This is a genomic window from Pseudomonas sp. 8O (assembly GCF_902506495.1).
Taxonomy (GTDB): Bacteria; Pseudomonadota; Gammaproteobacteria; order Pseudomonadales; family Pseudomonadaceae; genus Aquipseudomonas; species Aquipseudomonas chaetocerotis.
The window spans coordinates 576,334-691,676 of record NZ_LR733265.1 but is presented as its reverse complement, the minus strand read 5'-3'; the positions used below and the strand labels follow the sequence as shown (position 1 = coordinate 691,676).

101 protein-coding genes, 3 tRNA genes and 1 pseudogene (2 of these 105 only partly in view) are annotated in these 115,343 nt (G+C 62.4%); 47 read left to right on the top strand and 58 right to left on the bottom strand.

Annotated features, from left to right (window positions below):
• Together GV002_RS16645 and GV002_RS16640 are read left to right on the top strand one after the other, a co-directional pair.
• Positions 1-148 carry the 3' end of an ABC transporter substrate-binding protein gene (locus tag GV002_RS16645; RefSeq protein WP_160019449.1) on the top strand. It extends 1,451 nt beyond the left edge of the window, so 148 of the gene's 1,599 nt are visible here — the last part of the coding sequence; its start codon lies off the left edge, out of view; it ends in the stop codon at positions 146-148.
• Positions 149-408: 260 nt separating this feature from the next.
• On the top strand, positions 409-2,004 hold the full coding sequence (locus tag GV002_RS16640) for an ABC transporter substrate-binding protein (protein ID WP_160019448.1): 1,596 nt from the start codon (positions 409-411) through the stop codon (positions 2,002-2,004).
• 54 nt (positions 2,005-2,058) lie between these two features.
• Here the strand turns inward: GV002_RS16640 and GV002_RS16635 are convergent, their stop codons facing one another.
• Complete coding sequence (locus GV002_RS16635; RefSeq protein WP_160019447.1) at positions 2,059-3,288, bottom strand: M24 family metallopeptidase; 1,230 nt, start codon at positions 3,286-3,288, stop codon at positions 2,059-2,061.
• Positions 3,289-3,475: 187 nt separating this feature from the next.
• Between GV002_RS16635 and GV002_RS16630 the strand changes: the two genes are divergently transcribed.
• From GV002_RS16630 to GV002_RS16605, 6 genes are all read left to right on the top strand, one after another.
• Positions 3,476-4,042: a cupin domain-containing protein gene (locus GV002_RS16630; protein ID WP_160019446.1), complete on the top strand. Its 567-nt coding sequence runs from the start codon at positions 3,476-3,478 to the stop codon at positions 4,040-4,042.
• Positions 4,043-4,214: 172 nt separating this feature from the next.
• Positions 4,215-5,810, top strand: coding sequence for an ABC transporter substrate-binding protein (locus tag GV002_RS16625; protein WP_160019445.1), 1,596 nt, complete (start codon positions 4,215-4,217; stop codon positions 5,808-5,810).
• A 148-nt stretch (positions 5,811-5,958) separates the two neighbouring features.
• Complete coding sequence (locus GV002_RS16620; RefSeq protein WP_160019444.1) at positions 5,959-6,969, top strand: ABC transporter permease subunit; 1,011 nt, start codon at positions 5,959-5,961, stop codon at positions 6,967-6,969.
• Between the two features lie 150 nt (positions 6,970-7,119).
• A complete protein-coding gene (locus GV002_RS16615) occupies positions 7,120-8,019 on the top strand; it encodes an ABC transporter permease subunit (protein WP_160019443.1) in 900 nt (299 codons plus the stop codon).
• Positions 8,020-8,121: 102 nt separating this feature from the next.
• Positions 8,122-9,096 (top strand): ABC transporter ATP-binding protein, encoded by a 975-nt coding sequence (locus GV002_RS16610; protein ID WP_160019442.1) that lies wholly within the window; start codon positions 8,122-8,124, stop codon positions 9,094-9,096.
• The gene (locus GV002_RS16605; protein ID WP_160019441.1) at positions 9,096-10,067 is read left to right on the top strand and encodes a peptide ABC transporter ATP-binding protein; all 972 of its coding nucleotides are present in this window, start codon (positions 9,096-9,098) and stop codon (positions 10,065-10,067) included. The genes GV002_RS16610 and GV002_RS16605 overlap by 1 nt, the downstream gene beginning before the upstream one ends.
• 105 nt (positions 10,068-10,172) lie before the next feature.
• Here GV002_RS16605 and GV002_RS16600 read toward each other — a convergent pair whose 3' ends face one another.
• Positions 10,173-11,345, bottom strand: a complete 1,173-nt coding sequence (locus GV002_RS16600; protein ID WP_160020188.1) for an HD domain-containing phosphohydrolase — start codon at positions 11,343-11,345, stop codon at positions 10,173-10,175.
• A 171-nt stretch (positions 11,346-11,516) separates the two neighbouring features.
• On the opposite strand from GV002_RS16600, the gene ada reads away from it, so the two are divergent.
• Positions 11,517-12,545, top strand: coding sequence for a bifunctional DNA-binding transcriptional regulator/O6-methylguanine-DNA methyltransferase Ada (gene ada / locus GV002_RS16595; protein WP_160019440.1), 1,029 nt, complete (start codon positions 11,517-11,519; stop codon positions 12,543-12,545).
• A gap of 156 nt (positions 12,546-12,701) precedes the next feature.
• Here ada and GV002_RS16590 read toward each other — a convergent pair whose 3' ends face one another.
• Positions 12,702-13,253 carry a DJ-1 family glyoxalase III gene (locus GV002_RS16590; protein ID WP_160019439.1) on the bottom strand — a complete coding sequence of 184 codons (552 nt, stop codon included), beginning with the start codon at positions 13,251-13,253 and terminating at the stop codon, positions 12,702-12,704.
• A gap of 199 nt (positions 13,254-13,452) precedes the next feature.
• On the opposite strand from GV002_RS16590, the gene GV002_RS16585 reads away from it, so the two are divergent.
• Both GV002_RS16585 and trmA read left to right on the top strand, forming a co-directional pair.
• Positions 13,453-14,745 (top strand): NCS2 family permease, encoded by a 1,293-nt coding sequence (locus GV002_RS16585; protein ID WP_160019438.1) that lies wholly within the window; start codon positions 13,453-13,455, stop codon positions 14,743-14,745.
• Between the two features lie 160 nt (positions 14,746-14,905).
• Positions 14,906-15,994 carry a tRNA (uridine(54)-C5)-methyltransferase TrmA gene (gene trmA, locus GV002_RS16580; RefSeq protein ID WP_160019437.1) on the top strand — a complete coding sequence of 363 codons (1,089 nt, stop codon included), beginning with the start codon at positions 14,906-14,908 and terminating at the stop codon, positions 15,992-15,994.
• 3 nt (positions 15,995-15,997) lie between these two features.
• Here the strand turns inward: trmA and GV002_RS16575 are convergent, their stop codons facing one another.
• Positions 15,998-16,462 (bottom strand): hypothetical protein, encoded by a 465-nt coding sequence (locus tag GV002_RS16575; RefSeq protein WP_160019436.1) that lies wholly within the window; start codon positions 16,460-16,462, stop codon positions 15,998-16,000.
• Between the two features lie 101 nt (positions 16,463-16,563).
• The gene (locus GV002_RS16570) at positions 16,564-16,941 is read right to left on the bottom strand and encodes a DUF4345 family protein (RefSeq protein WP_160019435.1); all 378 of its coding nucleotides are present in this window, start codon (positions 16,939-16,941) and stop codon (positions 16,564-16,566) included.
• 129 nt (positions 16,942-17,070) lie between these two features.
• On the opposite strand from GV002_RS16570, the gene GV002_RS16565 reads away from it, so the two are divergent.
• Positions 17,071-17,505 carry a DUF411 domain-containing protein gene (locus GV002_RS16565; protein ID WP_160019434.1) on the top strand — a complete coding sequence of 145 codons (435 nt, stop codon included), beginning with the start codon at positions 17,071-17,073 and terminating at the stop codon, positions 17,503-17,505.
• Positions 17,506-17,555: 50 nt separating this feature from the next.
• Positions 17,556-18,416: a neutral zinc metallopeptidase gene (locus GV002_RS16560; protein WP_160019433.1), complete on the top strand. Its 861-nt coding sequence runs from the start codon at positions 17,556-17,558 to the stop codon at positions 18,414-18,416.
• 9 nt (positions 18,417-18,425) lie between these two features.
• On the opposite strand, the gene GV002_RS16555 is transcribed toward GV002_RS16560, so the two are convergent.
• The 3 genes from GV002_RS16555 to GV002_RS16545 all read right to left on the bottom strand — a co-directional run bounded on the left by GV002_RS16555 (position 18,426) and on the right by GV002_RS16545 (position 23,980).
• Positions 18,426-19,595 (bottom strand): Bcr/CflA family multidrug efflux MFS transporter, encoded by a 1,170-nt coding sequence (locus GV002_RS16555; protein ID WP_160019432.1) that lies wholly within the window; start codon positions 19,593-19,595, stop codon positions 18,426-18,428.
• Positions 19,596-19,685: 90 nt separating this feature from the next.
• The gene (locus GV002_RS16550) at positions 19,686-22,823 is read right to left on the bottom strand and encodes an efflux RND transporter permease subunit (protein ID WP_160019431.1); all 3,138 of its coding nucleotides are present in this window, start codon (positions 22,821-22,823) and stop codon (positions 19,686-19,688) included.
• 5 nt (positions 22,824-22,828) lie between these two features.
• Positions 22,829-23,980 carry an efflux RND transporter periplasmic adaptor subunit gene (locus GV002_RS16545; RefSeq protein ID WP_160019430.1) on the bottom strand — a complete coding sequence of 384 codons (1,152 nt, stop codon included), beginning with the start codon at positions 23,978-23,980 and terminating at the stop codon, positions 22,829-22,831.
• Positions 23,981-24,104: 124 nt separating this feature from the next.
• On the opposite strand from GV002_RS16545, the gene GV002_RS16540 reads away from it, so the two are divergent.
• Positions 24,105-24,725 (top strand): TetR family transcriptional regulator, encoded by a 621-nt coding sequence (locus GV002_RS16540; protein ID WP_072423103.1) that lies wholly within the window; start codon positions 24,105-24,107, stop codon positions 24,723-24,725.
• A gap of 12 nt (positions 24,726-24,737) precedes the next feature.
• Here GV002_RS16540 and GV002_RS16535 read toward each other — a convergent pair whose 3' ends face one another.
• Complete coding sequence (locus GV002_RS16535; RefSeq protein ID WP_160019429.1) at positions 24,738-24,935, bottom strand: heavy-metal-associated domain-containing protein; 198 nt, start codon at positions 24,933-24,935, stop codon at positions 24,738-24,740.
• 113 nt (positions 24,936-25,048) lie between these two features.
• On the opposite strand from GV002_RS16535, the gene GV002_RS16530 reads away from it, so the two are divergent.
• The 3 genes from GV002_RS16530 to cueR all read left to right on the top strand — a co-directional run bounded on the left by GV002_RS16530 (position 25,049) and on the right by cueR (position 28,333).
• Positions 25,049-25,441, top strand: coding sequence for a hypothetical protein (locus GV002_RS16530; protein ID WP_160019428.1), 393 nt, complete (start codon positions 25,049-25,051; stop codon positions 25,439-25,441).
• A gap of 64 nt (positions 25,442-25,505) precedes the next feature.
• Positions 25,506-27,905: a heavy metal translocating P-type ATPase gene (locus GV002_RS16525; RefSeq protein ID WP_160019427.1), complete on the top strand. Its 2,400-nt coding sequence runs from the start codon at positions 25,506-25,508 to the stop codon at positions 27,903-27,905.
• Positions 27,902-28,333: a Cu(I)-responsive transcriptional regulator gene (cueR, locus tag GV002_RS16520; protein ID WP_160019426.1), complete on the top strand. Its 432-nt coding sequence runs from the start codon at positions 27,902-27,904 to the stop codon at positions 28,331-28,333. The genes GV002_RS16525 and cueR overlap by 4 nt, the downstream gene beginning before the upstream one ends.
• Before the next feature lie 155 nt (positions 28,334-28,488).
• Here cueR and GV002_RS16515 read toward each other — a convergent pair whose 3' ends face one another.
• Entirely contained in the window at positions 28,489-29,376 is an 888-nt protein-coding gene (locus GV002_RS16515) for a PA4780 family RIO1-like protein kinase (protein WP_160019425.1), read from the bottom strand.
• Between the two features lie 89 nt (positions 29,377-29,465).
• On the bottom strand, positions 29,466-30,353 hold the full coding sequence (locus tag GV002_RS16510; protein WP_160019424.1) for a LysR family transcriptional regulator: 888 nt from the start codon (positions 30,351-30,353) through the stop codon (positions 29,466-29,468).
• A 100-nt stretch (positions 30,354-30,453) separates the two neighbouring features.
• Here GV002_RS16510 and GV002_RS16505 point away from each other — a divergent pair, with 100 nt between their 5' ends.
• Positions 30,454-31,095: an NAD(P)-dependent oxidoreductase gene (locus GV002_RS16505; RefSeq protein WP_160019423.1), complete on the top strand. Its 642-nt coding sequence runs from the start codon at positions 30,454-30,456 to the stop codon at positions 31,093-31,095.
• Between the two features lie 61 nt (positions 31,096-31,156).
• A complete protein-coding gene (locus tag GV002_RS16500) occupies positions 31,157-31,447 on the top strand; it encodes a DUF2218 domain-containing protein (RefSeq protein WP_160019422.1) in 291 nt (96 codons plus the stop codon).
• 4 nt (positions 31,448-31,451) lie between these two features.
• On the opposite strand, the gene GV002_RS16495 is transcribed toward GV002_RS16500, so the two are convergent.
• Positions 31,452-32,195, bottom strand: coding sequence for a 5-oxoprolinase subunit PxpA (locus GV002_RS16495; RefSeq protein ID WP_160019421.1), 744 nt, complete (start codon positions 32,193-32,195; stop codon positions 31,452-31,454).
• A gap of 228 nt (positions 32,196-32,423) precedes the next feature.
• On the opposite strand from GV002_RS16495, the gene GV002_RS16490 reads away from it, so the two are divergent.
• Positions 32,424-34,631 carry a TonB-dependent receptor domain-containing protein gene (locus tag GV002_RS16490; RefSeq protein WP_160019420.1) on the top strand — a complete coding sequence of 736 codons (2,208 nt, stop codon included), beginning with the start codon at positions 32,424-32,426 and terminating at the stop codon, positions 34,629-34,631.
• Between the two features lie 353 nt (positions 34,632-34,984).
• On the opposite strand, the gene GV002_RS16485 is transcribed toward GV002_RS16490, so the two are convergent.
• The 12 genes from GV002_RS16485 to GV002_RS16430 form a co-directional block, all read right to left on the bottom strand.
• Positions 34,985-36,097 carry an alpha-hydroxy acid oxidase gene (locus GV002_RS16485; RefSeq protein ID WP_160020187.1) on the bottom strand — a complete coding sequence of 371 codons (1,113 nt, stop codon included), beginning with the start codon at positions 36,095-36,097 and terminating at the stop codon, positions 34,985-34,987.
• Between the two features lie 50 nt (positions 36,098-36,147).
• A complete protein-coding gene (locus GV002_RS16480; protein WP_160019419.1) occupies positions 36,148-36,816 on the bottom strand; it encodes a Fe2+-dependent dioxygenase in 669 nt (222 codons plus the stop codon).
• Between the two features lie 143 nt (positions 36,817-36,959).
• Positions 36,960-39,263: a TonB-dependent receptor gene (locus GV002_RS16475; RefSeq protein ID WP_160019418.1), complete on the bottom strand. Its 2,304-nt coding sequence runs from the start codon at positions 39,261-39,263 to the stop codon at positions 36,960-36,962.
• Between the two features lie 335 nt (positions 39,264-39,598).
• Positions 39,599-40,762, bottom strand: coding sequence for a type III PLP-dependent enzyme (locus tag GV002_RS16470; RefSeq protein ID WP_017678861.1), 1,164 nt, complete (start codon positions 40,760-40,762; stop codon positions 39,599-39,601).
• 382 nt (positions 40,763-41,144) lie between these two features.
• A complete protein-coding gene (locus GV002_RS16465; protein WP_160019417.1) occupies positions 41,145-41,423 on the bottom strand; it encodes a DUF2218 domain-containing protein in 279 nt (92 codons plus the stop codon).
• Entirely contained in the window at positions 41,413-42,210 is a 798-nt protein-coding gene (locus GV002_RS16460) for an ABC transporter ATP-binding protein (protein WP_160019416.1), read from the bottom strand. Before GV002_RS16460 ends, GV002_RS16465 begins: the two co-directional genes overlap by 11 nt.
• A complete protein-coding gene (locus tag GV002_RS16455) occupies positions 42,207-43,253 on the bottom strand; it encodes a FecCD family ABC transporter permease (RefSeq protein WP_256667112.1) in 1,047 nt (348 codons plus the stop codon). Before GV002_RS16455 ends, GV002_RS16460 begins: the two co-directional genes overlap by 4 nt.
• A complete protein-coding gene (locus tag GV002_RS16450) occupies positions 43,250-44,365 on the bottom strand; it encodes an ABC transporter substrate-binding protein (RefSeq protein WP_256667111.1) in 1,116 nt (371 codons plus the stop codon). The genes GV002_RS16455 and GV002_RS16450 overlap by 4 nt, the downstream gene beginning before the upstream one ends.
• Entirely contained in the window at positions 44,353-46,302 is a 1,950-nt protein-coding gene (locus GV002_RS16445; RefSeq protein ID WP_160019415.1) for a TonB-dependent receptor domain-containing protein, read from the bottom strand. The genes GV002_RS16450 and GV002_RS16445 overlap by 13 nt, the downstream gene beginning before the upstream one ends.
• An 88-nt stretch (positions 46,303-46,390) precedes the next feature.
• Positions 46,391-47,725: a sensor histidine kinase gene (locus GV002_RS16440; RefSeq protein ID WP_160019414.1), complete on the bottom strand. Its 1,335-nt coding sequence runs from the start codon at positions 47,723-47,725 to the stop codon at positions 46,391-46,393.
• Complete coding sequence (locus GV002_RS16435; RefSeq protein WP_160019413.1) at positions 47,722-48,420, bottom strand: response regulator transcription factor; 699 nt, start codon at positions 48,418-48,420, stop codon at positions 47,722-47,724. Before GV002_RS16435 ends, GV002_RS16440 begins: the two co-directional genes overlap by 4 nt.
• Positions 48,421-48,509: 89 nt before the next feature.
• Positions 48,510-51,038, bottom strand: coding sequence for a sulfite reductase flavoprotein subunit alpha (locus tag GV002_RS16430; protein WP_178094713.1), 2,529 nt, complete (start codon positions 51,036-51,038; stop codon positions 48,510-48,512).
• A 236-nt stretch (positions 51,039-51,274) separates the two neighbouring features.
• Between GV002_RS16430 and GV002_RS16425 the strand changes: the two genes are divergently transcribed.
• The gene (locus GV002_RS16425) at positions 51,275-52,858 is read left to right on the top strand and encodes a peptide chain release factor 3 (protein WP_160019412.1); all 1,584 of its coding nucleotides are present in this window, start codon (positions 51,275-51,277) and stop codon (positions 52,856-52,858) included.
• Between the two features lie 98 nt (positions 52,859-52,956).
• Entirely contained in the window at positions 52,957-53,424 is a 468-nt protein-coding gene (locus GV002_RS16420; protein ID WP_160019411.1) for an REP-associated tyrosine transposase, read from the top strand.
• A gap of 70 nt (positions 53,425-53,494) precedes the next feature.
• On the opposite strand, the gene GV002_RS16415 is transcribed toward GV002_RS16420, so the two are convergent.
• The 9 genes from GV002_RS16415 to urtA all read right to left on the bottom strand — a co-directional run bounded on the left by GV002_RS16415 (position 53,495) and on the right by urtA (position 62,853).
• Positions 53,495-54,529, bottom strand: coding sequence for an AAA family ATPase (locus GV002_RS16415; RefSeq protein ID WP_160019410.1), 1,035 nt, complete (start codon positions 54,527-54,529; stop codon positions 53,495-53,497).
• 86 nt (positions 54,530-54,615) lie between these two features.
• Positions 54,616-55,659 carry an aliphatic amidase gene (locus GV002_RS16410; protein WP_160019409.1) on the bottom strand — a complete coding sequence of 348 codons (1,044 nt, stop codon included), beginning with the start codon at positions 55,657-55,659 and terminating at the stop codon, positions 54,616-54,618.
• Between the two features lie 203 nt (positions 55,660-55,862).
• Complete coding sequence (locus GV002_RS16405; RefSeq protein WP_160019408.1) at positions 55,863-56,210, bottom strand: FmdB family zinc ribbon protein; 348 nt, start codon at positions 56,208-56,210, stop codon at positions 55,863-55,865.
• A gap of 61 nt (positions 56,211-56,271) precedes the next feature.
• Entirely contained in the window at positions 56,272-57,501 is a 1,230-nt protein-coding gene (gene fmdA, locus GV002_RS16400; protein WP_160019407.1) for a formamidase, read from the bottom strand.
• Between the two features lie 276 nt (positions 57,502-57,777).
• Entirely contained in the window at positions 57,778-58,467 is a 690-nt protein-coding gene (gene urtE, locus GV002_RS16395) for an urea ABC transporter ATP-binding subunit UrtE (RefSeq protein WP_160019406.1), read from the bottom strand.
• A gap of 107 nt (positions 58,468-58,574) precedes the next feature.
• Positions 58,575-59,336, bottom strand: coding sequence for an urea ABC transporter ATP-binding protein UrtD (gene urtD, locus GV002_RS16390; protein ID WP_160019405.1), 762 nt, complete (start codon positions 59,334-59,336; stop codon positions 58,575-58,577).
• Positions 59,333-60,502, bottom strand: coding sequence for an urea ABC transporter permease subunit UrtC (gene urtC, locus GV002_RS16385; RefSeq protein ID WP_160019404.1), 1,170 nt, complete (start codon positions 60,500-60,502; stop codon positions 59,333-59,335). Before urtC ends, urtD begins: the two co-directional genes overlap by 4 nt.
• An 88-nt stretch (positions 60,503-60,590) precedes the next feature.
• A complete protein-coding gene (gene urtB, locus GV002_RS16380) occupies positions 60,591-61,508 on the bottom strand; it encodes an urea ABC transporter permease subunit UrtB (RefSeq protein ID WP_072423750.1) in 918 nt (305 codons plus the stop codon).
• A 112-nt stretch (positions 61,509-61,620) separates the two neighbouring features.
• Positions 61,621-62,853: an urea ABC transporter substrate-binding protein gene (gene urtA / locus GV002_RS16375; RefSeq protein ID WP_160019403.1), complete on the bottom strand. Its 1,233-nt coding sequence runs from the start codon at positions 62,851-62,853 to the stop codon at positions 61,621-61,623.
• A gap of 356 nt (positions 62,854-63,209) precedes the next feature.
• Between urtA and GV002_RS16370 the strand changes: the two genes are divergently transcribed.
• From GV002_RS16370 to cobB, 4 genes are all read left to right on the top strand, one after another.
• The gene (locus GV002_RS16370; RefSeq protein WP_160019402.1) at positions 63,210-66,605 is read left to right on the top strand and encodes an ATP-binding protein; all 3,396 of its coding nucleotides are present in this window, start codon (positions 63,210-63,212) and stop codon (positions 66,603-66,605) included.
• A complete protein-coding gene (locus GV002_RS16365; protein ID WP_160019401.1) occupies positions 66,580-67,287 on the top strand; it encodes a response regulator in 708 nt (235 codons plus the stop codon). Before GV002_RS16370 ends, GV002_RS16365 begins: the two co-directional genes overlap by 26 nt.
• A gap of 144 nt (positions 67,288-67,431) precedes the next feature.
• Positions 67,432-67,737 (top strand): hypothetical protein, encoded by a 306-nt coding sequence (locus GV002_RS16360; protein ID WP_160019400.1) that lies wholly within the window; start codon positions 67,432-67,434, stop codon positions 67,735-67,737.
• A gap of 36 nt (positions 67,738-67,773) precedes the next feature.
• Entirely contained in the window at positions 67,774-68,481 is a 708-nt protein-coding gene (gene cobB / locus GV002_RS16355) for a Sir2 family NAD+-dependent deacetylase (RefSeq protein WP_160019399.1), read from the top strand.
• 118 nt (positions 68,482-68,599) lie between these two features.
• Here cobB and GV002_RS16350 read toward each other — a convergent pair whose 3' ends face one another.
• The 4 genes from GV002_RS16350 to ptsP form a co-directional block, all read right to left on the bottom strand.
• Positions 68,600-70,774 (bottom strand): hypothetical protein, encoded by a 2,175-nt coding sequence (locus GV002_RS16350; RefSeq protein ID WP_160019398.1) that lies wholly within the window; start codon positions 70,772-70,774, stop codon positions 68,600-68,602.
• Positions 70,775-70,902: 128 nt separating this feature from the next.
• Complete coding sequence (locus GV002_RS16345) at positions 70,903-72,630, bottom strand: fructose-specific PTS transporter subunit EIIC (protein WP_160019397.1); 1,728 nt, start codon at positions 72,628-72,630, stop codon at positions 70,903-70,905.
• Positions 72,631-72,642: 12 nt separating this feature from the next.
• Entirely contained in the window at positions 72,643-73,563 is a 921-nt protein-coding gene (pfkB, locus tag GV002_RS16340; RefSeq protein ID WP_160019396.1) for a 1-phosphofructokinase, read from the bottom strand.
• Positions 73,563-76,424, bottom strand: a complete 2,862-nt coding sequence (ptsP, locus tag GV002_RS16335; RefSeq protein WP_160019395.1) for a phosphoenolpyruvate--protein phosphotransferase — start codon at positions 76,422-76,424, stop codon at positions 73,563-73,565. Before ptsP ends, pfkB begins: the two co-directional genes overlap by 1 nt.
• A gap of 182 nt (positions 76,425-76,606) precedes the next feature.
• On the opposite strand from ptsP, the gene cra reads away from it, so the two are divergent.
• Both cra and GV002_RS16325 read left to right on the top strand, forming a co-directional pair.
• Entirely contained in the window at positions 76,607-77,599 is a 993-nt protein-coding gene (cra, locus tag GV002_RS16330; RefSeq protein WP_160019394.1) for a catabolite repressor/activator, read from the top strand.
• A gap of 223 nt (positions 77,600-77,822) precedes the next feature.
• Positions 77,823-78,602 (top strand): TatD family hydrolase, encoded by a 780-nt coding sequence (locus GV002_RS16325; RefSeq protein ID WP_160019393.1) that lies wholly within the window; start codon positions 77,823-77,825, stop codon positions 78,600-78,602.
• A gap of 195 nt (positions 78,603-78,797) precedes the next feature.
• Here the strand turns inward: GV002_RS16325 and GV002_RS24655 are convergent, their stop codons facing one another.
• From GV002_RS24655 to GV002_RS16305, 5 genes and pseudogenes are all read right to left on the bottom strand, one after another.
• Complete coding sequence (locus GV002_RS24655) at positions 78,798-79,502, bottom strand: methyl-accepting chemotaxis protein (RefSeq protein ID WP_372241844.1); 705 nt, start codon at positions 79,500-79,502, stop codon at positions 78,798-78,800.
• A gap of 150 nt (positions 79,503-79,652) precedes the next feature.
• Positions 79,653-79,859: pseudogene (locus GV002_RS24650) on the bottom strand (HAMP domain-containing protein); the annotation flags it as partial.
• A 1,352-nt stretch (positions 79,860-81,211) separates the two neighbouring features.
• Positions 81,212-82,045 (bottom strand): regulatory signaling modulator protein AmpE, encoded by an 834-nt coding sequence (gene ampE / locus GV002_RS16315; RefSeq protein WP_160019391.1) that lies wholly within the window; start codon positions 82,043-82,045, stop codon positions 81,212-81,214.
• Positions 82,046-82,047: 2 nt separating this feature from the next.
• Positions 82,048-82,599, bottom strand: coding sequence for a 1,6-anhydro-N-acetylmuramyl-L-alanine amidase AmpD (gene ampD, locus GV002_RS16310; RefSeq protein ID WP_160019390.1), 552 nt, complete (start codon positions 82,597-82,599; stop codon positions 82,048-82,050).
• Between the two features lie 255 nt (positions 82,600-82,854).
• The gene (locus GV002_RS16305; protein ID WP_160019389.1) at positions 82,855-85,155 is read right to left on the bottom strand and encodes a DUF1631 domain-containing protein; all 2,301 of its coding nucleotides are present in this window, start codon (positions 85,153-85,155) and stop codon (positions 82,855-82,857) included.
• 403 nt (positions 85,156-85,558) lie between these two features.
• Here GV002_RS16305 and nadC point away from each other — a divergent pair, with 403 nt between their 5' ends.
• Positions 85,559-86,407, top strand: a complete 849-nt coding sequence (gene nadC, locus GV002_RS16300; protein WP_160019388.1) for a carboxylating nicotinate-nucleotide diphosphorylase — start codon at positions 85,559-85,561, stop codon at positions 86,405-86,407.
• A gap of 81 nt (positions 86,408-86,488) precedes the next feature.
• On the opposite strand, the gene GV002_RS16295 is transcribed toward nadC, so the two are convergent.
• The 6 genes from GV002_RS16295 to GV002_RS24460 all read right to left on the bottom strand — a co-directional run bounded on the left by GV002_RS16295 (position 86,489) and on the right by GV002_RS24460 (position 90,015).
• Positions 86,489-87,400, bottom strand: coding sequence for an ABC transporter ATP-binding protein (locus GV002_RS16295; RefSeq protein ID WP_160019387.1), 912 nt, complete (start codon positions 87,398-87,400; stop codon positions 86,489-86,491).
• Positions 87,397-88,236 carry a hypothetical protein gene (locus tag GV002_RS16290; protein WP_160019386.1) on the bottom strand — a complete coding sequence of 280 codons (840 nt, stop codon included), beginning with the start codon at positions 88,234-88,236 and terminating at the stop codon, positions 87,397-87,399. The genes GV002_RS16295 and GV002_RS16290 overlap by 4 nt, the downstream gene beginning before the upstream one ends.
• A 2-nt stretch (positions 88,237-88,238) precedes the next feature.
• A complete protein-coding gene (locus GV002_RS16285) occupies positions 88,239-88,880 on the bottom strand; it encodes a hypothetical protein (RefSeq protein ID WP_256667110.1) in 642 nt (213 codons plus the stop codon).
• Between the two features lie 206 nt (positions 88,881-89,086).
• A complete protein-coding gene (locus GV002_RS24465; RefSeq protein WP_160019384.1) occupies positions 89,087-89,269 on the bottom strand; it encodes a prepilin-type N-terminal cleavage/methylation domain-containing protein in 183 nt (60 codons plus the stop codon).
• A gap of 77 nt (positions 89,270-89,346) precedes the next feature.
• A complete protein-coding gene (locus GV002_RS16275) occupies positions 89,347-89,811 on the bottom strand; it encodes a hypothetical protein (RefSeq protein WP_160019383.1) in 465 nt (154 codons plus the stop codon).
• An 18-nt stretch (positions 89,812-89,829) separates the two neighbouring features.
• Positions 89,830-90,015 carry a type IV pilin protein gene (locus GV002_RS24460; RefSeq protein ID WP_160019382.1) on the bottom strand — a complete coding sequence of 62 codons (186 nt, stop codon included), beginning with the start codon at positions 90,013-90,015 and terminating at the stop codon, positions 89,830-89,832.
• 228 nt (positions 90,016-90,243) lie between these two features.
• On the opposite strand from GV002_RS24460, the gene pilB reads away from it, so the two are divergent.
• The 5 genes from pilB to yacG all read left to right on the top strand — a co-directional run bounded on the left by pilB (position 90,244) and on the right by yacG (position 95,016).
• A complete protein-coding gene (gene pilB, locus GV002_RS16265) occupies positions 90,244-91,944 on the top strand; it encodes a type IV-A pilus assembly ATPase PilB (RefSeq protein ID WP_160019381.1) in 1,701 nt (566 codons plus the stop codon).
• A 3-nt stretch (positions 91,945-91,947) separates the two neighbouring features.
• Complete coding sequence (locus GV002_RS16260; RefSeq protein ID WP_160019380.1) at positions 91,948-93,168, top strand: type II secretion system F family protein; 1,221 nt, start codon at positions 91,948-91,950, stop codon at positions 93,166-93,168.
• Positions 93,169-93,171: 3 nt separating this feature from the next.
• Entirely contained in the window at positions 93,172-94,038 is an 867-nt protein-coding gene (locus tag GV002_RS16255; RefSeq protein ID WP_178094711.1) for a prepilin peptidase, read from the top strand.
• Between the two features lie 178 nt (positions 94,039-94,216).
• Positions 94,217-94,825, top strand: a complete 609-nt coding sequence (gene coaE / locus GV002_RS16250) for a dephospho-CoA kinase (RefSeq protein WP_160019379.1) — start codon at positions 94,217-94,219, stop codon at positions 94,823-94,825.
• Positions 94,822-95,016 (top strand): DNA gyrase inhibitor YacG, encoded by a 195-nt coding sequence (gene yacG / locus GV002_RS16245; protein WP_021487989.1) that lies wholly within the window; start codon positions 94,822-94,824, stop codon positions 95,014-95,016. Before coaE ends, yacG begins: the two co-directional genes overlap by 4 nt.
• 93 nt (positions 95,017-95,109) lie before the next feature.
• Here yacG and GV002_RS16240 read toward each other — a convergent pair whose 3' ends face one another.
• Together GV002_RS16240 and GV002_RS16235 are read right to left on the bottom strand one after the other, a co-directional pair.
• Complete coding sequence (locus tag GV002_RS16240) at positions 95,110-95,325, bottom strand: hypothetical protein (protein WP_160019378.1); 216 nt, start codon at positions 95,323-95,325, stop codon at positions 95,110-95,112.
• Positions 95,326-95,432: 107 nt separating this feature from the next.
• Positions 95,433-96,122 (bottom strand): energy-coupling factor ABC transporter permease, encoded by a 690-nt coding sequence (locus GV002_RS16235; RefSeq protein ID WP_160020182.1) that lies wholly within the window; start codon positions 96,120-96,122, stop codon positions 95,433-95,435.
• 208 nt (positions 96,123-96,330) lie between these two features.
• Between GV002_RS16235 and GV002_RS16230 the strand changes: the two genes are divergently transcribed.
• From GV002_RS16230 to GV002_RS16215, 4 genes are all read left to right on the top strand, one after another.
• The gene (locus tag GV002_RS16230) at positions 96,331-96,960 is read left to right on the top strand and encodes a DUF1780 domain-containing protein (RefSeq protein ID WP_004425012.1); all 630 of its coding nucleotides are present in this window, start codon (positions 96,331-96,333) and stop codon (positions 96,958-96,960) included.
• Entirely contained in the window at positions 96,957-97,505 is a 549-nt protein-coding gene (locus tag GV002_RS16225) for an MOSC domain-containing protein (protein WP_160019377.1), read from the top strand. Before GV002_RS16230 ends, GV002_RS16225 begins: the two co-directional genes overlap by 4 nt.
• 24 nt (positions 97,506-97,529) lie before the next feature.
• On the top strand, positions 97,530-97,703 hold the full coding sequence (locus tag GV002_RS16220) for a DUF3094 family protein (protein ID WP_075745439.1): 174 nt from the start codon (positions 97,530-97,532) through the stop codon (positions 97,701-97,703).
• 63 nt (positions 97,704-97,766) lie between these two features.
• Complete coding sequence (locus tag GV002_RS16215) at positions 97,767-99,068, top strand: NAD(P)/FAD-dependent oxidoreductase (RefSeq protein ID WP_160019376.1); 1,302 nt, start codon at positions 97,767-97,769, stop codon at positions 99,066-99,068.
• Positions 99,069-99,334: 266 nt separating this feature from the next.
• Here GV002_RS16215 and GV002_RS16210 read toward each other — a convergent pair.
• The 3 genes from GV002_RS16210 to GV002_RS16200 form a co-directional block, all read right to left on the bottom strand.
• Positions 99,335-99,410: transfer RNA gene (locus GV002_RS16210), tRNA-Lys, on the bottom strand.
• A 5-nt stretch (positions 99,411-99,415) separates the two neighbouring features.
• Positions 99,416-99,492: transfer RNA gene (locus GV002_RS16205), tRNA-Pro, on the bottom strand.
• Between the two features lie 9 nt (positions 99,493-99,501).
• Positions 99,502-99,577: transfer RNA gene (locus tag GV002_RS16200), tRNA-Asn, on the bottom strand.
• 206 nt (positions 99,578-99,783) lie between these two features.
• On the opposite strand from GV002_RS16200, the gene GV002_RS16195 reads away from it, so the two are divergent.
• On the top strand, positions 99,784-102,108 hold the full coding sequence (locus GV002_RS16195) for a DUF1631 domain-containing protein (protein ID WP_160019375.1): 2,325 nt from the start codon (positions 99,784-99,786) through the stop codon (positions 102,106-102,108).
• Positions 102,109-102,117: 9 nt separating this feature from the next.
• Positions 102,118-102,450, top strand: a complete 333-nt coding sequence (locus GV002_RS16190) for a PilZ domain-containing protein (protein WP_160019374.1) — start codon at positions 102,118-102,120, stop codon at positions 102,448-102,450.
• Between the two features lie 243 nt (positions 102,451-102,693).
• On the opposite strand, the gene ettA is transcribed toward GV002_RS16190, so the two are convergent.
• Positions 102,694-104,385 carry an energy-dependent translational throttle protein EttA gene (ettA, locus tag GV002_RS16185; RefSeq protein ID WP_160019373.1) on the bottom strand — a complete coding sequence of 564 codons (1,692 nt, stop codon included), beginning with the start codon at positions 104,383-104,385 and terminating at the stop codon, positions 102,694-102,696.
• A 148-nt stretch (positions 104,386-104,533) separates the two neighbouring features.
• On the opposite strand from ettA, the gene GV002_RS16180 reads away from it, so the two are divergent.
• From GV002_RS16180 to GV002_RS16160, 5 genes are all read left to right on the top strand, one after another.
• Positions 104,534-105,799: a site-specific integrase gene (locus GV002_RS16180; RefSeq protein WP_160019372.1), complete on the top strand. Its 1,266-nt coding sequence runs from the start codon at positions 104,534-104,536 to the stop codon at positions 105,797-105,799.
• A complete protein-coding gene (locus GV002_RS16175) occupies positions 105,796-107,400 on the top strand; it encodes a tyrosine-type recombinase/integrase (protein ID WP_160019371.1) in 1,605 nt (534 codons plus the stop codon). Before GV002_RS16180 ends, GV002_RS16175 begins: the two co-directional genes overlap by 4 nt.
• On the top strand, positions 107,378-109,612 hold the full coding sequence (locus GV002_RS16170) for a hypothetical protein (RefSeq protein WP_160019370.1): 2,235 nt from the start codon (positions 107,378-107,380) through the stop codon (positions 109,610-109,612). Before GV002_RS16175 ends, GV002_RS16170 begins: the two co-directional genes overlap by 23 nt.
• Before the next feature lie 2 nt (positions 109,613-109,614).
• Entirely contained in the window at positions 109,615-110,010 is a 396-nt protein-coding gene (locus tag GV002_RS16165) for a hypothetical protein (RefSeq protein WP_160019369.1), read from the top strand.
• Positions 110,011-110,265: 255 nt separating this feature from the next.
• Positions 110,266-111,213, top strand: a complete 948-nt coding sequence (locus GV002_RS16160) for a phospholipase D-like domain-containing protein (RefSeq protein ID WP_160019368.1) — start codon at positions 110,266-110,268, stop codon at positions 111,211-111,213.
• Positions 111,214-111,380: 167 nt separating this feature from the next.
• Here the strand turns inward: GV002_RS16160 and GV002_RS16155 are convergent, their stop codons facing one another.
• The 4 genes from GV002_RS16155 to GV002_RS16140 form a co-directional block, all read right to left on the bottom strand.
• Positions 111,381-112,160: an SDR family NAD(P)-dependent oxidoreductase gene (locus GV002_RS16155; protein WP_160019367.1), complete on the bottom strand. Its 780-nt coding sequence runs from the start codon at positions 112,158-112,160 to the stop codon at positions 111,381-111,383.
• Between the two features lie 109 nt (positions 112,161-112,269).
• A complete protein-coding gene (locus GV002_RS16150; protein WP_160019366.1) occupies positions 112,270-112,566 on the bottom strand; it encodes a YciI family protein in 297 nt (98 codons plus the stop codon).
• Between the two features lie 164 nt (positions 112,567-112,730).
• A complete protein-coding gene (locus GV002_RS16145) occupies positions 112,731-113,183 on the bottom strand; it encodes a nuclear transport factor 2 family protein (RefSeq protein ID WP_160019365.1) in 453 nt (150 codons plus the stop codon).
• 84 nt (positions 113,184-113,267) lie between these two features.
• Positions 113,268-114,212, bottom strand: a complete 945-nt coding sequence (locus tag GV002_RS16140) for an SDR family NAD(P)-dependent oxidoreductase (RefSeq protein ID WP_256667108.1) — start codon at positions 114,210-114,212, stop codon at positions 113,268-113,270.
• A gap of 83 nt (positions 114,213-114,295) precedes the next feature.
• Between GV002_RS16140 and GV002_RS16135 the strand changes: the two genes are divergently transcribed.
• Both GV002_RS16135 and GV002_RS16130 read left to right on the top strand, forming a co-directional pair.
• Positions 114,296-114,733 carry a winged helix-turn-helix transcriptional regulator gene (locus GV002_RS16135; protein WP_160019364.1) on the top strand — a complete coding sequence of 146 codons (438 nt, stop codon included), beginning with the start codon at positions 114,296-114,298 and terminating at the stop codon, positions 114,731-114,733.
• Positions 114,730-115,343: the 5' portion of a multidrug effflux MFS transporter gene (locus tag GV002_RS16130; RefSeq protein ID WP_160019363.1), read on the top strand. It continues 631 nt past the right edge of the window; the window shows 614 of its 1,245 coding nt (coding positions 1-614); the start codon lies at positions 114,730-114,732; its stop codon lies off the right edge, out of view. Before GV002_RS16135 ends, GV002_RS16130 begins: the two co-directional genes overlap by 4 nt.

Here is a 115,343-nt window from a genome sequence, read left to right as displayed (position 1 = left end):
GCAGGCGCAGGTGATCCTCAAGCGTGAGGTGCCGATCACCCCGCTGGCCCACTCCACCGTGTACCAGCCGATGCGCAAGGAAGTGCAGGACTTCCGCATCAGCCCGTTCGGCATCAACTCGTTCTATGGTGTAGGTATCGCCAAGTGAGGGCGCGCGGCGCCCGCTAGTGGGCTGCGCCAGCCGGTCGGCTTCCGTAGGGTGTGCTATGCGCACCGCGTACTCAGAGAACCTGAAAGCTGGTGCGCACGGCGCACCCTACGGATCAGTGCGCTGCCTCGGTCGGTTGACTTCCGTAGGGTGTGCTATGCGCACCGCGTACTCGGAGAACCTGAAAGCTGGTGCGCACGGCGCACCCTACGCATGACCGCCGCGCACCTGGCCCAACACCCCTCGACCAAGGAGTCGCCATGTCAGCCCTGCTTTTCCCACGCGGCGGCCTGCTGCTGGCCGCGCTGCTTGCGACTCAAGTCCAGGCGGCTAGCCTGGTGGTGTGCAGCGAAGCCAGCCCGGAAGGATTCGACATCGTTCAATACACCGCCGCCACAACCGCCGATGCCACGGCTGAAACCCTGTTCGAACGCCTGGTGGCCTTCACCCCTGGCAGCACCGAGATCGTGCCGGCACTGGCCCAAAGCTGGGAAATGGCCGATGACGGCCTGAGCTACACCTTCACGCTGCGCAAGGGCGTTAAATTCCACGCCAACCAGCATTTCAGCCCCAACCGCGAATTCAATGCCGACGACGTGCTATGGAGCTTCCAGCGCCAGCTTGACCCGACGCATCCCTGGCACAGGCTGTCTCTGCGCGGTTTCCCCTACGCAGAGGCCATGGGCCTGGCGCAACTGATCGAGCGCATCGACAAGCTCGACGACCACCGCGTGCGCTTCGTCCTCAAACACCCGGAGGCGCCTTTCCTGGCCAACCTGGCCATGGGTTTCGCCTCGATCTACTCGGCCGAATATGCCGACCATCTGCTCGCAACGAACCAACCCGAACGCCTGAACAATGCGCCCATCGGCACCGGGCCTTTCGTTTTCGAGCGCTACGCCAAGGACGCTCAGATACGCTTTCGCGGCAACCCCGATTACTGGAATGGCGCACCCAAGGTGGAGCGTCTGGTGCTGGCCATCACCCCCGAGCCCAACGTGCGCCAGCAACGGCTGAAGGCCGGCGACTGCCAGATCGCCCTCTACCCGCGCCCAGTGGACATCCCAGCTCTGAAAGCCGACCCGAAACTGCAGGTACTGGAGCTGGATTCGCTGCTGACTGCCTATATCGGCATCAACACCCGCCACCCGCCGCTGGAAGATGTGCGTGTGCGCCAGGCGTTGAATCTGGCGTTCGACAAGGCTGCCTACATTCGCGCGCAGTATGGCGAAGGTAATGCCACACCGGCCGTGGCACCTTACCCGGCGACGCTCTGGGGCCATGACCCTACACTCACCGACTGGCCGCACGATCCCGAGCGCGCGCGCCAACTGCTGATAGAGGCTGGCCACGCCGAAGGCTTCGCCCTGTCGATCTGGACCAGGCCCGGCGGCGGACCGACCAATCCCAACCCCGGGATCGGCGCGCAGATGCTGCAGGCCGATCTCGCCGCCATCGGCATTCGCAGCGACATTCGCGTGTTCGAGTGGGGAGAGCTGATCAAGCGCGCCAAGAATGGCGAGCACGACCTGGTGTTCATGGGCTGGGCCGGCGACAACGGCGACCCAGACAACTTCCTCACCCCCAATCTGTCCTGCGCGGCGGCCGAGAGTGGCGAGAACCAGGCGGGCTGGTGCGACAAGGCCTTCGATGCCCTGATCAGCCAGGCACGCCGCGAGCCCGATACGAGCAAACGCACCGCGCTGTATCGCCAGGCGCTGGCGATCTTCCATGAGCAAGCGCCGTGGATCGCCCTGGCTCACCCGAAACAGTTCGCAGCGCTGCGCAAGGGCGTCGAAGGTTTCGTACTCAGCCCGATGGGCTCGAACAACTTTTCCAGGGTGAGCGTGCCCTAAGCGGCCATGGCTCGGTCCTGATGGAAAGAGCTTCCGAGTCAGGCGTGGGCGTGGTCAAACGCCCAGACCGAAGGGGTCATCCACCGAATGGCTGGGCTGGGTAAACCAGCGCGGGCCGTCGGCGGTCATGTAGAAGTGATCTTCGAGGCGGATACCAAACTCGCCCGGCACGCAGATCATCGGCTCGTTGCTGAAGCACATGCCCTCTGCCAGCGGGGTGTCATCGCCGCCGACCAGATAGGGCCCTTCGTGAATGTCCAGGCCGATACCGTGCCCCGTACGGTGCGGCAGGCCTGGCAAGCTGTAGCCAGGCCCAAGCCCTGCCGCTTCCAGGCTACGCCGGGCCGCCGCGTCCACCGACGAACAGGGCGCCCCTAAGGTGGCCGCCTCGAACGCCGCCTGCTGAGCGGCTTTCTCCTTGTTCCAGAAGTCGCGCTGACGCGCGCTGGGCGTGCCAAAAACGTAGCTGCGAGTGATGTCCGACAGGTAACTGTGCACCTTGCAGCCGGTGTCGATCAGCACCATGTCGCCGTCCTTGAGCCGCTGCGCATGCTTGACCCCATGCGGAAAGGCACTGGCAGCACCGAACAGCACGATGCAGAAGATCGAGCCAGGTGCACCGACACGGCGGTGCGCCTGGTGGATGAACTCGGCGACTTCAGTGGTGCTGATACCTTCATGAAGAATGCTCGCAGCTGCCTTGTGCACTTCCAAGGTCATGTCCTTGGCGCGCTGCATCAGGGCGATTTCGGCTGGCGATTTGGATTGGCGACAGGCCGTGGTGATGCTGCCGGCATCGACGAAGCGATAACCGCTGGTCAGTTGGCGAATGCCCTCGAACATGAAAAAAGGCAAAGAAGAACAAAGACCTACCTTCGGCTGCGCACCATCATTGGGCAATATCCCCAGGCGCTTCAGGCAGTTCAGAAGTAACACGTAGGGGCTTTCGTGCTCCTGCCAGGTATTGATCGCGCCGGGCACCACCTGAAAGTCGCGCACCGTGCCTTCCTCGAATGCAGGTGCCAGGTACTCCAGTGCGCCGCTGGCCGGCAGAATCGCACCGACCATACGTTCGCTGGCATGCCACTGCACGCCGGTGAAGTACTGCAGGTTGCTGCCGGCAGCCAGAAACAGCGCGGCGATATCCTGCTCGCGCATCAGCGCCTGAGCGCGGGCGATGCGTACCTGGTACTCCGCCTCGCTGATCGGCTTAGCGCCGGCCATCATGTTCTGCAGGCGCGCCAAGGCCTGCTCCGGCGTGCTGCCGCCCACTCCCAGTGTCATCTGCGCATCCTCGTCTGGCGCCCACGACGAACATCGTCACCGGGCAATTGGTTGCGGGAAAATTTAAGTGGAACTTAAATTTTGGTCAAAGTTTTTTTCAGCCAGACTTAAAAAGCGCCCCGGCATCAGGCTGAAGTCCCAGTAGCTCATGGGTATACTGCGATGATCCGAACAGCGAGCCTCCTCCATGACCGCAGATCGCATTGGCGAACGCTTGCGCCGCTACCGGCGGGCCGCCGGCAAGACTCTCAATCAGGTAGCGGCAGACGCCGGTCTGACCGCCAGCTTCCTGTCCCAGGCAGAACGCAACCTGACCGGCGTATCGCTATCCTCGCTGGCGAGCATCGCCAAGTCACTCGATGTACCGCTCAACGTGCTGTTCGACCAGCCCACCCAGGCGCAGCCGGATTCTCACGTCAACGAGCGAGTGCGCTACACCGTCGGCGGCCAGCTGCTGGCCTACGAGCGCCTGTCCAGCTCATTTCCCGGTAACTCGATCAACGCGGTGAAGATGAACATTCCGGTGGGCTATCAGTCTGAACTGATCGCGCATGAGGGCGTGGAATTCTCCTACGTGCTCAGCGGGCAGATCGTCTACACCATCGAGGGTCGCGACTACCCCCTGGGCCCCGGCGACTCGGTGCACTTCGATGCCGGCAAGCTGCATCGCCTGGCCAATACTGCCGATGCTCCGGCCGAAGTGCTGACCATGACCACCATGGCGCTTTTCGGCGATCATCCCGCCAACGAGTGACCTTTTGCCCCAATTCAGGGCAAATATGCGCAATGTTAGTGCTGCTTAATTTTTGTTGACCACAATTTCAGCATGACTTAATTTCGAGCTCGACCCGGTGGGCTACCCGCCTTCACCGCATTACGAGCTCGCGCTGCACCCAGGCGCGAACAAAAAGAAAAAAGAGGTTCGCATGCGTATGTCTCCCCTGTGCAGGGCCCTGCTCACCGCAGGACTGCTCACCAGTGCTTCGTTCGCCCACGCCAACAACCTGGTGTATTGCTCCGAAGGCAGTCCGGGTGGTTTCGACCCCGGCCAGTACACCACCGGCACCGACTTCGATGCAGCCTCGGAAACCATCTTCAACCGCCTCGCCGAATTCGAGCGCGGCGGCACCAAGGCACAACCGGCCCTCGCCACCTCCTGGGACATCAGCGAAGACGGCCTGACTTACACCTTCCATTTGCGCGAAGGGGTCAAGTTCCACAGCACCGACTACTTCAAGCCGACACGCGACTTCAACGCCGACGATGTGCTGTTCACTTATCAGCGCATGCTCGATAGTAACCACCCGTTCCGCCAGGCATACCCCAGCGAGTTCCCCTACTTCACCGATATGGGCCTGGACAAGAACATCGCCAGCATCGAGAAGACCGACGACATGACCGTGGTCTTCACCCTCAACGCCGTGGATGCGGCCTTCGTGCAAAACCTGGCGATGAACTTCGCCGCCGTGCATTCGGCCGAGTACGCGGACCTATTGCTCAAGGCCGGCAAGGCCGCCGAGATCAACCAGAAACCCATCGGTACTGGCCCATTCGTGTTCAGCCGTTATCAGAAGGACGCGGTTATCCGTTTCAAGGGCAACACGCAGTACTGGGCACCCGAACAGGTGAAGATCGATAACCTGATCTTCTCCATCAATACCGACGCCTCGGTACGCGCACAGAAGCTACGCGCCGGTGAATGCCACATCACCCTCAACCCGCGCCCTGCCGACCTCCAGGGCCTGCAGGCCGACAAGGACCTCGCGGTACCGACCGAGCCTGGCTACAACGTCGGCTACATCGCCTACAACGTCACCCGTGCGCCGTTCGACCAGCGCGAAGTGCGTCAGGCGCTGGACATGGCGGTGAACAAGGCAGCGATCATCGACGCCGTGTACCAGGGCGCCGGCCAGCTGGCCGTGAACGGCATGCCGCCAACCCAGTGGTCCTACGACGAGTCGATCAAGGATGCCGCGTACGACCCGGAGAAAGCCAAGGAGCTGCTCAAGGCCGCTGGCGTGAAAGAAGGTACCGAGATCACCCTGTGGGCCATGCCTGTGCAGCGCCCCTACAACCCCAACGCGCGGCTGATGGCCGAGATGCTGCAAAACGACTGGGCCAAGATCGGCATCAAGGCCCGTATCGTCAGCTACGAGTGGGGCGAGTACATCAAGCGTGCCCATGCTGGTGAACACGACGCCATGCTGATCGGCTGGACCGGCGACAACGGTGACCCGGACAACTGGCTCGGTACCCTGTACGGCTGCGCCTCGGTAGACGGCAACAACTTCTCCAAGTGGTGCGACAGCGAATACGACAAGCTGGTGGTCGCCGCCAAGCGCGTGACCGATCAGGAACAACGCAGTGAGCTGTATCGTCAGGCCCAGGTGGTTCTCAAGCGCGAAGTGCCGATCACGCCGATCGCTCACTCCACGGTCTACCAACCGATGCGCACCAGCGTCAAAGGCTTCCAGATCAGTCCCTTCGGTCGCAACAGCTTCATCGGTGTCAGCAACAACTGATAGCCGGCTGTGCGAGCGCCCCCAAACGACGCCCCGGGCAAACGCCCGGGTCATGTCGTGATCGAACAGCTAACCTGCAACGTGCTCGAAGGAATCGCCAGAATTCCAGGCGGCTCGATACCGTTCTGATTAGGAGTTACCCACCGCCATGCTGAGCTTCATTGCACGCCGCCTGGGCTTGCTGATCCCAACCTTCTTCGGCGTCACCCTGCTGACCTTCGCGTTGATTCGCCTGATCCCCGGTGACCCGGTGGAAGTGATGATGGGCGAACGCCGCGTCGATCCGGAAATGCACGCTCAGGCCATGGAGCGCCTGGGGCTGAACAAGCCACTATATGCGCAATATTTCGACTACATCGGCCAGCTCGCCAGCGGCAATCTCGGCGAATCGCTGCGCTCGCGCGAAAGCGTATGGAAAGAGTTCCTCACCCTGTTTCCCGCCACCGTCGAACTGGCATTGGCCGCCCTGCTGTTCGCCGGCACTCTGGGGGTGATCGCCGGGGTCATCGCGGCACTCAAGCGCGGTTCGCTGTTCGACCATGGCGTGATGGGCATCTCGCTGACCGGCTATTCGATGCCGATCTTCTGGTGGGGCTTGCTGCTGATCATGTTCTTCTCGGTGGGTCTGGGCTGGACGCCGGTGTCCGGGCGTATCGACCTGCTCTACGACATCCCGCCGGTCACCGGCTTCATGCTGATCGACACGCTGCTTTCCGAAGAGCAAGGTGCCTTCGTCGATGCCCTGCACCATCTGATCCTGCCCGCCATCGTGCTCGGCACCATTCCGCTGGCAGTGATCGCACGGATGACCCGCTCTGCCATGCTCGAAGTGCTGCGCGAGGACTACATTCGCACCGCGCGGGCCAAGGGCCTGTCGCCGACGCGCGTGGTGTTCGTCCATGGTCTGCGCAATGCCTTGATCCCGGTGCTGACCGTGTTCGGCCTGCAGGTCGGCGCCCTGCTCGCCGGCGCCGTACTGACCGAAACCATCTTCTCCTGGCCGGGTATCGGCAAATGGCTGATCGAAGCCATCGGCGCCCGCGACTACCCGGTGGTGCAGAACGGCATCTTGCTGATCGCCTGCCTGGTGATCCTGGTCAACTTCACCGTGGACATCCTCTATGGCCTGGCCAATCCACGTATTCGCCATCAGAAATAGGGACGGCGCGATGAAGAACACACTGACCGAACTCGTAGGGTGCGCCGTGCGCACCAATGCAGAGAGTCGACACGTGGTGCGCACAGCGCACCCTACAACCTCTTCACGCTGGATGAAAAAAACGTCATCCACCCTACGCGAGGTGCGCCCATGACAGTCACCAGCCTAGACCAGAGCCTGCTCTACCCCTCGCCACTGAAAGAGTTCTGGCAAGCCTTCAGTCACAACAAGGGCGCTGTCTGTGGCCTCGGCTTCATGCTGCTGATGGTGTTCTGCGCACTGTTCGCGCCCTGGGTCGCGCCGCATCATCCGAGCGAGCAGTACCGAGATTTCCTGCTCACCCCGCCGGTCTGGCTGGAAGGCGGTCAGTGGCGCTTCCTGCTCGGCACCGACGAGCTGGGTCGCGACCTGCTCTCGCGCCTGATCCACGGAGCACGCCTGTCGCTGCTGATCGGCCTGGCTTCGGTGGTGCTGTCGCTGATTCCCGGCATCCTGCTGGGTCTGGTCGCCGGCTTCTTCCCGCGCCTGCTCGGCCCCGGCATCATGCGCCTGATGGACATCATGCTGGCGCTGCCGTCGCTGCTGCTGGCAGTGGCCATCGTCGCGATCCTCGGCCCAGGGCTGATCAACACCATTTTCGCCATCGCCATCGTCTCGCTGCCCTCCTACGTACGCCTGACCCGTGCGGCCGTGATGGGTGAACTGAACCGCGACTACGTCACCGCCGCACAACTGGCCGGCGCCAGCCTGCCACGGCTGATGTTCTTCACCGTGCTGCCCAACTGCATGGCGCCGCTGATCGTGCAGGCCACTCTGAGTTTTTCCTCGGCGATTCTCGACGCCGCCGCGCTGGGTTTTCTGGGCCTCGGCGTACAACCGCCGACACCCGAGTGGGGCACCATGCTCGCGTCGGCGCGCGACTACATCGAACGCGCCTGGTGGGTCGTAAGTCTGCCTGGCCTGGCGATTCTGCTCAGCGTGCTGGCGATCAACCTGATGGGCGACGGCCTGCGCGACGCCCTTGACCCGAAACTGAAGAACGCCATCTGAGGAGGCCCATATGCACAAGATGATCTCGGTGCGCATGGCGCACCCTACTGCACGGCCCCGTAGGGTGCGCCGCGCGCACCACAGCGGACTGGAGACCACACCATGAGCCTGCTGGATATCCGCAACCTGTCGGTGCGCTTTGGCGCGGCCGACGCCGTGCCGGTGGTCGACGGGCTCGACCTCAGTGTGGAAAAGGGCGAAGTGCTGGCCATCGTCGGCGAGTCCGGCTCCGGCAAGTCGGTGACCATGATGGCGCTGATGGGCCTGATCGACGCGCCCGGCATCGTCCAGGCCGACTGCATGCAGTTCGACAACACCGACATGCTGCGTCTGAAGGGCCGGCAGCGTCGGCGTATCGTCGGCAAGGACCTGTCCATGGTCTTCCAGGACCCGATGACAGCGCTCAACCCCAGCTATACCGTGGGTTTCCAGATCGAGGAAGTGCTGCACCAGCACCTCGGCCTGAAAGGTAAAGCGGCGCGTGCTCGCGCCCTTGAGCTGCTCGAAAGGGTCGAGATACCCGGCGCCGCCAGTCGCCTCGATGCCTACCCGCATCAGCTCTCCGGAGGTATGAGTCAGCGCGTGGCAATCGCCATGGCGATTGCCGCCGAACCCAAGCTGCTGATCGCCGACGAACCCACCACTGCGCTGGACGTGACCATCCAGGCGCAGATCATGGAACTGCTGCTGGATCTGCAGCGCGACCAGGGCATGGCCCTGGTGCTGATCACCCACGACCTCGCCGTGGTGGCCGAAACCGCCCAGCGCGTCTGCGTGATGTACGCCGGGCAAGCGGTGGAGCTGGGCCAGGTGCCGACCCTGTTCGATGCCCCCAGCCATCCGTACACCGAAGCGTTGCTCAAGGCGATCCCCGAACATAGCGCCGGCGCTCGTCGCCTGGCGACCCTGCCCGGTATCGTCCCCGGCCGCTATGACCGCCCACAGGGCTGCCTGCTGTCACCGCGCTGCCCCTATGTGCAGCCACGTTGCCGCGACGAGCGCCCGACGCTGGACGCACACGAGCGAGGCGCCGCGCGCTGCTTCTTTCCTCTTGTCCCCACGACGGAGGTGGCCTGATGAGCACCGTACTTCAAGCCCGTGAGCTGACCCGTCACTACAGCGTCTCCCGTGGTCTGTTCAAACCGGCAGCGTTGGTGCAGGCACTCAACGGCGTGTCATTCAGCCTGCAGGCCGGCAAGACCCTGGCAGTGGTTGGCGAGTCCGGCTGCGGCAAGTCCACCCTGGCCCGCGCCCTGACCCTGATCGAAGAGCCCAGCTCCGGTAGCCTGCAGATCGCCGGGCGCGAAGTGACCGGCGCCAGCCATACCGAGCGCAAACAGCTGCGCCGCGACGTGCAGATGGTGTTCCAGAACCCCTATGCCTCGCTCAATCCGCGACAGAAGATCGGTGACCAACTGGCCGAACCGCTGCTGATCAACACCCACCTGTCGCGCGCCGAGCGCCGTGAAAAGGTGCAGGCGATGATGCAGCAGGTGGGGCTGCGCCCGGAGCACTATCAACGCTACCCGCACATGTTCTCCGGCGGCCAGCGCCAGCGCATCGCCCTGGCCCGCGCCATGATGCTGCAACCGCAAGTGCTGGTGGCGGACGAACCGACCTCGGCGCTGGATGTGTCGATCCAGGCCCAGGTACTCAACCTGTTCATGGATCTGCAGGAGCAGTACCAGACCGGCTACGTGTTCATCTCGCACAACCTGGCTGTGGTGCGTCATGTCGCCGACGACGTGCTGGTGATGTACCTTGGCCGCCCGGTGGAGATGGGCCCGGCCGAAGCGCTCTACGCGCGTCCGCTGCATCCCTACACCCGCGCCCTGCTGTCGGCGACGCCGGCGATTCATCCGGACCCGGACAAGCCACGGATGAAGATCAGCGGTGAGTTGCCCAATCCGTTGAACCCGCCGTCCGGCTGCGCCTTCCACAAGCGCTGCCCACATGCCGACGAGCGCTGCCGTAGCGAGCGCCCGGAGCTGCGTCTGATCGATACGCGGCAGGTGGCCTGCCATCATGTGGAGCGGATCGTCGACTAGCTCTCAGGTATGGCGCCGCGCGGTAGACTCTCGCGGTGCGCACGGCGCACCCTACAGGCAAATGTCGGCTGCCGGTCTCAAGCGATGGATTGAGCCGGCGCCGCGTCATGGCGTCGGCGGCAGCGTCAACTCGATGTTTTCTGCCAGCGAGTCCTCCAGCCGCTGCAACTCCACGCCGACCGCAGCGGCGTCGTCAGCCAGAGCTTCGGCGATATGCAGGAACTCCGCCGTGGCTTCGACGAAGGCCAACACCACCATTGGGTCGAAGCGCGTGCCGCTGGCCGCGCTGATCTGCGCCACCGCCTGCGCAGGGCTGATTGGCGGTCGGTAAGGATGTCGGCAGCTCAGCTCTTCGAAGTGGCCCACCAACGCCATCAGACGCGCCGAAAGCGGAATCTGCTCGCCTGACAACCCCTGCGGATAGCCTTTGCCGTCCCAACGCTCATGTTGGCCGTAGACGATGTCTTTGGCATCGGAAAGAAAATCGGTGACGCTGCCCAGCTTGCGCTCGGCTCGCTGCAACGCATCCCGTCCGGCGATCACCCCCTCGCTCAGCAGGCGCAGGTCATTTTCATCCGGTTCGCCATGATTGAGCAGCACGCGATCCGGAAGGGTCAGCCGGTCGATCACATGCAACATGGCCGACTTGCCCAACTGGGCGATGCGCTCCTCGCTCAGAGACGCCGACAAGGCCGGCTGCTGCCGCGCGAATGCAGCGGTCAGACAGGTCATGTAGCGCTCGATACGCTCCAGGCGACGACTGCTCGGGTTGTCACGCATGACCGCAACGCTGGCCATGGCCTCGATGGTGACATCCTGCAGGTTCTGGATATCGCGCGTGCGACGCTTGACCTCGAGTTCCAGATACTCGCTCTTGTCACGCAGGTAATCGGTGGCTGCCTTGACCTGCAACTGCGCTCGAACGCGCGCGAGCACGATGGGCGCGCTGACCGGTTTGGTTATGTAGTCGGCGGCGCCAAGGTCGAAGCCCAACTGCTCGTCGGCGGCATCGCTGCGACCGGTGACCAGGATCAGCGGGATATGACAGGTCTGCGGATCGGTTCTGAGCCCGCGACAGAGCGCGTAATCGTCCTGCCAGCCCAGCAGAATCAGGTCTGGCTGCGGCCGCGACCTGGCGGCGTGTAGCGCCTCCTTGCTGCCAACCAGCCGCACCTGATAACGGTCGACCAAAAGCGCGCCGAGGCGCTGGCGCGCATCGACTGCATCGTCCACAACCAGAATCAGCTCCTGCTCCAGCCTATCGAGCATCCCGCGCATGGCGATCTCCGTTGGCACCTGCTTATCCATCATTAAAGGCGCTGGGCTGAAGTTGCGCTCACGCCGTCGTACAAATGACCTCGGCAGAGCTTTGAAAGTGCAATGCGGATTGGCAGGACAGCGAACGCAGTCGACAATTATCAGCAAGATCGCTAGCAGAAGGGCTGCTCCATGCTCGACCAGGAACGCTGTTGGCAGGCCGTTTGCGAACGTGATGAGACGTTCGACGGACGCTTCGTTTTCACCGTACGCAGCACCGGCATCTATTGCCGGCCGAACTGCCCTGCGCGGCGGCCACGGCGCGACAACGTCAGCTTCCATGCCGATGCCGCCAGTGCCGAGGCAGCTGGCTTTCGCCCGTGCAGGCGCTGCTCACCGCAGGGGCAAAGTCCGGCTCAGCAACTCGATACGCTGGTTGCGGCCGCCTGTGAGCTTCTGAATGGCGAGCAACACCTGACGCTGCCACAGCTGGCGGCACGCATCGGCCTGTCGCCATCGCATCTGGCCCGGGCGTTCAAGGCGCGCACCGGGATGACGCCCAATGCCTGGGCGGCGGCGCAGCGGCGCCAGCGTCTGGAGGCGCAACTGGGTGCAGCGGATAGCGTGCTCGATGCCGCCTTGGCTGCCGGCTATTCCGGGACCCGCGCGCTGTATGAACAACCCCAGGCCATGAGCCCCGCTCAGCGCCGCCAACGTGGTGCCGGCGAGCGCCTGCGCTACAGCATCGCCCCCTGCCCGCTCGGGCAGGTGCTACTGGCCACCAGCGACAGAGGCGTTTGTGCACTGTTGTTCGGCGACGAGCCGACAGCACTACGCAGCGAGCTGCAACAGCGCTTCGCCGCCGCCCAACTCGAAGAAGATGAACTGGGTCTGCGCAACTGGCTGCAGCAAGTGCTGGCGCAATTGCAGGAGCCCGAGCGTGCCGCTCATCTGCCTCTGGACATTCGTGGTACGGCCTTTCAACAGCGCGTCTGGCAGGCGCTGCAGAACATCCCCAGAGGCGAGACCCGCAGCTACGCCGAGTTGGCCGGGCAGTTGCGCAGTCACCCGCGGGCGGTTGCCCGGGCCTGCGCCAGCAACGCCATCGGCCTGCTGCTGCCCTGCCACCGCGTGGTGGCCAGCGATGGTAGCCTCAGCGGCTACCGCTGGGGACTGCAGCGCAAACGGCGGTTGCTGGAGCAGGAAAGCCGGGAGACGTAGCCCGTGCGGGCGCTTCAGCTCGTAGGGTGGGTCGGACGGCGATCCGCTTTAGCCCACGAGTCTTGAACGGCGCTTTGCGTAGCCCGGATGCAATCCGGGGAACATGATCGCCAGCGCCCCGGATTTCATCCGGGCTACAGATTCAGGGCCGCGCCCCTACACCAGCATCGCCTTGGCCACCTCGGCGCGTGTGCCGCGCCCGACCAGTTGCTCCACCAGGGTCAGGGCAAACACCAACGCCGTTCCCGGACCTTGGCTGGTGATGCAGTTGCCATCGACCACTACCGCCTCATCCACGAACGTGCAGCCGCTCAGTCGATCGCTGAACGCCGGGTAGCAGGTCATGCGCCGCTGCCTGAGCACCCCGTAGCGCTGCAACGCCAAGGCGGGCGCGGCGCAGATGGCAGCGAACAGCTCGCCCGCCTTGGCCTGCTTGCGTACGCGCTCGGCCAGTGGTTCGAAGTCAGCCAAATGCTGCGCACCCGGCATGCCACCGGGCAGGACGATCAGGTCGAAATCCTGCGCCAGCACGTCCACCAGCATGGCATCGGCAGTCAGGCGGGTGCCACGGGCGCAGGTGATCATCCTGCGCTCTTCGATACTCGCTACCAGTACCTCGATATCGGCGCGGCGCAGCACGTCGATCAAGGTCACGCACTCGAGATCTTCGACACCATCGGCGACTGCAATCAGTGCTCGCTTGCTCATCTCACCACTCCTTGAGGCAGAAAATGAAACTGTCCACCTGGTCATAAAAAGACACGGCAGACCATAAATTCACCCGGCAAAACCTTGCTGGTATGATGCGCGGCTTTTGCCAGATCGAGCAATTTTCCGGCCTGCACGGACGAATGTGCTTTGCTTTGTGCAGATCAATTTCGGCGCGCTCGCGCCTCGGGGAGCCACCATGCTGGAAAGACTGTTCCAACTCAAAGCCCACAACACCACGGTGCGCACCGAGGTACTGGCCGGGATCACCACCTTCCTGACCATGGCCTACATTCTCTTCGTCAACCCGGAAATGCTGGCCAAGACCGGCATGGACCACGGCGCGGTGTTCGTCGCCACCTGCTTGGCTGGAGCCATCGGCTCGCTGATCATGGGCCTGCTGGCCAACTACCCGATCGCCCTGGCGCCCGGCATGGGCCTCAACGCCTTCTTCACCTACACCGTGGTGATGACCATGGGCTACAGCTGGCAGACCGCCCTGGGCGCGGTGTTCCTCTCCGGCGCAATCTTCTTCCTGCTGTCGATCTTCAAGATCCGCGAGTGGATCATCAACAGCATCCCGTTGGCGCTACGCGCCGGCATCGCCGCCGGTATCGGCCTGTTCCTGGCGATCATCGCATTGAAGAATGCCGGCATCGTGGTCGATCACCCGGCCACCCTGGTCGGCCTCGGCGACATGAGCAAGGGCGGCGCGCTGCTGGCCTGCCTGGGGTTCTTCGTCATCGCCGCACTGGCCTATCGCAAGGTCACCGGCGCGGTGATGATCGGCATCCTGCTGGTCACCGGCCTGTCCATTGCCCTCGGTCTGTCCGAACTGCAAGGCGTAGTGTCGATGCCACCGTCGCTGATGCCGACCCTGCTGCAACTGGACATTGCCGGTGCGCTGGATATCGGCTTGATCAGCGTGATCTTCGCCTTCCTCTTCGTCGACCTGTTCGACACCTCCGGTACCCTGGTCGGCGTCGCGCAGAAGGCCAACCTGCTGGACAAGGACGGCAAGATGCCACGTCTGGGCCGTGCCCTGCTGGCCGACAGCACCGCGACCATGGCCGGCGCCGCGCTGGGCACCAGCACCACCACCAGCTACATCGAATCCGCCGCTGGCATCAGCGCCGGCGGGCGTACCGGCCTGACCGCCTGCGTGGTGGCTGCGCTGTTCCTCCTGGCCCTGTTCTTCGCCCCGCTGGCTGGTGCCGTTCCGGCCTACGCCACCGCGCCAGCGCTGCTGTTCGTCGCCGTGCTGATGATGAGCAGCCTGGCCCAGATCGACTGGGACGACCTGACCGTCGCCGCGCCGGTGGTGGTCGCCGCCCTGGCCATGCCGCTGACCTTCTCCATCGCCAACGGCATCGCTTTTGGCTTCATCGCCTGGACCGCGGTAAAGGTACTGGCCGGCCGCTGGCGCGAGCTGAACCCGGCGATGTGGGTGCTCTCGGCCCTGTTCGTGGTCAAGCTGGCCTACTTCGCCTGATCAGCGCACAAGCTGGATGATCATGATCGTTCCCACGCTCCGCGTGGGAACGCCTCCCCCGGACGCTCTGCGTCCCGCGCCACCAATGATCGACGACAACGGCACGCCGACAACGGAATCGCTACAATGGCGCCCCGTTTTCCTGCCCCATGAGTGACCGATGAGCCGCCCCGCATTCGACCCCGCCACCTACGACGCCCAACTCGCCGAGAAGAAGGCCCGCCTGGTCGAACTGCTGGCGCCCTTCGGCGCGCCGGAGCCTGCGGTGTTCGACTCACCGCGCGAGCACTACCGCATGCGCGCCGAGTTCCGCCTGTGGCGTGAAGACGGCCAGCGCCACTACGCGATGTTCGCGCCGGGCGACAAGCACACGCCGATCCTGCTCGACGATTTCCCCATCGCCAGCCTGCGTATCAACGCGCTGATGCCGCGCCTGCGCGCCGCCTGGCAGGCCAGCGAAGCGCTGTCGTTCAAACTGTTCCAGGTGGAGTTCCTCACCACCCTGGCCGGTGATGCGCTGATCACCCTGGCCTACCACCGCCCGCTGGACGACACCTGGCAAGCCGAGGCAGAACGCCTGGCCGCCGAGCTGAACGTCAGCCTGGTTGGACGCTCACGCGGCCAGCGCCTGGTGATCGGTCGCGACTATGTAGAAGAAGAACTGAGCGTGGCCGGACGCAGTTTCCGCTATCGCCAGCCCGAAGGCGCCTTCACCCAGCCCAATGGCCGGGTGTGCGAGAAGATGCTGGGCTGGGCCTATGACGTGCTCGGCGAGCGTAACGACGACCTGCTGGAGCTGTACTGCGGCAACGGCAACTTCACCCTGCCGCTGGCCACCCGCGTACGTCGCGTGCTGGCCACCGAGATCAGCAAGGCCTCGGTGAATGCCGCCCTGGCCAACCTGGCTGACAACGGCGTGAACAACGTCGAGCTGGTGCGCCTGTCCGCCGAAGAGCTGACCCAGGCATTGAACGAAGTGCGCCCGTTCCGCCGCCTGGCCGGCATCGACCTCAAGAGCTATGAGTTTGGCAGCGTCTTCGTCGACCCGCCGCGCGCCGGCATGGACCCGGACACCTGCGAGCTGACCCGGCGCTTCGAGCGTATCCTGTACATCTCCTGCAATCCGGAAACCCTGGCCGCTAACATCGCCCAACTGAGCGACACCCACAAGGTGACGCGCAGCGCCCTGTTCGACCAGTTCCCCTACACCCACCATATGGAAGCGGGTGTGTTGCTGGAAAGGCGCTGAGATTCAGGTTGCTGGTTGCGTGCTATCCAACAGGGCAATGGCGTAGCCATTGAGCGATAGCACCAGCGCGTGACCTTTGGCGAGCACCACCTCTGCCTCGTTATCCTGAGCCAGCAGAACCTCGCGCAGCGTGTAGGGAATCTCGACGGGGACCCCATCGATCGTGGTGGTTTCAGAATTGGCGCCGCTCATGCTGTAGCGAACGACTTTGCCCTCGCCTTTCAAGCGATAAACTTCGTCAGTCAACGGTTCGTATGAAGGCGCCATAGTGCCCAGATAGCCAAGCCCTTTGGCGAACTCGGCCAGGCTGTCACGCTCGTTCTGCTGCAAGGTACGATGAGATTTGCCATGCAGGCGCAGATCCTGAAGATTCATACGCCCCGAGAGATGCTCGCCAAAGAAGCGGGTGGCATTGAATGCAAAGAAGGCAATCAAGCCAAGGCCGATCAGGCCCATAACGACGTCCATATCAAAGGTCCTTGTTCACGGAATATTGCACCGCGCATTTTCTTGCCAAGTGCCCCCTACAGCAAGCGTGCCGTGCCGTATCGTGACGCACGTCTCTCGCGCTAGAGACCGCGCAACGCCCACCAGGCCAGCCCGGCCGACACCACCTCGAGCAGCAGCGCGTAGAGGTTGAAGGTCTGCTGCGCACCACCGTCCAGCCACAGACCGGCAGTACGCGCCAGCGCCAGCACACTGTACAGCAGCACCAGCAGAAGCAGTGCCGGGCGCAGCAGGTCCAGGCGCAGCAGCGCCATCGCCAGGTAAGCCGCCAGCCCCAGTTGCAAGCCGCCGTAATAGGCGCGCACTTCGGTCACCGCAGCGTTGCCCATCAGCAGTGCGCCGCTGAAGCTGGCCATTTCCTCGGGACGAATGAAGTAGGCCAGCCCCAGCACGAGCAAGGCAGCGACCTGGATCAACAGGACGATTCGGGCGAACAGCATCGGCAGGTTCCGGGCAATGGATGGCTGCCGCCAGCATAGGCCGCCACGGGTCGCGACGCATAGTCGCAATGACTTGGGCAGCCGCGATGCCGACGCTATGCTGAACACTCGATTATCTGGAGCCTTGCCATGCGTCGTTCCCTGTTCGTCCTCTGCCTCTTCACCAGCCTCGCTCACGCCAGCGAGCCACTGACCATCGATGTACACCGCGATGCCAATTGTGGCTGCTGCAAGGCCTGGATCAGCCATCTGCAGGACAATGGCTTCACCGTCAACGACCATGTCGAGGCCGACATGGTCGCCGTCAAACAGCGACTCGGCGTTCCGCCTCGCCTGGCTTCCTGCCACACCGGCGTGATCGACGGCAAATTCGTCGAAGGCCACGTGCCGGCGGCCGACATTCTCAAACTGCGTGAGCGCGCGGACCTGATCGGTGCTGCCGTACCTGGCATGCCCATGGGCTCACCGGGCATGGAATATGGTGATCGCGCCGACGCCTATCAGGTGATCGGCCTGGATCGCGCGCGCCAGGATCAGCTGCTGAACGACTATCCCGCCAACTGAGTCGGCGCGCGCAGCTACACTGCTGCGATAACCAACCTGGGAGTGCGGCCATGCGCTGGCAACGCGGTAGACGTAGTGACAACGTGGTGGATGCGCGCGGCCGTTCCGGCAGGCGACTCGGCGGCGGCCTGAGCCTCGGCGGTGTGGCGGTGATCGTCATCGTTGGCCTGCTGATGGGCCAGGACCCTCTGCAGATTCTCGGTCAGATCGCCGGCCAGGCCACCCAGCCGCAGGTTACCCAGACGCAGAGCGCGCCAGCGGCGAACGACGAGCAGAGCGAGTTTGTCCGCGCCATTCTCGGCGATACCGAAGACACCTGGCGCGAGCTGTTCCAGCAAGCCGGCCAGCAATATCGCGATCCGCAACTGGTGCTGTTCTCCGACGGCGTCAATTCCGCCTGTGGTTTCGCCAGCTCGGCAGTCGGCCCCTTCTACTGCCCAGGTGATCAGCGTGTGTATCTGGACATGGCGTTTTTCCGCGAGATGGAGCAACGCTTCTCCGCAGCGGGTGATTTCGCCCAGGCCTACGTGATCGCCCATGAAGTCGGCCATCACGTACAAACCCTGCTCGGCGTATCGGCCAAGGTCAATGCGGCGCGCCAGCGGGGTGAACGCGTCGAGGGCGACGGCGGTCTGCTGGTGCGTCAGGAACTGCAGGCCGACTGCCTGGCCGGGGTCTGGGCGCATCACGCGCAACGCCGGCATGCCTGGCTGGAGGCCGGCGACCTGGAAGAAGCACTGAACGCAGCCAGCGCCATCGGTGATGACCGCCTGCAGAAGCAGTCGCGCGGTCAGGTGGTGCCGGATGCTTTCACCCATGGCACCTCGCAGCAGCGCGTGCGCTGGTTCAGCGCCGGTTTCGAGAGCGGTCAGCCGGGACGTTGCGACACCTTCAAGGCGGCGCGCCTTTAACGCACCGGATCAGACCACGAAACGCTTGCTCCACCAGGCGAAGCCGCAGGCGCCAGCGCCGCACAGGGCGATCACCAGCGCCATGGGCATGGCCGAACCATCATGCAGGAAGGCCACCAACGCCGAAGCGCTGGCCGCCACGCTGAACTGCATGCTGCCCAGCAACCCGGATGCGCTGCCGGCATGACGGCCCTGCCCGGCCATGGCGCAAGCCGTGGCATTGGGCAGCACACAGCCGAGGCTGGCCACGCAGATGAACAGCGGAATCAGCAGCGGCCACAACTCGGCCGGTTGCCACAGCGCCAACGCCAGCAGGCACAAGCCACTGGCCAGGTACACCAGCACCATGCGTCGCAGCCACAGCGCCGGACCGCCGCGCAGCACCAGACGCGCATTGACCTGCGCCATGATCACGAAGCCTGCCGCGTTGCTGCCAAACAGCCAGCCGTAGTGTTCGGCCGGCACACCGTACAGTTCGATGAACACGAAGGGCGAGCCGGCGATGTAGGCGAACATACCGGCCATCGCCACACCGCCGGCCAGGCTGTAGCCCATGAACGGCGCATTGCCCAGCAACGCTCGGTACTGGCCGAAGGCACCACTCAGCGGCGCCGGTTGCAGATGCTGCGGGCGCGTCTCCGGCAACCACAGCAGCACGGCCAGCAGGCACAGCCCGGCAAAGATCGCCAGGCTGTGGAAGATCCACGGCCAGCCCAGCGTATTGAGCAGCAGCCCGCCCCCCAGGGGCGCGAGAATCGGCGCCAGGCCCATCACCAGCACCAGTTGCGAGAACACCTTGGCCGAAGCCAGCGGATCGCACAGGTCGCGCACTACCGCGCGGGTGATCACCATCCCGGCACAGCCGCCGAGGGCCTGGACGAAGCGCGCCGTCACCAACCATTCCAGGTTCGTCGCCAGGGCACAGGCCAGCGATGCCACGGTGAACAACGCCACCCCGACCAGCAGCGGCACACGGCGACCGAAGCGATCCGCCAATGGTCCGTAGAACAGCTGGCCGATGGCGATCCCGACGAAATAGGCTGCCAGCGACAGCTGAATATGTTCGACATCGGTGCCGAACTGCTGCGCCAGGGTGGGGAAGCTCGGCAGGTAGAAATCGATGGCCAAGGGGCCGAAGGCGCTCAGCGCGCCCAGAATCAGCAGGGTTCGCAGGTTCATGAATTATCCGGACTATTGTTAGCCGGCTAATCATCTCACCGACCAGGCCGCAGATGAAAGCGCGGATCGCCGAACGACGGTTCGTGCTTATCAATGCGGCGGCTGTTCTTCCCTGGCCTTGCCGCGCTGGCTCACCCGTTGCGCCGCCGACTCCACCAGCAGGTAGAACATCGGGATGAGAAAGGTGGCCAACAGCGTGGCCGCGAGCATGCCGCCGATCACCCCGGTGCCGATGGAGTGACGGCTGGCCGAGCCAGCGCCAGAGCTGATGGCCAGCGGCACGCAACCGAGAATGAACGCCAGCGAAGTCATCACGATAGGGCGGAAACGCAGCTTGGCCGCCTCCAGTGCCGAGTCGAAGATGCTCTTGCCTTCGGCGCGCAGCAGCACGGCGAACTCGACGATGAGAATGGCGTTCTTCGCCGCCAGACCGATCAGGGTGACCAGCCCGACCTGGAAGTACACGTCATTCTGAATACCGCGCAGCCACACCGCGAGAATCGCCCCGAAGACCGCGAACGGCACAGCGGTAACTACCGCCAACGGCAGCGTCCAGCGCTCGTACTGCGCAGCGAGAATGAGGAATACCAGAATCAGGCCGAAGACGAAGGCCTGGGTTCCCGAGCCCTGAGTCGCCAGCTCCTGATAGGCCGAGCCGATCCAGCCCAGGCTGTAGTCCTCGCCCAGCACCTCATCGGCTACCTCCTGCATCGCCGCCAGTGCCTGCCCGGAGCTGTACCCCGGCGCCGGGCCACCCAGGACCTTGGCCGAGGGATAGACGTTGAAACGGTCATAAGAATCCGGCCCGAGGATGCGCCGTACCCGCAGCAGGGTCGACAGCGGCACCAGATCGCCACTGCTGGAGCGTACGTAGACCTGGCCGAGATCTTCCGGCTTGCGGCGGAACTCCGACTCCGACTGCAGGCTGACCTGCCAGGTACGCCCGAAGAGGGTGAAGTCGTTGACGTAGTAACTGCCGAAGGTGGCCTGCATCGCGGTGAACACATCGCTGACGCTGACGCCAAGGGCGCGCGTCTTGGTGCGATCCAGGTCGATGTAGTACTGCGGCACGTTGGCGCTGAAGGTGCTCTGAATGCCGGCCAGCTCAGGTCGCTTGCTGGCGGCCTCGACGAAGGCCTGGACCTTCTCGCCGAGCTGCTCGACGCTGCCGCCGGAGCGATCCTGAATGAAGGACTCGAAGCCGCCGGTGGTACTCATGCCGGTGATCGGCGGTGGGTTGAACGACAACACCAGGCCATCCTTCTGCGCAGCGCCCATGCCCATGAACTCGCGCGTCAGATTGCGCGCATCGAGCTCGGGCGTGGTGCGCTCGCTCCAGTCCTTGAGCGGTACGAAAGACACCCCGGCGTTGCTGCGCACACCGAAGGTGAGCACGTCGAAACCGGCGAACGTCACCACATCCTGCACCGCCGGATGCTCCATCAACTGCTGGCTCACCGCACCACTCAACGCCTCGGTGCGATTGAGCGAAGCGGCTGGCGGCAGGTAGTAGGCGTTGATCACATAGCCCTGATCCTCATCGGGCACCAGCGAGCCGGGCACCCGTGAGAACAGCAGCATGACCAGCGCGATCATGCCGCCGAACAGCAGCAGGCCGACCAGCGAACGTTTGAGGAAGAAGCGCACCCCGGCGCCGTAGCCCTCGGTGGCCTTGTCGAAGAAGCGGTTGAAGGCGCGGAACGGTGCCGCCGGCTCGTGGTGGCCGGGTTTGAGCAGCAGCGCGCAGAGCGCGGGGGAAAGCGTCAGGGCGACGATGCCGGAAATCACCACCGACACCGCGATGGTGATCGCGAACTGCTTGTACATCTGTCCCGCCAGGCCGCCGAGGAAGCCCACCGGCACGAACACCGCGCAGAGCACCAGGACGATGGCGATGATCGGCCCGGTCACCTCCTCCATCGCCTTGATGGAGGCCTCGCGCGCGTTCAGGTTTTCGGTTCGCATTACCCGTTCGACGTTCTCGATCACCACGATGGCGTCATCCACCACGATGCCGATGGCCAGCACCATGCCGAACAGCGTCAGCAGGTTGATGGAGAAGCCCAGCATGTACATGCCGGCGAAGGTGCCAACCAGCGACACCGGAATGGCCAGTACCGGAATCAGCGTGGCACGCCAATTCTGCAGGAACACGAACACCACCAGCACCACCAGCACCAGCGCTTCGAAGAAGGTGTGGATCACCTCTGTGATCGAGACCTGGACGAACTTGGTAGTGTCGTAGGGAATCTTGTAGGCGATGCCTTCGGGGAAGCGCTTGGCCAGACGCTGCATGGTGCGCTCGACCGCCTCGGCGGTATCCAGAGCATTGGCGCCGGGCTGCAGATAGATACCGAAGGCGGCGTTCTGCTGGCCATTGAGGGTGGTGACCAGCGAGTAATCCTGCGCACCCAGCTCGACCCGCGCCACGTCCTTGAGCAACAGGCTGGCACCGGTGTCGTCGGTGCGCAGGATGACGCTCTCGAACTCCTTCGGGTCGGTGAAACGCCCTTGCGTGGTGACCGTATAAGTGAAGTCCTGCGGCTCCTTCAGCGGCTGCTGGCCGAAGCTGCCGGCAGCGAACTGCGAGTTCTGCTCGCGGATGGCGTTCACCACATCAGTGGGCGTGAGGTTGTACTGCGCCAGCTTGTCCGGGCGCAGCCAGATGCGCATGGAATAGTCCTTGGAGCCGAACTGGCTGGCATCGCCAACGCCCTTGAGGCGCTTGAGCTCGTCGATGACGTTGATCAGCGCGTAGTTGCTGATGAAGATCGGGTCACGCGAATCATCCGGCGAGTAGAGGGTGATCACCTGGAGAATGTCGGAAGACTTCTTCTCCACCTTCACGCCCTGGCGGCGCACCTCTTCCGGCAGCTTGGCCAGTGCCGCCTGTACCTTGTTGTTGACGTTGATGGTGGCCTGGTCCGGGTCGGTGCCAACCTCGAAGTACACCGTCAGGCTCATCGCCCCGCTGCTGGAGGAGTTGGACAGCTGGTAGATCATGTTCTCGACGCCATTTATCTGCTGTTCCAGCGGCGCCGCCACGGTTTCGGCGATGACCTGCGAACTGGCACCAGGGTAAGAGGCGCTGACCGACACCTGCGGCGGCAGGATTTCCGGGTACTGGGCAATGGGCAACGCGCGCATCGCAGCCAGGCCGGCGAGCACGATGACGATGGAAATGACGGTGGCGAATACCGGGCGGTCGATGAAAAAGCGCGAGATCATGGCCGTTACTCCTGCGCCGGGCTGGCTGGCGTGGCTGCCTTCGCCTCCTCGACCTGCACCGGGCTGTCCGGTCGCACCTTGGCCAGGCCGTCGACTATCACCCGCTCACCATCGCTGACGCCGGCCAGAATCACCCAGCGTCCGCCGGCCGTATCGCCCATGGTGACCTGACGCATGCGCGCGACGCTCTGCTCGTCCACCACGTAGACGAAGGTGCCTCGAGGCCCTTGAGCGATGGCGCGCTCCGGTACGGTGATGGCGTTGGGGCGGGTCAGTCCCATGACCTGCACGCGCACGAACTGCCCGGGCAACAGCTTCTGCTCGGGGTTCGGCACCACGCCACGAGCGCTGACGGTGCCGGTGCCGCGGTCGATCAGGCTGTCGGTAAAATCCACCTCGCCCGCCGTCGGATAGACCGAGCCGTCACCGAAATGCACTTCCACGCTGAGTTTGCCGCTGGCCGGCGGTACCAGACTGCCTTCGGACAGTTCGCGGCGCAGGCGTTCTGCCTCGGCGTCCGGGTAGGCGAAGTTGACGAAGATCGGGTCGAGCTGGGTGATCTGCGTCAGCAGGCTGGCATTGGGATCGCCGGCGACGATCAGGCTGCCTTCGGAGACGCTTTCCTTGCTGGTGATGCCGGTGATCGGCGCCTTTACCGTGGTGTAGTCGAGATCGATCTGACGCGACTGCACCTCGGCCTGGGCCGCCTCGATATTGGCTTTGCTCTGCTCGAAATTGGAGACAGCATTGTCCAGCTCGCTCTCACTGGCGAAGCCTTTTTTCTGCAGCTCACGGATGCGCTTGAGGTCACGATCGGTCTGCCGAAAACGCGCCTGCTCCTGCGCCAGGGCACCCTTGGCACGGGCCAGAGCAGCCTCGTAGGGGCGAGGATCGATACGAAACAGCACCTGATCCTTCTGCACCCGACTACCCTCCTGATAGGTGCGTTCCTGCAGGATGCCGCCGACCTGGGCCCGGACCTGCACCTCACGGTAACCGGCGGTTCGCGCCGGATACTCGAGCACGATGGGCAGTTCGCCGGCCTTGACCTGCTCGGCCGTCACCGCTGTCGGTGGCGCATCGGCGGCCTGGACGCTCGCGGCCAGCAGGACCAGGCTGAAGGGCAGGCAGATACCGACCAGACGAACGAAGGGCATGAGGCATTCCTCTCCTTGGCTAGACACGGGGCAGAAGCAAGACAACCAAGCCCGCCACCAGCAGGCGGGGCAAAATCGGTAAACTCGGCACAATCTGAGCCTAGTTCCAATTAACCGGATCGCCATGCGTAGAACCAAAGAAGATGCGGAGAAAACCCGCTGCGCCATCCTCGCTGCTGCGGAACAGTTGTTCCTCGAGCGAGGGGTCGCCCATACCAGCCTCGAACATATCGCCAGACATGCCGGGGTTACGCGCGGTGCGGTTTATTGGCACTTCCAGAACAAGGCGCACCTGTTCCACGAAATGCTCAACCAGGTTCGCCTGCCGCTGGAGCCACTGGCCCAACAACTGGCGGCGGTCGATGGCCTGTCATCGCTGCAGTTGCTGCGCGATCTGTGCATAGAAGCCATGGCCAATCTGGTGCTCGACGAACAGCGCCGGCGCATCCTTACCGTGCTGCTGCGCCGCTGCGAGTTCACCGAGGAGCTGCGCGAGGCCGAGGAGCGTCACGAGACCTTCGTCAATCAGTTCATCGACCTGTGCGAACAACAGTTCGCCCTGTCGACCGTACAACCGTACCTGCAACCGGGCATCACCCCGCGCCTGGCCTCGCGCACGCTGCACGCGCTGCTCGTTGGCCTGTTCAGTGACTGGCTGCGCGATCCCAACCTGTTCGATGCCCAGACCGATACCCCGGCGATGATCGACAGCTGCTTTCGCGGCCTACTGCGGCAGTGGCCCTAGCAGACCTGAGTTCTACGCAGGCGCAACCTCGTAGCCTTCGTCGCGAATCGCTGTCTGTATCTGTGCGGCATCCAGGCCTGCCTCGACCCGCACCAGACCCGCAGCCAGATCGACCTCGACCCTGGCCGTCTGCTCCAGCGCCTGGATCGCCTGGGTGACGGCCCGCACGCAGTGACCGCACGACATTCCGCTGACCTTGAATTGCTGCATGACTGACTCCTTGAATCGGTGGTTGATGGGTGTAGTCTCGACCTTGCCACGATGGCAAGGTCAAGCCCTTGCTTCACGTCACCCGCCCCGGTTTCTGCATGAGGATCCTCGCCATGCGCCTGCTCTGCACCGCCCTTGCCCTGCTGATGGCGCCTCTGGCTCAGGCAGAACCACTGGCACCGCTGCCCTCGACAAGTCAGGGCGAAGGCTACGCGGTGTTGATCGTCTCGCGCGAACGCCTTGAGGTGGCCACCACCTGCGAGGTCGCCCTGTATGTCCATGACCAGATGGCCGCACGCCTGCATCAGGGCCAGTCGGTGTCTTTCAACCTGCCGCCTGGCCGCGTCTCACTGCGCCTTGGCCTGACCGGTACCGGCCCCTGTCAGGACGGTATCAACCAGCTCGCAGGCCAATCGCTGGAACTGCAGGCCGGCGAAGTGCGCCGCTACCGCATCGCCATGGGCAGCGATGGCCTGCGACTGCATGCCGCGCCGATGCTGAACTGAAGACTTGACCTTGCCATGGGGGCAAGGTTGATCCTGTAGCCACGACGTTACAGGGAGCCAAACCATGTCCACCTTCGACCTGCCCATCCAGGGTATGACCTGCGCCAGTTGCGCCGGCCGTGTCGAGCGCGCGTTGCGCAAGCTGCCGCAGGTAAGCAGCGTCAGCGTCAACCTGGCCAGCGAGCAGGCGCGCATCGAGGCACCTGCCGATAGCCTGCCGCAGCTGATCACCACCATCGAGGGCGCTGGCTATGCAGTGCCCAGCCAGCCTCTGGAGCTGAGCATCGAAGGCATGACCTGCGCCAGTTGCGTCGGCCGCATCGAGCGCGCCCTGGGCAAGCTCGAGGGTGTCAGCCTGGTCGCCGTCAACCTCGCCGACGAGAAGGCGCGCCTGCAGGTGCTCGCCGGCTTCGATCCGCAGCAGGCGTTGAAAGCCGTAGCCGCCGCTGGATACAAGGCCAGCCTGTTGGACGAGCGTCCGGCTGCGGATCAGGCACAACGCCGCTTGCAGCGGGAACGCCTGACCTTGCTGGCGGCCATCGTCCTGACCCTGCCACTGGTATTGCCGATGCTGGTCGAACCCTTCGGTCTGCACTGGATGCTGCCGGCCTGGACGCAGTTCCTGCTCGCCACGCCCGTGCAGTTCATCTTCGGTGCGCGTTTTTACCGCGCCGCCTGGCAGGCGCTGAAAGCCCGTGCCGGCAACATGGATCAACTGGTGGCCATCGGCACCAGCGCCGGTTACGGTCTGAGCCTGTACCAGTGGGCCGTGACGCCAGCCGGGCAGATGCCGCACCTGTACTTCGAGGCCTCGGCGGTGATCATCAGCCTGATCCTGCTCGGCAAGTACCTGGAAAGCCGTGCCAAGCGCCAGACCGCCGGTGCCATTCGCGCCTTGCAGGCATTGCGCCCGGATCACGCGGTGCGCCTGATCGATGGACGTGAAGAGCGCGTCGGCATCGACGCACTGGTGCTGGGCGACCGGATTCTGGTCAAGCCCGGCGAACGCTTCCCGGTCGACGGCCAGGTACTGGAAGGCAACAGCCATGCGGACGAAGCGCTGATCAACGGTGAAAGCCTGCCGGTGGCCAAGCAGCCGGGCGACAAGGTGACGGCCGGTGCCATCAACGGTGAAGGTCGCCTGCTGCTGGAAACCACTGCCCTCGGTGCCGAAACGGTGCTGTCACGGATCATCCGTCTGGTGGAAGACGCCCAGGCTGCCAAGGCGCCGATTCAGAAGCTGGTGGACAAGGTCAGCCAGGTATTCGTCCCTTCGGTACTGCTGATCGCCCTGGCCACGCTGCTGGGCTGGCTGGCGTTTGGCGCATCGCTGGAAAACGCCCTGCTCAACGCCGTCGCCGTGCTGGTGATTGCCTGCCCCTGCGCGCTGGGTCTGGCCACGCCGACCGCGATCATGGCCGGCACCGGCGTCGCCGCGCGCCACGGAATCCTGATCAAGGACGCCGAAGCACTGGAGGTGGCGCACGCCGTGCAGCATATCGCCTTCGACAAGACCGGCACCCTCACCGAAGGCAAGCCGCGCATCGTCCATATCGGTCTGGGCGAAGCCAGCGAAGCCAGCGAAGCCAGCGAAGAAGAACTGCTGCGCCTGGCCGGCGCTCTGCAACAGGGCAGCGAACACCCGCTGGCCAAGGCCGTGCTGCAGCGCTGCGCAGAGCAGCACATCGCCCTGCCGGCACTGAGCGACAGCCGGGCGCTGGCAGGGCGCGGCATCGCCGGTGATGTCGAGGGGCGCAGCCTGCAACTGGGCAGCAGCCGCCTGCTGGAGGAAAACCAGTTACAAGCCGGCGCGCTGGGCACATCGGCGCAAAGCTGGGAAGCCGAAGGCCGTACGCTGTCCTGGCTGATCGAAACCGGCAGCACGCCACGCCTGCTCGGCCTGCTGGCCTTCGGTGATCAACTCAAGGAAGGTGCCACCGACGCCATCACCGAACTGCGCGAACAGGGCATCACCAGCCACCTGATCAGCGGCGATAACCAGGGCAGCGTGGCGGCGGTGGCCAGCGTTCTGGGCATCGACGAACCCCACGCCCAGGTATTGCCGGCGGACAAGGCGCGACTGATTGGTGAACTTCGCCAGCACGGCACCGTGGCCATGGTCGGCGACGGTATCAACGACGCGCCAGCGCTGGCTGCAGCGGACGTTGGCATCGCCATGGGCGGTGGCACCGATGCCGCCATGCATGCCGCCGGCATTACCCTGATGCGCGGCGACCCGCGCCTGGTGCCGGCCGCTCTGGAGATCAGCCGGCGCACCTACGACAAGATCCGTCAGAACCTGTTCTGGGCCTTCATCTACAACCTGATCGGCATTCCCCTGGCTGCGGCCGGCCTGCTCAACCCGATGTTCGCCGGCGCCGCCATGGCGCTATCCAGCGTCAGCGTGGTGAGCAACGCGCTGCTGCTCAATCGATGGAAGCCGAAGGGAGATCAAGTGCGATGAACATCGGCCAAGCCGCCAAGCACACCGGCCTCAGCGCCAAGATGATTCGTTACTACGAGTCCATCGACCTGCTGCCCCATGCCGGGCGCTCGGAGAGTGGCTATCGGCAGTACGGCACGGCCGACCTGCACCGCCTGGCGTTCATCAAGCGTGCGCGGGATCTGGGCTTTTCTCTGGAGGAGGTGGGAAAGCTGCTAGCCCTGTGGCAGGACAAGCAGCGCGCCAGTGCCGATGTGAAGGCGCTGGCCGAGGAACATATCGCGGAGTTGGAACGCAAGATCGCCGAGATGAGTGCCTTGCGCGATACGCTGTTGGAGCTGGCGAACAGTTGCCAGGGTAACGACCGACCGGACTGCCCGATCCTCAAGGGCATCGAACAAGGCGTGAGCTGCGGCGCATCCAACTGCGCGCACGGAGGCGCCGTGTAGCCTGGATGCAATCCGGGGGAGGCTGCGAAAACGCCCCGGATTTCATCCGGGCTACGGTTCTGTAGGAGCCCGCTTGCGGGCGATTGCTAAGCGTAAACACCATCGCCAGCAAGCCGGCTCCTACACCCGCAGCAGATTGCGCCTCGAACATTGCCTCAGCGCATCCAGGGCGGTATCGGTTCGGCGTCCTTGGGCTCGTCGTCGGCGTTGAGCAGGGCCTGCTTCTTCGCTTCCTCGGCCAACGCAGCCTTGATCTCGCGCATCACTGCATCGATATCGGCGGCGTCCTCGGGCTCGGCGAACTCCCCCGTCAACTCCGTATCCGGTTGCAGCTTGCCAGCCTCGTAAAGCGCCCACATTTCCTTGGCATATTTGGTGTACTTGAGCTCGGGGGCAAACTGGCCGAAGTAATCGGCCATGTTGCGCACGTCGCGCTCGAGCATGCTGAAGGCGTGGTTGTTGGCGGCGGCGTCCACGGCCTGCGGCAGATCGATGATCACCGGCCCATCAGGGCCGAGCAGCACGTTGAATTCCGACAGGTCGCCATGCACCAGGCCCGCGCAGAGCATCTTGACGATTTCCTGGATCATGAAAGCGTGGAATTCACGCGCATCATCCGGATGCAGATCGACGTCATTGAGCCGCGGCGCAACATCGCCCTCGCCGTCGCCCACCAACTCCATCAGCAGCACACCATCGAGAAAGTCATAGGGCTTGGGTACCCGCACACCGGCACTGGCCAGGCGAAAGAGCGCCGCCACCTCGGCATTCTGCCAGGCCTGTTCCTGCTCCTTGCGCCCGTATTTGCTGCCCTTGGCCATGGCCCGCGCCTGACGGCTGCCACGCACCTTGCGGCCCTCCTGATACTCGGAAGCCTGGCGAAAACTGCGTTTGTTGGCTTCCTTGTAGACCTTGGCGCAGCGCAGCTCATCGCCGCAGCGCACCACATAAACCGCTGCTTCCTTACCGCTCATGAGCGGTCGCAGCACCTCGTCCACCAGGCCATCTTCGACCAGGGGTTCAATACGTTTGGGCGTCTTCATCGGTGTGGATCACGGGTCCTTTTTGGCCAGGGGCGAGACGTTCAGGGGCCATCCTCTCACAGCACGGGGCAGATGCCGACTCCCACCGCTCAGGCGCTGACCAGATGACGCCTGAGCGTCTCGATGGCATAGCGCACTTTGGCCGGTTGAGCATCGCGCCGTGGCGTGACGATATGCAGACCGATAGGTTCGAGATGCCAATCCGGCAGCAATGGCAACAGCTCGCCGCGAGCCAGCAGTTCACGGACTTCCGGCTCAGGCTGCAACGACACGCCCATACCCGCCAGGGTGAACTGACGCGAGGCAAGGATGTTGTTGCAGCTGATGCGCATCTCCAGCCGCAGCCGCTGCTGCACTCCACCAGGGCCATGCAAGGTCAGGTGCTGGCTGCGCTCCAGGTGCAGGCCGATCCAGTCGAGCTTGAGCAATTGCGCCGGCTCGACCGGTAAACCGGCGCGCGCCAGGTAGGCCGGTGCAGCGCACAAGATCATGCGCCAGTCGGTCACGTAACGGGCCACCAGGCTAGAGTCCTCCTGGCGGCCGACACGGATGGCGAGATCGATACGCGACTCGATCAGGTCGATCGGCTCATCGTGAAAGAACAGGCTCAGGCTCAACCCCGGATGAGCGCTGAGCAGCGGCGCCAGCGCTTCGCTCAGCAGCGGCCCGGAAAACCCGACCGGGGCGGCAACACGCAACTCGCCCACCGGCGCATCGCGCTGTTCGGCCAGGCGCTGCGCGGCTTGCTCGGCCAGTTCGACTATCTGTCGGCAGCTTTCATAGAACTGTGCACCCGCCTCGGTCAGGGTCAGCTTGCGGGTGGTGCGGTGCAGCAGCGTGACGCCAGTGGCTTCCTCCAGCCGGCGAATCTGCTGGCTGACTGCCGATGCCGTCATGCCCATGGCTCCGGCAGCCGCCACCATCGATCCCCGCTCCACCACCATGGCGAAAAGCGCCATGCGTTTGAGCTGCTCCATTATAAAGCCCTGCTTAATTATCCAAGTTCATCAGGCCACTTTTTTCGGTGTTTATCCAGCAGTGATCATGTGTCCACCGTCACTCTTCGAGATTACCTCAATGAAAATCGCACTGATTGGTGCCACTGGTTATACCGGCACGCCATTGCTGCAAGAGGCACTGGGCCGTGGTCATCAGGTCACCGCGCTGGTACGCCATCCGCAAAAGCTGAACGCACACCCGCAACTCACCGCCGTTCAGGCGGACGTCCACGACAGCGCAGAGCTGGTCAAACAGTTACACGGCCACGACGCGGTGATCAGCGCCTTCAACCCTGGCTGGGGCGTGACAGACATCCGTGAGCAGTTCATCGCCGGTAGCCGCTCGATCATCGCGGCGAGCAAGCAGGCCGGCGTCAAACGCCTGCTGATGGTCGGCGGTGCCGGCAGCCTGTACATCGCCCCCGGCGTGCAACTGATCGACACCCCGAACTTTCCTGCCGAGTACAAGGAAAGCGCCGAAGGTGCACGCCAGGCACTGAACATGCTGCGTGAAGAGCCGGAGCTGGAGTGGACCTTTCTCTCGCCAGCCGCCCTGCTCGTTCCGGGGCCACGCACCGGCAAGTTCCGCCTGGGCCGTGACGAGTTGCTGATGAACGGCGATGAACTGGGCAGCATCTCGGTGGCCGACCTGGCCGTAGCAATGCTGGACGAAGTCGAGCAGCCGCAGCACGTTCGTCAACGCTTTACCCTGGCGTACTGAGCCGCACCGCACTGTCGCAACACTGTAACCACCGGAAATACACAGCCCAAGAGGATTTTGCATGACCCCCTTCAGCAGCAGCGCGTTCGTCACGACCGATACCCCGGCGCGCTACATCAGCCGTCTGTGCAAGCACTTCGCACACAAGATTCCAGTCAGCTTCGACGAGCAGCAGGGCCGCATCGAGTTTGACGCCGGTCTCGCGACCTTGAAGGCAGAAAACCAGGGCTTGCGCCTGCGGGTTGAAAGCGCCAGCAGTGAAGATCTGCAACGCCTGGAGGGCGTCGTCGGCAGCCACTTCGAGCGTTTTGCCTGGCAGGAAGAGCTGACCCTGGACTGGCAACCCAACTGATCCCTCACAGCGCATCCAGCCGAGCGCGCAAGCGGCGCAACACCGCCAGCGACTCAGGATTGTCGCCATGCACGCACAGGCTATCGGCCCGCAGCCGCAGTGGTTTGCCATCGATATCGGCGAAAGAATCGCCGCTGGCGATAGCCAACGCCTGGTCCAGGATTCGCTCGGGATCATGGTGCACCGCGCCGCTGAGCCGGCGTGGCGCCAGTTGCCCATCTGACAGATAGGCGCGGTCGGCGAACGCCTCGAACATCAGCGGCACATCGGCCTCGTCGGCCAAACGTAGCTCCCGATCATTGTCAGCCAGTGCCAGCACCATCAACGGTAAGCCCTTGCGGTAGCTGGCGCAGGCATCGAGCACCGCCGTCAGCAGCGCGTCATCACGAACCAGATCGTTGTAAAGCGCGCCATGCGGTTTGACGTAAGCCAGCTGACAGCCGCCTGCTCGGCAAAAGGCATCCAGTGCCCCGACCTGATACAACACCAGTGCGCGGACCTCTTCCGGCGAGCACTGCAGATGACGTCGACCGAAGCCTTGCAGATCCGGATAGGAAGGATGCGCGCCAATGCTCACGTCATGCGCCACGGCAAGCTCGACGCTACGCGCCATGATCAGCGGATCGCCGGCATGGAAGCCGCACGCCAGATTGGCCTGATCGATCAGCGGCATGGCCAGCGCGTCGTCGCCCATGCGCCAGGCGCCAAAGCCCTCGCCCATGTCGCAGTTCAGGAGAATACGGTTCATGCCGGCAGCTTAGAGCGCCAGGAACGCATGCGTAAAGCACGCGCCACACTCGAGAATTAATCGCATTTACAAAATTTACATCTGCCTGCAGGCCAATCATTACGGCCTCTCCAGCCGGATGCCCTGTCCGTCGGTATCATCCGCAATTGAACCTTATATGCAAATCACTATCATCCCGGCCGTCTGCAACCGTTCCGACTGCACCCTCTTACTGCCAGGAGTAGATCGATGTCCGCCCTCAATTCCCGCACCGCCTTGGCCAGCGCCATTGCCTTGGCCGCCAGTTTCGGCGCCCAGGCCAACGAGCCTATCGCCCTGGGCGATGTGGTCGTCAGTGCTTCCGGCTTCGAACAGAAGATCACCGAAGCCCCCGCCAGCATCAGTGTGATCAGCCGCGAGGAGTTGCAACAGAAGCGCTACAACAACCTGGCACAGGCACTGGGTGACGTCGAGGGTATCGACATCGGCCAGGGCACCGGAAAAACTGGCGGGCTGAACATCAGCATCCGTGGCATGCCCAGCCAATACACCCTGATCCTGATCGATGGCCGCCGACAGAACGCAGCCGGCAACGTCACCCCTAACGGTTTCAACGAGACGTCCACCAGCTTCATGCCGCCGCTGTCCGCCATCGAACGTATCGAAGTGATTCGTGGGCCCATGTCGACCCTTTATGGTTCCGATGCCATGGGCGGGGTGATCAACATCATCACCCGTAAAGTTGGCAAGGAGTGGACCGGCTCTTTGACCCAGGACTACACCTATCAGGAGAATCGCGATTTCGGCGATACCCGCAGCACCAGCATCTATGCCAGTGGCCCGCTGGTAGACGACCTGCTCGGCCTGCAGGTACGAGGCAGCCTGTTCAATCGTGAAGAGTCCGATCTGAGCTACGGCAATGGCGTTGAAGTCAGCAAGCGCGGCCCATCTCCAGTCGATGGCGGGACCAACAATCTGGGCGCACGCCTGACTCTCACCCCGCACGAGAATCACGACTTCGGCCTGGACATCGAGCGCAGCCGCCAGAAGTACAACAACGACGAGTGCCAGCTCGGCAGCCTGGATGGTTTGAACCGCGACTGCACTGCCAGCGCCACCACCGCCAACGGCTATGCCGACGAATTACGCTTCGAGCGTGAGCAGATTGCCCTGACCCACAGCGCACGATTGGGCTTCGGCACTCTGGATTCCAGCCTGATGCACAACCGTACCGAAACCATCGGCCGCACCATTCCGGGTAATGTGATCGGCAACAGCTCCGGAATCCCGGGCACACTCATCGGTGACGACCGAGATCTGGAAACCACCAATCTGGTTTTCGACACCAAACTCGTAGCGCCAATTGGCGAATCACACGTTGCGACGCTCGGCGGTCAGTGGTGGAAAGCCGAAATGACCGACGGCATCGCCCTGGACGATTTCGAGCAGAAAACCTGGGCACTCTTCGCCGAGGATGAATGGCGCCTGCGCGATGATTTGGCACTGACACTGGGCGCTCGCTATGACGACCACGAAGCCTTCGGCGGCCACGTCAGCCCGCGCGCTTATCTGGTATGGAATACAACCGACAACTGGACGCTCAAGGGCGGCGTCAGCCGTGGCTATCGCACGCCGGATCTGAATGATCTGCACAGCGGAATCAACGGTGTCACCGGCCAGGGCACCATTATCACCATCGGCAACCCGGACCTGGAACCCGAAACCACCACCAGCACCGAATTCGGCGTGTACTTCGACAGCCTGGCCGGTTTCAATGCCAACGCCACCCTGTTCCACAACAAGTTCAAGGACAAGATCGCTACCGGTGACCCGGTTACCGACCCGCTGTGTGCTGGCAACACCGGTGGTACCTGCGCCCAGCAGATCAACATCGACGAAGCCGTGACCCAGGGCCTGGAACTCGCCGCGAGCTGGAACTTCGCTCCGGCCTGGACACTTTCAGGCAACTACACCTACACCGACAGCGAGCAGAAAAGCGGCGACAACAAAGGCGAACCGCTGACCAATACTCCTGAGCACCTGGCCAATGCCAAGCTCGCCTGGCAGACCACTGATCGCCTCAACCTCTGGCTCAAGAGCGAGTACCGTGGTGAACGTGCCCGATTTACCTCCAGGTACGAAAATCTGGCCAACGCCAATGGCAGCTACTCCACCAACCAGTCGATCTACGACACGCTGGGCAAGAACACCAAGGCCTATACCTTGTTCCACCTGGGTGGCTCGTTCAAAGCCTCGGAAAACGTGACGCTCAACGCGGCAATCTACAACCTGCTCGACAAGGACTTCGTCAAAGGCAAGGCCTACACCACTTACGCCAATAGCGGTGCAGCCAATGGCACGGCCTACGGTACGGACTACATCCAGAGCACCCAGTCCACCACTGGCGTGATGGAAGAAGGTCGTCGCCTGTGGCTGTCGGCAGTAGTCGAATTCTGACCACAACCGCAAAAAGCAAAACGCCAGCTCTGGAGCTAATGCCTGTCAGTTAAGCCGTTGCACTCGATCTTTGTAGGAGCCGGCTTGCCGGCGATCCGCCATAAAAAGCATCGCCAGCAAGCTGGCTCCTACGAAAAACGCCCCCTCTGCTGCAAGTAGGAGGGGTGGTAAAGAACTTATCTGATCAGCATTAACCCTGGGGCTGGCGTTCTGCTTTCTAGCAATTGCCACCCCTGCAGGCGGGAAACCACAACACTGCAGTCATCAACGGCTGATCATCGAGTAGTAAGCCGTAGCCAACTCGGCATGGCGCGAACATTGGCCGTAGAAGCCATCTGCCAAAGAATGTCCGTCTAGCGAGTGGCAGGACGCCAGATCACATCCGGCCCGATGCTGGCCAGGTCGGCGCAACCGGTCAGAGCCATGGCCACCTCCAGCTCAGCGCGCAGCAGTTGCAGCACGTGCGCTACCCCGACCGCACCGGCCGCTGCCAAGCCAAAGACATAGGGCCTGCCGACCAGCACGGCGTCCGCTCCCAACGCCAGCGCCTTGAGGATATCGCTGCCACGGCGAATGCCTCCGTCGAGCAATAGCGGCACCCTGCCCTGCACAGCAGCGGCGATTTCGGGCAGCACGTCGATGGTAGCCGGCAGGCCGTCCAGCGTACGTCCGCCATGGTTGGAGACGATCAGGCCATCCACGCCCGCCGCCAGCGCCTGTTCGGCATCGACGCCGCTCATGATGCCCTTGAGCAGAATCGGCAAACGCGTCTGCTTGCGCAGCCAGGTGAGGTCGGCCCAGGTCGGCGCCGCGGCCAGCAGTGGGCCGCCCAGGAGCAGGCTGCTGTTCTGCGGATCGGCCTGCGCCTGCAAGGGTCGCATCCCACGCAGATTGACCGCCTCGACACCCGCCGGCAGGGCGAAGCCGGCGCGCTGCTCGCGATTGCGCACGCCGGTGACCGGGGCATCCACCGTCAGCACCAGCGCCTGGTAGCCGGCGCTTTCTGCACGACGGATCAAGGCCGCAGTGAACTCGCGATCAGGCTGGATATACAGCTGGAACCACAGCGGCGCCTGCGCCTGCGCCGCGATGGCTTCCAGCTCGACACTGGCCTGGGTACTGACCACCATGCCCGCGCCCAGTGCAGCTGCCGCGAGTACGCTGGCCAATTCGCCATCGGGATGGGCGAGCTTCTGGTACGCCACCGGCGCAAGAAAGATCGGGTGGGCGAAATCCTGGCCGAACAGACGCAGGCGCGTATTGCCACCGCTCAGGTCTTGCAGCACTCGGCTACGCAGACGCAGACGCTCGAACGCCGCCCGGTTGTCGGCCAGGGTCAGCTCATCCGCCGCGCCGCCGGCCAGGTAGGCCCAGGCCTGCTCGCTCATACGTTCGCGGGCATAGGGCTCGTAGTCGACGACAGCGGCGATGGTCTGGGGAATCTGCTGCAGCGTGGGCAATGGCATGCTGTTACTCGGCGGGTCGGTGCGTGGGATCAGGGTGATGGATCGAGCGCTCAGGTCTGCGTCCATTGCCGCAGCAGGTTGTGGTAAATCCCGGTCAAGCGCACTAGTTCTGGGCTGTCTGGCACCTGCTGGCGCAGCGCCTGGATGCTGTCATCGAGTTCCAGCAGCACGTTGCGCTGCTCGTCCTGGCGCACCAGGCTCTGCACCCAGAAGAACGAGGCCAGACGCGCGCCGCGGGTCACCGGTTCGACCCGATGCAGGCTGCCGCTGGAATAGAGAACCAGATGGCCGGCCGGCAGTTTGATGCGCTGGTCCTGTACCACCAGTTCACCGCCGTCGTACTCGTCCGGTTCGCTGAAGAACAGAGTGGCCGACAGGTCGGCACGAATACGATGCGGCGTGCCCGGCACGCTGAATACCGCATTGTCGATATGGTCGCCGTAGGTGCCGCCCTCGGCGTAACGATTGAAACGCGGCGGCACCACTTTCAGCGGCAACGCGGCAGCCATGAAACCCGGATGCTGGGCCAGGCAGGCCAGGATGAAATCGCCCAGCTGCTGCGTCAGCGGATCATCCTGAGCGAGCTGCTGGTTGGCCTTGACGTTCACCGCCTGGTGCCCAGCCGTCAGCCGGCCATCCTGCCAGTTGCCGCCGGCGAGCGCGGTGCGGCACTGCTGCAGCTGTTCGGCATTCAGCACGTCGGGAATGCTCAGCATCATGTTCGGGGTTCTCCAGGCCAATCGCCGTTGCGAATGATTCTAAAGGGCTGCAGCACTCGGACAGAAGCCCGATCTGCTGTCGCCACCAAAATGAAAACGCCCCGACTGCGCTGCAATCGGGGCGTTGTACCACTCAAGCGTGCTTAGAAGTGGAAATTGGTGCTCAGGGTGAAGGTACGCGGATCACCCAGCAATGCACGGCGTCCCTGCCAGTTGGCCGAGCTGACGTATTCCTCATTGGTGAGGTTGTCGATGTTCAGGCGCACGTCCACATTGGCATTGACCTCATAGCTGGCCATCGCGGCGAAGGTGGTGTAGCTCGGGACACGCCCGTAGCGACCATTGGCGACAATACGCTCGACGTCATCCGGACGCCCCAGGTAGGACGAACCGACGTGCTGGGCGCCCAGGCCCAGGGTCAGGCCGACGGGCAGGCGGTAGGTCGTCCACAGGTTGCCGGAGACCTTGGGCGTGAAGGCCAGCTCATCACCATCGGTGCGCAGCTCACTGCCGTAGTCGCCACTGTTGGCACGACGACGCACGTCATCCAGATAGGCGCTGTGCTTGCGCTCGCTGTCCATGAACACAATGCCGCCGAAGACATCCCAGTTGTCGGTGATCTTGCCGCTGGCGCCCAGCTCCAGGCCTTTGACCACTTGCTCACCATAGCCCTTGAGCGTAGCGGCGCCTGTTTGCCCGACATCCCGACCGGTAATCGCGACCTTCTTTTTCTCGGTGTAGAACAGCGCAGCGGTGGTAGACAGGCGGCTGTCGAAGAAGTCCCACTTGGTGCCAATCTCGTAGTTGTGCGCCCGCACCGGATCGGCGCCCTTGATCAGCGCCGGCAGGCCCTGGTCAGTACGCGAGATATCCGAGTTGGACAGGTACGAGCCCGGCGGTTGGGTGGATACACCGTAGGCCGCGTAGACACTGCCATTGGGCAGCGGCTTGTAGACCACGCCCAGCTTGCCGCCGAGGCTCAGTTCGGTGTCGTCGAAATCATCACCCGGTGCGGCAGCGCCATCCAGACGCTTGTTGCTGATGCTCGCCTGGTACTGCTCCAGGCGCAGACCACCGGTCACCTGCCACTGCGGGTTGATCTCGATGGTGTCGTAGACATAGAGCGCGGCGGTATCGACGTCGACCTTGGTGCGATCACGCGGGGCCAGAGCGGCCGGCACGCTGCGTTCCCAGTCCGGGTCGAATACGTTGACCAGCCCCGGCAGCGTCTGCGATTGATAACCCAGCGACTCGGATTTCTCGCGACTCAGTTCGAGCCCAGCCGACAGGTTGTGGCGCAACCCGGCGGTATCGAACTGAGTGGACAGGTTGGTCAGGTTGCTCAGCGACGTGTTGACGCGGTCATACTGCTGGCGCTGTACGTTGACCAGCGCAGCATTGGCGTTGTTGTCGTCATCCAGTACGTGGGTGTAACGCGCCTGGCGGTCAACGCGGGCCAGACGCGTCTGGTTGCTGATGGTGACGCCAGCGGACAAATCATGTTCGAGGCGGAACATCAGCGCATCGCTGGTGGTGTCGTCGAAGTCGGACTTGAGACCGAAGTACTTGTCGCGATCGGCCGACCACACCGAGGAATCTAGCGGGGTGTTGGCACCCTTGAGCTTGTCACGCTGGGTCACACCGGCCACGCCCAGATCCGGGCGGTCGTTCATCTCGACGTGCTCGTAAGCGACGATAGCGCGAGTGTCGGTGCCCAGACCGAAGGCCGCCGACGGGGCGATACCCCAGCTGTTCTTCTCGGCGTGCTCACGGCCCGCGACGCCGCTATCCTCGACCAGCAGGTTGAGACGGAAAGCGCTGCTGTCGTTGATGATCTGGTTGGTGTCAAGCGTGGCACGGCGGCGCGGCTCGGAGTCGTATTGGTCGAAGCCGAAGCTGGCGCCGCCGGCGATGAAGCTTTCCAGGGTCGGCGTCTTGGTCACCTGATTGACGTAACCACCGGCGCCACCGCGGCCGTTGTCGGCTGCCGGCCCTTTGAACACCTCGACCTGCTCGACGTTGAACACGTCGCGGGTGTAGCTGCCGTTGTCACGCGCACCGTCGATGAACAGGCTGCCGCTGGTGTTGAAACCACGCAAGCTGAAGTTGTTGGTGCCGGTGGCGAAACCGTTTTCACCCGCCTCGAAGCTGATGCCGGGGGTATTGCGCAGTACATCGGTCAGGGTGCGAGCGTTCTGCTGACGGAACAGGGTTTCCGGAATGACGTTGACCGTCTGCGGTGTATCGAGCAATGCAGCGGTCTGTTTCGGCGAGGATGCCTTGTCGACCTTGAAGCCCTTGTCCTGCTGCCCCTGAACGGTTACGTCGCCCAGTTCGACTGCCGACTCCTGGGCCACGGCGAAACCGGATAGCAGGGCCAGGCTGACGGCCGAGGCCAGCAGACGACGCTGGGGGAAAGGTGCACGCTTGTTGTGTTTATCGCTCACGAGAGTCACTCCAGATGGAAACTGCGCGCGATAGTATTTGAGATTCAATCTTAATCAATCATTACGAATGATTTACATGAGCCTCTTTTGTAACAAAAATGTCAGTGCCTTTTCTCCGTATCAAATGGAGCGCTCCAGGTTGGTGATTCAGCGCAGGTGAGAGGCTCTGGGCAGAAATGAAAACGCCCACACGAGGTGGGCGTTCATCACGCAGCATCGCGGGCCTATCACCCGTAGGGTGCGCTGCGCACACCAGCATTATCAGGCGGTGCGCATGGCGAACCCTACACGGCATGGCCTCCAGGCTACGGTAGCAACCTAAGGTTTGCAGCGCCTTACAGGTAGTAGGACTTCAGCGGCGGGAAGCCATTGAACTCCACGGCGCTGTAGCTGGTGGTGTAGGCACCAGTGGACAGCCAGTACAGGCGGTCGCCGCTGGCCAGGTTGAGCGGCAGGCCGTACTTGTAGTTCTCGTACATGATGTCGGCGCTGTCGCAGGTCGGCCCGGCAATCACCACCTCTTCCATCTCGCCCTTCTTCTCGGTCCAGATCGGGAACTTGATGGCTTCGTCCATGGTTTCGATCAGGCCGCTGAACTTGCCCACGTCGGCATAGACCCAGCGCTCGACCGCGGTGCGCGACTTGCGTGCAACCAGTACCACTTCCGAAACCAGTACGCCGGCGTTGGCGATCAGCGAACGGCCCGGCTCGAGGATGATTTCCGGCAGTTCGTCGCCGAAGTCTTCCTTGAGGAAGCGGGTGATCTCCTCGGCGTAGGTTTCCAGGTCATTGGTGCGCTGGATGTAGTTGGCCGGGAAGCCGCCGCCCATGTTGATCATCTGCAGAGTGATGCCGTCTTCTTCCTTCAGACGCTCGAAGATCACCTTGACCTTGGCGATGGCGGCGTCCCAGACGTCGATATCACGCTGCTGGCTGCCGACGTGGAAGGAGATGCCGTAGGGCACCAGGCCCAGTTGCTTGGCCAGGATCAACAGGTCCAGGGCCATGTCCGGCTGGCAGCCGAATTTGCGCGAGAGCGGCCAGTCGGCGCTGGTCGAGCCTTCGGTGAGGATGCGCACGTAGATCTTCGAACCCGGCGCAGCCTTGGCGATGTTGCGCAGGTCGGCTTCGGAGTCGGTGGCGAACAGGCGCACGCCCTTGTCGAAGAAGTAGCGAATATCACGGGACTTCTTGATGGTGTTGCCGTAGCTGATGCGCTCCGGGCCAACGCCGGTGGCCATGACCTTGTCCAGCTCGTAGATCGAGGCGATGTCGAAGCTCGAGCCCTTGTCGCGCAGCAGCTCGATGATCTCGGTGGCCGGGTTGGCCTTGACCGCGTAGTAGATCTTGGCGAACGGGAAGCAGTTGCCCAGTTGATCGTAGGCATCGGCGATGATCTGCCGGTCGATCACCACGAACGGGGTTTCGTGCTGATCGGCGAACGCCTTCATGCGCTGGAAAGTGGCGGGTGCGTAATAGTCTTCGACCTTGATCGACATGCTGGGGACTCCAATGGCAAAACCGGGAACACATTGATTCGGGCAGCAGAACCGCTTACAGGTTCCGCTACGTGTCGGGGCTGGCCGCGCTAAACGCTGGCCTGAACGTCTGACAGTTTCCCCACTTTGGTTCGCCTACTTCCCAAGGCATGTCGCCGAGCATCACCGGTACCGACCATTCGCCGGCCGGCAACCTCTCGTCGTCAGTACTTGAGCCGGATGGATCGTTTCCAGCATGGACGTTCGGGCGCGGACTTTAAGACCATGCGTCCCTCAGATCAACCGGAAATTACCCCTAATTTCATCTCGTTCCGGATATCACACAAAACGTCCTGAAATGCTGAACAGGCGGGGCTTTCAGCCAGTTTGGCGCAGCTGTGTTTCAGTGCCATTGCAGCACCAGTTCGTCCAACTGGGCGAAGCCCTGCAAATGGCGCCTGATTACCTCCTGCAACTCATCCAGTTCGGCCGCACTCGGTGCTGTGCAGGTCAGCTGCAACGTCTGTTCATCGGCCTGCAGCATGCACTCGCCAATGGAGAAACGCAGCTGGCCTTCGCGCTCGCTCCAGCGCGCCTCGATCTTGTGCGAAAAATGCTTGCACAGGCGCCCAAGCAGGCGCGGCGCCTGGCTGCTGGGAAAACGGCTATGGCTATTGGGCATGAGGTGAGACTTCCTTGAGCAGAGGACTATCGGCCAGCACCAGCGGCTGGCCGAGCGAGCAGTGTTCGATACGTGCTTCGATGGCGTAGGCGCGGCGCAGCCATTGCGCATCCAGCACCTCGGCGGGAGCGCCGAAACGGTAAGCCCCGTCCGGCGCCAGCAACAGCAGATGACTGCAGAACCGCAGCGCCAGGTTGAGGTCATGGCAAGCCACCAGAGCGATGGTGCGCTCCGTGCGGCAACGCTCGGCGACGCAGTCGAGCACGCGCAGTTGCCAGTGCAGATCGAGCGCGCTGGTGGGCTCGTCGAGCAACAACAGTTGCGGCTCGCCGACCAGCGCCTGCGCCAGGCCAAGCAGTTGCCGCTGCCCGCCGGACAGGCGATCCATGCGCTGCAAGGCCAGATGCTCGATGCCCAGGCGCTGAAGAATCGTTTCGACCCGTACCGTCAGCTCGTGCGAAGCAAGCTGCGGACAACGCGCCCGCGCCGCCGCCAGCAAACTCTCATAAGCCAGCAGTGACACCGCCTGTGGCAATTGCTGCGGCAGGTAGGCCACCTGCACCTGCTGGCGCCAGGGCGGCACGCCGCTCAGCGTCGAATCACCCAACCGCGCTTTTCCCTGGCACGCCTGCAAACCGGCAATGGCGCGCAACAGCGACGATTTGCCGACGCCGTTCGGGCCGAGCAGGCCAACCACACTGCCGGCTTCCACGGCAGGCAGGGTCAGATCCTGCAGGATGTTGCGCACGCCATAGTTCAGCCCCAGCCCCTCGATCAGCAGGCTCATAAGCTACGCCCCCGCGCCAGGATCAAACCAATGAACAGCGGCACGCCGATCACGGCAGTGACCAGCCCAACCGGCAGGATCACCCCGGGCAGCAGCGCACGGCTGGTCAGGGACGCCAGCGACAGCAGCAAGGCACCGGCCAGCGCGCTGCCGGGCAGATAGAAGCGGTGATCCTCGCCCAGCAACAGGCGCGCCACGTGCGGCCCGACCAGGCCGATGAAGCCGACCTCGCCGACGAATGCCGTGGCCACGCCGGTCAGCAGGCTGACCCGCAACAGCACGAAGGTGCGCAGACGGCCGACGCGAATGCCCAGGCTACGCGCCTGTTCCTCACCGCCGCGCAGGCTGGTCATCGCCCAGGCCTGACGCAGCGCCAGCGTCAGGCACAGGGCAAGCACCGCAGTCACCAATCCCACACGCTGCAGATCGGCACGCGCCAGGCTGCCGAGGGTCCAGAACACGATCTGCTGCAGCGCATCGGCATCGGCGAGAAACTGCAGCAGCCCGACCAGCGCATTGAGCCCGAACAACAGGGCGATACCGAACAGCACCAGGGTATGCAGCGCCTCCCCCAGCACCCGCGCCACCATGAGCAGCAGCAGGCAGGAGATGAAAGCGCAGGCGAAGGCCGCCAGCGGCAGCAGAAGGTCGGCGCCGAGCCCAGCCAGATTGGGGCGCAGCAGGATCACCAGCGCAGCACCGAGCGTCGCCGCCGCGCCGACGCCAAGCGTGAAGGGACTGGCCAGGGGGTTGTTCAGCGCCGTCTGCATCTCCGCGCCAGCCAGGCCAAGGCTGGCACCCACCACCAACGCCATCAGTGCGTAGGGCACGCGAATTTCCAGGATGATCACCGCCTGCGCGGCGTCCAGATGCTGCGGCTGCAACAAGCCACGCGCCACATCCCACCAGCTCAGGCCAGCCGGGCCGGTGGCCAGATCGGCGATGAAACTGGCCAGCAGCAACGCCGCCAGCACGCCCAGGCAAGCCCAGCGCCGCAACAAGGTTCGCCGGTAACCGAGGCGCAACACCTGCTGCGCACTCACAAGCTGATCCAGTACTGGCCGTCCAGCGTCACCGGCTGGAACTCACGGTAGAAACGCTCCAGGGTGCTCTGCGGATCGAGATCGACAAAGGCTCCGGGATACAGCCACTTGGCGAACACCTGCACAGCCACCACGTTGAACGGGCTGTTGTAGAAGCCATGCCAGATGGCATACGCCCTGCCCTCGCGTATGGCGCCCAGATGCTGCAGGCCGCCGCGTCCGAGCAGGTGCCTGAGCGAGGCCTGCGCCGCATCCGCCGTCACGCCAGGCCCCAGGGCGATATAGGGCGCGTCCTCAGCCAGGCTGTCGGCCGAGCCCACGGCGCTGGCGATGTACAGTTCGGGCGGCTGGCTGAGCAGCAGCTCCAGACTGAGGGTGCCGGCATGGCCGGGCAGACGCTCACGGGCGATATTGTCGCCGCCGGCCTCGGCCAATAGATCGGCGAACATGCCGCGCGCCATGCTTTCGCAGCAACCCTCGCCAAGGCCGGCGCGGCTGTGCAGAAACACCTTGGGCGCGGCGCCTTGTGGCAAGCGTTCACGCACCGCAGCCAATGCCTCGGCGTGCGCCGCGTTGAAGGCTGCGGCACGCACCTCACGACCCAGCGCCTGGCCGAGCAGGGTCATGCTGCGCGGCGTATTGACCAGCGGCTGCTCACGGAAATCGACGAACAGCACCGCCACTCCGGCGCGCTGCAGCTGCTCGATCAGCCGGCCCTGCGTGCTGTCCGGGCCATGCCCGGACAGGCTGAAGATGGCCAGATCAGGGCGCAGCGTCAGTACCTGCTCCAGGCTGAAAGTATCGGCCGCGCCCTGGCCAATGCGCGGCACCTTGGCCAACTCGGGAAAGGCCTGCTGGTATTGCAGCGCGCTGCCGGGATCGACCAGCGCCAGATCGGCGGGCATGCCCACCAGGCGCTCCAGCAGCTGCTCGCCTTCGAGAATGGCCAGCACCGGCAACAGACGGCCCTCGCCCAACACGATGCGCTCGACGCGCTCGGGCACCTGCACCTCACGCCCGGCCAGATCGATCAGCACCTGCGCCTGCACCGGGGCCAGCAACGCCAACCCCAGCATCACTGCAACGATTGCTCGCCCCATCAGATTCGCCATGCCAGCCCCAGACGCAGCTCACGGCCTGGCTCGTAGGAGCCACGGATACCCTCGTAGTCCGGAATGTGCTCGAAGTCCTCGTTGCTGGCGTGATCCAGGTACTGCTTGTCCAGCAGGTTCTTCAGCGTCAGGGTCACCGTCAGGCTTTCAGGCACGGCCTGCCATTCGGCATACAGGTCGTGTACGCCGTAGCCTGGTTTGGAGACATCGCCGACGCCGGTGTGCAGGGTGTCGATGCCGCGCACGAAGCGGCCCTGCCAGCCGAGGCTGAGATTGTCGCTGGCACGGTAGTCGGCGAAAGCGGTCCAGGTGTCGCCGAGGCTGGTGCCCAGGCCGTTGTATTCGTAGACGTTGAGACGCTCGCCATCCAGACGCGCCTCATTGCGGTGGTAGCTCAGACCCAGGCTGAGCTGCTGCCAGTGGTAGGCGGTGCTGAGCAGCACACCCTTGCTCTTCAGGTCACCGACGTTCTCATACAGATTGGGCCGGCCGATGGGGTCGGCGATGGCATCCTTGATCCGGGTGACGTAGGCCTTGCCGCTCAGCTCCCAGCCACCGTCGCGGTAGTCGAAGCCGACCTCGTCGGTACGCGCCTTCTCGGCTTTCAGGTCCGGGTCGTTGCCGGATACATCGAGCTTGAAGGCATCACGCACCTGCGGCCCGCGCAGCGCCCGCGCCTGGCCGGCGAAAACAGCCAGTTCGGGAGTCAGCTGGTAACGCAACCCCAGGTTGGGGCTGATGCCTTCCTCGATGAAGGTCTGCTTGTCGCGGTCGTCGAGCGTGTAGCGCTCGTAGCGCAGGCCGGCGTCGAGCTGCAGACGCGAGGTGATCTGGTAGCGGTCCTGCAGGTAGACACCGAGCACTTCGCCGTCTTCGTGATCCAGCTCGCGGTCACCCTCTGGACCAAGGGTGGTGCGATCATCACGGTAGTCGACGCCATAGGTCAGCTGATGCGCGCCAATGCGGCTGGTGTTGCGCAGGTCGAACCCCGTGCTGCGGGTATCGCCGAAGTACAGACCGAAGCGGCCGTCCTGCTCCAGCTCGTTGGTGGTGTGATAGGTGGTCAGCTCGACATCCAGCAGGTCGTTGTTCACGGGCTGCCAGGCGTAGTTGAGCGTCCAGGTCTCGCGTTCGGTGCTCAACGGATACAGGCGATTGAAGCTGCTCGGGATCCACTGCGGGCGCTGGCTGCGCTCGCCTTCATCAATGCGCTTCTCGTAGCTCAGGCGCAGGGTCTGCTCCTCAGTCAGCTTGCCCACCAGCTTGGCGAAGCCGAGCTTCTGCCGTGCCGCCGTACCCAGCACGTCGTCGTTGTTGCCGTCTTCAAAGTCGTTCTGATCCTGGTAGGTGGTCATGGCCAGCGCCGACCAGTTCTGGTTGAAACGGCCGAACACACTGGCGCTGCTCTTGTAGCCCTCGCCATTGCTGAAGTAGCCGGTCTTGAGCAGCGCACCGAGCTGCTCGCCATCGCGCAGCAAGTCGTCCGGGTCCTTGGTGACGAAGCGGATCGCGCCGCCCAGCGCGCCCGGCCCGGCAGTCGCATCGCCGGTGCCGGCCTGGACTTCGGCGCGCTTGAGCAGCTCCGGCTCGATGCCGATGCGGCCCGTATGGTGGAAGGTCTGCCCCGGCTGGCTGGCGCCGTCGATGCTGATGTTCAGCAGGGTGTCCTCCAGGCCGCGCAGGTAGAGCTTCTGTGCCACGCCGGGGCCGCCGGCCACGGACACCTCGGGATTGGACTCGAACACTTCCTGCAGGTCGCTGGCCTGGTAACGCTGCAGTTGCTCGGCCTCGACGCTCTCGTTGCGGTCGATGGCGGCGGCGGTGATCTCTTGCGCCTGCAACTCCAGCGCAGCATCGGCGCCGTGCGCCTGCGCGGCGAGCAGACTGGCAAAGGTAATGGCGCCGAGCAGACTCAGGCGATAAGGGCAGTGCGGCATGATCGATCCTCCCCAGGAAAGATGTGAATATTTCGCATTTGCGAATTCTCATCACAAGCACCTGAGCAGGGAATCACTTTTACAACTGTTACATCGCCGTGCGCGGCAGGCGGATGTCCATGAGCAAACCGCCACCGGCGCGATTGCTCGCGCGAATGCTGCCGCCGGTGGCGCTGACCTGGCGCTGTGCCAACGCCAGGCCGAGGCCGAAACCGGCGCGCTCGCTGCCGCCGCGAAAGAACGGCTGGAAGATGCGCTCCAGCCATTGCTCGGCAACGCCCGGGCCCTGATCGGCGACCCGCAGCAGCCAGGCGCCATCCTCCTCGGCCAGGCTGACCTCGATCTGGCCGCCCGCCGGGGTGTGGTCGAGCGCATTGCGCACCACGTTCTCGATGGCCTGGCCCAACGCCCGATTACTGCTGCCATGCAGCGGCGCGCTGTCGGGCATCTGGCAGAGAATCTGCCGGTCCGGGTACTCGAAGCGCGCATCGTCGAGGATGCTGTCGAGCAGCTCGGACAGGTCCAGGCTCTCGTCGCGCAGCTCGGGTCGTTCGTTTTCCAGCCAGCTCAGGGTCAGGGCGTCCTCGACCAGGCGACGCATGCCGGCGCAGTCCTCGCGGATGCGTTCGAGCAGGCCGACCCGGTCGCTGCCTTGCTCGGCCAGGCTCACCGCCATCTCGATGCGCGTCAGCGGCGTGCGCAGCTCGTGGGACATGTCCGCCAGGCGCTGACGCTGATCGATGATCAGTTGCCCGGTGCGCGCGGCCATGGCGTCGAAGGTCTCGGCCAGGCGCGCCAGCTCGTCATTGCGCGAGCCCAGCAGCGAGCGCACGCGCACGTCCAGGCGGCCGTCGCTGAACTGCCGGGTGGCCTGTTCCAGACGACCGAGCGGCTGCATCAGGTGGCGGTAGAGCACGAGGCAGACGATCAGCATCAACACCAGTGGCACCACCAGTTGCAGCAACAGCTTGGCGTAATGCCAGTTGAGGCCGGGGCGCATGCGCTGCGGCAGGATGATCAGGAAATGGGTCCGGCCGTCGGCGAACGGCAGATCCATGATGGGGTTTTCCTGGAAGTAGAGGTGAATCTTCCAGCTCACGTCGCGGCCCAGGCCGAAGCCCTCGTAGAAGCGCTCGTTGAGCACGCTGCCGGCCAACGGTCGCACCTCGGACTCGACCACTGCCGCCCAGGTCTGCTCCTGCTGCTGCAGGGTAGTGAGCCAGCGCGCCAGGGCTTCATGATCGCCAGCGCGGTACATCGCCTCGGCCTGCTCGCCGTAGTGGCGCAGGGTGCGCTGGTGCTCGGCATCGATGAAGCTCATGCGCTCCTCGGTCTGCCAGGCGACGCGGGCGATGATCCAGAACAGCAGCACGCTGCCCAGACCGATGACCAGGCACAGCTTCCAGAACAGGCGCCGGTTCATGTGAAGGCGTAACCGCGGCCGTGCAGGGTCTGCAGCCGGTCGGCGCCCAGGCCGGCCTCGCCCAGACGGCGACGGATACGGCTGACGTGCATGTCCAGGCTGCGGTCGTACTGGCTGTACTCGCGCTCCAGCGCCATGCGGTACAGGTAGGGTTTGCTCAGCGCCTCACCGCGATGGCTGACCAGTAACCAGAGCAGGCGGAACTGCAGTGGCGTCAGCGCCAGGTCGCAGCCTGCGACCCGCGCCTGCTGGGCGTGGCGGTCCAGTTGCAGTTCGTCGACCTGCAACTGTTGCGCCTGGCCGACGCGCGCACTCTCCTGCGGGCGCGTGCGGCGCAACACGGCGTCGATGCGCAATTGCAGTTCGGTGATGTTGAAAGGCTTGGGCAGGTAATCGTCGGCACCATGGCGCAGGCCGCGAATGCGCTCCTCCTCAGCCCCGCATGCGGTGAGCATGATCACCGGAGTCTGCTGTTGCTCGCGCAGGCGCCGCAGCACGGAAAAGCCATTGACGTCCGGCAGCATCACGTCGAGCAACAGCAGATCCGGCGACTCGCGCAGCGCCGTCTCCAGGCCCGCCTCACCCAGATGACAGGCGCTGGTGGCGTAACCCTGACCGCGCAGCAGCTCGCCGAGCTGGGCGGCCAGGGTGCGATCGTCCTCGACGATCAGGATGCGAGCCAGGCTGGCGGTCATGTGGGTCACTCAGGACGATTAAAGCGAATGATTCTCATATATAAAAATCACTTCGGCAACCCTGGCCCACATGGCGCGTTTTGCTCGGGTCAGTACACGTCACGACGATAGCGACCTTCCTCGATCAGCGCCTGCACCGCCTCGTCGCCGAGCAACTCGCGCAACGCCGCATCCACACCGCCGGCCATGCCCTGCAGGCTGCCGCATATGTAAAGGGCAGCCCCTTCGTCCAGCCAGGCACGCAGGCGCTCGTGTTGCTCGCGCAACAGATCCTGCACGTAGCGCTTGTGCGCCTGATCGCGGGAGAACACCAGATCCAGATGCTGCAGCTCGCCTGCGGCCAGCGCCGTCTGCAGCTCGTCACCACAGAAGAAATCGCAGGCGCGGTTGCGCTCGCCGAACAGCAGCCAGTTGCGCCCCTGCCCCGCCAGCGCACGTGCCCGCAGCAGCGAACGCAGTCCGGCCAGGCCGGTGCCATTGCCGATCAGCACCAGCGGACGATTGTCGTCCGGCAGGTGGAAGCCGCTGTTGCGCCGCACCCGCGCCAGTAGCTGCCCCCCTTCGGGCAGGTACTCGGTCAACCAGCCAGACCCCAGGCCGAGACTGCCATCAGCCTGCACCGCCTGGCGCACGATCAACTGCAGCACGCCATCGGCCGCCACCGAGGCGATGGAGTATTCACGCGTACCCAGCGGCACCAGTGCATCGACCAGCGCCTGGGCATGCAGGCCAACCAGATGAGCGAAGCTGTCCGGCAACTGGCGTTCGGCCAGGGCTTCACCCAGCCTCGTCATCTGCCCATCGAGCGTCACCGGCTCAAGGCCGTCGAAACCGGAGTGCTGCAGCCAGGCCTGCACCCGCGCAGGCGCATGCCGTGGGCGAATTTCCAGGATATCGCCGGCCTGCCACGTGCTCTGCGCCGGCGGCGTCAGGCCAATGAAGAACACCGGTGCACCCTGGCTGCACGGGTTGAGCAGGCGCCGTTCGGCCAGCGTCCAGTGCTGCCAGGGCAGTTGTTCGAAGCGAATCGGCGCGGCGCCGGTCAGCTCGCTCAACTGCTGTTGCCAGCGCTGCAGCGCGGCCGGGTCAGCGCCATCGACTTCGATACTGTCGAACAGCCGCTGCGCGCCCTGCAAGCCCAGCCAGTCGTTGATACGCCGGGCAAAGCCGCAGAAGTGCTGATACTGCCGGTCACCCAGCGCCAGCACGGCATAACTCAGTTGTTCGAGTGGCAGCGAGCCGCCCAGCACCTTGCGCTCGAAGCCCTGCGCGGCATCCGGCGCCTCGCCGTCGCCAAAGGTGCTGACCACGAACAGCGCCTTCTGCGCCTGACGCAGGCTGTCGGCATCGACGCGCGACAGCGGCTCGACCCGAACCGGGATGCCGGCGGCCTGCAACTGCCCGGCGCTCTGCCAGGCCAACTGTTCGGCGAAGCCGCTCTGGCTGGCGAAGCCGACCAGCCAACCGTCACCGGCATCGTCGCCCTTCAACGCAGAGCGTGCCGCCAGCGCCGCGCGCTTCTTGCGCCGGCGATCCAGATACAGCAGCCAACCGGTAATGAAGAACAGCGGCATGGCCCCGGTGGCCAGCATCATCAGAACGCGCCCCGGCATGCCGAAGTACTCGCCAACGTGCAGCGCGTAGATGCTGGCCAGCAGCTGCGCCTTGAAGCTCTTGTCGGCGTAGCGTTCATGGCGGCTGACTTCGCCGCTTTTCGGATCGATCTGGAACTGGTTGAAGGCACGCACATGCTCGGCACCATCGAGCATGTAGAAAACCGTCGCCGGCTGCCCGGCCACCGGCGGCAGGCGCAGGTTCCAGGCAACCATCTTGGGCCCGGCAGTCTGCTGGATGCTCTGCCACACGGCATCGTAGTCGACTTCCGGCGCGGGGCCACTGGGCGCCTGGCGGCCGCCACGGCCACGCTCGCCGCGTTGCTCAGGCGGGGCATCGGAAAGCATGCGTGTCAGCCCTTCGCGGTACCAGTCATAGGACCAGTAGAGACCGGTGAGACCGGCGCAGAGGTAGAACAGCAGCGCCCAGGTGCCCGCAACGGCGTGCAGGTCCCAGTTGAAGCTGCGACCTTTCTTCCTCCAGTCCATGGTCAGCCAGGTGCGCCAGCTCAAGGCCTTGCGCGGCCAGCGCAGGTACAGGCCTGACAGGCAGAAGAACATCAGCGCAATCGTACTGGCAGCGGTGATCTGCTTGCCCACTTCGCCCATGGACAGGAAACGGTGCAGCATCAGCATCAGGTGGAAGAAGTCCTGGCCAACGGGCTCGGCCAGGACTTCACCAGTGTAGGGGTCGAACACGATGCGCGGCCCACGCCGCTCGCCTGGTGGCGGAGCGAGAAAGGCCATGCCCGGCCCGTCATGGCGACTATCGACCCACAGCCCGGTGACGCGATCAGCGGTAGCGGCCTCGATCTTCGCCGCCAGCTCGCCGGGCGGGAGATGCCCCTGTGCGCTGGGCTCGATCTGCCAGCGCTCGGCGTTGAGCGCCCGGGTTATCTCGCCCTCGAAGCTATAGAGAGCACCGGTGATGCCCATGACGGCCAGCACCAGGCCGGCGCTGATGCCAAAGAACCAGTGCAACTGGAAGATGATTTTCTTGAACACGACGGAGCCACCCTTGCCCTGACCCACTGCGAAGGGCGGCCACTCTATATGGGAATAATTTTCATAACCATTCATTTACGCGTTATTTACGCATCTACGGCGCGGCCCGGCAGCATCAGCTACCGGCCCATCTGAAAAGCGATAGCCGCTCTCCGCCAGAGCTCGCAGTTATCGGTATAATCGCGCGTTTTACGGGTGCCAAGGCACCCTCAACGACTCCATCCAGGCACGTATTCATGACCACCCAGGCCGCAGAAGTCGCCAAGCGCCGCACCTTCGCCATCATTTCCCACCCGGACGCCGGTAAGACCACCATCACCGAGAAGCTGCTGCTGATGGGCAAGGCCATCGAGGTCGCGGGCACCGTGAAGTCGCGTAAATCCGACCGCCATGCCACTTCCGACTGGATGGAGATGGAGAAGCAGCGCGGCATCTCCATCACCACCTCGGTGATGCAGTTCCCCTACCGCGAGCACATGATCAACCTGCTCGACACACCCGGCCACGAAGACTTCTCCGAAGACACCTACCGCACCCTGACGGCGGTGGACAGCGCGCTGATGGTGCTCGACGGCGGTAAGGGCGTCGAGCCACGTACCATCGCCCTGATGGACGTCTGTCGCCTGCGCGATACGCCCATCGTCAGCTTCATCAACAAACTCGACCGCGACATCCGCGACCCCATCGAACTGCTCGACGAAATCGAGGCGGTGCTCAACATCAAGGCAGCGCCGATCACCTGGCCGATCGGCTGCTACAAGGATTTCAAGGGTGTCTACCACCTGACCGGCGACTACATCATCGTCTACACCCCGGGTCATGGCCATGAGCGCACCGCAGTCAAGATCATCGAAAAGCTGGATTCCGACGAAGCTCGCAACCACCTCGGCGACATGTACGAGCGCTTCGTCGAAGAGCTGGAACTGGTGCAAGGCGCCTGCCATGAGTTCGAACCTGAAGCCTTCCTCAAAGGCACGATGACCCCGGTATTCTTCGGCACCGCACTGGGCAACTTCGGCGTCGACCATGTGCTCGACGCCGTGGTCGATTGGGCGCCGCGCCCACTGCCACGCGCGGCCAACGAGCGCACTGTGGAGCCGACCGAGGAGAAGTTCTCCGGCTTCGTGTTCAAGATCCAGGCGAACATGGACCCGAAACACCGTGACCGCATCGCTTTCATGCGCATCTGCTCGGGCAAATACACCCAGGGTATGAAGATGCGCCACGCGCGCCTGGGCAAGGACGTGCGCGTCGGCGACGCCCTGACCTTCTTCTCCAGCGAGCGTGAGCACCTGGAAGAGGCCTACGCCGGCGACATCATCGGCCTGCACAACCACGGCACCATCCAGATCGGCGACACCTTCACCGAAGGCGAAAACCTGGGTTTCACCGGCATCCCACACTTCGCCCCGGAACTGTTCCGCCGCGTGCGCCTGAAGGACCCGCTGAAATCCAAGCAGCTGCGCCAGGGGCTGCAGGAGCTGGCCGAGGAAGGCGCCACCCAGGTGTTCTTCCCCGAGCGCAACAACGACATCATTCTCGGTGCGGTCGGTGTGCTGCAGTTCGACGTGGTCGCCAGCCGCCTGAAGGAGGAATACAAGGTCGAGTGCGCCTACGAGGCGATCAACGTCTGGTCGGCCCGCTGGATCGAGTGCAGCGACGAGAAGAAGCTCAAGGAATTCAAGGACAAGGCCTATGAGAACCTCGCCGTTGACGGCGGCGGCCACCTCACCTACCTGGCCCCGACCCGCGTCAACCTCAGCCTGATGGAAGAGCGCTGGCCGGAGGTCAAATTCCGCGCCACGCGCGAGCATCACTAAAGGCTCAATCGTGTAGGAGCCCGCTTGCGGGCGATCAGCTTCTGAACCACGCTTAACCCTGATCGCCGGCAAGCCGGCTCCTACGAGAGAAATATGGAATGGATTCCAGCCGTTTTACCCATCATGGCCATGCCCTGCGTTCCGGACGCGTTTCCGAAGCGAATCGCGCCTACCTGCTGACTGCAGTCACCTATCAACGACATCCCACCTTTCAGGACTGGCGCTTAGCAAGGCTGCTGATTGCAGAAATGCGCCGCCTGCATGATCAGCAACTCGTCCACTCCTTCGCCTGGGTAGTAATGCCCGATCACCTGCACTGGCTTGTCCAGCTGCGGGAGATGCCGCTGTCAAAGCGGGTATTGCAGCTCAAATCCCGCAGCGCTATCGCCATCAACAAGGCTCGAAACGCCAGCGGTCGCGTCTGGCAGAAGGGCTTTCACGATCATGCCTTGCGCAAGGAAGAAGACCTGGCCGCCACGGCGCGATACGTTGTCGCCAACCCGCTGCGTGCCGGATTGGTACAACGCATCGGAGACTATCCCCACTGGGATGCGATCTGGCTGTAACACCCACCCTGTAGGAGCCGGCTTGCCGGCGATGCTTTTTCGTCAGCCATGATCGCCGGCAAGCCGGCTCCTACGAAGAGCACTCGCTGACCTGCAAACTATCGTGCTCGCAGGTGCAAAGCAGTCGGGTCGTGGCGGGGTCATTCAGCAGGCATTCGGCGATTGCCGGCTCCAGTTCGGTGCGCAGCCGCCGGGCCAAGGCACGAGCACCGAAGCGGATATCGTGCTCGCGGCACAACCAGACCCGGGCGCAGGGCTCCACGTGTAGCGAGCGGCCCTGACGACCCAGGCGCTGATTGAGCTTGTCCAACTCGATGTTCAGCAAAGCATCCAACCACTGCTCGTCGACACGTTCAAACACCAGAATGCGGTCGATACGATTGAGCCATTCCGGCTCAAAGCGCTCGTGCAGCATCTGTTCCAGCAATGCGGCCTCACCTCTCGGCGCCAGCCCCAACCAACGCCGCCAGCCACGGGCGAAACGCTCGCGGTAGCGTTGCGCCTGCTGCGCGCCGATGTTGCTGGTCATGAAGATCAGGCTGTTGCGAAAGTCCAGGGTGCGGCTGCCGGCGGTCAGGGTCAGACAGCCATGTTCGAGAATGCCGAGCAGGCTACGCAGCACTTCGGGGCTGGCCTTCTCCAACTCGTCGAACAGCACGATGCCGGGCCGCCCGAAACTGCCGGCGATGGCCTCTGCATCGAACAACGTGGTGCCCTCCTTGCTGCCGACGTAACCAGGCGGCGCACCGGTCAACGCAGCAGCATAGTGCTCCTGGGCCAGGGTGTGCATGTCGATGCGGCACAACGCATCGGCGCGGCCATGAATGGCCTGTGCCAGCAGGCGCACGATCTCGGTCTTGCCGACACCGGTCGGGCCCATGAACAGGTTGACTGCCAGTGGCCGCTCGCGCTCGCCGATATCGGCCTTGACCACCTTGAGCATGGCCTCGACCTGCGCCAGCACCGCGTCCTGGCCGACGATGCGCGAACGTAGCAGGGCCATGACTGCCATTGGCTCGAAGAGGAAGCGTGATTGCAGCCGAGTAACGCCTTGATCCTCCAGGCGCTCGCGGTTGCTGTCGATCAGGTCGTTGGCGAAGGGCATGGTGTCTGTCCCATAAGGCAAAAGCATCGCCGGCAAGCCGGCTCCTACACGCCCCCCGTAGGAGCCGGCTTGCCGGCGATCAAGTCCTATCCGGCAACGCGTTCCTTGCCCGGATGCGGCAGCTCACCGACCGGGCAGTCGGCCACGCCGATGCTCGAGCGGGTGAGTTTCTCCACGTTCTCCTGAGCCTTCTGCGCATCCAGTACCCAGGTGCGGTAGAACTCGAAGGGGCAATCGGCCACGCCCTTGTCGCCATCACCAGAGTTGTAGACGCCGGTGTAGCCACGGTGCAGCAGCTTGAACAGATGGTTCTGCGACTGGTCGTTGGCCCGCGCATCACGGATCTGCGACACCGACAGCTGGGCGTACTGGATGCCCATTTCCTCTTCACCGCATTCGCCCAACGTCCGGCCGTCGAAGCCGATCAGCGCCGAGTGGCCGAAGTAGCTGTACACGCCGTCGAAGCCGGTGGCGTTGGCCACCGCCACGTAGCAGTTGTTGGCCCAGGCCATGGTCTTGGCCATCAGCACCTGCTGGTCCTTGGCCGGGTACATGTAGCCCTGGCAGCGCACGATCAGCTCGGCACCCTTCATCGCGCAGTCACGCCAGATTTCCGGGTAGTTGCCGTCGTCGCAGATGATCAGGCTGATCTTCATGCCCTTGGGGCCTTCGGAGACGTAAGTGCGGTCGCCCGGATACCAGCCCTCGATGGGACACCAGGGAATGCATTTGCGGTAACGCTGGACGATCTCGCCCTGGTCGTTGATCAGGATGAGGGTGTTGTAAGGTGCCTTGTGCGGGTGCTCTTCGTGGCGCTCGCCGGTGAGCGAGAAGATGCCCCAGGTCTTGGCCTCGCGGCAGGCGGCGGAGAAGATCGCCGTTTCCTCACCGGGGATGGTCGCGGCGGTGGCCATCATCTCGTCCTTGTCGTACATGATGCCCATGGTGCTGTACTCGGGGAACACCACCAGATCCATGCCGGGCAGGCCGAGCTTCATGCCCTTGATCATTTCGGCGATCTTGCGCGCGTTGTCGAGCACCTCGGCCTTGTTATGCAGGCGCGGCATCTTGTAATTGACGACGGCGACGCCGACGGTATCAGGGCTGCTGGAAATATCGCCGTGGCGCATGGCTGTATATCCTCCGGTTGACTGCGGTTTGTGGAAGCGGCTTCAGCCGCGAAATTCTCTCTGTGTCGCCGGTTATCGCGGCTGAAGCGCGATGCCGCCCAGCCGCTCCTACGGAACGTTCTGCGAACTGGATTCCCGCCTTCGCGGGAATGACGGTGAAAACCCACGTCATCCCCGCGCAGGCGGGGACCCAATAAACAGCCTCAGTGGCTGATCATCCACGGCCGTGCCGAGGGGCTGGCCTTGAGGCCGTGGGGGTTGGCCTTGGTGCGCTCGACCGGTTTGCTCGGGCCGCAACAGCTGCAGCCGGCAGGGTGCTTGCGGTTGGCCTTGTACTCTTCGAGGCTGTGCGGCGCGTGGGCGCTGCGCTCGTTGGTTTCATGGGCGCGGCGCTGGCTGCCGGCCATGCTGGCCAGACCCGGGGCACTGAGGATCACCCGCTCGCTCGGCGCGTCGCAGTATGGGCAGGCGCAGGCGGCGTCGCGCTCGGCCATCGGCCGCAGCACGGTGAAATCGCCACAGCTCGGGCAGTCGTATTCGTAGATGGGCATGGCAAAACCTCGATAAATTCGGTGCGCACGGCGCACCCTACGGTGGCCGTGCGCATGAGCATCACTTGTCGTAGGCGATGGGCAGGTCGATGCTGCCGTCGAGGAACTTGGTCGGGCCGCTGGCGCTGGGGTTGATGTCGAACTCGAAGATATCGGTCGGCAGCCACAGCGTGGCGCAGGCGTTGGGGATGTCGACCACGCCGCTGATATGCCCCTGTACCGGCGCCGAGCCTAGCAGCGAGTAGCCCTGGGCCGGCGAGTAGCCGAACTTGGTCAGGTAGTTGATGGCGTTGAGGCAGGCCTGCTTGTAGGCCAGGTTGACGTCCAGGTAGTGCTGCTTGCCCTCGTCGTCGACCGAGATGCCTTCGAAGATCAGGTAGTTGTTGTAGGTGGGCACGATCGGACTGGGCTTGAAGATCGGGTTCTTGATGCCGTACTTGGCCATGCCACCCTTGATCAGCTCGACCTTCATGTGCACCCAGCCGGCCATCTCGATGGCGCCGCAGAAGGTGATCTCGCCGTCGCCCTGGCTGAAGTGCAGGTCGCCTACCGACAGGCCGGCGCCGTCGACATAGACCGGGAAGAAGATCTTCGAGCCACGCGACAGATCCTTGATATCGCAGTTGCCGCCATGCTCCCGCGGCGGCACGGTGCGCGCGCCGGTAGCGGCTGCCAGGTCGCGCGCCTCGCCCTTCATCTTGCCCATGTGCGCAGTGCTGGCGAACGGCGGGTTGGCCAGCGGCGGTACGCGAGTTGGGTTGGTATCGATCAGCGCCTGCTCACGCTTGTTCCAGTCGGCGAGCATCTTGTGATCCGGCAGGCAGCCGATCAGCCCTGGGTGGATCAGGCCAGCGAAACGCACGCCGGGAATATGCCGGCTCTTGGTGAACATGCCTTCGAAGTCCCAGATCGACTTCTGCGCGGATGGAAAATGGTCGGTGAGAAAACCACCGCCGTTGTTCTTCGAGAAGAAGCCGTTGAAGCCCCAGAGCATGTCCTGCTTGGCGCCGATATCGAGCAGTTCGACGATCAGCAGGTCGCCCGGCTGAGCGCCCTTCACGCCCACCGGCCCGGACAGGTAATGCACGGTGGACAGGTCGACGTCACGCACATCGCTGGCGTCGTCGTCGTTCTTGATCGCACCGCCGGTCCAGTCGTAGGTTTCGAGAATGAAGTCATCCCCCGGGTTGACCCAGCAGGCCATGGGAATGTCCGGGTGCCAGCGGTTGTGCACCTGTTCGTTTTCGGTAGCAGCCTGGTTGAGGTCGACCTTGATCAGGGTATCGGTCATGACTGAGCTCCATAAGACCTGTGAGGAATGCCGGCCTGTGCCGGGATACGCAGCCAGTCTCGAACGCGCGGTGAAATCGGCCAATACGTTGGATGACGTATGCCCGCATTGCAGGGCTCATGCGGCCTGCAGGTATTTTTCGCAGGCGCGAAAAAGCGGCCGGTGCATGGAGAACACACCGGCCGTAAAGCGGGAATTTGTACCTGTAGGAGCCGGCTTGCCGGCGATTGATTGCAAGCGACAGCATCGCCCGCAAGCGGGCTCCTACAGATTGCGTCACACCGACAAATAACGGCTGATGCTCGCCTCGTCGACCTTGTCGCGGGTTTCCTCGACGACGAACTTGCCCTTCTCGATGACCAGGAAGCGGTCGGCGATTTCCATGGTGAACGACAGCACCTGCTCGGACACCACGATGGTCAGATCGCGCATGTTGCGGATCTCCTTCAGGCTGCGGGCGATGTCCTTGATGATCGACGGCTGGATGCCCTCGGTCGGCTCATCGAGCAGCAGCACCTTGGGGTTGGTGGCCAGCGCGCGGGCGATGGCCAGTTGTTGCTGCTGGCCACCGGAGAGGTTGCCGCCCTTGCGGTGGCGCATCTCGAGCAGCACCGGGAACAGCGCATAGAGATCGTCCGGCACCTTGCCACCGGCCGAAGCTGGCAGGCCGGTCTGGATGTTTTCCAGCACGGTCATGTGCGAGAAGATCATCCGCCCCTGCGGCACGTAGGCGATGCCGCTTTCCACCCGCTGATGGGTTTCCAGTTTCGACACGTCCTTGCCGTCCACACGAATCTGCCCGCCCCACTGCGGCAGGATGCCCATCAGGCTCTTGAACAAGGTGGTCTTGCCCATGCCGTTGCGGCCCATCACCGCGACGATTTCCTTCTTCGCCACGTCGAGGTTGAGCTCGTGGAGTATCTGGCTCTGGCCGTAGCCGGAAGCGAGGTTGCTGATCTGGAACATAGATGACTCCTTGCTAAACACGCCCCGGATTTCATCCGGGCTACGCGGCTCGGTCGCATGGTGCGCACGGCGCACCCTACGGTCGGTGGAAGCCTCGGCATCCGGGATCAATGCCCCAGATACACCTCGATCACCTTGGGATTGCTCTGCACCGCCTCCATGCTGCCCTCGGCCAGCACCTTGCCCTGGTGCAGCACCGTGACGCGGTGGGCGATGCTCTTGACGAACTCCATGTCGTGCTCGATGACCAGCACCGAACGGCCCTGGCTGATGCGATTGAGCAGATCGGCCGTGGCCACTCGCTCGCTGACACTCATGCCGGCCACGGGCTCGTCGAGCATCAATAACTGCGGGTCCTGCATCAGCAACATGCCGATCTCCAGCCACTGTTTCTGCCCGTGCGAGAGCAGTTCAGCCTGACGGTGCAGGTGATCACCGAGCATGATTTCCTGCGCAACCTGTTCGACCCGCTCGATCACCTCTTGCGTGCGCTTGAAGAACAGCGCGCCGAACACCTTGCGCCCGGCCGGGTAGGACATTTCCAGGTTCTCGAACACCGTCAGGTTTTCGTAGATCGACGGGTTCTGGAACTTGCGCCCGACGCCAGCGCGGACGATGTCGTACTCGCGCATCTTGGTCAGCTCACGGCCGTCGAAATCGATGCTGCCGGCGGTGGCGCGGGTCTTGCCACAGATCAGGTCGAGCACCGTGGTCTTGCCGGCCCCGTTGGGGCCGATCACCACATGCACTTCGTTGCGGTCGACGTAGAGGTTGAGGTCGTTGACCGCCTTGAAGCCGTCGAAGGACACGGTCAGCCCTTCGATGGCCAGTACCGGCTTGGCGGCCTGAAAGCCTGCGGGGCTGTTCATGGCGTGGTCTCCAGTTCAGGGGTTGGACGCTTGCCGGTGGCGATGACGGCAGGCGGTGGTGTAACGAGCACCTGCGGTTTGCGCCGCAGGCGTGCCAGACAGCGTTTGCCGTGACTGTCCCACAGCCCGGCCAGACCATTGGGGAAGTACATGACCACGACGATGAACAGGCCGCCCATCAGGTACAGCCACAGCTCGGGGAAACTCTCGGAAAAGTAGGTCTTGCCGAAATTGACCAGCAACGCGCCGTACACCGCACCGAGCAGTGACAGGCGCCCACCGACCGCAGCGAAGATGACCATCTCGATCGACGGCACGATGCCGACGAAGCTCGGTGACATGAAGCCCACCTGCAGGGTGAACATCGCCCCGCCGATACCGGCGAACGCCGCACCAACGCAGAACACGAAGATCTTGAAGCTGGCCACGTCGTAACCGGAAAAACGCACCCGCTCTTCCTTGTCGCGCATCGCCAGGAGCAGACGGCCCAGCTTGGAGGCGATGATGAAACGCGCGATGAGAATGCAGCCGATCAACAGCGCCGCACTGACGAAGTAGAGGATCAGCTTGGCCTCGTCGCTGCGGATGTCCCAGCCCTTGAGCGTGCGCAGATCGGTGATGCCGTTGACCCCGCCGGTCAAGCCCTGCTGGCCGATGATCAGCACGGTGAGAATCAGCGCGATGGCCTGAGTGACGATGGAAAAGTACACGTCCCCCACGCGGCGCTTGAACATCGCAATACCGATCACCAACGCCAGCAACACCGGCACCACTACCACGGCGATCAGGGTGAAGCTCAGGCTGTGGAAGGGTTCCCAGAGCAGCGGCAGTTCGGTGATCTGGTTCCAGTCCATGAAGTCCGGGATGCCAGGTGTGGACTGGATCTTGGTTCTCTCCGGGTCGGATGCCTCGAGCTTGAGGAACATCGCCATGCAGTAGCCACCCAGGCCGAAGAAGATGCCCTGGCCCAGGCTCAAGATGCCGCCATAGCCCCAGCACAGCACCAGGCCAACGGCGACGAAGGCATAGGTCAGGTATTTGCCCACCATGTTCAGGCGGAAGGCATCCAGCGCCAGCGGGAATACCACCAGGATCAGCGCGGCGAGCAGCGCCAGACCGATGGCGCCCTGCTTGCCGCCGAGCAGTTTGTCGAGTGTCGGATTCATGCTCGTGCCCTCAATTCAACGATCCTGTAGGAGCCCGCTTGCGGGCGATGAATAGGTTTGCAATCGCCCGCAAGCGGGCTCCTACGTTTCATTTGCGCACCTTGGCCGAGAACAGCCCCTGCGGGCGCAGCATCAGGATCAGCACCACGGCGGAAAGGGTGAACACCTTGGCCATCGAACCGCTGGTGAAGAACTCCAGCAGCGATTGCGCCTGGGCGATGCTGAAGGCCGAGGCGATGGTGCCGAGCAAGCTGGAGGCGCCGCCGAACACCACCACCAGGAAGGTGTCGACGATGTACAGCGAACCTGCCGTAGGCCCAGTCGAGCCGATGGTGGTGAAAGCAGCGCCTGCAACGCCTGCCACGCCACAGCCCAGGGCGAAGGTCATGCGGTCGACGCGCTTGGTGTTGATGCCCACGGAACGCGCCATCACCCGATTCTGCATGGTGGCGCGCACCTGCAGGCCCCAGCGCGAGCGGTAGATCATCAGAAACAGCAAGGCGGTGAGCAGCAGGGTCAGGCCCATGACGAACAGGCCATTGCGCGGAATGTCGATGGCCTCGGTCGGGTTCCACGAGCCCATCAGCCAATCCGGCAACGTCGCGCTGACTTCCCGCGCGCCGAAGATCGAGCGAAAGCCCTGCTGCATCACCAGGGACAGGCCCCAGGTAGCCAGCAAGGTGTCCAGCGGACGCTGGTAGAGCTTGCTGATCATCGCCCATTCCACCAGCCAGCCGATGGCGCCGGCGATGAAGAACGAGAGGATGATCGCGAAGAAGAAATAGTAAGGCCCGAAGGCCGGTGCGTAGCTGGACGTCAGTGAAGACACCACGAAGGTGGTGTAGGCGCCGATGGTGAGAAACTCGCCATGCGCCATGTTGATCACGCCCATCTGCCCGAAGATAATCGCCAGCCCCAGAGCCATCAGCAGCAGCACGCAGAACACGGACAAGCCGTTGAACCCCTGCATGGCTGCGATGGCGCCGAATTCCGATAGCCATTCCATGTCGATGGTCTCCAGAAGAAAAGAGAAAAGCCGGTAGGAGCCGGCTTGCCGGCGATCGGCCCGTGAGGCGCCATGGATCGCCCGCAAGCGGGCTCCTACGAGGAGAGAAGTGTTACTGGTAGCCTTCCGGGAAGGGGTTCGGCTCGATCAGGTCGGACTCGAACACCACCTTGAACTGACCGTCCTTCTGCACTTCACCGATGCGGGTCTTGCTCCACAGGTGATGGTTGTCATGCACCTTGACGTAGCCTTCCGGCGCGGTGCCCAGCTCGATGCCCGGGGAAGCGGCGACCACCTTGTCGATGTCGAAGCTGCCGGCTTTCTCCACGGCGGCTTTCCACAGCCACGGGCCGAGATAGGCGGCCTGGGTCACGTCACCGATCACCGCGTCCTTGCCGTACTTGGCCTTGAAGGCTTCGACGAAGGCAGCGTTGTTCGGGTTGTCCAGGCTCTGAAAGTACTTCATCGAGGCGTAGAAGCCGGCCATGTTCTCGCCGCCGATACCCAGCAGCTCGTCTTCGGTGACCGACAGGGTCAGCAGGGTCTGCTTGTCGGCGGTGACGCCGGCGGCCTTCATCTGCTTGTAGAAGGCGACGTTGGAGCCACCGACCACGGCAGCGAACACCACGTCTGGCTTGCGCAGCTTGATCTTGTTGATCAGCGAGCCGAACTGAGTGTTGCCCAGCGGGTAGTACTCTTCACCGACCACCTTGCCGCCGAGCACGTTCTCGATGTGCTTGCGCGCGATCTTCATCGAGGTGCGCGGCCAGATGTAGTCCGAGCCCAGCAGGTAGAAAGTCTTCGCGCCCTTCTCCTTGGCGACCCAGTCCAGGCCTGCGAGGATCTGCTGAGTGGCTTCCTGGCCGGTGTAGATGACGTTCTTCGACTGCTCCAGGCCTTCGTAGAAGGTTGGGTAGTAGAGCAGGCCATTTTCCTTCTCGAACACTGGCAGCACCGCCTTGCGCGAAGCCGAAGTCCAGCAGCCGAATACGGTAGCGACCTTGTCGCCGACCAGCAGCTTGCGCGCCTTCTCAGCGAAGGTTGGCCAGTCGGAAGCCCCATCTTCCTGAACGACCTTGATCTGCCGGCCGAGCACGCCGCCGCTGGCGTTGATCTGCTCGATGGCCAGACGCTCGGCCTGAATCGAACCGGTTTCGGAAATGGCCATGGTGCCGGTGGCCGAATGCAGAATGCCAACCGTGACCTCGCTGTCGGTCACCGCCAGACCGGTGGTGTTCACCTCGGCGCTGGCCACGTGGCTGAACAGGCTGGCAGCCAGCAGCGAGAGCGCTGCCGCCCCCACCGCCAGCCGGCGTGGAAGAAGTCGAATCGGTTGAGAGTCCATGGTCGTGCTCCTGTGCTGGTTATTCGTGCCGAACCACGCCGGCTTCGCAGCAAGGATGCGTTTGCCCCACCGAGCGGGGTATACGCAGCATGACGTAAGGGCATACGTCATCTGACGTACAGCGCCCTGCGCCACGCTGGTGCAAGCTGAGCGCAGAAAAACCAGGCAGACAGAAGCCCGCGCGCGCGGCAGAGGCCTCGCTGAGCCAGGGCATGGAAGTTGCTGACATCCTCCCTGTAGGAGCCCGCTTGCGGGCGATCAGCATCGTCTGATCAGGGCACATCGCCGGCAAGCCGGCTCCTACAGGAACGCGCGACAGGGACGGTCTTACCCGATAACGCCAGCAGGAATCGCCCGTGCAGCCAACCGGCACCCAGCGCATCATCAAGATCCGTCGCGACTACAACGCCTGGGTCGCCGACGAGACCATGGAGGATTACGCCCTGCGCTTCACGCCCAGGTCGTTCCGCAAATGGTCGGAACTGCGCATCGCCAACACCGCGCTCGGCGCCGTGTCGTTCCTCGCCCTGGAAGCCATCGGCGGCGCCCTGGCGCTGTCCTACGGCTTCACCAACACCCTGTGGGCGATCCTCGCGGTCAGCCTGGTGATCTTCCTCACCGGCCTACCGATCAGCTACTACGCCGCCCGCTCCGGCCTGGACATGGACCTGCTGACACGTGGCGCCGGTTTCGGCTACATCGGCTCGACCATCACCTCGCTGATCTACGCCAGCTTCACCTTCCTGTTCTTCGCCCTCGAAGCGGCGATCATGGCCCTGGCCCTGGAGCTGTACTTCGACATCCCGTTGGCCCTGGCCTATGTGATCTGCTCGATCATCATCATTCCGCTGGTGGCCTACGGCATCACCCTGATCAACCGCCTGCAGATGTGGACGCAGCCCGTGTGGCTGTTTCTGCTGGTGCTGCCCTATGTGTTCGTCATCGCCAAGAACCCCGAGGCACTATCGGACTGGACCAGCTTCGCCGGCCGTGAGGGCGACCCCGGCAGCTTCAACCTGCTGCACTTCGGCGCTGCCTGCACCGTCGCCCTGGCCCTGATCACGCAGATCGGCGAGCAGGTCGATTACCTGCGCTTTTTGCCGGAGAAAACTCGCGCCAACCGCGTGCGCTGGTGGACGGCGCTCCTCCTGGCAGGCCCTGGCTGGATCATCCCCGGCGCGCTGAAGATGCTCGCAGGCGCCTTCCTCGCCTTTCTCGCCCTGCAGCATGAAATTCCCATGGAGCGCGCGGCCGAGCCGACGCAGATGTACCTGGTGGCCTTCAACTACGTGTTCGCCTCGCCGCAATGGGCACTGGCGGCCATGGTGCTGTTCGTCATCGTCAGCCAGGTGAAGATCAACGTCACCAACGCTTATGCCGGCTCGCTGGCCTGGTCGAACTTCTTCGCCCGCATCACCCACAGCCATCCTGGTCGCGTGGTATGGCTGGTGTTCAACGTGGCCATCGCCCTGATGCTGATGGAGCTGGGCGTGTTCGAGGCGATCGAGGAAGTGCTCGGCCTCTACGCCAATATCGCCATCGCCTGGATCGGCGCGCTGGTGGCCGACCTGGTGATCAACAAGCCGCTGGGCCTGTCACCCAAGTACATCGAGTTCAAGCGCGCGCACCTCTACGACATCAACCCGGTGGGCGTCGGCGCCATGCTGATCGCCTCCCTGCTCTCGGTCCTCGCCCACGGCGGCCTGTTCGGCGCCCTGGCGCAAGCGGCCTCACCGGCCGTCGCGCTGTGCTCGGCATTTTTGTTGGCACCGCTGTTGGCCTGGCTCACCGGCGGGCGTTACTACATTGCCCGCGAACGCCAGCCGCACCTGCTTTATCCCCACACAGAGGCCGGCCAGGTGCAGTGCGGTCTGTGCAACAACCGTTTCGAAGAACCAGACACCGCACACTGCCCCGCCTATGGCGCACCGATCTGCTCACTGTGCTGCTCGCTCGACGCGCGCTGCGAGGATCGCTGCAAACCCAGAGCCCGCCTGAGCGATCAGCTCGACGACTTCATCGGCTGGCTCTTCCCGCGCGTCTCCATCCCGCGCCTGCACAGCCGTCTGGCGCAATACCTGGGCCTGCTATGCCTGCTGGTACTGATGCTGTTCGGCGCACTGGCGTTGATCTACAGCCAGGTGTCGCTAAGCCTGCTGACACAGGAGCCGGAAGTCCGCCAGACACTGTTCCAGGCTTTCCTCAAGGCCTTCCTGACGCTCTCGCTATTCGCCGCCATGCTCGCCTGGTGGCTGGTGCTGACCCGCGAAAGCCGACGTGTGGCGCAAGAGGAATCGGACCGTCAGACCCTGCTGCTGATGCAGGAGATCGAAGCCCACCGCAAGACCGACGAAGCCCTGCAGCAGGCCAAGGAAGCCGCCGAATCGGCCAATGCGGCGAAGAGCCGCTACGTCACCGGGCTGTCGCACGAGCTGCGTACACCACTCAACAGCATCCTTGGCTACACCCAGATCCTGCAGCGCGACGCGGCCATGCAGAACCAGCACAAGGATGCCCTGGCCACCATCCTGCGCAGTGGCTCGCACTTGCTGTCTTTGATCGATGGCCTGCTCGACGTGGCCAAGATCGAGGCCGGCAAACTGCACCTGGAACTGGCGGAAATACCCTTTCCGGAGTTCATCGACCAGATCGAGCGCATGTTCACCCCGCAGGCGGCCGAGAAAGGCCTGCGCTTTCGCCTCGAATGCATCGGCCGCATGCCGGCAGTAGTGCGCGGCGACGAGAAACGCGTGCGGCAGATTCTGATCAACCTGCTGGGCAACGCCGTGCGCTTTACCGAGCGCGGCGAAGTACGTCTGCGCGTCGGCTACATGCGCGAGACAGCCACCTTCGAGATCATCGACACTGGTATTGGCATCGCCCCGGAGCAGATCGAGCGGATCTTCCAGCCCTTCGAACGCGGCGACCTGATTCGCCAGGACAACGGTGTAGGCCTCGGCCTGACCATCACGCGCATGCTCACTTCGCTGATGGGCGGCGAGCTCTCCGTACACAGCCAAGCCGGCCAGGGCACGTGCTTTCAGGTGCGCCTGTTCCTCTCCGAAGTACGGGTGCCGCAGGCGGTGGTGCATGTCGAGCACGACATCACCGGCTACCAGGGCGAGCGCAGGCTGATCCTGGTGGTGGACGATCACCTCGAACATCGCCGCGTGCTGGCCGGCATGCTCGAACCGCTGGGTTTCGAGGTGATCCAGGCAGCCAGTGGCCAGGAAGCGATTCGCCAGGTGGCGCTGCACAACCCGGCGTTGATCCTGATGGACCTGTCCATGCCGCAGATGGACGGCTGGGAAACCACTCGCCTGATTCGCCGCAACACACGCTGCCAGGCGCCGATCATCGTGATCTCCGCCAATGCTTTCACCGACGACCGCGAACGCAGCGTCGCCGCTGCCTGCGACGACTACCTGGCCAAACCGGTGTACACCCCGCAGTTGCTGGAGCGCATTCAGCACCAGCTCGGCCTGACATGGCTGCGCCGCACTCAGGAGCAGTTGCCGCAGCCTGCAGCCATCACATTGCCGGGCAGCGACGACCTGCAGGCGCTGCGCGAACTGGGCGCTCTGGGTTACGTGCGCGGCATCCAGAGACGCCTGGACGATATCGACCAGCGCGACCCGGCCTGCGCGGGCTTCACCGCCGCCTTGCGCCTACTGGTGAAGAACTTCCAGCTCGATGAATTCAACCGCCAACTGAAGGAGGCCGAACATGAATGCGCCGCTCCACCAGTCTGAGTCGTACTCGCCCGCCAGCCTGTCGGCCGAGCGCGGCATCATCCTCATCGTCGACGACACACCGGACAACCTCGCGCTGCTCTCCGACGCTCTCGACGACGCCGGCTACATGGTGCTGGTAGCGCTGGACGGCGCAAGCGCTTTGGGCCGCATCCAGCGACGCAGGCCCGACCTGATCCTGCTCGACGCGATGATGCCGGGGATGGATGGTTTCGAGACCTGCCGGCGAATCAAGGCCGAGCCGAGCAGCGCCGATATCCCGGTGCTGTTCATGACCGCACTGACCGACAGCGAGCACGTGGTGCAGGGCTTCGAGGCTGGCGGTATCGACTACGTGACCAAGCCGATCAACCCCGAGGAAGTGCTCGCCCGCGTCGCCTCGCATTTGCGCACCGCGCGCATTCTGCAGGCTGCACGTGCGGCGTCGAGACCAGTCAACCTCAGCCTCGATGATGCCCCGGCGCATGCCAAGCTATCGGCGCGCTTCCAGCTCACCGAGCGTGAAGTACAGGTGCTACGTTGGGTAGCCTGTGGCAAGACCAACCGCGACATCGGCGACATCCTCGGCCTCAGCCCACGCACAGTGAACAAGCATCTGGAGCACGTGTACGTGAAGCTGGGCGTGGAAACCCGCACCGCCGCCGCCTCGGTGGCGCTGGCGGCAATGAGCGAACGGGGATGAGACCCAGAGCACGCCAACAATGATCGAACCGGCGGGTTATGCCGCCCTATACCCCTGAGCAAACCGAGCACAGATGCCAGTATCCGATAGCCGAAGCGTCCCCCAACCGCTACTCTCGTGCTTTCGACTACAGGAGTTCTCGATATGCGCGTAGCCCTTCTCTCACTGCTATTAGTCACAGGCCTTGCTCAAGCTGGAGTGCTGGTCAACTCGACGGTATGGGTCGTTGCACTCAAGTGCAGCGGCTACCAACAGTGCTATGCGTCCAGCAACGGCTCCTACACCGGCAACCTCAATGGTGCGCGACGCTTTGACGATGCCGCTTCAGCCGAACGTTTTATCAGCAGCTTCACCAGCAGCATTCGCGACAAGAGCCCCCAGATTCAATCCATCGTTGAGCAGGTGTGCGTACAGCCAGCTGACAACCGCACCAACGGCAAGCCCTGCTGAAGCGCCGCACCTAGTGGGATCTGCTTCGGAGCCAACATGCCCCATCCCAATATCGTCATCCTCACTGGCGCCGGCATCTCCGCCGAGAGCGGAATCCGCACCTTCCGCGCCGCCGACGGCCTCTGGGAAGACCACCGCATCGAAGAGGTGGCCACGCCCGAAGGCTTCGCTCGCAACCCGACACTGGTGCAACGTTTCTACGACATGCGCCGCGCGCAGTTGCGCGACCCGGCCATAGCACCCAATGCCGGGCACCTGGCCCTGGCCGAGCTGGAGGCTGGTTGGCAGGGCGAGTTCCTGCTGGTCACGCAGAACGTCGACAACCTGCACGAACGCGCCGGTTCCAAACGCCTGCTGCACATGCATGGTGAGTTGCAATCGATGCTCTGCAGCAACAGCCAGCAGCGTTTTCCATTGCTGGAGGACATGCCTGTCACGCAGCCCTGCACATGCTGCGGGCTGGTCGGCACCTTACGCCCGGATATTGTCTGGTTCGGCGAGATGCCCTATCACATGGAGCGCATCTACGATGCGCTGGAGCAGTGCGAGCTGTTCGTCAGCATCGGCACCTCGGGGCACGTCTACCCGGCGGCTGGTTTCGTCGAACAGGCACGTCGCGCGGGCGCGCATACGCTGGAGATCAATCTGGAGCCGAGCCAGGGCCATTCGCTGTTCGCGGAAAAACGCTACGGCCCGGCTACCGAACAGCTACCGCGCTGGGTGGCGGAGCTGTTGACGAGCTAAGAGCCACAGACCTTGTAGGAGCCAGCTTGCTGGCGATCAGCGTCATGCAGGATCGCCGGCAAGCCGGCTCCTACAACAACGCTAGGAGCCCGCGGGGCGCGGCCCCTACAGTTGTCCCTCAGCCAGCCGCGGCGTCGACAGGCGCAGCCGCTTCGGCCGGCACCTCTGGCTCCGGGCTGAACACGCCGTTGCTCCAGGCGTAGTAACCCAGGCCCAGCGCCAGCAGCAACGCCAGTATCCAGGGCCACACCAGCGATTTGTTGGCATAGGGATCGCGCAATGCACGGTCGCTGCCCTCGGGCAGTTCCGCCATCTGCGTGAGCGCGGTGCCGAAGGGAATGCTGATGCGCGCCTGGGCATTCACCGCCCAGCCGTTGCCATCGAGGATCGGCCCCAGGCTGCGACGACGCAGCTTGAACCAGGCCAGCAGCATGGCCGGGCCGGAAATGGCCAGCAGCACGCAGAGCAGTAGCAGCGGAACCTGCCACAAGGCCAACGACAGAATCCCTGTGACCACCGCCGCCAGCGCCGTGCCCAGGGCGCCGACCGCCAGGCCGATGGCCGCGAAGATACCGGCAAACTTGGCGATATCGAAGGCCGGGGTAGGCGTGGCGGCTGCCCCGGTTTCGCCGACCTTGGCTGCGGTCTTGCTGACCATGTCGGCGTCGCGACTGGCCGCAAGCTTCTGCACCTGATCGGATACCAGCTTGGAAACGCGTCGATACGGCGACCAGAACGCTTCGCGAATGCTGATCGCGTGCTGTACCACCTTGACCACGGTGGCATCCCAGTCGTTGCCCTCGCGGTCATAGAACAGGCCGTGGCGCCCTGCCTGCAGATCACCCTCGCCACCGGCAGTCACCGCCACCACGATATTCAGGCTTTCCTTGCCCCGCACCGGCTCACCGCGACGGGTGCAGGCGCAGTAGAGCAGGAAGCAGTCGCTGGCCGCCGCTACCTTGGCGTGGGCCTCGACGTTGTCGACCTCGACCACCAGCTCGCAGCTCTTGCCGTCGATGTAGAGCACGCCCGCCTGGAACACGGCCTTTTCCTGACGCGAATAGAACGCCTGGAAAGAGACGAAGTTACGAAGCAGCATGACCAGGCCGTGACGCAGGCGAATCAACTTGTCCAGCTCGACCAGCCCGTCCGCCGCTTCGGCCACGGTCTTGTCCTCCTCCACCAGCGCCAGCAGACACGCTTCGGCGCCCTGCTCCACCAGCTCGAGAATGCGTCCGCGCTCAAGCACGTCGGCAATCGCCACGTTCGGCGTCTCGGCGCGCCAGGCCAGGTAGTTGCCGCACAGCGCGACCAGATGCTGCCACTGCTCGCGCGACAGGCTGTCCTGCTCGCCATACACCGGCACCACCACGCGCTGACGGAACGCGTCGATGGCGGGCTGCCAGGCCGGGTTGAGACTCTTGCTCAGCGGCAGCTCGTCGCCATGCTGCACAGTTGCCAGGGGCAGGCCAGCCACTTCACCGGCATCCGCCAGCGACAAGGATGCCAGACGCACCAGTTCCTCTTCCCTGGCGTTCATCAGGGCGGCGGCGCGCGGGTCGAACTCGGCCATGGCCACGCGGGTGAAGTAATCGTCGATCTTGGCGCGCACGGCGCTCAGCGCCTCGACGGCGGCCACGGTACCCTCACCGAACGCATCCAGCCCCTGCTCGGCGGCACGCGCATGCCAGGCGTGCAGCTGACGCGCCTGATCGAAGAAGGTGGTGATCTGTTCGGCACCGATGGCCGGCTCGCCACTGCGGTCGGTCTGCGCACCCAGGCTGGCGATGATGTCGGCGATGGCGGCCTTGAGCTCGGCATCGTCGGTAAAGGTCGCCGGTACCAGGCCGTCGCCGTTGGCCTCATGCGGCGGGAACAGCTTCGCCAGATCAGCGGTATCGGCAGGCGTCAGGCTCTCGCCATCGGGCCGACCGAGCACGCCCAGCAGGCGCTGCGCAGCCAGACGTAGCCGCGCACCCACGGCATCGTCGGTGAGCGATGACAACTGCAGCGGACCGTCATGGAACAGCACGGCAGGGTCGACCAGGCGCGCCAGCGTCCAATCGACCACATCGAGCATTTCCGGGGCGCGGATACGACCGTCATTGTTCAGGTCGATGTACTGCAGCATGCGCCGATCCAGCTCCAGGTTGTTCACCGGGCAGGCCAGGCTGGCCCAGAGTTTCTGGTCCAGGCTGCGCAAGGCGGCGAGGTCGGCAGGCGTTTCCAGTTGCACCTGATCGAAGCCGCCGGCACGGAAGAAGCGCCAGCGATGCGCGAGAGCTTGAGTCATCTACAGAAGGTCCTTTCTTTGTGAGGGCGACTGCGCCACGAAGCCAACCGAGGGCTGTCGCAGCGTATACAGACTCTTACTTGCCCGGCCTGTTCAGCTCAGTGTAACCGAGGCTACGAACCCTGCGCTTATTGCGTCACGACCACCATCGGCTGCGCCTCGGGCTGTTTGATCAGCGCATAGAGCACCCCAGTCACCAGGCTGCCGGCGACGATGGCGAGCAGGTACAGCAGCGCGTGATTGATGGCATTGGGGATCAGCAGCACGAACAGACCGCCGTGCGGCGCCATCAGCTTGCAGCCGAAGTACATCGACAGCGCGCCGGTCAGCGCACCACCGGCAATACTGGCCGGGATCACCCGCAGCGGGTCCTTGGCGGCGAAGGGAATCGCCCCTTCGGAGATGAAGCACAGCCCCAGCACCCCGGCTGCCTTGCCGGCCTGGCGCTCGCTCTGGGCGAACTTGCGCCGCGCCAGCACGGTGGCAATGGCCATGCCGATGGGCGGCACCATGCCGGCTGCCATGGTCGCCGCCATCGGTGCATAACTGCTCGACGCCAGCAGGCCGACGGAAAAGGCATAGGCCGCCTTGTTGATCGGCCCGCCGAGATCGACGCACATCATGCCGCCGAGCAACACGCCCAGCAGGATCGCATTGGTGCTGCCCATGCCATCGAGAAAGGCGGTGAGTCCCGCCAGCATGCCCGCCACCGGACTGCCGACCAGATAGATCATCACCAGCCCGGTGAACAGGCTGGCCACCAGCGGGATGATCAGAATCGGTTTGAGCGCCTCGACGCTGGCCGGCAGGCGCACCCAGTGGGCGATGGCCTTGGCCGAATAGCCGGCAAGGAAACCGGCGATGATGCCGCCGATGAAGCCGGCGTCCAGCGAACTGGCCAGCAGCCCGCCGATCATCCCCGGTGCCAGGCCCGGGCGGTCGGCGATGGAATAGGCAATGTAGCCGGCCAGCAGTGGCACCATCAGTTGAAAGGCGCTCTCGCCGCCAATCTTCATCAGCGCGGCGGCCAGGGTGCCCTCCTCCTTGAATGCCTCGATACCGAAGACGAACGAGAGGGCGATCAACAGACCGCCCGCCACCACCATCGGCAGCATGTAGGACACGCCAGTGAGCAGGTGCGTGTAGGGGCCGGTTTTCTCGCCACTACTGGCGACGGCCTTGCCCTCGGCAGGCGTGGCTTCACTCAGCGGTCGCGCCTCGCTGAGCGCCCGTTCGAGCGTCTGTTGCGGCTGTTTCAGTGCCACGCCGGTGCCGCAGCGGTAGACCTTCTTGCCGGTGAAACGGCTGGTATCCACCTCGATATCGGTGGCCAGCAGCACGGCATCGGCCGCAGCGATGGCGACATCGTCGAGCAGGTTGCGCGCACCGACCGAGCCGCGGGTTTCCACCTGCAGCTCGATGCCCATGCGCAGCGCCGCCTGCTGCAGCGCCTCGGCAGCCATGAAGGTATGCGCCACACCGGTCGGGCAGGCGGTCACAGCGACCAGTCGGCGACGACTGCCCGCAGCAGGCTCGCTGCTTTCGCCATAGGGCTGAGCGCGCTCGGCGGCGTCACGCAGAAAACGCTGCGGGTCGGCCAATGCCTCGGCCGGTGTGGCCTGCAGCAGGCGCTTGCCGGCAAAGCGCGCCAACGGCAGCTCACCGGTCTTGACCACCAGCACCCAGTCGGCAGCGGCGATTTCGGCTTCGCTCAGCGGGGAGCCAATGGCACGCGCGTCATGCACCTCGACACGGGTTTGCCAGCCCAGGCGCTCGGCCGCAGCCTGCAACAGGCGCGAACACAGCACGCTGGTGACCTGGCCATTGGGGCAGGCAGTGACGATCAGCAGATTCATGGTGGGTGCCTCTTATTGTTCTAAAGGCTGCAGTTGCACGGCCGCTTCGAGACGGGCCAACTGCTCGCGATCATGGATACCAAAGCCGATCTGGGTGACCGCCTGCGCCGCCACCGCCGTGGCCAGACGCAAGGTACGCTCAGCCGGCCAGCCTTCGAGCAGGCCATGCAGGCTGGCCGCCAGCAGCGAGTCGCCGGCACCGACCGTGCTGGCGACTTCGACGCGCGGCGGTACGGCGCGCAGGGCGATGTCCGGCCCATGCCAGTCGACGCCCTCTGCACCACGCGACAGCAGTACATGCTCGATGCCCTGCGCGCGCAGTGTCTGCACGGCAGCAGAAAGGTCGCTGCCGCACACCTCGGCCAGCTCTTGCTCGTTGGGTTTGATCAGCCAGGGCGCGACGCCCAGGGCCGCTTGCAGGGCCGCACCACTGCTGTCTACCGCCAGCGGTACGCCGCTGGCCCTGATGCGCCGCAACAGACCGGCGAACCACTGCGGGGTGACGCCACGTGGCAGGCTGCCGGCGACCACCACGGCGTCATGCCCGGCGAGCAGCGGCTCCAGCTCGGCCTCCAGGCGTTGCAGGTGCTCGGCCTCGACCTGCGGGCCGGGACCGTTGAGGTCGGTGATGCAGCCATCGGCCTCGGCCAGCTTGATATTGCTGCGCGTCTCGCCCGGCACGCGGACGAACAGGTCGTGAAAACCACGCTTGTGTATCAGGTTCTCGAACGGCGCGGCATTGGCGCGGCCGAGAAAGCCACCCACGCTCAAGGTATGGCCAAGATCGGCCAGCACCTGGGCGACGTTCAGGCCCTTGCCGGCGGCGTGGCTGCGCAGCTCATGGCAGCGGTTGATCGCGCCGGGCTGCAAGCGGTCGAGACGCAGGGTCAGGTCCAGCGCCGGGTTCAGGGTCAGGGTCAGGATTCGGGCCATCAGTGCATCTCCGCCACCAGCGCGCGCACGGCGCTGGCGCTGTCCAGGGTCAGGGCGCGGTCGGCCAGGGTTCGCGCCTGGCGGCTGTCCAGCTCACGCACGCGCGCCTTGACCAGGGCAATCGAACGCGGCGTGACGCTCAGTTCGTCCACGCCGAGGCCAACCAGCAGCGGCACGGCCAGGCGGTCGCTGGCCAGTTCGCCGCAGATGCCGACCCACTTGCCCTGTGCATGGGCAGCGGTCACGGTCATCTCGATCAGGCGCAGCACGGCCGGGTGCAAGCCATCGGCCTGCGCCGACAGCTGCGGATGGCCACGGTCGATGGCCAGGCAGTACTGAGTCAGGTCATTGGTGCCGATACTGAAGAAGTCCACCTCGCGCGCCAGCACCGGCGCCAGCAGCGCCGCCGAGGGCACTTCGATCATGATGCCAACTTGCAGGTCGCGCACGTCGATCTCTTCGCGCAGGCGCTGCACCATGTCACGCGCCGCACGCCACTCCTCCACCGAACCGACCATGGGGAACATGATCCGCAGCGGGCGGCCATCGGCCGAGGCAAGCAAGGCGCGCAACTGGGTTTCCAGAATGTCCGGGCGCTGCAGGCTCAGGCGAATGCCACGCACACCCAGGAAAGGATTTTCTTCGGCCGGCATCGGCCAGTACGGCAGGGGTTTGTCGCCGCCAACATCCAGCGTGCGCACCACCAGCGGGCGCCCATCCAGCGCATCGAGCACGCGCCTGTACTCGCGCTCCTGCGCAGCGTGATCCGGCGCCTGGGCATGCTCCATGAACACCAGCTCGGTGCGCAGCAGGCCCACGGCTTCCGCGCCCAGTTCCACGGCGTCGGCGGTTTCGCCGCTGGCGCCGATATTGGCGGCCACTTCCACACGCACGCCATCGCGCGTCTGCGCATCGTTGAAGCGCTTGGCATGCGCCTGCTCGCGACGCTGCTGCGCCGTCTCACGTTCATGCAGCGCCTGGTCGCGCTCGGCCGCATCCGGAGCGATGCGCAGCAGGCCGCTGTCGCCATCGAGCAGCAGCGGCGTACCTTGCGCCAGCGCCAGCACGCCATCGCCGGCACCAACCACGGCGGGAATCCCCAGGGCGCGGGCAATGATCGCACTGTGCGCGGTGGCGCCACCCTGGGCGGTCAGGATGCCGGCCACACGCTGACGGTCGAGACCGGCGACGTCCGACGGCACGACTTCAGCCATCACCAGGATGTAGGGCTCGTTCGGCTCGCTGAGCAGCTCGATGCCACACAGATGGGCAAGTACACGGTTGCCGATATCACGCAGGTCAGCCGCCCGCTCGGCCAGCAATGGATCATGCAGCGCTTCCTGACGCTTGGCAGCTGCCTCGACTTCGACCTGCCAGGCTGCTTCGGCGCTTGCACCCTTGCCCAGGCGCGCCTCGACGTCTTCGCGCAGCGCCGGATCGGCGAGCATGGCCAGGTGGGCACTGAAGATTTCCCGGATGCTCGCCACACCGGCGCCATCGACCAGGCGCTGGATCTGCGCAGCGACAGCAGTCAGGGCTGCATCCAGGCGCGCGCGCTCCTGCTCGACACCCTGGCCTTGCTCAGCGAAATGAAACGCCGGCGGCGTGCGCACCAACGCCGGGCCGATGGCGATGCCGGGCGAGGCACCGACCGCCTGCAGACGGCTACCGGCAACGGGAGCAACCGCTTCGACAGGTTCCAGCTGCGCAGCGACTTCGGGCAGCGCGTAGCTCAGCGGCTCGACCGTTTCACCCAGGCCACTTTCCAGCGCGGCGCGAATGGCCGGCAGTGCACTGTCGGCAATCGCCGGTTCGGCGCTGAATTCGAGCATCTGACCACGCCGCGCGCCCAACGCCAGCAGGCGGCTGAGGCTCTTGGCCGAGACCCCGGCGCCCGTGTCACCGAGCAGGCGCACGCGGGTCTCACCGGCGAAGCCCTGTGCCAGCTCGCTCAGCGCCTTGGCCGGGCGCGCATGCAGACCATGGGCATTGAGCAGCGGCACGCTGAGGCTGGGCCAGTCCGGCGGCACCTCACCGCCCAGCGCCTCGATCACCTGGCGGCTGTCGCTGGCTTCGCTGAACGCGGCCGCGCGACCACCGATCAGCACATCGCACAACCGCTCCAACGCCTGACGGTGCGCCTCGCCCTGGCTGGCCAGGCAGAACAGACCGCGCAGCGCCTCACCGCGAAAAGTCAGCGGCTGCGCTGGCGTAACGAAGGCCAGGCCGGGCCGCTCGACGCTGGCCTCGCTGTGCAGCCACCACAGACCATCGCCCAACGGCAGCGGCTCGCCCCGCGCCAGCCCGAGGGCGAAGCCGCTGCGGGCACAGCCGGCCTGGCGCAACAGGCGCGCGCCCTGCCAGAGCAATTCATCGAAGTCTTCAGCCGGCTGCGCCAGCGCCACCAGTTGACCGTCCAGCGCCAGCGCCTGCGGTGCGCCCTGCAGCAGTTCGAGTATCTGCGCCGGCTCGCGGGCTTCGCGCAGCGCCTGGCTCAGATCGCCTTCGCCCAGGGCGCGGGTCAGCAATTGCAGCAGGTGCAGGTGTTCGTCGGATTGCGCGGCAATGGCGATGGCCAGGTAGACCTGCTGGCCGTTGCCCCAGTCCACGCCCGCGGGGAACTGGATCAGGCTGACGCCGGTGCGCAGCACCTCATCGCGGGTCTGCGGTGTGCCATGGGGAATGGCGATGCCCTGGCCGAGAAAGGTCGAACCCTGAGCTTCGCGTGCCTGCAGGCCTTCGAGGTAAGCCGCAGTGGCCAGGCCGGCACTGGCCAGCGCATCGCCGAGCATGGCCAGGGCTTCGCCCTTGTTCGCCGCCGCCCGGCCCATCTGGATTTGGCTGGCATCGAGTTCGAGCATGGTGGTCTCCGGCTTATTGTTTTGGCTAAGACTAGTCGATGAATCACATTGCTGAAACGATTCATCAAGCGCTGGCACCTTATCCGATAATGAGTAATCCTTGAAGCCCGGTCGTCGTCGAGTCGGTGTAGACTCGCCGCGCTCGCACGCTCGAAAACTCTTCCCTGCATGGTGCTGTGCCCGTGAAACTCAGCGACATCGCCCGCCTGGCCCAGGTCTCGGTGACCACCGCCAGCTACGTGATCAACGGTCAGGCCGAACGTCGGCGCATCAGCCCTGCCACCGTGGCCAGGGTACTGGCAGTGGTCGAGGAACATGGCTATCGCCCGGATCAGCAGGCCGCCAGCCTGCGCCGCGGGCAAAGCCGCTGCCTGGGTTTCATCCTGCCGGACCTGGAAAACCCCAGTTATGCGCGCCTGGCCAAGCTGCTCGAACAGAAGGCCCGCGCCGCCGGCTATCAGTTGCTGATCGCCAGTTCCGACGATGACCCGAGCAGCGAGCGCCAGTTGCTCGAGCTGTTCCGCTCACGCCGCTGCGAGGCGCTGATCGTCGCCAGTTGCCTGCCTGCGGACGATCCGCTGTATCCGGCCATCGTCGCCGCCGGCCTGCCGGTCGTGGCCGTGGACCGCGCGCTGTCGCCCACTCACATTCGCTCGGTGGTCAGCGATGACGAGCAGGCCGGGCACACCCTGACCGAAAGCCTGCTGACGCCCAAACCCCGGCATATCGCCCTGCTCGGCGCGCGCGCGGAGCTGGTCATCAGCCAAGCGCGCGAACGCGGCTTCCATTCGGCACTGGCTGGCTTCGACGGGCGCATCAGCGTTTATCACGGCGAGCTGTTCAGTCGCGCTTGCGGCTACCGACAGATGCAAACACTGCTAGAGGAAGTCGGCTCGCCGGATGCGCTGCTGACCACCGCCTACGTGCTGCTCGAAGGGGTGTTCGACGCTCTGCGTGAACAGGGCAGCGGACAATGGCCCTCAGTGCGCCTGGCTACCTTCGGCGATACCCAGTTGCTGGACTTTCTGCCGCTGCGGGTCAACTCCATGAGCCAGCAGCATGAACGCATCGCCGAGCGCGTGCTGACCTGGACACTGCGGGCGGTGGAACACAACGACTATCAGCCCGGCATCGAGGCCATCGGCCGCAGCTTCAAGGACCGAACCCAGAGGTAGGGTGCGCCATGCGCACCAACTGCTGGAAAAGCTCGGTGCGCGCAGCGCACCCTACACCTCGTTCTGATGTCCCCTGCCAACCACCCTGAATCCTCTGCGGCATTTCACTGCCCGAGTGAACTCCGTCCATCTGCATACGGCTGAAAAGATTCGCCAACGCTCCCTTGTTCTGGCGTGAAAGGGGAAAATAGCTGATTCTGAACGCCCGCTGGTGAGCAGACCGATGCGCCTGATCGACACCCATACACACCTGGACTTCCCCGACTTCGACGCCGACCGCGACGAAGTACTCGCGCGCAGCCGCGCGCTGGGCGTGCAGCGCATGGTGGTGCTCGGCGTCTACCAGGCCAACTGGCAGCGGCTGTGGCAGTTGGTCGAGGCCAACGAAAACCTGCATGCCGCGTTCGGCCTGCATCCGGTCTATCTGGAAGATCATCACCCGCAGCATCTCCCTGAGCTGCGCGACTGGCTGGGCAAACTGGCCGGGCACCGCCAGCTGTGCGCCATCGGTGAGTTCGGTCTGGATTATTACCTGGAACACCTGGACCGGCAGCGCCAGCAGGCGCTGTTCGAAGCGCAGCTGCAACTGGCCGCCGAGTTCGAACTGCCGGCGCTGCTGCACGTGCGCCGTGCCCATGCCGCGACCATCGCCACACTCAAGCGCTTTCGCCTGGCGCGCGGCGGCATCATCCACGCCTTTGCCGGCAGCCATGAGGAAGCGCGCGAGTACATCAAACTGGGCTTTCGCCTCGGCCTCGGCGGCGCCGCCACCTGGCCGCAGGCCAATCGATTGCGCAAGGTGGTGGCAGGGCTGCCACTGGAGGCCATCGTGCTGGAAACCGACGCCCCGGACATGGCACCGGCCATGCACCCGAACCAGCGCAACAGCCCGGAGTACCTGGCGGCAATCTGTGCCGAGCTGGCAGCGCTACGTGGCGTTACAGCCGAGGAGCTGGCGGCGGCCAGCAGCCGAAATGCAGATGAGTTGTTCGGCTGGGCATAGACCGCACGGATGGCCTGGAAGATCACCCCCACACAGCCGTTCGTAGGAGCCCCGCCCCGGGGCGAATGTATCCAGAGCATGTCGCCCAAATTCGCGGCGGGACGCCGCTCGCGATGGTCGCCGGAATGCTGTGGGAGGGGCTTTAGCCGCGACGACTACAAAAGCATCGCCGCTGAAGCCCCTCCCACGGTGCGATCAGACCCGAAATGCGCCGATCAACTGCTTGAGACGCGAAACCAGCTCGCTCAGTTCGCGGCTGGCCTGTTCTGTCTGGCTGGCACCGACAGCAGTGCGCTCACCCGCATGGTTGATCTCGACGATGTTCTGGTCGATATCGTGCGCCACCGCCGTCTGCTGCTCGGCCGCTGCAGCGATCTGCTGGTTCTGGTCGACGATCATGCCCACCGCACCGAGGATATTTTCCAGGGCCTGCTGCACCTTGGCCGACTGGCTGACCGTGCCATCCGCCATCTGGTGACTGGCGTTCATCGCCTTCACCGCCGCCCCCACACCGCCCTGCAGCTTGGCGATCATCGCCTCGATCTCCTCGGTGGACTGCTGCGTGCGCTTGGCCAGGTTGCGCACCTCGTCAGCCACCACAGCGAAACCGCGCCCCTGCTCACCCGCACGCGCCGCCTCGATGGCAGCATTGAGCGCCAGCAGATTGGTCTGCTCGGCGATGCCCTTGATCACATCGAGCACCTGGCTGATCGCCGCACTGTCACTGGCCAACTGATTGATCACCGCCACCGACTGGTCGATTTCACCGGCAAGACGCTGGATCGCACCGACCTGCTGCTCGACCAACGCGCGGCCGCTGACTGTTTCCTGATTCACGCTCTGCGCGCTACCGACCGCTGCGGCAGCGCTGCGCGCCACCTCCTGGGCAGTGGCGGACATCTGGTTCATCGCCGTGGCCACCTGCTCGATCTGTGCACGCTGACCGGCCACCGCCTGGTTGCTCTCGCCTGAAACCAGCTCGACGCGATCCGCCTGGCCGCCGACCTCGCCCACCGTATGCCCGACGCGTTCGATCAGATCATGAATGCGCAACACAGTCTGGTTGAATACCTGCCCCAGCTCGCCCAGCTCGTCTCGGCTCTGCGCCTGGAAGTTGGCCGTCATATCGCCTGCGGCAACCCTGTCCATCACCTTGCCGAGGTTTTTCAGGGTCGAGCGGGTGGACACGTAGAAGCCGCTGTAGAGGTAGACGATCAGCAGGAACACCACCACCAGCGCCACCACCAGCAACACCATCTGCGCACGGTTCTCGGCCAGCCGCTCGCTCAACTGGCTGTCGAGGAACGCCAGCAGGCCGTCGTTGAAGGCGTAGGTCTTGGCCATTTCCTGGCTGACCTGATCGTAGAACTGAGCCCAGGGCGTATCCAGGCTGTCGGCGATGATCACCTGATCCTCGAACAGCACGCCGCTGTCCTTCAGACTCTGGCGACTGGCTTCGGCCAGACTGCCCAGCCCGTTCTGCGCAGCGACGTTACCGGCCAGTGCCTCCTGCAGATTCAGGCCGTACTCGGCGTGCAGCTTCTCCAGCTGCAGCAGCAGGTCATCGAACTGGGTGCTGGCTGCGGAATTGAGAAAACCCTGCCCCAGGGAATAGGCGCCGATGGCACGGCCTTGACTGAGCACATCGGTGATCTGCGGGGTGACGTTGGTGATCAGCTCGGTGATCTGCCGCACCTGGCGTTGCGGGTCCTGGCTCAACCCCGCCTGACTGGCCACCAGTTTGATGAAGACCTGGGAAGACCCCAGCAACTTCTCGACGATGACGGTCTTGCTCTGCAAAGAGGTCTCGGCCTCTGCGCCTTTCAGCTCGGCCAGCAATTCGTCGCGCTTGGCGACGAACTCCGCTGCCTGCTCGGTATCGCTGGTCACCGGCTGCAGCCCTTGCAGGCCGGCATTGAGCGACTGCTGCAGTTGATCTATACGCCCCTCCAGATCCCCCGCCTGACCGGACTGACCGATCATCGAGTTGATCTGCACCAGATCGTTGAGGCTTTCAAGATCACGGCGCAGCTGCAGGCTGCTGCCGAGTAGCTCGAGGCTTTCCAGGGCAGTCTGGGTGCCGACGAACTGACGATAGGAGTCGCGCACCAGATAGAAGTTGGTGACGAGCATGGGCAGGAAGAATAAAACGCTGATCAGGCTGAACTTCATGCCGAAGCTGAGGCGATTCATCAGCGCGATGGCCGGATACAACACGGTCTTCACTAGACGTCTCCAGTTGCCATTATTGTTATAGGTATCGCTTGGATCGCCGCCGAGCCTCTCACGGGCTGATCACGGCGTCCTCTGTCGACCGACCTGCGGCGCGCCGATCCATACGGCGAATACAGGCAGATAAATGTGACGAAAATCACCAAACAGGGTCGACTACGGCCTCCTTATACCCCTTATCGACACGCGCCTCTGTAACTTAAGGTTAAACGCGCGCCCAGAGAGTCCAGCCAAGGCCATGCAGGTGGGGCGAATGCTGTTTTCGCCATTCGCCGCAGGGCGCGGCTTCCACAAAGCCAGCACGTAGGGCGGGTGCAACCCGCCACTGTGCGTGACAGCAGGCTGCCCCCGCCCTGCATACCGCTTGGGCAGGATCTCTAGATGAACAACACCCAGACCGCGTAACCGGCGTACCAGACCACCGCAGCACGGATCAGCAGTTGCCACAGCTGATCCAGGGTCTCGACGCCTTCCTCGCCCATCACCGGCGGCGGCATCTCACCGGCCGCACGCCCGGCCTTGATCACCAGCTGCGCAGCAGAAATGTCCCAGCTCAGCAGCTCATGCAGCAAAGCGCGGCTGACGGCGACGAAGTTGCCGACCAGCGCGAAACTGGAAGCCAGTACCCGCGCCGGCAGCCAATCGAAGGCGTGGCGCAGTTGCACGGCGCGTTCACGCAGGGCGACTTGCTGCGCATGCTCGGCGCTCAAGGCCAGCAAGCGATAAGCCAGCGCCGCCATGGGCCCGAGCAGCAGATACCAGAAGATAACGGCGAAGAAGCTTTGATAGGCCTGCCATAGCAGATGCCCCTGAACCTGCTGCAGCAGCTCGGCGCCCTCCTCCGCCTGCAACGAAAGATCACGCTCAGCCACATGGTAAGCCGCCTGACCGTCACCACGGCGCCAGGCATCGCGAAACGGCCCCAACGCCGCAAGCAGATCACCACGCCCCAGGCTGTAGATCAGCACCAGCAAATGCACGGGCAAAGCCAGCCAGCCGTAGGCCAGAGGCTTGAGGATCAGCAGCACCAGCCCCAACGCCAATACCGGCAACAGCACCAGAATAGCCAGGCACAGCCACGGAGCCTGCTGCAGACCGCCTTGTTGCAGGCGCTGCAGTTGCGCCAACCAGGGGCCGTCCTGCTGGATGCGCAGACGCCAGGCGGAAAATTTCTCGACCCACAGCACCAGCAGAATCACCAGAAAACTCATTGCTACCTCTCCTTCAATTCGGCGTGCAGACGCGACCAGTCGAACGCTGCCCCCGGGTCGGTCTTGCGCCCAGGTGCGATATCGCTGTGGCCACGGATACGTTGCGTCGATAGCGCCGGGTAGGCGTCCAACAACTGTCGCGTCAGCTCGGCCAACCTGGCGTACTGAGCGTCGGTGTAGGGCAGATCATCCGTCCCTTCCAGCTCCACGCCCAGCGAAAAATCATTGCAGTTGTCGCGCCCCTCGAACCAGGAAATCCCGGCGTGCCAGGCACGATCCAGACAGGAGACGAATTGCGTCAGCCCGCCATCACGCTCGATGAAGAAATGCGCGGAAACCTGCAGGGACGCGATCTCGGCGAAGAAAGGATGCTCATGCACGGGCAAGCGGTTCTGAAAGAACGTCTGCACCTTGCCGGTACCGAACTGCCCAGGTGGCAGGCTGATGTTATGCACCACCAGCAGGGAGATTTCGCCACCGGGACGCGCGTTGAAATTCGGCGATGGGCAGTGAGGGATGCCCTGGAACCAGCCAGTGGAAGGGTCGAGCTGCATGTGGCACTCCTGAACGTGTCACCACTCTAGAGCAGGTGGCTACGGCGGCCAAGAGCGAGGCCGCAACAGGATGTGCAAAGACGGGAAAATCTCACGCTAAAACGAAGAGTGGCAAACGTCAGCGGGTGGGCGATACCAATCAACCAAACGCAGACGGGAGTTTGTAGGAGCCAGCTTGGTGGCGATCATACGCTCGCCTGACAAGGACCATCGCCAGCAAGCCGGCTCCTACAGATATCAGCAGCGGAGTTGCTCTCAGGCGTTCTTCAGCTTGCGCAGATTACCGATGACCGACTCCAGAGCGCGGTCGAACAGCAGCGCATCGTCAAGCAGGCGCACAGCGTTGCGGCGGAACTCCACCGCCAGCGCGTTGCGTGTCTTCTCCAGCACCTTCATGCCGGTGCGATTGACGAACACGTACTTGCCAGTGGGTTTGATGATGGCCGCCAGCTTGCAGCGCAGCTTGTGCTCTTCATCTTCCTGGATTTCCACCCAGCTACCCACGCGCAGGCTGTCCACCTGCAGCAACGCTTCGTCGTCGTCCGGGAGCACCACGTCCGGCTCCTGCGGACGGGTCTGGCCCGGCGCGAGCAGGATGATCTCTTCGACCACCTCGACCATCGCCGGAGCGTCCTCGACCTCTTCGGCCGCCGGCAGCTCCAGCATTGGCAGCTCGATGCCGGCTTCACTCGGATCGGTGTGCACAGCATCCTCGGCAACGACCGTCTCGGCTTCAGGCACCGCGCGCTTGAAGCGCTGGAAGGCCTGCACATGCAGCACTTCCAATTGACTGAAGAATTCGCTGGTAGAGAACGGATCGAACGCAGCACTGGCCATGCCTTCACGCAGCGCCTTGAGCAAGCCCGGCACCAGCTCCAGCAAACGCAGACGCGCCTCGGGATCTTCATGCGGGGCGACGCTCCAGACCAGGTCGTCCATGGTTTGCAGCGCAGCCTGCCACTCGTCCGAATCCACGCCATGCTTGAGGCAGGTGAGCATCAACACCTTGCTCCAGGCTTCCTGCAGCAGGCGCACTACCACTTCCGGCAGGGTCTTGCCCAGCAGCCGCTCGTTCAGTGCATGTTCGACCTGGCGGCGGGCCAGCTCGGCCTTGGCGCTGCCTTCCTCGGCGTCGCGGGTACGCTGCTCGAGCAGTTCGCTGCGACGACGCTCATCGCCCGTGAACGCCATGAACTCGGCCAGCAGCTCGGAGAAGATCGCCGGATCATCGACGAAATCGTTCAGCAGGCGCTGAACCACCTGTTCGATCTTCTGATAGAGGCTGTCACGCTGCGCATCGTCCTGATCGACCCACCCCAGCGCGGCAGAGGCGATTTCGTTGAGCAAGCGGCGCGCCGGATGGCTGCCACGACTGAAGAAGGTCTTGTCCAGCACCGCTACCTTGAGCATCGGGATCTGCAGACGGCCAATCAGTGCCTTGAGCGAATCCGGCAAGGTGCGGTCATCGAGAATGAACTCGAACAGCATCGACACCAGATTGATCACATCTTCGTCGACCTCGCCCACCACCCGCGCCTTGCCACTCTTGGCACTGGCACGTTCGAGCAATCGCTCCAGCTGGTCGCGAAGATCGAAATCCTCGACGCTGACCTGCGCCGGAGCCCGCTGCTGCATATGCGATAACAGACGCATCAGGTCGCTGCTGGTGATCGGCATTGCATCGGCTGCCTGAGCCCGGCGTGGCATCGCCGTGCCGCGCACTTGCGAGAGCAGATCCTGCAGCGCACCGAACACTTCCTGCACACCCTGATCGGCGCCTTCGAGCAAGGGAATGCCTTCCTCGCCGGACGACTGGACATAAGCGGAAGCTGCCGGGCGCTGCTGACGGCGCGGCGGTGCGGATTTCAGTTCAGGCAGCACGCCCGCGCTGACCAGCGCCTGATTGGCCTCGGCGTAAAGAGTGTCGCAACTGCCGAGCACGTACTTTTCGAACAGCTTGAGGATGATCAGCTTGACCTTGATCTCCACACCCAGGCTGCTGCACGCGTCGAGGAAGTATTCACTGAGCAGGGTCGGGCCGAGCGGGTTGCTCTTGTCGTCCAGCTTCTTGCTGATCACCGCATTGAGGCGCGTGGTGAGATGGCCCAAGGCAACAGCGTCTCGGCTCATCACCTTGGCCACCATGGCGTCCAGCGCCACGGTCTCTTCCAGCTCATCGTTCTGCACCAGGCTCAGGCTGTCGAACGACACGGCATCCAGGGCTGGCTGAGGCTTGCCGATTTCGTACTGATTGAGATTGGCGAAGGACTCGAACACCTTCTGCAGAAAGCCGCGCTCGATGTTCTTGCGCTTCAGACGCAGGTCGCGCATGGCCTCGAAGAACGCATTCTGCTCGGCATTGCTGGTCGCCCGATCCGCCATCTCGAAGAGGGTATCGTCCGCGTTGTCGAACAGGCTCTGCAGGTTCTGCTTGAGCTGTTGCGCCGCTTTGTCACGCACCTGAATCAGCGCCACGGGCAGTCTTCCTACCGGCGAAGTTGGCGATTGCTCTGCGGTGGCCTTGTTCAGGTGCACCACGTTCGCGTCGGTCTTCATTCTAGTCTCCCGCAGACTGCCCGAACTCGAGCTTCCTGGTCTGCACAGCGTCAACCGAGCGTCGTCCGTAACGTCAAAGGCCTGGCGTCAATAATGAAAAAAGTAAAGCCATTATAGGGAGGCCGCGCGCCATACCAAGCCAATTTTTCCTACAGACATGACCCAGATCACAGATAGCCACACGCCACCTCCAGACGGTAGCCCATACACGACAGCCGTATCTTTACAGCGTAACGCTGACAGCCCTGTGACGCTGCCCCGCTGGTCGGGCCGCGCCCGCCTTTTCAGGCGCTGCGACCCGCAGCGAATCCTTTTGCCCCGCGGTGGTTCCGAGCACACTCCAACCCATTGCCCTCCCCCTGCCTGCCTCTATAATCGCCGCTCGCCTACACCGGAGCCGATCATGCCCAACCTGACACTCGCCGACCTCAGCAGCGAAATCGAAGCCAACGTCCGCCGCGCCCTGGCCGAAGACATTGGCAGCGGCGACATCACGGCTCAGCTGATTCCGGCCGAGCGCCTGGCCAGCGCCCGCGTGATCACGCGTGAAGAGGCGGTAATTTGCGGCACAGCGTGGGTCGATGCGGTATTTCGCCAGCTCGACCCGCGCGTCGCAGTGCATTGGCAGGTGCAGGATGGCGACAAGGTCAGCGCCGACCAGACCCTGTTCCGCCTCGAAGGCCCGGCCCGTGCCCTGCTCAGTGGCGAGCGCAGCGCCCTGAACTTCCTGCAGACCCTGTCTGCCGTCGCCACCCGCTGCCGTCACTATGCCGACCTGGTTGGAGGCACCCAGGTAAAACTGCTGGATACCCGCAAAACCCTGCCGGGCCTGCGTCTGGCGCAGAAGTACGCCGTGACCTGCGGCGGCTGCCATAACCACCGCATCGGTTTGTACGACGCTTTCCTGATCAAGGAAAACCACATCGCCGCCTGCGGCGGCATCTCCCAGGCCATCAACGCCGCCCACCAGATCGCCCCGGGCAAGCCGGTGGAAGTCGAAGTGGAAAGCCTGGAAGAACTGCGCGAAGCGCTGGAAGCGGGCGCCGATATCGTCATGCTCGACGAACTGTCACTCGAGGATATGCGCGAAGCCGTAAGACTCACCGCCGGCCGCGCCAAGCTCGAAGCTTCGGGCGGAATCAATGACAGCACCTTGCGCACGGTCGCCGAGACGGGCGTGGACTACATCTCGCTGGGGACACTGACCAAGGATGTGAAGGCGGTGGATTTGTCGATGAGATTGGCGTTGTAAAACAACGCCAGTCCCAAGAGCGGCTGCTACAGGGGCGGGAGAGATCGCAGCAAGCAGTCGGTGCGCACGGCGCACCCTACGTCAGGCACTCGTCTTTCGAGCAGCGCCATCAAGGATATTGAAGAACACCGTCTCCAACGAAACGGCTGGCTTGACCGTCAGAAGATGACCGCCCACCTGGTTCAGCTGTGCAATGAAGGCAGGCAGCTCGGCCTGCTGCACTTCACACTCGAACTCACCCTCACGCAGCACACGTAGCGGCTCACCTATCGGCTGCGCAGCGTGATAACGCACCAGCATATCGTCAGCACGCTCGGCAGCCAGTTCGCGCGGCGAGCGCACGGTCAGCAACTCACCCTTGTTGATAAAGCCGAAGCGGTCGGCAATACGCTCCACGTCATGCAGCACATGTGAGGTGAAGAAGATCGCCCCACCCTGTTGCTTGAACTCGGTGAGGATCTCCACCACATCCTTGCGCCCGACTGGATCAAGACCGGAAAGCGGCTCGTCCAGCACCAGCAACTTGGGCTGCACGACCATCGCATGGGCCAGCGCCACACGCTGAACATTACCCTTGGACAGCTCACGAATCCGCCGCTTGGCATTCATATCGACGGAGAAACGCTCCAGCCAGTGCATGCATCTGGCATCTGCATCGCCCCCCCTGATCCCGTACATGGAAAGCCCCATGCGCAGGATTTCCAACGGCGTGAACTGCTCGTACAGAGCCGGCGTTTCGGGCACGTAGGCCAGGGGCGCACGGGCCGAAGCATTGTGCGCATCCACACCATAGATGCTCACCTGGCCCTGATAGTCGTTGATGATGTCGAGCATCACCTTGATCGTCGTGGACTTGCCGGCGCCATTAGGCCCGACAAAACCGAAGACTTCGCCCTCTGTTAGCGCGAAGCTGATGTCCTTCAGCGCCCGAACCTCTTTGCCCTTGACGCGAAACGTCTGGCTGACGTTCTTGAACTCCAGCACAGCACTCACTGCTGATTCTCCATACCAGGAATTTTCAGTTCTCTGAATTCGATACGCCCGTCACGCAACTCGTAACCCAGTCTCAACGGGTCTTGCGGGAGCATAGCCATCTCCCCTGAGTCGACCAACTGCTGAAAGTTCTGCAAAGGGCCATGAGCCTCCTCGTAGCGACGCTGGGCAGCCCGCAGATCGATCAACCCCTGCAGTCGTATCACCCGTTTGTCGAGCATCTCACGCAGTTTGGGGTCATGAGTCGTATCACGCTGCTGCATCAGGTAATTGACTGCCAAACGCTCATCTGCCAGCGCCTCGGCTCGCAACATGATTGCCATGCGTCGCAAGGTGACAGCGTTCTCCGGCCAGCGCTCTGCAGACAACTCCAGGGCCTGCACCGCCTGCGTCTTGTCCTTCTCGAAAAAGGCCAGATTGACCCCATAGAAGAAGGGCGGGATACCGTCCCAGAAACGGCAATCCATGGCTCGGCGCAATACCTCGTTACCCTCGGCAACCGCGCCACCCCAGGTCAGCAAACCGTTGGCAAGGTAGTAGTTGTCTTCGTGGCAGGCATTGAGCTGGGCCACGACCACCTGCGCCCGCACCAGGTAATGAATGTCGGCCTGCCCCTGGTCCACAGCCGTGGCAGAAAGGCGTATGGCCTCCATGTTCGCAGCGAGAAAGCGATCACCCGCATAAAGCGCGGTCAGGACCGGGGCTGACACCACAACACGGTCCTTGACCGTAGCATTGTGAAAGACGATCGGCTGACCACTGCGCCACAGCACCGCAGCCACGAATGCCGCGAAACCGGCAAGAGCGAGCAGAAGACTCAAGGAGCGCTTGAACATGATCAGGCGAAACGCTTGCGCTGCAATACCCACACCGCCAACCAGAGGAAGGCGAAGGCATAGGCCAGGCAGCTGAGCACCAGCACACCCAGATCACTGGGCAGGAACTCCATGCGGCCATAAAGGGCCGTCATGCGGATGTCGAGGGAGCCCAGGTCGGGCAGCAGGTAGCCGAGCACACCGACGCCGGCTCGGTAGCTTTCCGCGCCCTCGACGACCCAGGATTCGCGCGTCAGCAGTTCGATGATCGCCGCGAAGGAGCGCGCCATCAGCATGAAGCCCAGCGTACCGATCAGCACGAAACTGGGCGTGGAGGCGACCATGGCCAGGAAGACAGCCAGCGCCGTCAGCACCAGCAGATCCAGCCCAATCAGCGCCACGGTCGCGACATAAGGCCAGCCCAGCGAAACGCCGGTGGCCTGGGCGTAGTCTTCACCGATCCAGGCAACCAGCAGGCCGAGCGCAACCGCCATCACGATCAGCACGCACGACATCAAGACGACAACCGACGCGAAGCGCCCCAGCAGCAAACCCTGCCGGGCACGCGGGTACGTCAGGGAGGAAAGGAAATAACGCCTGTCGAACTCGCGCGAGAGCAGTTCCTGCACCATCAGCACCATGATCAGCGGCAGGATAAGGCGCATCACCGACAACCCAACATCCAGCCCAACGGTTGCGGGTTGGCGGCCACTGAACTCGGAGGCCATCCAGACGATAAGAAATAATACAAAACCAGATATACCAACCAACCATAAGAAGCCCGCCCTGACAGATAAGCGAACCCCCACGCACAGCTCAGAAAGTATTTGCATTGAAAACGCTTAATCAAATAAAAACCAGAAACAAAATATCAACGCCGTATATCAACCGAAAAAACTTTAATTGCGTTACTCACATCAGCCTGCGCACTTGAATCATTACTACGAGCTCGATACTCATTGAATTGAGGTATCGCAATCGCAGCAAGCACAGCAATAATAGCAACCACAATCATCAATTCAATAAGAGTAAAGCCGCCCGCGGTGCTCTTCATAAAAAATGATACCCGCACATTGAAAACCACAAAAAAGAAAGGGGAGAGCAGAACCCTCCCCTAGCCAACACATCTAATTATTGCTGCTGATTAACCAATTCTTGCACAGTGCCGTCAGTGCATGCTGCGCTGAGCGACTGAGTTGCAACCGAGCCACCGGTAGTGCTGGCTCGATACCCACGATAACTCAGGCCAGCACTAAGCGTAATGGTGTCACCAACGTTATCGTCGTTACAGGCAGCGTTGTTGTATGTGGCAGCACCCTGACCATTAATACCAGTCTGAGCACAAACCAGCTGATTGCTACGACTACCGGCCTCATGGCAAGCGCCGATATTAATAGAGTTAGTTCCCTCGAAGCAGTCATAAGACCCCTTGACACCCTTCGACAGGTTAACCTTCACATCTTCGCCAAGAACAGTACACGCACCAGCAGTACCGCCGGTAATCACGGCGCCAGTGATTGCAGTTGGAGCCGCAACAGTGGAAACCGAAAAACCGAATGCAACAGCTGCAATCAAACCCAGCAGATTGTTCTTCATATCAAATTCCCCTATTAATTAGCGCTGAGCAGCGGTCATTACGCTGATACCATTCTTGGTGTCAGCCTGAGCAGTGGAGTCGTTCGCCTTTGCGCGATACTCGTTGAACTGCGGAATGGCGATGGCAGCCAGAATACCGATGATCGCAACGACGATCATCAGCTCGATCAGGGTAAAACCTTTTTGCTTCTTCAGAGACTTCATGGATTAACTCCTATGTGGTTAAGGTCAGCGACCTGCGAAGTACATAGCAGGTCGCGTGCCAACTCTGAAATACCGCTTTTTCAAGGATATCCAGCATACCGGCCCAATTCACCTCACAGGAATTCGGCAGCATGTGACGCATTTGGTCACATCAGATAACTACGCTTGGGCCGAGACGTAATATGGGCTATATAAGCAGGATCAATCCTCGGACCAAGCGCCTGCATCATGAGCGATACCGCCCAACTCACCGGCCTCGCCCGCCAACTGGTCAATGCCAGCCTTATCGACGAACGCACCGCCAGCCAGGCCTTTGCCCAGGCACTGCGCAACAAGATTCCGCTGGTGTCCTATCTGGTACAGAACAAGCTGGCCTCGAGCCGTGCCGTGGCCGAGATCGCCGCTGAACAGTTCGGCGTGCCCTACTTCGACCTCAGCGCGGTAGACAAGGAGCACCAGCCGAAGGATCTCGTCAGCGAGAAACTGTGCCGCCAGCACCGCGTATTGCCGCTCTACCGTCGCGGCAACAAGCTGTTCATCGCCCTGTCCGACCCGACCAATCACCAGGCCCTTACCGATGTTCAGTTCAGCACCGGCATCAGCACCGAAGCGCTACTGGTCGAAGACGACAAGCTGGGCGATGCACTGGACAAGTTCTTCGATACAGGCAACACCGGCATGGAAGAACTGGCTGACGTCGATCTGGACGGGCTTGATGTCGAAGCCGTCAGCGACGAAGCGGACGATGCTGGCGCCGGTAACGATTCTGACGATGCGCCAGTGGTGCGTTTCATCAACAAGATGCTGCTGGACGCCATCAAGGGCGGCTCGTCCGACCTGCACTTCGAGCCCTACGAAAAAGCCTACCGCGTACGTTTTCGTACCGACGGCATGCTGCATGAGGTAGCCCGCCCGCCCATCCAGCTGGCCAGCCGTCTTTCCGCCCGCCTCAAGGTCATGGCGCAACTGGATATCTCCGAGCGGCGTAAGCCGCAGGATGGCCGGATCAAGATGAAGGTCTCCAAGACCAAGGCCATCGACTTTCGCGTCAACACCCTGCCCACCCTCTGGGGCGAGAAGATCGTGATGCGGATTCTCGACCCCACCAGCGCGCAGATGGGCATCGATGCGCTGGGCTATGAAGAAGAACAGAAAGAGCTGTACATGACAGCTCTGAAGCAGCCGCAGGGCATGATTCTGGTGACCGGCCCAACCGGCTCGGGCAAAACGGTATCGCTTTATACCGGCCTGAATATCCTCAACACCACGGACATCAATATTTCCACCGCGGAAGATCCGGTGGAAATCAACCTGGAAGGCATCAACCAGGTCAACGTCAACCCGAAGCACGGCATGGATTTCGCCCAGGCCCTGCGCGCCTTCCTGCGCCAGGACCCGGACGTGATCATGGTCGGTGAGATTCGCGACCTGGAAACGGCCGAAATCGCCATCAAGGCCGCGCAGACCGGGCATATGGTGATGTCCACCCTGCACACCAACAGCGCCGCGGAAACCCTGACCCGCCTGCGCAACATGGGCGTGCCGGCATTCAACATCGCCACCTCGGTGAACCTGATCATCGCCCAGCGCCTGGCGCGCAAACTCTGCAGCTGCAAGAAGGAAGTAACACTGCCGCGCGAGGCCTTGCTCAAAGAAGGCTTCCCTGAAAGCAAGATTGGCAGCTTCAAGCTGTTCGCCCCCAATGGCTGTGACAATTGCAAAGGCGGCTATAAAGGAAGGGTGGGGATTTATGAAGTAGTTAAAATCACGCCCTCCCTGCAACGCATTATCATGGAAGAAGGCAACTCCATCGAAATCGCCGCGCAGGCGAAAGCCGACGGCTTCAATGACCTCCGAACTTCCGGGCTGTTCAAGGCGATGCAGGGCATCACCAGCCTGGAAGAAGTCAACCGTGTGACCAAGGACTAATCCATGGCGGAAAAAGCACTGAAAACCAGCGTATTCGCCTGGGAAGGTACCGACAGAAAAGGCGGCAAGATCAAAGGAGAGATCTCCGGCCAATCTCCCGCACTGGTCAAGGCCCAACTGCGCAAGCAGGGCATCAACCCGCTCAAGGTGCGTAAAAAGGCAGTTTCCCTTTTCAGCGCGGGCAAGAAGATCAAGCCGATGGATATCGCCTTGTTCACCCGCCAGATGGCCACCATGATGAAAGCTGGTGTGCCACTGCTGCAGTCGTTCGACATCATTGCCGAAGGTTTCGACAACCCGAACATGCGCAAGCTGATCGATGAGATCAAGCAGGAAGTAGCTGCGGGCAACAGCTTCGCCGCCTCGCTACGCAAGAAGCCGATGTACTTCGATGACCTGTACTGCAACCTGGTCGACTCGGGCGAACAGTCCGGCGCCCTGGAAACCTTGCTCGACAGGGTCGCCACCTACAAGGAAAAAACCGAAGCGTTGAAAGCCAAGATCAAGAAGGCCATGACCTACCCTATTGCGGTAGTCGTGGTTGCCGTGATCGTCACGGCGATTCTGTTGATCAAGGTCGTACCGCAGTTCGAGAGCGTATTCGAAGGTTTCGGTGCGCAGTTGCCGGCCTTTACGATGGTGGTGGTCAACCTTTCCAGATGGCTGCAGGAGTGGTGGTTCCTGGTAGTTTTCGCGTTATTTATTTCGTTCTACAGCTTCGGCCAGGCATACAAACGCTCGGAGAAGTTCCGCGATTCGCTAGACCGAGCGCTGCTCAAAGCCCCCATCGTTGGCCCCATTCTGTACAAGGCTGTAGTCGCGCGCTTTGCTCGAACCCTGGCAACCACGTTTGCTGCTGGCGTACCACTGGTTGACGCGCTGGACTCTGTCGCGGGCGCGACCGGCAACGTGGTGTTTCGCAATGCGGTCAACCGCATCAAGAATGATGTCTCATCGGGCTCGCAGCTCAACTTCTCCATGCGCAACACCGGCATTTTTCCAACCATGGCCGTACAGATGACCGCCATCGGTGAAGAGGCCGGTTCTCTGGATGAAATGCTGGACAAAACCGCCGGTTACTATGAAGAAGAAGTGGACAACGCGGTGGATAACCTCACCACGCTGATGGAGCCACTGATCATGTCCGTGCTCGGTGTGCTGGTCGGCGGCCTGATCATCGCCATGTATCTCCCCATCTTCCAACTCGGTTCGGTGGTTGGCTAAAACATGGCGTTCGACTTTATGGCCGACAATCTGTCGGCCTTTGTTTTTATCTGTGCGATTTTCGGCCTACTGATCGGCAGCTTCCTCAATGTCGTGGTTTATCGCCTACCGCTGATGCTGCAGCGCGACTGGCAAGGCCAGGCGCGGGAGGTACTGGAGTTACCGCCCACCGCACCAGCAGAAACCTTCAATCTCCTTCTGCCCAACTCTTCATGCCCTGATTGCGGTCATGAGATAAAGCCCTGGGAGAACATCCCGGTCATCAGCTATCTGTTTTTGCGCGGCAAGTGTTCGAACTGCAAGACTCCTATCAGCAAGCGTTACCCCATCGTCGAACTGGCCTGCGGCTTGCTCTCCGCTTACGTCGCCTGGCATTTCGGGTTTACCTGGCAGGCAGGCGCCATGCTGGTGCTGGCCTGGGGACTGCTGGCGATGAGCCTGATCGATGCCGATCACCAGATTCTGCCGGATGTGCTGGTGCTGCCACTGTTGTGGCTGGGCTTGATCGTCAATTACTTCGGGCTGTTCACCAGCCTGGAAGACGCGCTCTGGGGAGCGATTGCCGGTTACCTGAGCCTGTGGTCGGTGTACTGGCTGTTCAAGCTGATCACCGGCAAGGAAGGCATGGGTTACGGTGATTTCAAGCTGCTGGCGATGCTCGGCGCCTGGGGTGGCTGGCAGATTCTGCCGCTGACCATTCTGCTGTCGTCGCTGGTCGGGGCGGTGCTCGGCGTGATTCTGCTGCGCATGCGTGGCAGCGACTCCGGCACGCCGATTCCCTTTGGCCCTTATCTGGCGATTGCCGGGTGGATCGCCCTGCTGTGGGGTGATGTGATTACCGGCAGTTATCTGAAGTTCGCCGGTTTTTGAGCTAATCCAGCAACACTCGTCACTCCCGCGAAGGCGGGAGTCCAGGAGTCATCCTGACTCCACAAGCTGGGTCCCCGCATTCGCGGGGATGACGGATCGCGGCCACACGCGGTTCGCATCGCATCCAATTCCCCCCTACAATCGCGGCCTTGAGCAGTAACGAGGCCACATTGGCGTTATGAAACCCTGGATACTCGGCCTGACTGGCGGCATTGGCAGCGGCAAGAGCGCGGTGGCGCAAGGCTTTATCGAGCGTGGCGTGCACGTGGTGGACGCCGATCATGCGGCGCGCTGGGTGGTCGAACCGGGACGTCCGGCGCTGACCAGGATCGTCGAGCATTTCGGCGAGGGCGTACTGCAAGCCAATGGCGAGCTGGACCGCGCCGCACTGCGCAAACTGATATTTGCCGCCCCCGAGCAACGCCGCTGGCTGGAAAGCCTGCTGCATCCGCTGATCGGTCAGGAGATCGTTCAGGTGCTGGCGCGCGCAGAATCGCCCTATGCCATTCTGGTGTCGCCACTGCTGGTCGAGTCCGGCCAGCGGCAGATGACCCAACGCATATTGGTCGTCGACACGCCTGCCGAGCTGCAGGTGCAACGCACCATCGCGCGCGACCAGAGTTCGGAAGAACAGGTGCGCGCCATCATGCAGGCCCAGGCCAGCCGCGAAGAGCGCCTGCGTCATGCTCACGACGTGCTGATCAATGATCGTGATATGGCCTGGCTGGACGCGGAGGTCGAGCGCCTGCACAACTTCTATCTGACCCTGCGTGGAGGCCAGCCATGACCATTACCGTTCAATGCCCAACCTGTAGCGCGCCCGTCGAGTGGAAAGCCGAAAACACCTACCGCCCCTTCTGCTGCGAGCGCTGCAAGCTGATCGATCTGGGCGCCTGGGCTGCCGAAGAGCACGCGATTCCCGGCAACGACCTGGAAGACGAGATGTTCAGCGGCGAGCTGCCGACCAGGCCGCATTGACGAGCGTTCGCGGCTGAAGCCGCTCCTACAGCGCCTACGGAAGACCATCAGCATCATGCGCGCAGGCGGTGCGCACGGCGCACCCTACGGGGCTCAGGGGCGCATGAAGGCGTAATCGCGATCATCGTCGAGGTTGTCGGCGAGAAACTGCAGTTCGCCAGCCAGTTCCTGAGCGTCGCGCAGCGCCTTGTTCTGCTGCACGATTTCCGCCAGCAGCGCACGCAATGCCATCAGGCGCTCGAAACCCTGCGCCTCGGCGTCGCGCAAATCATCGTGCAGAGCACTTCTGGCCCAACTGTGAATACTCATGTTCAAATCCCTCGCAGGCGTTTGTCACAGCATGCCGGCAGGCCCGCTCCGAGCCTTGATCAGGATCAATCCCGGCAGCGCCATTCAATCGGCCAATACAGCGCCATTCACTCACCGCGATCACCCTCCTTCCAGGGCGCCTGCAGATAGCGGCTGCGATTGAAGGTTTCCAGCCAGTCCGGGTAGAACACCACGAGCGCGGTGACGATGGTGCCGTTGATAAAGGCTTCGGGGAACGCCACCAACCACAGGTAGCCGGCAAAGTCGTCCAGCCAGGGTGGCATGGGGAACAGCCCGTCCATCCACAACAGGGCAAGGCCGCCGAGCAGCGTCATCAGCGTAGCCAGCGCTGCCGGAAAGAAACCGCAGAAGAAGATATAGACGAACAGGTTACGCGGCTGCGCGCGCTCGACACGGATCGCGCACAGCTCGGTGATCAGCACCGGAATCAGCACCAGCAGCACGCCGTTGATGCCGAGCGAGGCCAGGTCCATGCGACCGATAGCCAGCAGGCCAAGCTGCGCCGCCAGGCCCGCCAGCACGGCAAGTGGCCAGTCGAGCAGCAGGGTTACGGCGGTCATGCCGATGAAGTGATAGGAAAGCCCGGAGTCGAAATCGCGGCGCACCAGCCATAGCAGAAACAGCGCGAGCATGGTGCCGAACAGCAGATGCTGGCGGCGCAGGTCACTGAACAGCTCGACCCACGGCGCCCGTGTTATCGCCCAGAGCAGCGCCAGCCCATAGACCAGCCAGCCGCCCAACAAGGTGGAGAAAGCCAGTAGATTGGAAGCGATCATGCGCACACCCTTCTCTTCATTCATCGCCGTGCCAGGGAGTCTACACCGGCACTCGGATTTGATTTTGCCGGCAGAGCAACTGCAATGGCGACTGCCCTGCCATTGATCGACAACAGCCAACAAAGCCCAGCTGGATTTCCACGCTCACTGGAACGACTGGAGTTGCCGGCACTGGCAAGCCAGCCTGCGCTGCAGCTAAGCTTCGGACATGGACGATTCCGACTATCTGCGCCTGCTGACGCACCAGGCCGAACAAGCCAATGCCTTCCTCTCCAACGCCAAGAAATGGGAGCGTGAGCGTTGGGTTTGTCAGCGCCTGCTGCAAGCGCTGAACGTGCGTCACCACAGCGATGACTTCACGCCCAGCGGCCAGGAGCCGCCGGACGTGCTGTTTCGCGATGCCAATTTCGAAGTGTTTTTCGTGCTCGATGAAGGCCGGCGCCTGAATGACGAGTGGCGCGCCGAGCTGGAGCGGCGACGCAGCGCCTTTTCCCTGAGCCAGCTGGTACGCCGCGAAGCACGCCCCAAACGCATTCCAGCCAGCGAGATGCAGGCGAGGCTGGCGCCGACCTTGCGCAAGAAGGCGCATAACTACCGCGAGCGCGGCATCGACCTCGGCGAACTCGACCTGGTCGCCTTCGTCAGCCTCAAGCGCGCCGTGCTCGATTGCAACAGCCACTTCCCGCCACCCACCGAATACCTGCGCCAGGGCTGGCGCTCGTTGTCGCTGGTCGGTCCGCGCTTCGCCCGTGTGCTGTTCGCTCACCCGGACGCGCCGGACTTTCTGCGGCAAAATCTCGGACGCAGCCTGCTGTTCGACATCGGTATCGGCCTATGAGCCCCTTGCAGGAATTGCTGGCCGATGTACCGCAGGTCGGCCAGGTGCGCTGGCTAGGCGTACGCCCCAAGGCACGTGAGGCAATGCTCGAAGTCGAAGTCGTGGAAGCCCGGCGTGAAGCCGGCCTGACCGGCGATCACAGCCGCCCCGGGCCACGCAATGCGCGGCAGGTCACGCTGATCCAGTGGGAACACCTGGCCGTCGTCGCTGCCCTGCTCGGTCGCGATGCGCCCATGCAGCCCAGCGAGCTGCGCCGTAATATCGCGGTCGCCGGCATCAATCTGTTCAGCCTCAAGGGCCGGCGTTTTCGCATTGGCCAGGCGCTGCTGGAAACCACCGGCTGGTGCCAACCCTGTGCCCGTCTGGAGGAACGCCTTGGTCGCGGCACCTTCCAGGCCATGCGTGGCCATGGCGGCATTACCGCTCGCGTGATCGAAGGCGGCATCATCCGCCTGGAGGACGCCGTAAGCGTTGAAATCCTTGACCCATTATCTGACCCGCAGGACAACGACGCTCGCCAAGGCTGGCGGGCACGCCTAGAATAGCGGCATTCAAGCAGAGGCCCGCCCATGACCAGTCGCCTGAGCCCCGAAGACCAGCAGAAAGTCGACCACTACCTGAGCGCACCGCAGCATCAGGTCGAACGTCAGCCATTTCGCGTCTGGCGTCTACTGGCGGTAGTCATGGTCGTGACCATTGGCCTGGGCCTGCTGAGCCGCCTTCTGAGTCGACTGGTGCTATGAGCTGCCTTGCGCTCGCCCTCTCGCACTCACACCGCATTTTTCAAAGCCTTGTGAGCAATATCCATGTCCCATCGCATCGTGATTGTCGGCGGAGGCGCCGGCGGTTTGGAGCTGGCCACCCGTCTGGGTAGAAAACTGGGCAAGAGTGGCGCCGCCCGCATCATTTTGGTCGACGCCAACCTCACCCATATCTGGAAGCCCCTGCTGCACGAAGTGGCCGCCGGCTCGCTGAACTCCTCGGAAGACGAACTGAACTACGTGGCCCAGGCCAAGTGGAATCATTTCGAGTTCCAGCTCGGGCGCATGTCCGACCTCGACCGTGCCGGCAAGAGCATTACCCTGGCACCGACTCTGGATGACGACGGCCAGGTGCTGATGCCTGAGCGTCGGATCACCTACGACAGCCTGGTCATTGCCGTTGGCAGCACCACCAATGACTTCGGCACGCCTGGCGCCGCCGAGCACTGCATTTTCCTCGACACTCGCGCGCAGGCTGAGCGCTTCCATCGCCGTATGCTCAGCCACTACCTGCGCGCGCACGCCAACGAGAGCGAAGACGGCTCGAAGATCGACATTGCCATCGTCGGCGCTGGTGCCACAGGGGTCGAGCTGGCAGCGGAACTGCACCACGCCGCCAAGCAACTGGCTGCCTATGGCCTGAATCGCATTCGCCCCGAAGATATGCGCATCACCCTGATCGAAGCCGGGCCGCGTGTACTGCCTGCCCTGCCCGAGCGCATCGCGCGTCCGGTGCATAAGACCCTGGAGAAGCTCGGCGTCACCGTACTGACCGGCGCCGCCGTCAGTGAAGTGACTGCCGATGGCCTGAAAACCGCCGACGGCAACTTCATCCCGGCCAGCCTGAAAGTCTGGGCTGCCGGCATCCGCGCCCCCGGTTTTCTCAAGGATCTCGATGGTCTGGAGAGCAACCGTATCAACCAGTTGCAGGTTCGTCCGACCCTGCAAACGACGCTCGATGACGACGTGTTCGCCTTTGGCGACTGCGCAGCCTGTCCACAGCCCGGCACCGAAGGCCGCAACGTGCCGCCACGCGCCCAGGCAGCGCATCAGCAGGCATCGCTGCTGGCCAAGTCGCTACGCTTGAAGATCAGCGCCCAGCCGCTGCCGGAATACCACTATCGCGACTACGGCTCGCTGATCTCGCTGTCGAGCTTCTCAGCGGTCGGTAACCTGATGGGTAATCTGACCGGCAGCGTCATGCTCGAAGGCTGGCTGGCACGGGTGTTCTACGTGTCGCTGTACCGCATGCACCAGATGGCCCTGTATGGCGTGCCACGCACCCTGCTGCTGATGCTCAGTGATCGCATCGGGCGCAGCACCGAGCCGCGTCTGAAGCTGCACTGAAGCAGCGGAAACAGGCGTTGTAGGGTGGGCCGGGCGGCGATCCGCTTCAGCCCACCTCTCACCCCCGCTGGTGGGCTAAAGCCCACCCTACGAGCTAGAAGCGGACGCAGGGCGGGACAGGGGGAGACGAGCAGATGCGTAGCCCGGATGAAATCCGGGACGCTCTCGATACAGAACAGCCGCCCCGGGCCGCATTCGAGCCGCGTCGCAAAAACCAAACACGCAAAAACGAAAAAGCCCGCACTAGGCGGGCTTGTTCGTTGTGGTGGTGGGTCGTGTAGGATTCGAACCTACGACCAATTGGTTAAAAGCCAACTGCTCTACCAACTGAGCTAACGACCCAAAAATGGTCGGGGTAGGGGGATTCGAACTCCCGACATCTTGCTCCCAAAGCAAGCGCGCTACCGGACTGCGCTATACCCCGATAGGAAGTTGGCTCCGCGACCTGGACTCGAACCAGGGACCCAATGATTAACAGTCATTTGCTCTACCGACTGAGCTATCGCGGAACTTCGGTCTTCCAGCTCTGCTGCGCTTCGGCTTTCGCTTTACCGCTTCAGAGGCGCGCCATTTTACGTAGCAAAATTTCCCTGTCAACCCCTGCAAACTGCTTTTATGACAATGCTTTGCAGGCAAGCCATGGACTACTATATGTTTCATCGAACTGCGGCACGACGCAGGACGCGCCAGCCGACGACGCCAGTCAGGACAGTCCATGAGCAACCAGGACAAGCCCCCCATTCACCCCAAGGTGGTCAGCCTCGCCAGCCGCGGTATACAGCCGCGCTTCAGCGATCTGGTACAAGCCTGCCGCAAACTGGTGATGAATCGACTGGCGGAGCATCTGAGCGGTGTATTCGGCCAAGTCGATGACACCCTGTTCGAGTGCGCCGAGAAAGCCGAGAACAACAAGGTGCAGACGTTGTTCTTCGACAACATGCGCGAGATCCGCCGCCAGCGTCCACAGATCGAGCGCAGCTACCACCAGGCCATCGCCAACAATTTTTCCGATTTCCTCGACGGCAAGCTGCAGGATCAGACGCCGGCCGAAGTGGACCCCGAGCAGTTGGCCCTGGTGCAGAACGAGGATTACGAAGAAACCCTGCAAGTCACCAATATGGTCAGCCGGGTCAAGGCACGCTGCACCCAGCCGCTGTTCGCTCTGGAGCAGCGCCTGGCGCTGCTCAACAACGGCCAGAAGCTCGGCGAGGACAGCAACCCTTTCGGCCCACAGGCCATTGCCCAGGCGTTTCGCGATGCGCTGGCGCCCTGCCCCTTCCCGCTGCAGATCAAGACCATCCTGTACATGCTCTTCGATCGCCATGTGATGCAGAGCCTCGATTCACTCTATGCTGCACTCAACCAGCGCCTGATCGATGCCGGCGTGCTTCCCAACCTCAAGTACAGCGCGCAGATCAATCAAAGCGTCAGCCGCCCCGATGCGCCTCAGGCAGAAGCCCCGACACCCCAACAACAAGCACCGGGCAGACCGGGCGCAACGTCTGCCCCCGTGGAACCGGCGCTGTTCGACCTCGATCTCAGCGCACCGCCGCCGAGCGATCCGGCGGCGCTGTTCAGCGGCCTGTCCAGCCTGCTCGGCGAGCACCGCCAGAGCCACCCGGACGCCCCGCTCCTGGGCGGTACACGGAGCATCATCAGCTTCTCGCCGCGCGAGGCCAGCCGCACCTACAGCGCCAGCGAATTGCTCGCTGCGCTCAACCGCATGCAACAGCAGTCGGCCCACGAACTGGCCCAACGCCTGCACCAACCGCAAGCCGTTGAAGGCCTCAAGGCCGACCTGCAGCAGCAATTGGAATCGCACAGCAGCCTGCCGGGCGACAGCAAGGTGTCCGATCAGGAAGCCGACGTGATCGACCTGGTTGGCATGCTGTTCGACTTCATCCTCGATGACGAGAACCTGCCGGACGCCTGCAAGACCGCACTTTCGCACCTGCATACGCCCTACCTGAAAATTGCGCTGCAGGACAAGGCGCTGTTCACCCAGCACCACCATCCGGCGCGACGCCTGCTCAACACCATGGCCCAGGCTGGCGTGCTGTACGGCAGCGAAGGTGACGAACGCAGCCTGCTGGCCAAGATGCAATGGGTGGTCGAACGGGTGATTCACGGCTTCAGCGGTGACCTGGCGCTGTTCGACAGTCTGATCGAGGAGTTCAACGAATATGTCGAGACCCTGCGCCACAAGGTCGAACTGCGCGAACGCCGCGCGATAGAGGCTGCCAAGGGCCGTGACCGCCTGCTTGGGGCTCGCGAGCAGGCGCTTGAGGTGGTTCAGCGATGCGTCGGGCAACGCAACCTGCCGACAATCATCCGCAACTTCCTCGAGCTGACCTGGGCCGACGTCCTGGTTTTCGTCTTGCTGCGCCATGGCGAGCAGAGCACGGAGTGGAAGCGCTCCTGCGAAGTGGCCGAACAGCTGGCCTGGAGCGGCACACCGCTTGGCGAGGCCGAGGTGCTGCAATTGCAGGAACAGCGCGTGCCCATGCTCAGCGACCTGCGCAAGGGCCTGGAATTGCTCGGCGGCTACCATGAGGATGGCATCCGTCGCCTGCTGCAGGACCTGGTGGCCTGCCAGCATGCGGTGCAAGCCAAACAACCGCAGTTGGCCGACCAACTCAAACCCACCCTGCCAGAAAGCCCTCTGGGCGCCATGCTCGGAGAGGATGCCGATCTGGCTCGCCAGGCACCTTCGCGCAGCAAGCTCTCGGTACATGCACAAGCCCTGGCCAAGGAATTGGCCAGCGTCGAATTCGGCACCTGGTTCGAGTTCGTCGAGGGCGACAAGAGCCGCGTACTCAAGCTTTCCTGGTTCAGCCCGACCACGCACAACTACATGTTCGTCGACCACAGCGGCCAACGCGTGGCGATCAAGCCGCTGACCCTGCTGGCCAGCGAGATGGAAAAGGGCCTGGCCCGCATCGTGACACCCGAACGCGCGACGCCACTGGTGGATCGCGCGCTGACTGCCATTTACCGTGTGCTGCAGCGCTTCACTGGGCGCACGGCCGAACCCCGCTGAGGAATTCCCATGGAAGAGCGTCGTCAACACAGCCGCCATGGTACCGAAATGCAGCTGGAGGTCTTCGACCTGAACAGCGGACAGCGCCTGGGCCGTATAGTCGACCTGTCTGCCGATGGTTTCATGCTGTTCAGCGACACCCCCCACACCGCCGACGCGGTGCTGGAATGCCGCCTGGTGTGCACCTCAGGTAGCGATTCGGTACAAGAAGTGCGCCTGGGCGCCGACTGCCTGTGGAGCCGCCCCGGTGCCGACGGCCAGCATTGCTGGGCCGGTTTTCATATCATCGATCTGGCCGAGGACCAGGCCAAGGCGCTGGAAAGCCTGCTGGCCAGGCTCTGAAGTAGGGTGCGCTGTGCGCACCGATATTCCAGCGTAACCGGTGCGCACGGCGCACCCTACGAAACCAAAGCAACCTTTCGTGGGGCGCCGCTCCTGCAGATGACCGGCGCCCACAACAAAAAACGGAGCCCGCAGGCTCCGTTTTTTCATCCCGGCGTAACACCGGGATATCGCATGTTGGGTTACGCGGCGCACTCTGCTCGTGAAAACAACCAATGACGTGCTTGGCGCCGCTAACCCACCCTACGCCAGCTTCTTGTAGCGCACGCGGTGCGGCTGCGCGGCGGCATCGCCCAGGCGTTTCTTGCGGTCGGCTTCGAACTCGGTGTAGTTGCCTTCGAAGAAGTTGACCTTGCCATCGTCCTCGTAGGAGAGGATATGCGTGGCGATACGGTCGAGGAACCAGCGATCGTGGGAAATCACCACGGCGGCGCCCGGGAAGTCCAGCAGCGCCTCTTCCAACGCGCGCAGGGTTTCCACGTCGAGGTCGTTGGACGGTTCGTCGAGCAGCAGCACGTTGCCGCCCTGCTTCAGGGTCAGCGCCATGTGCAGGCGACCGCGCTCACCACCGGAGAGGTCCTTGACGAACTTCTGCTGGTCGGCGCCCTTGAAGTTGAAGCGCCCGACGTAACCGCGCGACGGCACCTCGTAGTTGCCCACCTTGATCATGTCGAAGCCGTCGGAAATCTGCTCCCACACGGTCTTGTTGCCTTCGAGCATCTCGCGGCTCTGCTCGACGCTGGCGATCTGTACGGTTTCACCGATCTCGATATGGCCGGAATCCGGCTGCTCCTTGCCGGTGATCATGCGCAGCAGAGTCGACTTACCAGCGCCGTTACCGCCGATCACGCCGACGATGGCGCCTTTGGGAATGCTGAAGGACAGGTCGTCGATCAGCACGCGGTCGCCGAAGGACTTCGACACGTTGTGGAAATCGATGACCTTGTCGCCCAGACGCGGGCCAGCCGGGATGTAGATCTCGTTGGTCTCGCTGCGCTTCTGGAATTCCTGCGATTGCATTTCCTCGAAGCGTTGCAGACGCGCCTTGGATTTGGACTGACGCGCCTTGGCACCCTGGCGCACCCACTCCAGTTCGGCCTTCATCGCCTTGGCGTGTGACGCCTCGGCCTTGGCTTCCTGAGCCAGACGGTTGGCCTTCGATTCCAGCCAGCCGGAGTAGTTGCCCTCGAAGGGGATACCGTGGCCGCGGTCGAGTTCGAGAATCCAGCCGGCGACGTTATCGAGGAAGTAACGGTCGTGGGTGATGGCCACCACGGTGCCGGGGAAATCGTGCAGGAAGCGCTCCAGCCAGGCGACCGAGTCAGCGTCCAGGTGGTTGGTCGGCTCGTCGAGCAGCAACATGTCTGGCGCCGACAGCAGCAGGCGACACAGCGCCACGCGGCGTTTCTCACCACCGGACAGGTGCTCGATCTTGGCGTCCCAGGCCGGCAAACGCAGGGCGTCGGCGGCGACTTCCAGCTGGCGCTCCAGGTTGTGACCATCGGAAGCCTGCAGAATGGCTTCGAGTTTGGCCTGCTCGGCAGCCAGGGCGTCGAAGTCGGCGTCCGGCTCGGCGTAAGCGGCGTAGACCTCGTCAAGACGAGCCTGGGCCTGCTTGATCTCGCCTACTGCCTCTTCGACGATGTCGCGCACCGTCTTGCTCGGGTCGAGCTGTGGCTCCTGTGGCAGATAGCCGACCTTGATCCCCGGCATCGGACGGGCTTCACCGTCGATCTCGGTGTCGACGCCGGCCATGATGCGCAGCAACGTGGACTTACCGGCACCGTTGAGGCCCAGCACGCCGATCTTGGCGCCTGGGAAGAATGACAGGGAGATGTCCTTGAGAATTTCACGCTTCGGCGGGACAACCTTGCTGACCCGATGCATGCTGTAGACGTAAGAGCCTGTTTTGCCTGCTTTGTCACTTTTGGACATGGTTTTATTCGCCTTTAATCCTTTATTTTCAGTGTTTTGAGGGTAGAGACAGGCGCTTAAATTCAGGAAAAGAAAACGTTAAGTTTTGCGCTGACTGTCTGACACCCCTGACTATACTTAGAAAAGTTATGTTTTATGAGGGAGCAACATGGGTTTTCAGGTCATAGAACAGGTGGTGAATGCTGCTAGAAGAAAGGTGCTGGTGCAAGACTACATCCCGGTCTACTACCCCAACCTATACATCACCATGGAGCACTCGGGCAGAGCCCTCGAAACGACCAAGAAGTACCTTGAGCATCTGGCTGTGTTTGAGGAGTTTCTGGCTTTTTCCTCCATTGATCTGATTTCTCACCTCGAACAGCGCCCTCACAGCCAATACCTGACAGACAGTGAGCTTTCTAGGTTTGTGTCGGACGCAGGGTTTAGCAAGGAAACCTTGGCCAAGAAGTATGCGGGGGTGCGTTTGCATCCGACTGCCTACAAATCCGTCGGCAAAGTCCATGCGCGGCAACGAATCGAGGCGGTACGCGACTATCTGGCCTTCCTCTATGACAAGTTGGGTGATCACTCAAAACGATATGAGGCGGTTGACGATCTGAAGAAGCGCATCAACCGCAAGATCAAAGCGACCAGCCCTGCGTGGAAAAAAACGCGAACGGACGAAATGAAAGGGCTTACGAGTCAGGAGCGAACTCGATTGCTGGAAATCATGCATCCGGATAGCGCCGAGAACCCCTTTTCAGATGAAGCCATCAGGCTGCGTAACTACATCATTTTGCTGCTGGGTCTCGACATGGGGCTGCGACGCTCCGAGATGCTGCTGATCAAGACCAGCGACATTCACTGGCACAGTCGTCAACTAGCGGTGGTCAACCTAGAGGATGAGAGCCTCGATCCACGAACCATGGCCCCGCAATTCAAAACACACGAGCGCATGCTGGTGATGACCGATGACCTATATGACGCAATCACTGAGTACGAATCGAAATATCGCCACAGAAAGCCCCGTAACGGCTCATCGCGGGCGAGAAGGCATCCGTTTTTGCTGGTGGCGCACAAGCGAAATGAGGGCGGACCTCTGACCATCAAGGCAGTGGATGGTGTTCTGTCCAAGGTCCGAGAAATAGCGCCGGAACTGGCTCATGTGCACCCACATATTCTGAGGCATGACGCGGTCTACACGATGCTGGAGAGCATGCGTGAGGAATTGGCAGTGCTCACGCCGGAGGATCGCACCACGCAAGTTCAAAAGACCCTCACATGGATGTTCGGCTGGAGTCCCGAATCGAACATGCCCGGCCTCTACGGCGCGAAATTCTGGAAGGAAGAGGCAGACAAAGCGATACAGAAACGGGCCGAGCGGTTTACCGCCAACCGTCAGAGGGTCGGCACGACACAAGGAGGATCAGAGTGAACATCGCCGTCGAAGCACTTCAGGCACCCACGAAGGACAGCCTCGATGCATGGCTGAACACGCCTCGCCTGGCCAAGTGCGGGGAAGTTTTCACACCGACTCACCCCATGTGGAAACCGGATAAATCGGCTAATCACTCAGTCAACTGGGAAGCGGCTATTGCCTGCGTCTCGCCGGATTGGCAGCCCTGGTTGCACGCCGCCCTGGCGTACCGAATGGCCGATCTGGAAGCGGGTACGGTTGCTAACACGACAAGTGCATTGTCGCGGGCTGCTCAGGCCGGGATTGACCCGCTCAACGAGGATCACCTGATCGCTCTGCGGGAGCGCTTGAACAGTTCTGAGTTTAGTGCCATTGCCGCTTGCATGGCGTTTTGGCACGACTGCGAATCCCTCGAACAGCGCCCCTCGCAACCCCTGATCGATGCCTACCAGGCACTGCCCAGGAAAAAGCATTCCAGCAACGATGTGATCCTCAGCCTGGACCCCGAAAAAGGCCCGTTCACGCAGGTGGAGCAAGACGCTCTGCACCAATGGATACATGAGCAGTTTTGTCACGGGCAGCTAGATTTCGAGCAGTTCCTTTACCTGCGCATGTTGATGATTTACGGACAGCGTGGTGCTCAGGTGCGAATGATGATTTTTGGTGATTTCACGAAGAGCGATCAGGGCTGCAAGGTCAGGTTTCATTGGGCAAAGCAAAGAGACGACGAGACGGGTTGGCGAGCAAAGTCCGAAACATTCAGTCTAGATGAGGATCTCTACAACACCGTGCAGGCCTACAAGGCAATGGTTCTGGCGCAACTCTGGCAAACGTATCCAGACGGTGCCGACTGGAATGCAGCCATTGAGAATGTGCCCCTCTTTCGTCGGAAGCTGGATGATGATGCAGAACCTTGGGAGCGAGTGAATCCCCCTGTTTTGCTCGACAGCCCCCTTCAAAAAGGCCTCGAAGACGCGCCACAGCCGATATTTCATGTCGGATCAGACGCGATCAAGTATTGGCTTAGGTGCATCGAGCAGATGGAGGGCTTTCCGATTTCGCCTCGCACCCATCAGCCGCTGAAAGTGACGCGGGGGCACCGGTTCAGGCACACCCTCGGCACGGATCTTTCCAATGCGGGGCTGGATGAGTGGACGATGGCCCGCGCATTGATGCACAAAAATACTCGGACAGTGCGAAAGTACCGAGCCGTGTCGCCGGAGTTGCTGGAGTTGATCGACGCGAAGGTGAGCGACCATCTGGCCTTGGTTGTGAATGCGTTCACCGGGGTCATCGTCACGGATCGCACCTCAGCGAAAAACGGGGATCGAGCGGATCGACAAATCGAGGATGTGGCAGTATGCGGTGCCACTGCCGCCTGCCATCTCGATGCGCCGTACACCTGTTACGCATGCGGAAAGTTCCAACCCCTTCTGTACGCCAATCACCGCGCGGTCCTTGAGCGATTAGAACGTCGTCGGGCACAAACCATTGTCACGGATAAAACGACCGGCGTGCTCTGGGATCGGGCCATTCTGGCTTGCCGCAAGGTGATTCTGGATTGTGAGGCCATGCTCCAATCAGGGAGGAAGCCGAATGACCGATGCGTTTCATTTTGAACCGACGAACAACATTGTCGATTTTAAGCCCAGGAGCCAACTGGCTGCGGAGGCTCAGCTCGCGGCGTTTATCGAATGGGCAAAGCAGACCCTGCCCAAAGGCATTCCCAATCGAGTGCACGCGAGTATTCGCTGGGAAGACGGCAGTTGGCACCAGCATGGCGTCCATGCCTGTAGCTTCACGGCGCACGGATCGACCATAGCAGCCCCAAAGGCGATGCAGGCACCCTTCACGGAGTTTGCCAAAGCCATGGTGGTGTACCGGCGGGTGTATTTGAAGAAAAAATCACTTAACAACGTGCTGAATGCCCTGAAGGCGCTGGAAGTCGCCCTGTTCGAGTTGACCGGTACGCGGGATGTGACGCGGGTGTCCGCCGCTGTCTGTAATAAAGCGTGCGAGCACATGAACCGTCACTGGACAAAAGGCGACACCGCATACCAGCACGGCCGGGCACTTGAGGCCCTCATCACCCTGATGCGGACCAAAAAACTGCTCAAGTCGGATTTCCGGTGGACCACTCCGCTGACGCTGAGGCCGCGTGGCACGCTCAAGCAGCAAAAAGCGGATCGGGAACAAAAGCTGCCCAGCCCCGACGCGATCAGAGCCCTCGGGCAAGTTTTCACTAACGAATTGACCCGCCCCCTTGATATCGTTGTGACATCCGCCTGTGCACTGTTGCTGAGTGCACCCAGTCGCGTGGGTGAATTGGCGGATGTTGAATTGGATTGCCTAGTATTCAAAGAGGATACCCAGGGCAATCGGCGCATGTTCCTGCGCTGGTATGCGGAAAAGAAAAACCAGGTGACGCTGAAGCCCGTCGTTAAGCCTGAGATGGAGCAGGTCGTCGAGCGGGCCATCACGTTACTAAAACCGATCACTGATGAGGCGCGGGCTTACGCCGCCTGGCTGGAAGATCACCCCGATGAGTTTCCGTCCCATAAAGGACGACCACCCAAGGAGCCTGATGAACCGCTCACGTACATCGAAGCCTGTGCAGCGCTGAAACTCACAGTTTCTAGGGACTACAGTCCGCGACAAGTATTCTATGCCAAGTTCCTGAAATCCTTGGAGAAGCAAAAGGCGCTCAGCCCCACCGCCCAGGCCGTCTTGGCCGAGATCCGTGACGGGTGGAAAACCCCAAGGAAGAAGATCTTCGTCGAGGGCAGGCCAGGAGTCCAGGGTGTTGAACTTGACGACCAGTGTGTAATCACGCTGCGCAAGCTCAATGTGCTGTTGCGGGAGAAGTATCTTCCAAAGGATTTCCCATACACCACGCAGTACACCGAGGGCAAAGCTCGTGTGAAGTACCGTGATGCGTTGTTCACCGTGCGCACTGGAGCACTGACTGAAGACTCAGGTCACGTTGCGGTGAAACACGGGTTTGGCGTGGAGATCGCGGCGAACACTGGCCGATTGAATGTGCAATTAGGCGGTACGAACAACCTGCAAACGAAAAGCCTGTTCGAGCGCCATGGCTACCCCGGCGTCAAGGTCAACACGCATGCGTTTCGGCACGAATTAAACACGCGGATGCACCAGGCCGGCCTGTCGCAACTCCTGATTGACGCCTTCTCCGGGCGCACGACGATGGGATCGGTCTACAACCATGAAACCATCGAGGAACGCACTCAAGGGGTTGCGGCTTACCACCCCAAAACGAAGTACAGCACCGCTGCTCAGCGTCTGGAAAAGGTCAAAACCAATCAGCCGCTGAGCCTGGTTGAAGTGAGGGAGTTGCGCGAGGGTGAGCAGGATCGCATCATCCATCAAACCCATCTCGGCGTCTGTGTGCACAACTTTGCTTCCGAGCCCTGCCCGAAAATGGGAGCCTGTTTGGACTGCGGGCTGCTCGGTTGCGTCAAAGGGGATGACGTGAAGCTTGGTAACCTCATGGAGGAACGCGACGACCTTAAACTCCGCCTCGATAAAGCCCTGGATGCGCATTCTCGGGGTTTTTTTGGGGCATCGGAGTCGGCCCAAAAACTGGGTGAGAAGCTCTATAAGTGCGAGGCGCTCATCCAAACGCTGGAAACCCCCGAACTCGAAAACGGTGCCATTGTGTGGAACGCCGATAGCGGTTGGACGCTGGCCAAGAACGCCGCCGCAATGTCGGGGCTGATCGAAGTCAAAGTCATTGAGGAGAACCAGACGCAAGAGGCGTTACCATCGCTGGATGACGTCTTGGCTTTCCTGGATGAGATTGAGGATTAAAGATGGGGCATTTAACGCCAAAGGATGAGAAACGCATCATTAAACTAATTGAGGAATGGTCAGAACCGAAGTTGACCTGGCCTTTGCTCGTTGAGGCCTGCAAAGAAAAACTGGGTATCAGTCGTGCTCGCCAGTCCCTGATGAATCTACCTGCCGTGAATTTAGCGATGAAAAATTGCAAGGCGGCATTGAAGGCTCAGACGCTGAAGCCGGGCTGGATTAGCGATATTCAGGCAGCCAACGAGCACATTGAGAAACTGACAGCGACCAATCAGAAACTGTTAGCTGCTGTTCGAGATATGCGTAGCCGCTTTTTGATCTGGCAAGCCAATGCGGATATGCATGGGCTAACGCAATCGATGTTGGAGCGACCGGTTTCACAGCTTCAAAAGAAGTGAATCGCCCCCTACTTTCGTAGACACCTCCAAGCCTCATAATAAGGCCCACCAGGATGTGCCATGAGCAACCAGAGTCACCCCGAAGAATTCAAGATAGAAGCGATCAAGCACATAAAGCAGATGCTTTTTTGGTTCGAAGCCGAGTTGTCCGGTGCGGTAGGATAAACTTAATAGATAGCTGTCGAGAGGTAGCTATTAGGAGGGAAGAGCAAGTTTGCTCTGTAATTCAAAAAGCAGATGGGGGCGCAAGCCTGAATGTACCAGAATAACCCCAAAATAATGAATAGCTCGCACTTCGAAGATATTGGGTATCATCTGAAAAATGAGCTCAGGAAAGCCAAGTCGTCAATCAAAATCTGCGTTGCATGGATAAGATGGTCAGATTACAACCCCATCTTCAATGAGCTAGCACGGAAGGGTGTTCGCATTGAGGTGTTGTATAATGATGATCATATCAATCGAAGGAATTTTGTTAGTCCGGATCACAGTGTGGTGCTGTATCCGGTCAGGGGGAGATTCTATAACTCGCTAATGCATAACAAATTCTGCGTTGTAGATAATAGAGTCGTTATAACCGGGAGCTTTAATTGGTCGCAAAGGGCGTATTCTCACTTTGAAAATATCGTTTTCATCGAAAACGATTTCAAACTCGTCAAGAGTTTCCTGCATGAATTCGAAGATCTAAAGAATTATTATGACGATTATAACAATCAGAGCAAAATAGCTTGTCCGTACGAAGGTTGCAGATCCCTCTCGTACAATCTTGGGGTTCTGGGCGATGAGTCGGGCTTGTATGATGAATCGTTAGTGGATATTTGGAATGTTTGCTTTAAGAGTGGGCATTTAACTTTCCTGGGGGAGCAATACGAGAACCACTTGCATTTGCATCTCGGAATTAAGGATGTTCCCGACCGGGAAGACAGTGACGGGTATTACGGCATAGAGTCGATGCTTTCTGAGCTTAAGAATGAAAGAGATCGAGTGCTAAAGCTGCAGGAGTATTTCGTTAATAGTCGGAAAAATAAGATTCATGCCGTTGGCATGGTTTCCATGATCAATCAGCACGAGCATATCGAGTGGGGGGAGGAGCAGGAGTACGCAGTCAATATTTTGTGGAGCGACATGTATTACAGAAAGTTAATTCCCGATGTTATCTATGACGGCGATTGCGATATCGACTGTATAGTGAGAAGACATCGATAGTCTGCCGATTAAGTCATTAAGCGCATAATCTGTGTATTCCAGTGATGCTGACACCCAATTCCAGCGATTGTGACCCTCCCGCGCTGGAGGTTCTGACCCAGCCATTCCAGTGATTATGATCCACCGCGCTGATGACTCTGACCCAGAGCAAGAGGGTTCTACCTCATTTATACAGACGATCGATAGCGTGCTGCTGGCTCGGAGTTACTGAAGCCTAAGGCTAGAACACCGCGCGCATGCTCAAAGGCTTCCCAGGCTGCTGCATCAGGTACGGGCGGGATTGTCACTAGCTCTCGGCGGTCAAAACCGACCAATGCTGCATCGACGAGAGCTTCTACTTCCATGACATCGGGCACTTTGCTGATGTCGCCTCCCGCGCGCTCATAGATTTCTGTGCGCGTGGCCGCAGGTAGCACGGCCTGCACATACACGCCTTTGGCTGAAACCTCGGCAGCCAGGCTCTGCGACAGTGTCAGCACATAGGCTTTGGTGGCTGCATAGATCCCGCGAGAGTATTCGGGCAACAGCGCGAGCACCGAAGCGATGTTAATGATCGCGCCATTGCCACGCGCCACCATGCTATCGAGGACGGCAGATGCGAGCAGGGTCGGGGCAACGACGTTGAGGCTCAGCAGTGTTTCCATCTTGGCCGGATCCGCGCTAGCAAAGTCGCCGACCAGTGCTGCTCCTGCGTTGTTGACCAGAATGTCAATCGAGGGCTCAGCGTGTAGGCGCTGCAAAACCAGTTCAAGTTGGCTGGTATCGGTCAGGTCGGCAGTGATGACCTCGACCGAAATACCATGCGCATCGCGCAACTCAGAAGCAAGAGAGTTGAGCCGATCAGTTGCGCGAGCGACAAGTACAAGGTTGTGGCCACGTACAGCCAAGCGGCGTGCATAAACTGCACCGATACCACTTGAAGCACCTGTAATAAGAGCAGTTGTCATAAGAGACTCCTTATAAGGTTTGCGGTAGCGAATGCCGCCACCGCAAACTTATTATTTAAATATTGAACGGGCGTACCTGGATAGCGCCAGCGCGCTATCTATGGCCGTATCACGCGCGAGATGTCAGGTGCAGCATGGTGTAGTGCTCATAATGGCCAACGCCGTTCTTGATGATGGGGTCTTCCGATGTCAGTGCAGCGACATCTTGATCATCAGGCAGTTGAAAGAGCGAGACGCCATAACCACCCGACTCATCAATTACTGGGCCATGGGCGACTATCAGTCCTTGATTAAGCAGGTTGTTTAGGTATGCACCATGCTGTTTCATCCATTCCCGCTCGCTGGCAGACATGGTTGCCAAAAAATCAGTGCGCGGCGGTATGAATTTGCACAGATAATATTTCATCTTTACACCTCAAAATTACGGAATACCGTTTTATAAGGCCGAGCGCATGGGCGCACTGAAGTTTATTAAGTGCGTTTGCAGCGGGCTGCTTATATCAGCTGGTTTTTATTTTTGCCGTCATTCCAATGAGTGCTTGCTCAGCGCTCAGAGTTTGGCTGAGGAACTTACTTTGCCGATGCCTGAGCAGCAGCAATACGCTTGCCCACTTCGGCGGACAATGTCAGCACAACGCTTGCGGGCCGCATCATTACCATGAAGTCGATGATCTTGCCGTCATCATTGAACTCAACAAGATCGACACCCATTACCTGCTCATCACCGATGCTTGCACTGAACTCAAGAACATAGCCGGCCGCACTGCCGAAGTGGCGGAGATACTTGAAATCCTCAAGCACGCTAAATACTGCGGGCAGGATTGCCTGCATTGGGCCTTTGCCTTGGTAGGGCTCGAACGTCGACGGGTTGCGGAAAACAACATCGTCAGCGAGTAGGTCTGAAAGTTTTTCCCAATCCGAATCGGCAACGATGCGATGCCACTCTTGGATTCCAGACTGCGCCGCTGCATGCGGTGTAGCTGTTTGAGTGTCATGTGTAGCGTGTGGGATAACTGTATTCATTTGAATCTCCAGTCACGAACATTTTTCGCGGAAGTTGTATTTATTGAACGGCACACCATTTATGCCGAGGCGGCAGATGGCATGTTATTTTGCTGACTGCACGCTCTTTAGTATCGATCCTTCAAATATCTTGGGTGCATAGTTTTGCAGGAAAAGAATCATGCCGGTCATTTTCCCAACGGGGTTGCTGAATTTCGGCTTTTTGTGTTCGATAAGTTTGCCAATTGCCTTAACTACAGCATCGGGTTCCTCTGCATCGTCCATGCCCTTTTGCGTAGCCGCGTCGACTTTCTTCCGATATGCGTCGTAGTCGGAAATCTTGTTATTGGTTGCAGAAACGGCATTGTGGCCAAGATTGGTTTTGAACCAGACCGGCTCAACCATATTGACCTTGATATTGAATTGATCCAGTTCAAAGCGCAGGGCTTTGAAGTAGCCTTGCACCGCATGCTTAGAGGCCGTGTAATAGGACAGGTTCGGCGGGCCGATCAAGCCGACAATAGAGCTAACGGTAATAATCTGACCCTGCTTTTGCCGCCTGAAATAGGGAAGTAAGGCATTGGTTACCTTGACCGTACCCCAAAAATTAGTTTCGAACTGCTGCCGACCGAGTTCCACAGGGGTTTCCTCGGCAATCCCAGTGACCATGTACCCGGCATTGTTGACCAGCACATCCAGCTGCTTGGTGTGCTGGAACAGTTTCTCGGTAAAGTATTTGATTGAACTGTCGTCACTGACATCCAGTGCAAGCAATTTGAACGGCAGTTTACCTTTATATTTTTCGGGTGTACGGCTGGTGCCAATAACATTGAAGCCTTGTTGATGAAGGTTATTAGCCAGCATCAATCCAAAACCGGATGATGCCCCTGTAATTAGAACTGTTTTTTTCATTTCATTAATTCCAACGCTCAGAAAGGTTCGTTTCTGTAATGCGGTCAGGCCACGGCTTGCGTGCAAGCGACCTCGTTGATGCTCTACCCATACCGAATTACGTGCTTGTGAAGGTTGCAGCGTGCGCCAACTGCTCATTTGGCGATCCGTAGACCTACAACTGGACTGGCCACAAGGGAAATGCTAGTATCGTTTCAGTAGTGAGTCAATACGGAAATGATATGAACCATAAAGATTCCCCAGCGAGCACCTGTCCCATTGCACGGAGCCTCTCTGTCCTAGGCGATACCTGGTCGATGCTGATTCTGCGTGATGCCAATTCAGGGCTGACGCGCTTCGACCAGTTCAGGAAAAGCCTCGGCATCGCCCCGACCATGTTGACCAAGCGGCTCGACACGCTGACCGAAGAGAAGCTGCTCGAAAAACGCCGCTATTCAGAACGTCCCCCGCGCGACGAGTACGTGCTGACGGAGGCAGGGCGGGACTATTGGCCTGTGCTCTTCGCGATTGCGGCTTGGGGGCGAAAACATCGCGGTGATGGCAAGCTGATGTGGTTTAAGGATGCCGAGACTGGAACCGATGTCAGGCCCATCGTGATCGATGCCGAAACAGGTGCCGAAATCGGGAAGCGTGAACTCCAAGTGGTTTTGCCCAAATGAACGGCGTACGAATCGAGGTGCCAAAACCTGCACATGACCGTGGATCACCGTCAGTACGCGGGATACTTCCCTTGCTTGCTGCTTTGGCTGCAATAGGGGCTCTCTCGACCAATATCATTCTGCCGCTATTTCCCATTATTGCTGCGGACTTGGGCGCATCCAGCGTGGAACTTGGCTTGACCCTCAGCGTGTTTTTCGCTGTTTTTGCGCTGGGTCAGCTTGTGGTCGGGCCGCTCTCGGACTCCTATGGGCGGCGTAAGCTGATAGTGGGAGGGCTGTTGGTATTTTGCGTAGGTGGAGTGGTGTGCGCGCAGGCCACTGATGTCTCGATGCTGGTACTGGGGCGGGCCATACAAGCTGCTGGGGTGTGCGCTGCATCCGTGCTGGCACGAGCCCTGGCACGCGACCTATTCGAAGGCGAAGCGCTCGCGCGGGTACTGGCAATGATCATGGTCGCCATGGCTGCCGCTCCGGGTTTTTCCCCGCTTCTGGGTAGCGCTGCGGAAAAATTCATCGGATGGCGTATGACCTTCATGGGCGTCAGTTCCCTGGGGCTTGCCCTAGTGTTCTGGTATGCAATGCGCCTTGCGGAGACGCATTCCACCTCCCG

Excerpts from the sequence above, each read along its gene's own strand:
- GV002_RS16640 (WP_160019448.1), top strand. The coding sequence starts at position 409 with ATGTCAGCCCTGCTTTTCCCACGCGGCGGCCTGCTGCTGGCCGCGCTG.
- GV002_RS16635 (WP_160019447.1), bottom strand. The coding sequence starts at position 3,288 with ATGACACTGGGAGTGGGCGGCAGCACGCCGGAGCAGGCCTTGGCGCGC.
- GV002_RS16630 (WP_160019446.1), top strand. The coding sequence starts at position 3,476 with ATGACCGCAGATCGCATTGGCGAACGCTTGCGCCGCTACCGGCGGGCC.
- GV002_RS16625 (WP_160019445.1), top strand. The coding sequence starts at position 4,215 with ATGCGTATGTCTCCCCTGTGCAGGGCCCTGCTCACCGCAGGACTGCTC.
- GV002_RS16620 (WP_160019444.1), top strand. The coding sequence starts at position 5,959 with ATGCTGAGCTTCATTGCACGCCGCCTGGGCTTGCTGATCCCAACCTTC.
- GV002_RS16615 (WP_160019443.1), top strand. The coding sequence starts at position 7,120 with ATGACAGTCACCAGCCTAGACCAGAGCCTGCTCTACCCCTCGCCACTG.
- GV002_RS16610 (WP_160019442.1), top strand. The coding sequence starts at position 8,122 with ATGAGCCTGCTGGATATCCGCAACCTGTCGGTGCGCTTTGGCGCGGCC.
- GV002_RS16605 (WP_160019441.1), top strand. The coding sequence starts at position 9,096 with ATGAGCACCGTACTTCAAGCCCGTGAGCTGACCCGTCACTACAGCGTC.
- GV002_RS16600 (WP_160020188.1), bottom strand. The coding sequence starts at position 11,345 with ATGCGCGGGATGCTCGATAGGCTGGAGCAGGAGCTGATTCTGGTTGTG.
- ada (WP_160019440.1), top strand. The coding sequence starts at position 11,517 with ATGCTCGACCAGGAACGCTGTTGGCAGGCCGTTTGCGAACGTGATGAG.
- GV002_RS16590 (WP_160019439.1), bottom strand. The coding sequence starts at position 13,253 with ATGAGCAAGCGAGCACTGATTGCAGTCGCCGATGGTGTCGAAGATCTC.
- GV002_RS16585 (WP_160019438.1), top strand. The coding sequence starts at position 13,453 with ATGCTGGAAAGACTGTTCCAACTCAAAGCCCACAACACCACGGTGCGC.
- trmA (WP_160019437.1), top strand. The coding sequence starts at position 14,906 with ATGAGCCGCCCCGCATTCGACCCCGCCACCTACGACGCCCAACTCGCC.
- GV002_RS16575 (WP_160019436.1), bottom strand. The coding sequence starts at position 16,462 with ATGGACGTCGTTATGGGCCTGATCGGCCTTGGCTTGATTGCCTTCTTT.
- GV002_RS16570 (WP_160019435.1), bottom strand. The coding sequence starts at position 16,941 with ATGCTGTTCGCCCGAATCGTCCTGTTGATCCAGGTCGCTGCCTTGCTC.
- GV002_RS16565 (WP_160019434.1), top strand. The coding sequence starts at position 17,071 with ATGCGTCGTTCCCTGTTCGTCCTCTGCCTCTTCACCAGCCTCGCTCAC.
- GV002_RS16560 (WP_160019433.1), top strand. The coding sequence starts at position 17,556 with ATGCGCTGGCAACGCGGTAGACGTAGTGACAACGTGGTGGATGCGCGC.
- GV002_RS16555 (WP_160019432.1), bottom strand. The coding sequence starts at position 19,595 with ATGAACCTGCGAACCCTGCTGATTCTGGGCGCGCTGAGCGCCTTCGGC.
- GV002_RS16550 (WP_160019431.1), bottom strand. The coding sequence starts at position 22,823 with ATGATCTCGCGCTTTTTCATCGACCGCCCGGTATTCGCCACCGTCATT.
- GV002_RS16545 (WP_160019430.1), bottom strand. The coding sequence starts at position 23,980 with ATGCCCTTCGTTCGTCTGGTCGGTATCTGCCTGCCCTTCAGCCTGGTC.
- GV002_RS16540 (WP_072423103.1), top strand. The coding sequence starts at position 24,105 with ATGCGTAGAACCAAAGAAGATGCGGAGAAAACCCGCTGCGCCATCCTC.
- GV002_RS16535 (WP_160019429.1), bottom strand. The coding sequence starts at position 24,935 with ATGCAGCAATTCAAGGTCAGCGGAATGTCGTGCGGTCACTGCGTGCGG.
- GV002_RS16530 (WP_160019428.1), top strand. The coding sequence starts at position 25,049 with ATGCGCCTGCTCTGCACCGCCCTTGCCCTGCTGATGGCGCCTCTGGCT.
- GV002_RS16525 (WP_160019427.1), top strand. The coding sequence starts at position 25,506 with ATGTCCACCTTCGACCTGCCCATCCAGGGTATGACCTGCGCCAGTTGC.
- cueR (WP_160019426.1), top strand. The coding sequence starts at position 27,902 with ATGAACATCGGCCAAGCCGCCAAGCACACCGGCCTCAGCGCCAAGATG.
- GV002_RS16515 (WP_160019425.1), bottom strand. The coding sequence starts at position 29,376 with ATGAAGACGCCCAAACGTATTGAACCCCTGGTCGAAGATGGCCTGGTG.
- GV002_RS16510 (WP_160019424.1), bottom strand. The coding sequence starts at position 30,353 with ATGGAGCAGCTCAAACGCATGGCGCTTTTCGCCATGGTGGTGGAGCGG.
- GV002_RS16505 (WP_160019423.1), top strand. The coding sequence starts at position 30,454 with ATGAAAATCGCACTGATTGGTGCCACTGGTTATACCGGCACGCCATTG.
- GV002_RS16500 (WP_160019422.1), top strand. The coding sequence starts at position 31,157 with ATGACCCCCTTCAGCAGCAGCGCGTTCGTCACGACCGATACCCCGGCG.
- GV002_RS16495 (WP_160019421.1), bottom strand. The coding sequence starts at position 32,195 with ATGAACCGTATTCTCCTGAACTGCGACATGGGCGAGGGCTTTGGCGCC.
- GV002_RS16490 (WP_160019420.1), top strand. The coding sequence starts at position 32,424 with ATGTCCGCCCTCAATTCCCGCACCGCCTTGGCCAGCGCCATTGCCTTG.
- GV002_RS16485 (WP_160020187.1), bottom strand. The coding sequence starts at position 36,097 with ATGCCATTGCCCACGCTGCAGCAGATTCCCCAGACCATCGCCGCTGTC.
- GV002_RS16480 (WP_160019419.1), bottom strand. The coding sequence starts at position 36,816 with ATGATGCTGAGCATTCCCGACGTGCTGAATGCCGAACAGCTGCAGCAG.
- GV002_RS16470 (WP_017678861.1), bottom strand. The coding sequence starts at position 40,762 with ATGTCGATCAAGGTCGAAGACTATTACGCACCCGCCACTTTCCAGCGC.
- GV002_RS16465 (WP_160019417.1), bottom strand. The coding sequence starts at position 41,423 with ATGCCCAATAGCCATAGCCGTTTTCCCAGCAGCCAGGCGCCGCGCCTG.
- GV002_RS16460 (WP_160019416.1), bottom strand. The coding sequence starts at position 42,210 with ATGAGCCTGCTGATCGAGGGGCTGGGGCTGAACTATGGCGTGCGCAAC.
- GV002_RS16450 (WP_256667111.1), bottom strand. The coding sequence starts at position 44,365 with ATGGCGAATCTGATGGGGCGAGCAATCGTTGCAGTGATGCTGGGGTTG.
- GV002_RS16445 (WP_160019415.1), bottom strand. The coding sequence starts at position 46,302 with ATGCCGCACTGCCCTTATCGCCTGAGTCTGCTCGGCGCCATTACCTTT.
- GV002_RS16440 (WP_160019414.1), bottom strand. The coding sequence starts at position 47,725 with ATGAACCGGCGCCTGTTCTGGAAGCTGTGCCTGGTCATCGGTCTGGGC.
- GV002_RS16435 (WP_160019413.1), bottom strand. The coding sequence starts at position 48,420 with ATGACCGCCAGCCTGGCTCGCATCCTGATCGTCGAGGACGATCGCACC.
- GV002_RS16425 (WP_160019412.1), top strand. The coding sequence starts at position 51,275 with ATGACCACCCAGGCCGCAGAAGTCGCCAAGCGCCGCACCTTCGCCATC.
- GV002_RS16420 (WP_160019411.1), top strand. The coding sequence starts at position 52,957 with ATGGATTCCAGCCGTTTTACCCATCATGGCCATGCCCTGCGTTCCGGA.
- GV002_RS16415 (WP_160019410.1), bottom strand. The coding sequence starts at position 54,529 with ATGCCCTTCGCCAACGACCTGATCGACAGCAACCGCGAGCGCCTGGAG.
- GV002_RS16410 (WP_160019409.1), bottom strand. The coding sequence starts at position 55,659 with ATGCGCCACGGCGATATTTCCAGCAGCCCTGATACCGTCGGCGTCGCC.
- GV002_RS16405 (WP_160019408.1), bottom strand. The coding sequence starts at position 56,210 with ATGCCCATCTACGAATACGACTGCCCGAGCTGTGGCGATTTCACCGTG.
- fmdA (WP_160019407.1), bottom strand. The coding sequence starts at position 57,501 with ATGACCGATACCCTGATCAAGGTCGACCTCAACCAGGCTGCTACCGAA.
- urtE (WP_160019406.1), bottom strand. The coding sequence starts at position 58,467 with ATGTTCCAGATCAGCAACCTCGCTTCCGGCTACGGCCAGAGCCAGATA.
- urtD (WP_160019405.1), bottom strand. The coding sequence starts at position 59,336 with ATGAACAGCCCCGCAGGCTTTCAGGCCGCCAAGCCGGTACTGGCCATC.
- urtC (WP_160019404.1), bottom strand. The coding sequence starts at position 60,502 with ATGAATCCGACACTCGACAAACTGCTCGGCGGCAAGCAGGGCGCCATC.
- urtB (WP_072423750.1), bottom strand. The coding sequence starts at position 61,508 with ATGGAATGGCTATCGGAATTCGGCGCCATCGCAGCCATGCAGGGGTTC.
- urtA (WP_160019403.1), bottom strand. The coding sequence starts at position 62,853 with ATGGACTCTCAACCGATTCGACTTCTTCCACGCCGGCTGGCGGTGGGG.
- GV002_RS16365 (WP_160019401.1), top strand. The coding sequence starts at position 66,580 with ATGAATGCGCCGCTCCACCAGTCTGAGTCGTACTCGCCCGCCAGCCTG.
- GV002_RS16360 (WP_160019400.1), top strand. The coding sequence starts at position 67,432 with ATGCGCGTAGCCCTTCTCTCACTGCTATTAGTCACAGGCCTTGCTCAA.
- cobB (WP_160019399.1), top strand. The coding sequence starts at position 67,774 with ATGCCCCATCCCAATATCGTCATCCTCACTGGCGCCGGCATCTCCGCC.
- GV002_RS16350 (WP_160019398.1), bottom strand. The coding sequence starts at position 70,774 with ATGACTCAAGCTCTCGCGCATCGCTGGCGCTTCTTCCGTGCCGGCGGC.
- GV002_RS16345 (WP_160019397.1), bottom strand. The coding sequence starts at position 72,630 with ATGAATCTGCTGATCGTCACTGCCTGCCCCAATGGCCAGGTCACCAGC.
- pfkB (WP_160019396.1), bottom strand. The coding sequence starts at position 73,563 with ATGGCCCGAATCCTGACCCTGACCCTGAACCCGGCGCTGGACCTGACC.
- ptsP (WP_160019395.1), bottom strand. The coding sequence starts at position 76,424 with ATGCTCGAACTCGATGCCAGCCAAATCCAGATGGGCCGGGCGGCGGCG.
- GV002_RS16325 (WP_160019393.1), top strand. The coding sequence starts at position 77,823 with ATGCGCCTGATCGACACCCATACACACCTGGACTTCCCCGACTTCGAC.
- GV002_RS24655 (WP_372241844.1), bottom strand. The coding sequence starts at position 79,502 with ATGTCCGCCACTGCCCAGGAGGTGGCGCGCAGCGCTGCCGCAGCGGTC.
- ampE (WP_160019391.1), bottom strand. The coding sequence starts at position 82,045 with ATGAGTTTTCTGGTGATTCTGCTGGTGCTGTGGGTCGAGAAATTTTCC.
- ampD (WP_160019390.1), bottom strand. The coding sequence starts at position 82,599 with ATGCAGCTCGACCCTTCCACTGGCTGGTTCCAGGGCATCCCTCACTGC.
- GV002_RS16305 (WP_160019389.1), bottom strand. The coding sequence starts at position 85,155 with ATGAAGACCGACGCGAACGTGGTGCACCTGAACAAGGCCACCGCAGAG.
- nadC (WP_160019388.1), top strand. The coding sequence starts at position 85,559 with ATGCCCAACCTGACACTCGCCGACCTCAGCAGCGAAATCGAAGCCAAC.
- GV002_RS16290 (WP_160019386.1), bottom strand. The coding sequence starts at position 88,236 with ATGTTCAAGCGCTCCTTGAGTCTTCTGCTCGCTCTTGCCGGTTTCGCG.
- GV002_RS16285 (WP_256667110.1), bottom strand. The coding sequence starts at position 88,880 with ATGCGCCTTATCCTGCCGCTGATCATGGTGCTGATGGTGCAGGAACTG.
- GV002_RS24465 (WP_160019384.1), bottom strand. The coding sequence starts at position 89,269 with ATGAAGAGCACCGCGGGCGGCTTTACTCTTATTGAATTGATGATTGTG.
- GV002_RS16275 (WP_160019383.1), bottom strand. The coding sequence starts at position 89,811 with ATGAAGAACAATCTGCTGGGTTTGATTGCAGCTGTTGCATTCGGTTTT.
- GV002_RS24460 (WP_160019382.1), bottom strand. The coding sequence starts at position 90,015 with ATGAAGTCTCTGAAGAAGCAAAAAGGTTTTACCCTGATCGAGCTGATG.
- pilB (WP_160019381.1), top strand. The coding sequence starts at position 90,244 with ATGAGCGATACCGCCCAACTCACCGGCCTCGCCCGCCAACTGGTCAAT.
- GV002_RS16260 (WP_160019380.1), top strand. The coding sequence starts at position 91,948 with ATGGCGGAAAAAGCACTGAAAACCAGCGTATTCGCCTGGGAAGGTACC.
- GV002_RS16255 (WP_178094711.1), top strand. The coding sequence starts at position 93,172 with ATGGCGTTCGACTTTATGGCCGACAATCTGTCGGCCTTTGTTTTTATC.
- coaE (WP_160019379.1), top strand. The coding sequence starts at position 94,217 with ATGAAACCCTGGATACTCGGCCTGACTGGCGGCATTGGCAGCGGCAAG.
- yacG (WP_021487989.1), top strand. The coding sequence starts at position 94,822 with ATGACCATTACCGTTCAATGCCCAACCTGTAGCGCGCCCGTCGAGTGG.
- GV002_RS16240 (WP_160019378.1), bottom strand. The coding sequence starts at position 95,325 with ATGAGTATTCACAGTTGGGCCAGAAGTGCTCTGCACGATGATTTGCGC.
- GV002_RS16235 (WP_160020182.1), bottom strand. The coding sequence starts at position 96,122 with ATGATCGCTTCCAATCTACTGGCTTTCTCCACCTTGTTGGGCGGCTGG.
- GV002_RS16230 (WP_004425012.1), top strand. The coding sequence starts at position 96,331 with ATGGACGATTCCGACTATCTGCGCCTGCTGACGCACCAGGCCGAACAA.
- GV002_RS16225 (WP_160019377.1), top strand. The coding sequence starts at position 96,957 with ATGAGCCCCTTGCAGGAATTGCTGGCCGATGTACCGCAGGTCGGCCAG.
- GV002_RS16220 (WP_075745439.1), top strand. The coding sequence starts at position 97,530 with ATGACCAGTCGCCTGAGCCCCGAAGACCAGCAGAAAGTCGACCACTAC.
- GV002_RS16215 (WP_160019376.1), top strand. The coding sequence starts at position 97,767 with ATGTCCCATCGCATCGTGATTGTCGGCGGAGGCGCCGGCGGTTTGGAG.
- GV002_RS16195 (WP_160019375.1), top strand. The coding sequence starts at position 99,784 with ATGAGCAACCAGGACAAGCCCCCCATTCACCCCAAGGTGGTCAGCCTC.
- GV002_RS16190 (WP_160019374.1), top strand. The coding sequence starts at position 102,118 with ATGGAAGAGCGTCGTCAACACAGCCGCCATGGTACCGAAATGCAGCTG.
- ettA (WP_160019373.1), bottom strand. The coding sequence starts at position 104,385 with ATGTCCAAAAGTGACAAAGCAGGCAAAACAGGCTCTTACGTCTACAGC.
- GV002_RS16180 (WP_160019372.1), top strand. The coding sequence starts at position 104,534 with ATGGGTTTTCAGGTCATAGAACAGGTGGTGAATGCTGCTAGAAGAAAG.
- GV002_RS16170 (WP_160019370.1), top strand. The coding sequence starts at position 107,378 with ATGACCGATGCGTTTCATTTTGAACCGACGAACAACATTGTCGATTTT.
- GV002_RS16165 (WP_160019369.1), top strand. The coding sequence starts at position 109,615 with ATGGGGCATTTAACGCCAAAGGATGAGAAACGCATCATTAAACTAATT.
- GV002_RS16160 (WP_160019368.1), top strand. The coding sequence starts at position 110,266 with ATGTACCAGAATAACCCCAAAATAATGAATAGCTCGCACTTCGAAGAT.
- GV002_RS16155 (WP_160019367.1), bottom strand. The coding sequence starts at position 112,160 with ATGACAACTGCTCTTATTACAGGTGCTTCAAGTGGTATCGGTGCAGTT.
- GV002_RS16150 (WP_160019366.1), bottom strand. The coding sequence starts at position 112,566 with ATGAAATATTATCTGTGCAAATTCATACCGCCGCGCACTGATTTTTTG.
- GV002_RS16145 (WP_160019365.1), bottom strand. The coding sequence starts at position 113,183 with ATGAATACAGTTATCCCACACGCTACACATGACACTCAAACAGCTACA.
- GV002_RS16140 (WP_256667108.1), bottom strand. The coding sequence starts at position 114,212 with ATGAGCAGTTGGCGCACGCTGCAACCTTCACAAGCACGTAATTCGGTA.
- GV002_RS16135 (WP_160019364.1), top strand. The coding sequence starts at position 114,296 with ATGAACCATAAAGATTCCCCAGCGAGCACCTGTCCCATTGCACGGAGC.